The 92,825-nt window shown below is 69.0% G+C and carries 103 protein-coding genes and 1 pseudogene (1 of these 104 running past the window's edge); 76 read left to right on the forward strand and 28 right to left on the reverse strand.

The window, feature by feature from the left end; translation table 11 throughout:
* From A5700_RS11360 to A5700_RS11390, 7 genes are all read left to right on the forward strand, one after another.
* Positions 1–2,763, forward strand: partial view of a DNA-directed RNA polymerase subunit beta gene (locus tag A5700_RS11360; RefSeq protein WP_369828265.1) — the 3' portion only. It extends 783 nt beyond the left edge of the window; only the last 2,763 of its 3,546 coding nucleotides appear in the window; the start codon falls outside the window, past its left edge; its stop codon occupies positions 2,761–2,763.
* 61 nt (positions 2,764–2,824) lie between these two features.
* Positions 2,825–6,775: a DNA-directed RNA polymerase subunit beta' gene (locus A5700_RS11365; protein WP_068073472.1), complete on the forward strand. Its 3,951-nt coding sequence runs from the start codon at positions 2,825–2,827 to the stop codon at positions 6,773–6,775.
* Between the two features lie 214 nt (positions 6,776–6,989).
* Positions 6,990–7,748, forward strand: a complete 759-nt coding sequence (locus A5700_RS11370; protein WP_068073470.1) for a deoxyribonuclease IV — start codon at positions 6,990–6,992, stop codon at positions 7,746–7,748.
* A gap of 53 nt (positions 7,749–7,801) precedes the next feature.
* A complete protein-coding gene (locus tag A5700_RS11375; protein ID WP_068073468.1) occupies positions 7,802–9,430 on the forward strand; it encodes an acyl-CoA dehydrogenase family protein in 1,629 nt (542 codons plus the stop codon).
* An 8-nt stretch (positions 9,431–9,438) separates the two neighbouring features.
* Positions 9,439–10,377 (forward strand): crotonase/enoyl-CoA hydratase family protein, encoded by a 939-nt coding sequence (locus A5700_RS11380; protein WP_068073466.1) that lies wholly within the window; start codon positions 9,439–9,441, stop codon positions 10,375–10,377.
* A gap of 3 nt (positions 10,378–10,380) precedes the next feature.
* The gene (locus tag A5700_RS11385) at positions 10,381–11,103 is read left to right on the forward strand and encodes a PaaX family transcriptional regulator C-terminal domain-containing protein (protein WP_068073464.1); all 723 of its coding nucleotides are present in this window, start codon (positions 10,381–10,383) and stop codon (positions 11,101–11,103) included.
* A complete protein-coding gene (locus A5700_RS11390; RefSeq protein ID WP_068073463.1) occupies positions 11,100–11,867 on the forward strand; it encodes a crotonase/enoyl-CoA hydratase family protein in 768 nt (255 codons plus the stop codon). The genes A5700_RS11385 and A5700_RS11390 overlap by 4 nt, the downstream gene beginning before the upstream one ends.
* 8 nt (positions 11,868–11,875) lie before the next feature.
* On the opposite strand, the gene A5700_RS11395 is transcribed toward A5700_RS11390, so the two are convergent.
* Positions 11,876–12,349, reverse strand: a complete 474-nt coding sequence (locus A5700_RS11395) for a DUF3060 domain-containing protein (protein ID WP_068204753.1) — start codon at positions 12,347–12,349, stop codon at positions 11,876–11,878.
* Positions 12,350–12,390: 41 nt separating this feature from the next.
* Positions 12,391–12,762, reverse strand: coding sequence for a DUF3060 domain-containing protein (locus A5700_RS11400; RefSeq protein WP_068073460.1), 372 nt, complete (start codon positions 12,760–12,762; stop codon positions 12,391–12,393).
* Between the two features lie 118 nt (positions 12,763–12,880).
* On the opposite strand from A5700_RS11400, the gene A5700_RS11405 reads away from it, so the two are divergent.
* The 9 genes from A5700_RS11405 to A5700_RS11445 all read left to right on the forward strand — a co-directional run bounded on the left by A5700_RS11405 (position 12,881) and on the right by A5700_RS11445 (position 22,190).
* Entirely contained in the window at positions 12,881–13,525 is a 645-nt protein-coding gene (locus tag A5700_RS11405) for a TetR/AcrR family transcriptional regulator (RefSeq protein WP_068073458.1), read from the forward strand.
* 280 nt (positions 13,526–13,805) lie between these two features.
* The gene (rpsL, locus tag A5700_RS11410) at positions 13,806–14,180 is read left to right on the forward strand and encodes a 30S ribosomal protein S12 (RefSeq protein WP_007767794.1); all 375 of its coding nucleotides are present in this window, start codon (positions 13,806–13,808) and stop codon (positions 14,178–14,180) included.
* Entirely contained in the window at positions 14,180–14,650 is a 471-nt protein-coding gene (gene rpsG / locus A5700_RS11415; protein ID WP_066869309.1) for a 30S ribosomal protein S7, read from the forward strand. Before rpsL ends, rpsG begins: the two co-directional genes overlap by 1 nt.
* Positions 14,651–14,719: 69 nt before the next feature.
* Positions 14,720–16,825 carry an elongation factor G gene (gene fusA, locus A5700_RS11420; RefSeq protein ID WP_068073456.1) on the forward strand — a complete coding sequence of 702 codons (2,106 nt, stop codon included), beginning with the start codon at positions 14,720–14,722 and terminating at the stop codon, positions 16,823–16,825.
* Positions 16,826–17,044: 219 nt separating this feature from the next.
* Positions 17,045–18,235: an elongation factor Tu gene (gene tuf, locus A5700_RS11425; RefSeq protein WP_068073454.1), complete on the forward strand. Its 1,191-nt coding sequence runs from the start codon at positions 17,045–17,047 to the stop codon at positions 18,233–18,235.
* A 155-nt stretch (positions 18,236–18,390) separates the two neighbouring features.
* Positions 18,391–19,149 carry a PE family protein gene (locus tag A5700_RS25330; protein WP_156671197.1) on the forward strand — a complete coding sequence of 253 codons (759 nt, stop codon included), beginning with the start codon at positions 18,391–18,393 and terminating at the stop codon, positions 19,147–19,149.
* An 82-nt stretch (positions 19,150–19,231) separates the two neighbouring features.
* Positions 19,232–20,044, forward strand: coding sequence for an SHOCT domain-containing protein (locus A5700_RS11435; RefSeq protein WP_068073453.1), 813 nt, complete (start codon positions 19,232–19,234; stop codon positions 20,042–20,044).
* Positions 20,045–20,134: 90 nt separating this feature from the next.
* Positions 20,135–20,959 carry a mycofactocin-coupled SDR family oxidoreductase gene (locus A5700_RS11440; protein ID WP_068073452.1) on the forward strand — a complete coding sequence of 275 codons (825 nt, stop codon included), beginning with the start codon at positions 20,135–20,137 and terminating at the stop codon, positions 20,957–20,959.
* Positions 20,960–20,969: 10 nt separating this feature from the next.
* The gene (locus tag A5700_RS11445; protein WP_068073450.1) at positions 20,970–22,190 is read left to right on the forward strand and encodes an NAD(P)/FAD-dependent oxidoreductase; all 1,221 of its coding nucleotides are present in this window, start codon (positions 20,970–20,972) and stop codon (positions 22,188–22,190) included.
* Positions 22,191–22,217: 27 nt separating this feature from the next.
* Here A5700_RS11445 and A5700_RS11450 read toward each other — a convergent pair whose 3' ends face one another.
* Positions 22,218–23,264, reverse strand: coding sequence for a DUF2332 domain-containing protein (locus A5700_RS11450; RefSeq protein ID WP_068073449.1), 1,047 nt, complete (start codon positions 23,262–23,264; stop codon positions 22,218–22,220).
* On the reverse strand, positions 23,261–23,857 hold the full coding sequence (gene mftR / locus A5700_RS11455) for a mycofactocin system transcriptional regulator (protein WP_068073447.1): 597 nt from the start codon (positions 23,855–23,857) through the stop codon (positions 23,261–23,263). The genes A5700_RS11450 and mftR overlap by 4 nt, the downstream gene beginning before the upstream one ends.
* A 97-nt stretch (positions 23,858–23,954) precedes the next feature.
* Between mftR and mftA the strand changes: the two genes are divergently transcribed.
* The 8 genes from mftA to A5700_RS26100 all read left to right on the forward strand — a co-directional run bounded on the left by mftA (position 23,955) and on the right by A5700_RS26100 (position 30,971).
* The gene (gene mftA, locus A5700_RS11460) at positions 23,955–24,044 is read left to right on the forward strand and encodes a mycofactocin precursor MftA (RefSeq protein WP_068073445.1); all 90 of its coding nucleotides are present in this window, start codon (positions 23,955–23,957) and stop codon (positions 24,042–24,044) included.
* A 6-nt stretch (positions 24,045–24,050) separates the two neighbouring features.
* Positions 24,051–24,326: a mycofactocin biosynthesis chaperone MftB gene (mftB, locus tag A5700_RS11465; protein ID WP_068073444.1), complete on the forward strand. Its 276-nt coding sequence runs from the start codon at positions 24,051–24,053 to the stop codon at positions 24,324–24,326.
* Positions 24,323–25,498 (forward strand): mycofactocin radical SAM maturase, encoded by a 1,176-nt coding sequence (gene mftC, locus A5700_RS11470; RefSeq protein WP_068073442.1) that lies wholly within the window; start codon positions 24,323–24,325, stop codon positions 25,496–25,498. The genes mftB and mftC overlap by 4 nt, the downstream gene beginning before the upstream one ends.
* Positions 25,499–25,500: 2 nt before the next feature.
* Positions 25,501–26,685: a pre-mycofactocin synthase MftD gene (gene mftD / locus A5700_RS11475; protein ID WP_068073440.1), complete on the forward strand. Its 1,185-nt coding sequence runs from the start codon at positions 25,501–25,503 to the stop codon at positions 26,683–26,685.
* A gap of 106 nt (positions 26,686–26,791) precedes the next feature.
* A complete protein-coding gene (gene mftE, locus A5700_RS11480; RefSeq protein WP_068073438.1) occupies positions 26,792–27,538 on the forward strand; it encodes a mycofactocin biosynthesis peptidyl-dipeptidase MftE in 747 nt (248 codons plus the stop codon).
* On the forward strand, positions 27,535–28,947 hold the full coding sequence (gene mftF / locus A5700_RS11485; protein ID WP_068073437.1) for a mycofactocin biosynthesis glycosyltransferase MftF: 1,413 nt from the start codon (positions 27,535–27,537) through the stop codon (positions 28,945–28,947). The genes mftE and mftF overlap by 4 nt, the downstream gene beginning before the upstream one ends.
* 9 nt (positions 28,948–28,956) lie before the next feature.
* Entirely contained in the window at positions 28,957–30,396 is a 1,440-nt protein-coding gene (gene mftG, locus A5700_RS11490; RefSeq protein WP_068073435.1) for a mycofactocin system GMC family oxidoreductase MftG, read from the forward strand.
* Between the two features lie 161 nt (positions 30,397–30,557).
* Positions 30,558–30,971, forward strand: coding sequence for a hypothetical protein (locus A5700_RS26100; protein ID WP_156671198.1), 414 nt, complete (start codon positions 30,558–30,560; stop codon positions 30,969–30,971).
* Positions 30,972–31,065: 94 nt separating this feature from the next.
* On the opposite strand, the gene A5700_RS11500 is transcribed toward A5700_RS26100, so the two are convergent.
* Complete coding sequence (locus tag A5700_RS11500; RefSeq protein ID WP_068073431.1) at positions 31,066–32,643, reverse strand: MFS transporter; 1,578 nt, start codon at positions 32,641–32,643, stop codon at positions 31,066–31,068.
* Between the two features lie 141 nt (positions 32,644–32,784).
* On the opposite strand from A5700_RS11500, the gene A5700_RS11505 reads away from it, so the two are divergent.
* From A5700_RS11505 to A5700_RS11570, 14 genes are all read left to right on the forward strand, one after another.
* Positions 32,785–33,390 carry a TetR/AcrR family transcriptional regulator gene (locus A5700_RS11505; protein WP_068073429.1) on the forward strand — a complete coding sequence of 202 codons (606 nt, stop codon included), beginning with the start codon at positions 32,785–32,787 and terminating at the stop codon, positions 33,388–33,390.
* A 336-nt stretch (positions 33,391–33,726) separates the two neighbouring features.
* Positions 33,727–34,032, forward strand: coding sequence for a 30S ribosomal protein S10 (gene rpsJ / locus A5700_RS11510; RefSeq protein WP_003873519.1), 306 nt, complete (start codon positions 33,727–33,729; stop codon positions 34,030–34,032).
* Positions 34,033–34,047: 15 nt separating this feature from the next.
* Positions 34,048–34,701 carry a 50S ribosomal protein L3 gene (gene rplC / locus A5700_RS11515; RefSeq protein WP_068073427.1) on the forward strand — a complete coding sequence of 218 codons (654 nt, stop codon included), beginning with the start codon at positions 34,048–34,050 and terminating at the stop codon, positions 34,699–34,701.
* Positions 34,701–35,360, forward strand: coding sequence for a 50S ribosomal protein L4 (gene rplD, locus A5700_RS11520; RefSeq protein ID WP_068073425.1), 660 nt, complete (start codon positions 34,701–34,703; stop codon positions 35,358–35,360). Before rplC ends, rplD begins: the two co-directional genes overlap by 1 nt.
* The gene (rplW, locus tag A5700_RS11525) at positions 35,361–35,663 is read left to right on the forward strand and encodes a 50S ribosomal protein L23 (RefSeq protein WP_068073423.1); all 303 of its coding nucleotides are present in this window, start codon (positions 35,361–35,363) and stop codon (positions 35,661–35,663) included.
* A 27-nt stretch (positions 35,664–35,690) separates the two neighbouring features.
* On the forward strand, positions 35,691–36,533 hold the full coding sequence (gene rplB, locus A5700_RS11530; protein ID WP_068073421.1) for a 50S ribosomal protein L2: 843 nt from the start codon (positions 35,691–35,693) through the stop codon (positions 36,531–36,533).
* A 9-nt stretch (positions 36,534–36,542) separates the two neighbouring features.
* A complete protein-coding gene (rpsS, locus tag A5700_RS11535; RefSeq protein WP_006245110.1) occupies positions 36,543–36,824 on the forward strand; it encodes a 30S ribosomal protein S19 in 282 nt (93 codons plus the stop codon).
* Complete coding sequence (rplV, locus tag A5700_RS11540; RefSeq protein WP_068073419.1) at positions 36,821–37,351, forward strand: 50S ribosomal protein L22; 531 nt, start codon at positions 36,821–36,823, stop codon at positions 37,349–37,351. The genes rpsS and rplV overlap by 4 nt, the downstream gene beginning before the upstream one ends.
* Complete coding sequence (gene rpsC, locus A5700_RS11545) at positions 37,351–38,187, forward strand: 30S ribosomal protein S3 (RefSeq protein WP_068073417.1); 837 nt, start codon at positions 37,351–37,353, stop codon at positions 38,185–38,187. The genes rplV and rpsC overlap by 1 nt, the downstream gene beginning before the upstream one ends.
* A gap of 3 nt (positions 38,188–38,190) precedes the next feature.
* On the forward strand, positions 38,191–38,607 hold the full coding sequence (rplP, locus tag A5700_RS11550) for a 50S ribosomal protein L16 (RefSeq protein WP_068073415.1): 417 nt from the start codon (positions 38,191–38,193) through the stop codon (positions 38,605–38,607).
* The gene (gene rpmC / locus A5700_RS11555) at positions 38,607–38,840 is read left to right on the forward strand and encodes a 50S ribosomal protein L29 (protein WP_068073413.1); all 234 of its coding nucleotides are present in this window, start codon (positions 38,607–38,609) and stop codon (positions 38,838–38,840) included. The genes rplP and rpmC overlap by 1 nt, the downstream gene beginning before the upstream one ends.
* Positions 38,840–39,136: a 30S ribosomal protein S17 gene (gene rpsQ, locus A5700_RS11560; RefSeq protein WP_068073411.1), complete on the forward strand. Its 297-nt coding sequence runs from the start codon at positions 38,840–38,842 to the stop codon at positions 39,134–39,136. Before rpmC ends, rpsQ begins: the two co-directional genes overlap by 1 nt.
* Positions 39,137–39,229: 93 nt before the next feature.
* Complete coding sequence (locus A5700_RS11565) at positions 39,230–41,590, forward strand: arylsulfatase (protein ID WP_068073497.1); 2,361 nt, start codon at positions 39,230–39,232, stop codon at positions 41,588–41,590.
* 137 nt (positions 41,591–41,727) lie between these two features.
* Positions 41,728–42,654, forward strand: coding sequence for a DUF4436 domain-containing protein (locus A5700_RS11570; RefSeq protein ID WP_068073409.1), 927 nt, complete (start codon positions 41,728–41,730; stop codon positions 42,652–42,654).
* Between the two features lie 43 nt (positions 42,655–42,697).
* Here A5700_RS11570 and pstS read toward each other — a convergent pair whose 3' ends face one another.
* Positions 42,698–43,825: a phosphate ABC transporter substrate-binding protein PstS gene (pstS, locus tag A5700_RS11575; RefSeq protein WP_068073407.1), complete on the reverse strand. Its 1,128-nt coding sequence runs from the start codon at positions 43,823–43,825 to the stop codon at positions 42,698–42,700.
* Between the two features lie 218 nt (positions 43,826–44,043).
* On the opposite strand from pstS, the gene A5700_RS11580 reads away from it, so the two are divergent.
* The 14 genes from A5700_RS11580 to rplO all read left to right on the forward strand — a co-directional run bounded on the left by A5700_RS11580 (position 44,044) and on the right by rplO (position 53,178).
* Complete coding sequence (locus A5700_RS11580; protein WP_068073404.1) at positions 44,044–44,934, forward strand: formylglycine-generating enzyme family protein; 891 nt, start codon at positions 44,044–44,046, stop codon at positions 44,932–44,934.
* A 232-nt stretch (positions 44,935–45,166) separates the two neighbouring features.
* Complete coding sequence (locus A5700_RS11585) at positions 45,167–46,078, forward strand: DUF4436 domain-containing protein (protein WP_068073402.1); 912 nt, start codon at positions 45,167–45,169, stop codon at positions 46,076–46,078.
* A 173-nt stretch (positions 46,079–46,251) separates the two neighbouring features.
* Positions 46,252–47,187, forward strand: a complete 936-nt coding sequence (locus tag A5700_RS11590; RefSeq protein ID WP_082959943.1) for a DUF4436 domain-containing protein — start codon at positions 46,252–46,254, stop codon at positions 47,185–47,187.
* Between the two features lie 41 nt (positions 47,188–47,228).
* Positions 47,229–48,728, forward strand: coding sequence for an HNH endonuclease signature motif containing protein (locus A5700_RS11595; protein WP_068073400.1), 1,500 nt, complete (start codon positions 47,229–47,231; stop codon positions 48,726–48,728).
* 207 nt (positions 48,729–48,935) lie between these two features.
* Positions 48,936–49,304 carry a 50S ribosomal protein L14 gene (gene rplN / locus A5700_RS11600; protein ID WP_003403649.1) on the forward strand — a complete coding sequence of 123 codons (369 nt, stop codon included), beginning with the start codon at positions 48,936–48,938 and terminating at the stop codon, positions 49,302–49,304.
* A complete protein-coding gene (rplX, locus tag A5700_RS11605; protein ID WP_066945894.1) occupies positions 49,305–49,622 on the forward strand; it encodes a 50S ribosomal protein L24 in 318 nt (105 codons plus the stop codon). It begins immediately after the preceding gene.
* Positions 49,622–50,185 carry a 50S ribosomal protein L5 gene (gene rplE, locus A5700_RS11610; protein ID WP_068073398.1) on the forward strand — a complete coding sequence of 188 codons (564 nt, stop codon included), beginning with the start codon at positions 49,622–49,624 and terminating at the stop codon, positions 50,183–50,185. The genes rplX and rplE overlap by 1 nt, the downstream gene beginning before the upstream one ends.
* A gap of 2 nt (positions 50,186–50,187) precedes the next feature.
* Positions 50,188–50,373, forward strand: a complete 186-nt coding sequence (locus tag A5700_RS11615) for a type Z 30S ribosomal protein S14 (protein WP_068073396.1) — start codon at positions 50,188–50,190, stop codon at positions 50,371–50,373.
* A gap of 84 nt (positions 50,374–50,457) precedes the next feature.
* Positions 50,458–50,856 (forward strand): 30S ribosomal protein S8, encoded by a 399-nt coding sequence (gene rpsH / locus A5700_RS11620; RefSeq protein WP_068073394.1) that lies wholly within the window; start codon positions 50,458–50,460, stop codon positions 50,854–50,856.
* Positions 50,857–50,866: 10 nt separating this feature from the next.
* Positions 50,867–51,406 (forward strand): 50S ribosomal protein L6, encoded by a 540-nt coding sequence (rplF, locus tag A5700_RS11625; protein WP_068073392.1) that lies wholly within the window; start codon positions 50,867–50,869, stop codon positions 51,404–51,406.
* A gap of 41 nt (positions 51,407–51,447) precedes the next feature.
* Positions 51,448–51,816 carry a 50S ribosomal protein L18 gene (gene rplR, locus A5700_RS11630; RefSeq protein ID WP_082959780.1) on the forward strand — a complete coding sequence of 123 codons (369 nt, stop codon included), beginning with the start codon at positions 51,448–51,450 and terminating at the stop codon, positions 51,814–51,816.
* 38 nt (positions 51,817–51,854) lie between these two features.
* Positions 51,855–52,529: a 30S ribosomal protein S5 gene (gene rpsE, locus A5700_RS11635; RefSeq protein ID WP_068073388.1), complete on the forward strand. Its 675-nt coding sequence runs from the start codon at positions 51,855–51,857 to the stop codon at positions 52,527–52,529.
* Positions 52,526–52,741: a 50S ribosomal protein L30 gene (gene rpmD / locus A5700_RS11640; RefSeq protein ID WP_068073386.1), complete on the forward strand. Its 216-nt coding sequence runs from the start codon at positions 52,526–52,528 to the stop codon at positions 52,739–52,741. Before rpsE ends, rpmD begins: the two co-directional genes overlap by 4 nt.
* Positions 52,738–53,178 carry a 50S ribosomal protein L15 gene (gene rplO, locus A5700_RS11645; RefSeq protein WP_068073384.1) on the forward strand — a complete coding sequence of 147 codons (441 nt, stop codon included), beginning with the start codon at positions 52,738–52,740 and terminating at the stop codon, positions 53,176–53,178. Before rpmD ends, rplO begins: the two co-directional genes overlap by 4 nt.
* On the opposite strand, the gene A5700_RS11650 is transcribed toward rplO, so the two are convergent.
* Positions 53,179–54,108 carry an LLM class flavin-dependent oxidoreductase gene (locus A5700_RS11650; RefSeq protein ID WP_068073382.1) on the reverse strand — a complete coding sequence of 310 codons (930 nt, stop codon included), beginning with the start codon at positions 54,106–54,108 and terminating at the stop codon, positions 53,179–53,181.
* A gap of 39 nt (positions 54,109–54,147) precedes the next feature.
* On the opposite strand from A5700_RS11650, the gene sppA reads away from it, so the two are divergent.
* On the forward strand, positions 54,148–55,935 hold the full coding sequence (gene sppA / locus A5700_RS11655) for a signal peptide peptidase SppA (protein WP_068073381.1): 1,788 nt from the start codon (positions 54,148–54,150) through the stop codon (positions 55,933–55,935).
* A gap of 3 nt (positions 55,936–55,938) precedes the next feature.
* On the opposite strand, the gene A5700_RS11660 is transcribed toward sppA, so the two are convergent.
* The 3 genes from A5700_RS11660 to A5700_RS11670 are packed head-to-tail and all read right to left on the reverse strand — an operon-like array spanning position 55,939 to position 58,755.
* Entirely contained in the window at positions 55,939–56,853 is a 915-nt protein-coding gene (locus A5700_RS11660) for a class I SAM-dependent methyltransferase (protein ID WP_068073379.1), read from the reverse strand.
* Positions 56,854–56,875: 22 nt separating this feature from the next.
* Positions 56,876–57,787, reverse strand: a complete 912-nt coding sequence (locus A5700_RS11665) for a class I SAM-dependent methyltransferase (protein WP_068073377.1) — start codon at positions 57,785–57,787, stop codon at positions 56,876–56,878.
* Positions 57,788–57,798: 11 nt separating this feature from the next.
* Entirely contained in the window at positions 57,799–58,755 is a 957-nt protein-coding gene (locus tag A5700_RS11670; protein ID WP_068073375.1) for a class I SAM-dependent methyltransferase, read from the reverse strand.
* Positions 58,756–58,936: 181 nt separating this feature from the next.
* Here A5700_RS11670 and A5700_RS11675 point away from each other — a divergent pair, with 181 nt between their 5' ends.
* On the forward strand, positions 58,937–59,602 hold the full coding sequence (locus A5700_RS11675; RefSeq protein ID WP_068073373.1) for a GNAT family N-acetyltransferase: 666 nt from the start codon (positions 58,937–58,939) through the stop codon (positions 59,600–59,602).
* 4 nt (positions 59,603–59,606) lie between these two features.
* Here A5700_RS11675 and A5700_RS11680 read toward each other — a convergent pair whose 3' ends face one another.
* Genes A5700_RS11680 through A5700_RS11690 form a run of 3 tightly spaced genes read right to left on the reverse strand, consistent with a single transcriptional unit; the run spans position 59,607 to position 62,372 of the window.
* Positions 59,607–60,536 (reverse strand): class I SAM-dependent methyltransferase, encoded by a 930-nt coding sequence (locus A5700_RS11680; RefSeq protein WP_068073371.1) that lies wholly within the window; start codon positions 60,534–60,536, stop codon positions 59,607–59,609.
* Entirely contained in the window at positions 60,533–61,462 is a 930-nt protein-coding gene (locus A5700_RS11685) for a class I SAM-dependent methyltransferase (RefSeq protein ID WP_068073369.1), read from the reverse strand. The genes A5700_RS11680 and A5700_RS11685 overlap by 4 nt, the downstream gene beginning before the upstream one ends.
* Before the next feature lie 7 nt (positions 61,463–61,469).
* Positions 61,470–62,372: a class I SAM-dependent methyltransferase gene (locus A5700_RS11690; protein ID WP_068073367.1), complete on the reverse strand. Its 903-nt coding sequence runs from the start codon at positions 62,370–62,372 to the stop codon at positions 61,470–61,472.
* Between the two features lie 262 nt (positions 62,373–62,634).
* Between A5700_RS11690 and secY the strand changes: the two genes are divergently transcribed.
* From secY to A5700_RS11720, 6 genes are read left to right on the forward strand one after another with little or no spacing between them, the layout of a single operon-like run.
* Entirely contained in the window at positions 62,635–63,960 is a 1,326-nt protein-coding gene (gene secY / locus A5700_RS11695; RefSeq protein WP_068073365.1) for a preprotein translocase subunit SecY, read from the forward strand.
* Positions 63,957–64,502, forward strand: coding sequence for an adenylate kinase (locus tag A5700_RS11700; protein ID WP_068204755.1), 546 nt, complete (start codon positions 63,957–63,959; stop codon positions 64,500–64,502). Before secY ends, A5700_RS11700 begins: the two co-directional genes overlap by 4 nt.
* Complete coding sequence (map, locus tag A5700_RS11705) at positions 64,502–65,314, forward strand: type I methionyl aminopeptidase (protein WP_068204758.1); 813 nt, start codon at positions 64,502–64,504, stop codon at positions 65,312–65,314. The genes A5700_RS11700 and map overlap by 1 nt, the downstream gene beginning before the upstream one ends.
* A 39-nt stretch (positions 65,315–65,353) precedes the next feature.
* Positions 65,354–65,899 carry a sigma-70 family RNA polymerase sigma factor gene (locus tag A5700_RS11710; RefSeq protein ID WP_082959779.1) on the forward strand — a complete coding sequence of 182 codons (546 nt, stop codon included), beginning with the start codon at positions 65,354–65,356 and terminating at the stop codon, positions 65,897–65,899.
* 31 nt (positions 65,900–65,930) lie between these two features.
* Entirely contained in the window at positions 65,931–66,665 is a 735-nt protein-coding gene (locus tag A5700_RS11715) for an anti-sigma factor (RefSeq protein ID WP_068071799.1), read from the forward strand.
* Between the two features lie 39 nt (positions 66,666–66,704).
* Positions 66,705–67,208, forward strand: coding sequence for a MarR family transcriptional regulator (locus A5700_RS11720; RefSeq protein WP_068071797.1), 504 nt, complete (start codon positions 66,705–66,707; stop codon positions 67,206–67,208).
* Between the two features lie 12 nt (positions 67,209–67,220).
* Here A5700_RS11720 and mmsB read toward each other — a convergent pair whose 3' ends face one another.
* The 3 genes from mmsB to A5700_RS11735 are packed head-to-tail and all read right to left on the reverse strand — an operon-like array spanning position 67,221 to position 70,817.
* Positions 67,221–68,099: a 3-hydroxyisobutyrate dehydrogenase gene (mmsB, locus tag A5700_RS11725; protein WP_068071795.1), complete on the reverse strand. Its 879-nt coding sequence runs from the start codon at positions 68,097–68,099 to the stop codon at positions 67,221–67,223.
* 11 nt (positions 68,100–68,110) lie between these two features.
* Positions 68,111–69,292: an acyl-CoA dehydrogenase family protein gene (locus A5700_RS11730; RefSeq protein WP_068071793.1), complete on the reverse strand. Its 1,182-nt coding sequence runs from the start codon at positions 69,290–69,292 to the stop codon at positions 68,111–68,113.
* Between the two features lie 4 nt (positions 69,293–69,296).
* Positions 69,297–70,817 (reverse strand): CoA-acylating methylmalonate-semialdehyde dehydrogenase, encoded by a 1,521-nt coding sequence (locus tag A5700_RS11735; protein ID WP_068071791.1) that lies wholly within the window; start codon positions 70,815–70,817, stop codon positions 69,297–69,299.
* A 113-nt stretch (positions 70,818–70,930) separates the two neighbouring features.
* Between A5700_RS11735 and A5700_RS25335 the strand changes: the two genes are divergently transcribed.
* The 8 genes from A5700_RS25335 to A5700_RS11770 all read left to right on the forward strand — a co-directional run bounded on the left by A5700_RS25335 (position 70,931) and on the right by A5700_RS11770 (position 76,766).
* Positions 70,931–71,761 (forward strand): DUF4226 domain-containing protein, encoded by an 831-nt coding sequence (locus A5700_RS25335; RefSeq protein ID WP_068071789.1) that lies wholly within the window; start codon positions 70,931–70,933, stop codon positions 71,759–71,761.
* Positions 71,762–71,856: 95 nt separating this feature from the next.
* Positions 71,857–72,342 carry a hypothetical protein gene (locus A5700_RS26970; protein ID WP_369828266.1) on the forward strand — a complete coding sequence of 162 codons (486 nt, stop codon included), beginning with the start codon at positions 71,857–71,859 and terminating at the stop codon, positions 72,340–72,342.
* 27 nt (positions 72,343–72,369) lie between these two features.
* Positions 72,370–73,785 (forward strand): NAD(P)-binding protein, encoded by a 1,416-nt coding sequence (locus A5700_RS11745; RefSeq protein ID WP_068071787.1) that lies wholly within the window; start codon positions 72,370–72,372, stop codon positions 73,783–73,785.
* A gap of 44 nt (positions 73,786–73,829) precedes the next feature.
* Positions 73,830–74,378, forward strand: a complete 549-nt coding sequence (locus tag A5700_RS11750; protein ID WP_068071784.1) for an RNA polymerase sigma factor — start codon at positions 73,830–73,832, stop codon at positions 74,376–74,378.
* Positions 74,375–75,055 (forward strand): Rieske (2Fe-2S) protein, encoded by a 681-nt coding sequence (locus tag A5700_RS11755; RefSeq protein WP_068071782.1) that lies wholly within the window; start codon positions 74,375–74,377, stop codon positions 75,053–75,055. Before A5700_RS11750 ends, A5700_RS11755 begins: the two co-directional genes overlap by 4 nt.
* 21 nt (positions 75,056–75,076) lie before the next feature.
* The gene (locus A5700_RS11760) at positions 75,077–75,472 is read left to right on the forward strand and encodes a cupredoxin family copper-binding protein (protein ID WP_068071776.1); all 396 of its coding nucleotides are present in this window, start codon (positions 75,077–75,079) and stop codon (positions 75,470–75,472) included.
* Between the two features lie 5 nt (positions 75,473–75,477).
* Complete coding sequence (locus A5700_RS11765) at positions 75,478–76,386, forward strand: metallophosphoesterase (RefSeq protein ID WP_068071774.1); 909 nt, start codon at positions 75,478–75,480, stop codon at positions 76,384–76,386.
* Complete coding sequence (locus A5700_RS11770) at positions 76,383–76,766, forward strand: hypothetical protein (RefSeq protein WP_068071772.1); 384 nt, start codon at positions 76,383–76,385, stop codon at positions 76,764–76,766. The genes A5700_RS11765 and A5700_RS11770 overlap by 4 nt, the downstream gene beginning before the upstream one ends.
* Here A5700_RS11770 and A5700_RS11775 read toward each other — a convergent pair.
* The 9 genes and pseudogenes from A5700_RS11775 to A5700_RS11810 all read right to left on the reverse strand — a co-directional run bounded on the left by A5700_RS11775 (position 76,763) and on the right by A5700_RS11810 (position 85,876).
* Positions 76,763–77,896, reverse strand: a complete 1,134-nt coding sequence (locus tag A5700_RS11775; protein ID WP_068071770.1) for an acyltransferase — start codon at positions 77,894–77,896, stop codon at positions 76,763–76,765. The genes A5700_RS11770 and A5700_RS11775 overlap by 4 nt on opposite strands.
* A gap of 97 nt (positions 77,897–77,993) precedes the next feature.
* Complete coding sequence (locus A5700_RS11780) at positions 77,994–79,118, reverse strand: acyltransferase (RefSeq protein ID WP_068071767.1); 1,125 nt, start codon at positions 79,116–79,118, stop codon at positions 77,994–77,996.
* A gap of 197 nt (positions 79,119–79,315) precedes the next feature.
* Positions 79,316–79,921 carry a dTDP-4-dehydrorhamnose 3,5-epimerase gene (rfbC, locus tag A5700_RS11785; RefSeq protein ID WP_068071764.1) on the reverse strand — a complete coding sequence of 202 codons (606 nt, stop codon included), beginning with the start codon at positions 79,919–79,921 and terminating at the stop codon, positions 79,316–79,318.
* Position 79,922: 1 nt separating this feature from the next.
* On the reverse strand, positions 79,923–80,918 hold the full coding sequence (gene rfbB / locus A5700_RS11790; RefSeq protein ID WP_068071762.1) for a dTDP-glucose 4,6-dehydratase: 996 nt from the start codon (positions 80,916–80,918) through the stop codon (positions 79,923–79,925).
* Positions 80,919–80,945: 27 nt separating this feature from the next.
* Entirely contained in the window at positions 80,946–81,812 is an 867-nt protein-coding gene (locus A5700_RS11795) for an LLM class F420-dependent oxidoreductase (protein WP_068071760.1), read from the reverse strand.
* A 25-nt stretch (positions 81,813–81,837) separates the two neighbouring features.
* Positions 81,838–82,689, reverse strand: a complete 852-nt coding sequence (locus A5700_RS11800) for an LLM class F420-dependent oxidoreductase (protein ID WP_068071758.1) — start codon at positions 82,687–82,689, stop codon at positions 81,838–81,840.
* A 29-nt stretch (positions 82,690–82,718) separates the two neighbouring features.
* Positions 82,719–83,291, reverse strand: coding sequence for a sensor histidine kinase (locus tag A5700_RS27400; RefSeq protein WP_369828267.1), 573 nt, complete (start codon positions 83,289–83,291; stop codon positions 82,719–82,721).
* A 537-nt stretch (positions 83,292–83,828) separates the two neighbouring features.
* Positions 83,829–84,188 (reverse strand): annotated as a pseudogene (locus A5700_RS27405) (cyclic nucleotide-binding domain-containing protein); the annotation flags it as partial.
* Positions 84,185–85,876, reverse strand: a complete 1,692-nt coding sequence (locus A5700_RS11810) for an FAD-dependent oxidoreductase (protein WP_068071754.1) — start codon at positions 85,874–85,876, stop codon at positions 84,185–84,187. The gene A5700_RS11810 and the pseudogene A5700_RS27405, both read right to left, overlap by 4 nt.
* 275 nt (positions 85,877–86,151) lie before the next feature.
* Here A5700_RS11810 and infA point away from each other — a divergent pair, with 275 nt between their 5' ends.
* The 8 genes from infA to truA all read left to right on the forward strand — a co-directional run bounded on the left by infA (position 86,152) and on the right by truA (position 90,971).
* Positions 86,152–86,373 carry a translation initiation factor IF-1 gene (gene infA / locus A5700_RS11815; RefSeq protein WP_003418601.1) on the forward strand — a complete coding sequence of 74 codons (222 nt, stop codon included), beginning with the start codon at positions 86,152–86,154 and terminating at the stop codon, positions 86,371–86,373.
* A 51-nt stretch (positions 86,374–86,424) separates the two neighbouring features.
* Positions 86,425–86,538, forward strand: a complete 114-nt coding sequence (gene rpmJ, locus A5700_RS25340; protein WP_003879483.1) for a 50S ribosomal protein L36 — start codon at positions 86,425–86,427, stop codon at positions 86,536–86,538.
* A 247-nt stretch (positions 86,539–86,785) separates the two neighbouring features.
* Positions 86,786–87,160 (forward strand): 30S ribosomal protein S13, encoded by a 375-nt coding sequence (gene rpsM / locus A5700_RS11820; protein ID WP_068071752.1) that lies wholly within the window; start codon positions 86,786–86,788, stop codon positions 87,158–87,160.
* Positions 87,161–87,166: 6 nt separating this feature from the next.
* Entirely contained in the window at positions 87,167–87,586 is a 420-nt protein-coding gene (gene rpsK / locus A5700_RS11825) for a 30S ribosomal protein S11 (RefSeq protein WP_068071750.1), read from the forward strand.
* 11 nt (positions 87,587–87,597) lie between these two features.
* A complete protein-coding gene (gene rpsD, locus A5700_RS11830) occupies positions 87,598–88,203 on the forward strand; it encodes a 30S ribosomal protein S4 (RefSeq protein ID WP_068071747.1) in 606 nt (201 codons plus the stop codon).
* Between the two features lie 129 nt (positions 88,204–88,332).
* Positions 88,333–89,376, forward strand: coding sequence for a DNA-directed RNA polymerase subunit alpha (locus A5700_RS11835; RefSeq protein WP_068071745.1), 1,044 nt, complete (start codon positions 88,333–88,335; stop codon positions 89,374–89,376).
* Between the two features lie 115 nt (positions 89,377–89,491).
* Entirely contained in the window at positions 89,492–90,133 is a 642-nt protein-coding gene (gene rplQ, locus A5700_RS11840; protein ID WP_068071743.1) for a 50S ribosomal protein L17, read from the forward strand.
* The gene (gene truA, locus A5700_RS11845) at positions 90,024–90,971 is read left to right on the forward strand and encodes a tRNA pseudouridine(38-40) synthase TruA (protein WP_197502878.1); all 948 of its coding nucleotides are present in this window, start codon (positions 90,024–90,026) and stop codon (positions 90,969–90,971) included. The genes rplQ and truA overlap by 110 nt, the downstream gene beginning before the upstream one ends.
* Positions 90,972–90,985: 14 nt before the next feature.
* On the opposite strand, the gene A5700_RS11850 is transcribed toward truA, so the two are convergent.
* From A5700_RS11850 to A5700_RS11860, 3 genes are all read right to left on the reverse strand, one after another.
* Positions 90,986–91,615, reverse strand: a complete 630-nt coding sequence (locus A5700_RS11850) for a cutinase family protein (protein ID WP_156671199.1) — start codon at positions 91,613–91,615, stop codon at positions 90,986–90,988.
* 43 nt (positions 91,616–91,658) lie between these two features.
* Positions 91,659–92,495: a cutinase family protein gene (locus A5700_RS11855; RefSeq protein WP_068071739.1), complete on the reverse strand. Its 837-nt coding sequence runs from the start codon at positions 92,493–92,495 to the stop codon at positions 91,659–91,661.
* Between the two features lie 83 nt (positions 92,496–92,578).
* Positions 92,579–92,791: a type VII secretion protein EccB gene (locus tag A5700_RS11860; RefSeq protein WP_068071737.1), complete on the reverse strand. Its 213-nt coding sequence runs from the start codon at positions 92,789–92,791 to the stop codon at positions 92,579–92,581.
* Positions 92,792–92,825 lie beyond the last annotated feature (34 nt).

A 92,825-nucleotide genomic window follows, 5' to 3' on the forward strand; every position in this document is an offset into this window, starting at 1 on the left:
AAGGACAACACCGCCGGCACCGACGAGGCGCTGCTGGACATCTACCGCAAGCTGCGTCCGGGCGAGCCGCCGACCAAGGAGTCGGCGCAGACCCTGCTGGAGAACCTGTTCTTCAAGGAGAAGCGCTACGACCTGGCCCGCGTCGGTCGCTACAAGGTCAACAAGAAGCTCGGCCTCAACGTCGGGCAGCCGATCACGTCGTCCACGCTCACCGAGGAAGACGTCGTCGCCACCATCGAGTACCTGGTGCGCCTGCACCACGCCCGCACGGACGGCCAGCCGGCTGTGATGACCGTGCCCGGCGGCACCGAGGTGCCGGTGGAGACCGACGACATCGACCACTTCGGCAACCGCCGGTTGCGCACCGTGGGCGAGCTGATCCAGAACCAGATCCGGGTCGGCATGTCCCGCATGGAGCGCGTGGTCCGCGAGCGGATGACCACGCAGGACGTCGAGGCCATCACGCCGCAGACCCTGATCAACATCCGGCCGGTCGTCGCCGCGATCAAGGAGTTCTTCGGCACCAGCCAGCTGTCGCAGTTCATGGACCAGAACAACCCGTTGTCGGGTCTGACCCACAAGCGCCGCCTGTCGGCGCTGGGTCCGGGCGGTCTGTCCCGGGAGCGCGCGGGCCTGGAGGTCCGCGACGTGCACCCGTCGCACTACGGCCGCATGTGCCCGATCGAGACCCCGGAGGGGCCGAACATCGGTCTGATCGGCTCGCTGTCGGTGTACGCGCGGGTCAACCCGTTCGGGTTCATCGAGACGCCGTACCGCAAGGTGGTCGACGGTGTGGTCTCCGACGAGATCCATTACCTGACCGCCGACGAGGAGGACCGCCACGTCGTGGCGCAGGCCAACTCGCCGATCGACGGTGACGGCCGGTTCGCCGAGGCGCGCGTCCTGGTCCGCCGCAAGGCGGGCGAGGTCGAGTACGTGCCGTCGTCCGAGGTGGACTACATGGACGTCTCGCCGCGCCAGATGGTGTCGGTCGCGACCGCGATGATCCCGTTCCTCGAGCACGACGACGCCAACCGGGCCCTGATGGGTGCCAACATGCAGCGCCAGGCGGTTCCGCTGGTGCGCAGCGAGGCGCCGCTGGTCGGCACCGGCATGGAGCTGCGCGCCGCCATCGACGCCGGCGACGTTGTCGTCGCCGACAAGGCCGGGGTGATCGAGGAGGTCTCCGCCGACTACATCACCGTGATGGCCGACGACGGCAGCCGGCACACCTACCGGATGCGCAAGTTCGAGCGGTCCAACCACGGCACGTGCGCCAACCAGTCGCCGATCGTGGACGCAGGTGAGCGGGTCGAGGCCGGCCAGGTCATCGCCGACGGGCCGTGCACCGAGAACGGCGAGATGGCCCTGGGCAAGAACCTGCTCGTGGCGATCATGCCGTGGGAGGGGCACAACTACGAGGACGCGATCATCCTGTCCAACCGCCTGGTTGAGGAGGACGTGCTCACCTCGATCCACATCGAGGAGCACGAGATCGACGCCCGCGACACCAAGCTGGGCGCCGAGGAGATCACCCGGGACATCCCGAACGTCTCCGACGAGGTGCTCGCCGACTTGGACGAGCGGGGCATCGTGCGCATCGGCGCCGAGGTCCGCGACGGCGACATCCTGGTGGGCAAGGTCACCCCGAAGGGGGAGACCGAGCTGACCCCGGAGGAGCGGCTGCTGCGGGCGATCTTCGGTGAGAAGGCCCGCGAGGTCCGCGACACCTCCCTGAAGGTGCCGCACGGCGAGTCCGGCAAGGTCATCGGCATCCGGGTGTTCTCGCGTGAGGACGACGACGAGCTGCCGGCCGGCGTCAACGAGCTGGTCCGCGTCTACGTCGCCCAGAAGCGCAAGATCTCCGACGGCGACAAGCTGGCCGGACGGCACGGCAACAAGGGCGTCATCGGCAAGATCCTGGCGCAGGAGGACATGCCGTTCCTGCCGGACGGCACGCCGGTGGACATCATCCTGAACACCCACGGTGTGCCGCGACGGATGAACATCGGTCAGATCCTCGAGACCCACCTGGGCTGGGTGGCCAAGGCCGGCTGGAACATCGACGTGGCCGGCGGGACGCCCGACTGGGCGGCCAACCTGCCCGAGGACCTGCTCAGCGCCGAGCCGAACCAGATCGTGTCCACCCCGGTGTTCGACGGCGCGAAGGAGGACGAGCTGACCGGCCTGCTGGCCTCGACGCTGCCCAACCGCGACGGCGAGGTGCTGGTCAACGGGGACGGCAAGGCGGTGCTGTTCGACGGCCGCAGCGGGGAGCCGTTCCCGTACCCGGTGACCGTTGGCTACATGTACATCATGAAGCTGCACCACCTGGTGGACGACAAGATCCACGCCCGCTCCACCGGGCCGTACTCGATGATCACGCAGCAGCCGCTGGGTGGTAAGGCGCAGTTTGGTGGCCAGCGGTTCGGTGAGATGGAGTGCTGGGCCATGCAGGCCTACGGCGCGGCGTACACGCTGCAGGAGCTGTTGACCATCAAGTCCGACGACACCGTCGGCCGGGTCAAGGTCTACGAGGCGATCGTCAAGGGCGAGAACATCCCCGAGCCGGGCATCCCCGAGTCCTTCAAGGTGCTGCTCAAGGAGCTGCAGTCGCTGTGCCTCAACGTCGAGGTGCTCTCCAGCGACGGCGCCGCGATCGAGCTCCGCGAGGGCGAGGACGAAGACCTGGAACGGGCTGCGGCCAACCTCGGAATCAACTTGTCGCGCAACGAATCTGCGTCTGTGGAGGACCTGGCATAGCGGCATCGTGCCAGCCAGCCCTCTTATTGGTATCTAAACCCGCAAGGGGAAAGGGAGTTACGTGCTAGACGTCAACTTCTTCGATGAACTCCGCATCGGCCTGGCCACCGCGGAGGACATCCGCCAGTGGTCCTACGGCGAGGTCAAGAAGCCGGAGACCATCAACTACCGCACGCTCAAGCCCGAGAAGGACGGCCTGTTCTGCGAGAAGATCTTCGGACCGACTCGCGACTGGGAGTGCTACTGCGGCAAGTACAAGCGCGTGCGCTTCAAGGGCATCATCTGTGAGCGCTGCGGCGTCGAGGTGACGCGCGCCAAGGTGCGCCGCGAGCGGATGGGCCACATCGAGCTGGCCGCGCCGGTCACGCACATCTGGTACTTCAAGGGTGTGCCGTCACGCCTCGGCTACCTGCTCGACCTGGCGCCGAAGGATCTCGAGAAGATCATCTACTTCGCCGCCTACGTGATCACCGCGGTCGACGACGAGATGCGGCACAACGAGCTGTCCACGCTCGAGGCCGAGATGATGGTGGAGCGCAAGGCCATCGAGGACCAGCGCGACGCCGACCTGGAGGCCCGCGCGCAGAAGCTGGAGGCCGACCTGGCCGAGCTGGAGGCCGAGGGCGCCAAGGCCGACGCGCGCCGCAAGGTCCGCGACGGCGGCGAGCGGGAGATGCGCCAGCTGCGCGACCGCGCCCAGCGTGAGCTGGACCGGCTCGAGGAGATCTGGAGCACCTTCACCAAGCTGGCCCCCAAGCAGCTCATCGTCGACGAGAACCTCTACCGGGAACTCGTGGACCGCTACGGCGAGTACTTCACCGGCGCCATGGGTGCGGAGTCGATCCAGAAGCTGATCGAGAACTTCGACATCGAGGCCGAGGCCGAGATCCTGCGGGACGTGATCCGTAATGGCAAGGGGCAGAAGAAGCTTCGCGCCCTCAAGCGCCTCAAGGTGGTCGCGGCGTTCCAGCAGTCGGGCAACTCGCCGATGGGCATGGTGCTCGACGCCGTCCCGGTGATCCCGCCGGAACTGCGGCCGATGGTGCAGCTCGACGGTGGCCGCTTCGCGACGTCGGACCTCAACGACCTGTACCGCCGCGTGATCAACCGCAACAACCGCCTCAAGAGGCTGATCGACCTCGGCGCGCCCGAGATCATCGTCAACAACGAGAAGCGGATGCTGCAGGAGTCCGTCGACGCGCTGTTCGACAACGGCCGCCGCGGCCGCCCGGTCACCGGGCCGGGCAACCGCCCGCTGAAGTCGCTGAGCGACCTGCTCAAGGGCAAGCAGGGCCGGTTCCGCCAGAACCTGCTCGGTAAGCGTGTGGACTACTCGGGCCGTTCGGTCATCGTGGTCGGCCCGCAGCTCAAGCTGCACCAGTGCGGCCTGCCCAAGCTGATGGCCCTCGAGCTGTTCAAGCCGTTCGTGATGAAGCGGCTGGTGGACCTCAACCACGCGCAGAACATCAAGAGCGCCAAGCGCATGGTGGAGCGGCAGCGGCCCCAGGTGTGGGACGTCCTCGAAGAGGTCATCGCCGAGCACCCGGTGTTGTTGAACCGCGCGCCCACCCTGCACCGGCTGGGCATCCAGGCCTTCGAGCCGATGCTGGTGGAGGGCAAGGCAATTCAGCTGCACCCGCTGGTGTGTGAGGCCTTCAACGCCGACTTCGACGGTGACCAGATGGCGGTGCACCTGCCGCTGTCCGCCGAGGCGCAGGCCGAGGCACGCATCCTGATGCTGTCGTCCAACAACATCCTGTCGCCCGCGTCGGGACGCCCGCTGGCCATGCCGCGTCTGGACATGGTCACCGGCCTGTACTTCCTCACCACCGAGGTCGAGGGCGACAAGGGCGAGTTCCGGGCGGCTGCCGGGGACGAGCCGGAGGTCGGCGTGTACTCCTCGCCGGCGGAGGCCATCATGGCCTCGGACCGTGGCGTGCTCTCGGTGCGGGCCAAGATCAAGGTCCGGCTGACGCAGCTGCGTCCGCCCGCCGACATCGAGGCGGAGTTGTTCGGCGCTAACGGTTGGCAGCCGGGTGACGCGTGGATGGCCGAGACGACGTTGGGCCGGGTGCTGTTCAACGAGCTACTGCCCGTGGGCTACCCGTTCGTCAACAAGCAGATGCACAAGAAGGTGCAGGCCTCGATCATCAACGATCTGGCCGAGCGCTACCCGATGATCGTCGTCGCGCAGACCGTCGACAAGCTCAAGGACGCCGGTTTCTACTGGGCCACCCGCAGTGGTGTCACCGTGTCGATGGCCGACGTGCTGGTGCCGCCGCGTAAGAAGGAGATCCTCGACGCCTACGAGGAGCGCGCGGAGAAGGTCGAAAAGCAGTTCCAGCGTGGCGCTTTGAACCACGACGAGCGCAACGAGGCGTTGGTGGAGATCTGGAAGGAAGCCACCGACGAGGTCGGCCAGGCGCTGCGCGAGCACTACCCCAGCGACAACCCGATCATCACGATCGTCGACTCGGGTGCCACGGGTAACTTCACGCAGACCCGAACGCTGGCCGGCATGAAGGGCCTGGTGACCAACCCGAAGGGTGAGTTCATCCCGCGCCCGATCAAGTCCTCGTTCCGTGAGGGCCTGACCGTGTTGGAGTACTTCATCAACACCCACGGCGCTCGAAAGGGCTTGGCGGACACCGCGTTGCGTACCGCCGACTCGGGTTACCTGACCCGTCGTCTGGTGGACGTGAGCCAGGACGTGATCGTGCGCGAGCACGACTGCGAGACCGAGCGGGGCATCACCGTCGAGCTGGCCGAGCGTCAGCCGGACGGCACCCTGATCCGTGACCCGTACATCGAAACCTCGGCGTACGCACGGACTCTGGGTTCCGACGCGGTGGACGAGGCGGGCAACGTCGTCGTCGCGCGCGGCGAGGACCTCGGGGACCCGCAGATCGACGCGCTGTTGGCGGCCGGCATCACGCAGGTCAAGGTGCGCTCGGTGCTGACGTGCACCACGGGCACCGGCGTCTGCGCGACCTGCTACGGCCGGTCGATGGCCACCGGAAAGCTGGTCGACATCGGCGAGGCCGTCGGCATCGTCGCGGCGCAGTCCATCGGTGAGCCCGGCACGCAGCTGACCATGCGCACCTTCCACCAGGGTGGTGTCGGTGAGGACATCACCGGCGGTCTGCCCCGGGTTCAGGAGCTGTTCGAGGCCCGCATCCCGCGCGGCAAGGCGCCGATCGCCGACGTCACCGGGCGGGTGCAGCTCGAGGAGGGTGAGCGCTTCTACAAGATCACAATCGTTCCCGACGACGGGAGCGAGGAGGTCGTGTACGACAAGCTCTCCAAGCGTCAGCGGCTGCGCGTGTTCAAGCACGACGACGGCTCCGAGCGGGTGCTGTCCGACGGCGACCACGTCGAGGTGGGCCAGCAGCTCATGGAAGGCTCGGCCGACCCGCACGAGGTGTTGCGCGTGCAGGGCCCGCGTCAGGTGCAGATCCACCTGGTCCGGGAGACCCAGGAGGTCTACCGGGCGCAGGGTGTGTCGATCCACGACAAGCACATCGAGGTGATCGTCCGCCAGATGCTGCGCCGCGTCACCATCATCGACTCGGGTGCGACGGAGTTCCTGCCCGGCTCGCTGATCGACCGTGCGGAGTTCGAGGCGGAGAACCGCCGCGTGGTGGCCGAGGGCGGCGAGCCCGCCGCCGGTCGCCCGGTGCTGATGGGTATCACGAAGGCGTCGCTGGCCACGGACTCGTGGCTGAGCGCGGCGTCGTTCCAGGAGACCACGCGCGTGCTGACCGATGCGGCGATCAACTGCCGCAGCGACAAGCTGCAGGGTCTGAAGGAGAACGTGATCATCGGAAAGCTGATCCCGGCCGGTACCGGCATCAACCGGTACCGCAACATCGCGGTGCAGCCGACCGAGGAGGCCCGGGCCGCGGCGTACACGATCCCGTCGTACGAGGATCAGTACTACAGCCCGGACTTCGGCCAGGCCACCGGCGCCGCGGTGCCGCTGGACGATTACGGGTATTCCGACTACCGGTAGACCATTCGGTGGTCCCCGCTACCGATCGGCGCACGAGAAAAGCCCCGGGCTTCGGCCCGGGGCTTTTTCGTGCGGTGGGCTCCTAATGCGCCGAGCGTGCGCCCAGCTTCACGTTCGACGCCGAACGTGCGCCTAGCTTCACGTTCGGCGCGGGCGCAAACCCAGTCCAGCCGGGCGCTCGGCCGCCGTCGGTACCGCTCACTAGACTGGCCGCGTGCTCATCGGTTCCCACGTCAGCCCCACCGACCCGCTGGCCGCGGCGGAGGCCGAGAACGCCGACGTCGTGCAGATCTTCCTGGGCAACCCGCAGAGCTGGAAGGCGCCCAAGCCCCGCGAGGACGCCGAGCGGCTGAAGGCCGCCGCGCTGCCGATCTACGTGCACGCGCCCTACTTGATCAACGTGGCCTCGGCGAACAACCGGGTGCGGATCCCGTCGCGCAAGATCCTGCAGGAGACCTGCGACGCGGCGGCCGCGATCGGCGCGGCCGCGGTCATCGTGCACGGCGGCCACGTCACCGCCGACGACGAGCTCGACGAGGGTTTCGAGCGCTGGGGCAAGGCGCTCGACCGGCTGGAAACCACCGTCCCGGTGTACCTGGAGAACACCGCCGGCGGCGATCACGCCATGGCCAGGCACTTCGACACCATCGCGCGGCTGTGGGACGTCATCGGTGACAAGGGAATTGGTTTCTGCCTGGACACGTGCCACGCCTGGGCGGCGGGCGAGGCGTTGGTGGACGCCGTGGACCGGATCAAGGCGATCACGGGCCGCATCGACCTGGTGCACTGCAACGACAGCAAGGACACGGCCGGCTCGGGCCGGGACCGGCACGCCAACCTGGGCAGCGGCCAGATCGACACCGAGCTGCTCGTCGCGGCGGTGAAGGCGGCCGGCGCACCCGTCATCTGCGAGACGGCCGACGAGGGCCGCAAGGACGACATCGCGCTGCTGCGGGAGCGCACCCGCGACTGACCGCCGGCATTACACCTCTTGTGCGGTTGTCGTGAAACTGTAATATTGGTGCCATGCCAGACACCCATGTCGTCACCAATCAGGTCCCGCCGCTGGACAACCACAACCCCGCGACGTCCCCGGTGCTCATCGAGGCCCTGATCCGCGAGGGCGGCGAATGGGGGCTGGACGAAGTCAACGCGGTAGGAGCGCTCTCGGCCAGCCCCGAGGCCCAGCGCTGGGGTGAGCTGGCCGACCGCAACCGGCCCGTCCTGCACACCCACGACCGGTACGGGCACCGCGTCGACGAGGTCGAATTCGACCCGGCCTATCACCAGCTGATGCGCGCGGCCATCGCCCACGGCATGCACGCCGCCCCGTGGGCCGACGACCGGCCGGGCGCGCACGTGGTCCGGGCCGCCAAGACGTCGGCCTGGACCGTCGAGCCCGGCCACGTCTGCCCGATCTCCATGACCTACGCCGTCGTCCCGGCGCTGCGGTTCAACCCCGAGCTGGCCAAGGTGTACGAGCCGCTGCTGACCAGCCGGGACTACGACCCGGAACTCAAGCTGGCCGTGACCAAGCCGGGCATCACCGCGGGCATGTCGATGACCGAGAAGCAGGGCGGTTCGGACGTGCGCGCCGGCACCACGCAGGCCACCCCCAACGCGGACGGCACCTACAGCCTGACCGGCCACAAGTGGTTCACCTCCGCGCCGATGTGCGACATCTTCCTGGTGCTGGCGCAGGCGCCCGGCGGATTGTCCTGCTTCATGCTGCCGCGGGTCCTGCCCGACGGCACCCGCAACCGGATGTTCCTGCAGCGCCTCAAGGACAAGCTCGGCAACCACGCCAACGCCTCCAGCGAGGTCGAGTACGACGGCGCCACCGCGTGGCTGGTGGGCGAGGAGGGCCGCGGGGTGCCGACCATCATCGAGATGGTCAACCTCACCCGGCTGGACTGCACGCTGGGCAGCGCGACCAGCATGCGCACCGGCCTGACCCGCGCGGTCCATCACGCCCAGCATCGAAAGGCGTTCGGCGCGTACCTGATCGACCAGCCGCTGATGCGCAACGTGCTGGCCGACCTGGCCGTCGAGGCCGAGGCCGCCACCATCGTCGCCATGCGGATGGCCGGCGCCACCGACAAGGCGGTGCGTGGCGACACCACCGAGGCGCTGCTGCGCCGGATCGGGCTGGCCGCCAGCAAGTACTGGGTGTGCAAGCGCTCCACGCCGCACGCCGCCGAGGCGCTGGAATGTTTCGGCGGTAACGGATATGTCGAGGATTCCGGCATGCCGCGGCTGTACCGGGAGGCGCCGCTGATGGGCATCTGGGAGGGTTCGGGCAACGTCAGCGCGCTGGATACGTTGCGCGCCATGGCCACTCGGCCCGAGTGCGTCGAGGTGCTGTTCACCGAGCTGGCGGAGAGCGCCAACCAGGACCCCCGGCTGGCCGTCCACGTCGAGGGCCTGAAAAAGCAACTGTCGGATCTGGACAACATCGCCTACCGCGCCCGCCAGGTCGCCGAGGACATCTGCCTGGCCCTGCAGGGCTCGTTGTTGGTGCGCCACGGGCACCCCGCCGTCGCCGAGGCGTTCCTGACCACCCGCATCGACGGGCAGTGGGGCGGCGCGTTCGGCACCATGCCCGACGGCCTGGACCTGGCGCCGATCATCGACCGTGCGCTGGTAAAGGGCTGAGCCGCAGGGTGACTCACGCGATCAGGCCGGTCGACTTCGACAACCTGAAGACGATGACCTACGAGGTCACCGATCGGGTTGCCCGGATCACCTTCAACCGGCCGGAGAAGGGCAACGCGATCGTCGCCGACACCCCATTGGAGCTCTCGGCCCTGGTGGAGCGCGCCGATCTGGACCCCGACGTGCACGTCATCCTGGTGTCGGGCCGCGGCGAGGGGTTCTGCGCCGGTTTCGACCTGAGCGCCTACGCCGACCGCAGCGGCTCGGCGGGCGGCACCGGCGCCTACCGCGGCACCGTCCTCGACGGCAAGACCCAGGGCGTCAACCACCGGCCCGACCAGCCGTGGGACCCCATGATCGACTACCAGATGATGAGCCGTTTCGTGCGGGGCTTTTCCAGCCTGCTGCACGCCGACAAGCCCACGGTGGTCAAGATCCACGGGTACTGCGTGGCCGGCGGCACCGACATCGCGCTGCACGCCGACCAGGTGATCGCCGCCGCCGACGCCAAGATCGGCTACCCGCCGACGCGGGTGTGGGGCGTCCCGGCGGCGGGCCTGTGGGCGCACCGGCTCGGCGATCAGCGCGCCAAACGGTTGCTGCTCACCGGCGACTGCATCACCGGCGCGCAGGCCGCCGAGTGGGGGCTGGCCGTCGAGGCACCCGACCCGGCCGACCTCGACGAGCGCACCGAGCGATTGGTCGAACGCATCGCCGCGGTGCCGGTGAACCAGCTGATCATGGTCAAGCTCGCGCTCAATTCCGCGCTGCTGCAACAGGGTGTGGCCACCAGCAGGATGGTCAGCACCGTCTTCGACGGTGTCGCCCGGCACACCCCCGAGGGCCACGCCTTCGTCGCCGACGCCGTCGAGCACGGCTTCCGGGAGGCGGTACGGCACCGCGACGAGCCGTTCGGCGACCACGGCCGGCGCGCCTCCGGGGTGTAGTCCATGCCGGAGATGACGGCCCGCTCGGTGGTGCTCAGCATGCTGCTGGGCACCCACCCCGCGTGGGCCAGCGCCAGCGAATTGATCGCCATGACAACGGAATTCGGCATCAAGGAGGCCACGCTGCGGGTCGCCTTGACCCGTATGGTCAGCGGTGGCGACCTGGTCCGCTCCGCCGACGGGTATCGCCTCTCCGACCGCCTGCTGGCCCGTCAACGCCGCCAGGACGACGCGATGCGCCCGCGGACCCGGCCGTGGCGGGATAACTGGCTGGTGTTGGTCGTCACCAGCGTGGGGACCGACGCCCGCACCCGCGCATCGCTGCGAAACACCATGCACGACAACCGCTTCGGCGAGCTACGCGAGGGGGTGTGGATGCGGCCCGACAACCTCGACGTCGAGCTGGGCACCGAGGTGACCTCGCGGGCGCGGTTGCTCACCGCCCGCGACGACGCGCCCGCCGAGTTGGCCGGCCAGCTCTGGGACCTGCCCGCCTGGGCCGACACCGGGCACCGGCTGCTGGCCGAGATGCGCGCCGCGACCGACGTGCCCGGCCGGTTCGTCGTGGCCGCGGCGATGGTGCGCCATCTGCTCACCGACCCGATGCTGCCGGCCGAACTGCTGCCCGGGGATTGGCCGGGGGCCCGGCTGCGGGCCGCTTACCATGACTTCGCCGACGAACTGGTGCGGCGACGTGACCCCACCCCACTCGTGGAGGCGACATGAGCGACCCGGTACGCGTCGAGCGCAACGGTGCGGTGACCACGGTCATCCTCGACCGCCCGCACGCGCGCAACGCGGTCAACGGCCCGACGGCCGCCGCGCTTTACGCGGCGTTCGAGGACTTCGAGCGCGACGACACCGCGTCGGCCGCCGTCCTGTGGGGCGACAACGGGACGTTCTGTGCCGGAGCCGATTTGAAGGCGTTCGGCACGCCCGACGCCAACGCGGTGCACCGCACCGGACCGGGCCCGATGGGGCCGACGCGGATGGTGCTGTCCAAGCCCGTGATCGCCGCCGTCAGCGGTTACGCCGTGGCCGGTGGCCTGGAGCTGGCGATCTGGTGTGACTTAAGGGTGGTCGAGGAGGACGCCGTGTTCGGGGTGTTCTGCCGGCGCTGGGGGGTGCCGCTCATCGACGGCGGCACCGTGCGGCTGCCGCGCCTGATCGGGCAGAGCCGGGCGATGGACATGATCCTCACCGGCCGCGCGGTACCCGCCCAGGAGGCGCTTGCCATCGGCCTCGCGAATCGGGTGGTGGCCACGGGTCAGGCCCGCCAGTCCGCCGAGGAGCTGGCGGCGCAGCTGGCCGCCCTACCGCAGCAATGCCTGCGCTCGGATCGCCTTTCGGCGTTGCACCAATGGGGCGCAACGGAATCCGAGGCGCTCGACTTCGAGTTCGCCAGCATCTCGCGGGTGGCGGCCGAGGCGAACGAGGGCGCCGGGCGGTTCGCCGCGGGGGCCGGACGGCACGGCGCGCCCGCCGGCTGAGTCCGCCGTCAGCTGCCCTTGCTGATGGTGTTGCTCGACCCGACCTTGTCGACCTTGGGGTCGCCGTCCTTGTAGGTGATGGTGTTGTTCGCGCCCAGCACCGTGATGCGGGTGGTCACCTTGTCGAAGGTGACCTTGTTGTTGGTGCCGGTGACGCTGACCGTCTTGCAGCTGCCGGTGACGGTCAGTGTGTTGTCCGATCCGCCGACGTTCAGCGATTTGCCGTCGGCGCAGTCCAGGGTGGCGGTGGTGCCCATCGACCCGTAGTTCAAGGTGTTGCCGATCTCCAGTGACGCGGTGGTGGTCGGCGCGCTGGTGCCGGTCGTGGGCGCGGCGCCCGCGCTGGTCGTCGAGGAGGTCGTCGCGGTCGTCGACGAGCCGCCCGGCGGATTCGCCGTCGAACTGCAACCGGCCAGCGCGAGGCCGGCGGTCACCGCGAGCAGGGCGACACGAAACGAGCGGTCACTGATGGCAGCGTGCATTGATCCTCGATCTCTTCGATTCCGGTGGGGTGGGGCGTCGCTCAGCCGGGCACCTGCTGGAGCCGGTTCACCATGCCCAGTTCGCGACCGCGGTCCCAGATGAACGGCTGGCCGCTGTGGTAGAAGACGGTCTGGTCATAGCCGTAGACGGTGATGTCGTGCGAAACGGAGTCGGCGACAATGGTGTTCGACGATCCCATCACCGTCACCGCGTAGCAGTTGCCCAGCGCGGTCACCGAATTGCCGGAACCGTTGACCAGCAATGTGGCGTCGTTGCAGTCCACCGTCTGCTGCAGGTCCTGCCCGATGATGTGGGTGTCGCCGTTCTTCGCGTGCGCGGCCGGTGGCGCGGCGACGGCGGCGCATCCGAGAATGCACGCGGCGAGCGATCCGGCGACGGTTGTCCACTGCACGGTGGCCCCCTTCAGGACGCGCGAACAAGCCTTGACTGAAGACCTTAGTAATTGCGTGGCCGCCGTCAACTAGAGTCATTAGTTAACCCAACCATCCTCGACGCGAAGGGCGATCGCCATGGCAGCTCAGCCGGGACAGCCGGCGGCCGCCGGGCGCCAGCGCTCGGGCCGCGCCGGCTCCCGTCCCGCCAAGTTGAGCAGGGACGGCATCATCGACGGCGCCCTGACCTTTCTGGATCGCGAGGGCTGGGACGCGCTCACCATCAACGCGCTCGCGACGCAGCTGGGCACCAAGGGGCCGTCGCTGTACAACCACGTCGACAGCCTGGAAGACCTGCGCCGGGCGGTGCGGATCCGCGTCATCGACGACATCATCACCATGCTGAACCGGGTCGGCGAGGGCCGCGCCCGCGACGACGCCGTGCTGGTGATGGCCGGCGCCTACCGCAGCTACGCCCACCACCACCCCGGCCGTTACTCCGCCTTCACCCGGATGCCGCTGGGCGGCGACGACCCCGAATACACCGCGGCGACCCGCGGCGCCGCCGCGCCGGTCATCGCGGTGCTGTCCTCCTACGGCCTCGACGGCGACGCGGCGTTCTACGCGGCCCTGGAGTTCTGGTCGGCCCTGCACGGGTTCGTGCTGCTCGAGATGACCGGCGTCATGGACGACATCGACACCGACGCGTTGTTCTCCGACATGGTGCTGCGGTTGGCGGCCGGGGTGGAACGGCGCACCGCGCACAACGGCGCCGCGGGCTGACCCCGCCCGGGCCGGGTCCGGCGTCGACGCCGCTTTGACCTGCGTGACCGGCGGCGGGTATTGTGGGGGCTCGTGCCTGGCGGCTTACGGCGCCTAACCGTAAGGAAGTGAATGCCGGGCGAATTCGCATGTCCACGATGCTTCGGACTTTCGTCCGGTGCCCGGCGCGTGCGACACACCCGGACGCGGGGTAGCGCGGCCGGACAAAACCGCAGTACCGAGACGTGAATAACGCCAGCAAGACCAGAAGACTTTGCACATAGAGGAAGAAAGCCGGTAGATGCCAACCATTCAGCAGCTGGTCCGCAAGGGTCGCCGCGACAAGGTCGCGAAGGTCAAGACCGCGGCCCTCAAGGGCAGCCCGCAGCGTCGTGGCGTGTGCACCCGCGTGTACACCACCACCCCGAAGAAGCCGAACTCGGCGCTTCGCAAGGTCGCGCGCGTGAAGCTGACCAGCCAGGTCGAGGTCACCGCGTACATCCCGGGTGAGGGCCACAACCTGCAGGAGCACTCGATGGTGCTGGTGCGTGGTGGCCGGGTGAAGGACCTGCCTGGTGTGCGCTACAAGATCATCCGCGGTTCGCTCGACACCCAGGGCGTGAAGAACCGCAAGCAGGCTCGCAGCCGTTACGGCGCCAAGAAGGAGAAGAGCTGATGCCGCGCAAGGGCCCCGCGCCGAAGCGTCCGCTGGTCAACGACCCCGTCTACGGATCGCAGCTGGTCACCCAGCTGGTCAACAAAGTTCTGCTGGACGGGAAGAAATCGCTGGCTGAGCGCATTGTTTATGGTGCGCTCGAACAAGCTCGGGACAAGACCGGCACGGATCCGGTGATCACCCTCAAGCGCGCCATGGACAACGTTAAGCCCTCCCTCGAGGTGCGGAGCCGCCGCGTGGGCGGTGCGACGTACCAGGTTCCGGTCGAGGTGCGTCCGGACCGCTCGGTGACGCTGGCCCTGCGTTGGCTGGTCAGCTTCTCCAAGCAGCGTCGCGAGAAGACCATGGTCGAGCGGCTGGCGAACGAGATCCTGGACGCCAGCAACGGCCTGGGTGCCGCGGTCAAGCGACGCGAGGACACCCACAAGATGGCCGAGGCAAACCGCGCCTTCGCGCACTATCGCTGGTGACCGCCCCGGCGGTCACGCCGGAGGCCAGTAAGACAGCAACCAAGCAACCGAAAGAGTGGGAAGACTTCTGTGGCACAGAAGGACGTGCTGACCGACCTGACGAAGGTCCGCAACATCGGCATCATGGCGCACATCGACGCCGGCAAGACGACGACGACGGAGCGCATCCTCTACTACACCGGTATCAGCTACAAGATCGGTGAGGTCCACGATGGCGCAGCCACCATGGACTGGATGGAGCAGGAGCAGGAGCGGGGGATCACCATCACCTCCGCCGCCACCACCTGCTTCTGGAACGACAACCAGATCAACATCATCGACACCCCCGGCCACGTCGACTTCACCGTCGAGGTGGAGCGCAGCCTGCGCGTGCTCGACGGCGCCGTCGCGGTGTTCGACGGCAAGGAGGGCGTCGAGCCCCAATCCGAGCAGGTGTGGCGGCAGGCCGACAAGTACGACGTCCCGCGGATCTGCTTCGTCAACAAGATGGACAAGATCGGCGCCGACTTCTACTTCTCCGTGAAAACCATGGAGGACCGGCTCGGCGCCAACGTCATCCCGATTCAGCTCCCCGTCGGCTCCGAGGGCGACTTCGCGGGCGTCGTCGACCTGGTCGAGATGAAGGCCAAGGTGTGGAGCTCCGAGGCCAAGCTCGGCGAGAAGTACGACGTGGTCGACATCCCGGCCGACCTGCAGGAGCGGGCCGACGAGTACCGCACCAAACTGCTCGAGGCGGTCGCCGAGACCGACGAGGCGCTGCTGGACAAGTACCTCGGCGGTGAAGAGCTCAGCGTCGCCGAGATCAAGGCAGCCATCCGCAAGCTGACCATCAGCTCGGAGGCCTACCCGGTGCTGTGCGGCAGCGCGTTCAAGAACAAGGGCGTGCAGCCCATGCTGGACGCGGTCATCGACTACCTGCCGTCGCCGCTGGACGTGCCGCCCGCCGAGGGCCACGTTCCGGGTAAGGAAGACGAGCTGATCACGCGCAAGCCGTCGACCGACGAGCCGTTCTCGGCGCTGGCGTTCAAGGTCGCCACGCACCCGTTCTTCGGCAAGCTGACCTACGTCCGGGTCTACTCGGGCAAGGTCGACTCCGGCAGCCAGGTGATCAACTCCACCAAGGGCAAGAAGGAGCGGCTGGGCAAGCTGTTCCAGATGCACTCCAATAAGGAGAACCCGGTGGAGACGGCGTCGGCCGGGCACATCTACGCGGTGATCGGGCTGAAGGACACCACCACCGGTGACACCCTGAGCGACCCGAACCAGCAGATCGTGCTCGAGTCGATGACCTTCCCGGACCCGGTCATCGAGGTGGCCATCGAGCCCAAGACCAAGAGCGACCAGGAGAAGCTGTCGCTGTCGATCCAGAAGCTCGCCGAGGAGGACCCGACCTTCAAGGTGCACCTGGATCAGGAGACGGGCCAGACCGTGATCGGCGGCATGGGCGAGTTGCACCTGGACATCCTGGTGGACCGCATGCGCCGCGAGTTCAAGGTCGAGGCCAACGTCGGTAAGCCGCAGGTGGCCTACAAGGAGACCATCCGTCGCAAGGCGGAGAACGTCGAGTTCACCCACAAGAAGCAGACGGGTGGTTCCGGCCAGTTCGCGAAGGTCATCATCAACCTCGAGCCGTTCACCGGCGAGGACGGTGCGACCTACGAGTTCGAGAACAAGGTCACCGGTGGCCGCATCCCGCGGGAGTACATCCCGTCCGTGGACGCCGGCGCCCAGGACGCCATGCAGTACGGCGTGCTGGCGGGCTACCCGCTGGTGAACCTGAAGGTCACCCTGCTCGACGGCGCCTTCCACGAGGTCGACTCGTCGGAAATGGCGTTCAAGATCGCCGGTTCCCAGGTGCTGAAGAAGGCCGCACAGCAGGCGCAGCCGGTGATCCTGGAACCGATCATGGCCGTCGAGGTCACCACGCCCGAGGATTACATGGGCGACGTGATCGGCGACCTGAACTCCCGCCGTGGCCAGATCCAGGCCATGGAGGAGCGGAGTGGTGCGCGCGTGGTGAAAGCGCACGTGCCGCTGTCGGAGATGTTCGGCTACGTCGGCGACCTGCGGTCCAAGACTCAAGGCCGGGCGAACTACTCCATGGTGTTCGACTCGTACTCCGAGGTTCCGGCGAACGTGTCGAAGGAGATCATCGCGAAGGCGACGGGCCAGTGAGTGCCAACTCACTGGCACGGAGCCGAGCTATCGTGCATCGCGAAGGCGACGGGTCAGTGAGTGCCAACTCACTGGCACGGAGCCGAGCAATCGTGCATCGCGAAGGCGACGGGTCAATAGTCATCGCTTCGGAGTAACCTTGCCCGGTCACGACCGCGGCACAACGGAAAACATCAACACTGCTTTAACAAGCACCAACAAGTCCAGGAGGACACAGAAGTGGCGAAGGCGAAGTTCGAGCGGACGAAGCCGCACGTCAACATCGGGACCATCGGTCACGTTGACCACGGCAAGACGACGCTGACCGCGGCTATCACCAAGGTCCTGCATGACAAGTACCCCAACCTGAACGAGTCGCGGGCCTTCGACCAGATCGACAACGCGCCCGAAGAGCGTCAGCGCGGTATCACCATCAACATCTCGCACGTCGAGTACCAGACCGAGAAGCGGCACTACGCCCACGTGGACGCCCCCGGTCACGCCGACTACATCAAGAACATGATCACCGGTGCCGCGCAGATGGACGGCGCCATCCTGGTGGTCGCGGCGACCGACGGCCCGATGCCGCAGACCCGCGAGCACGTGCTGCTGGCCCGTCAGGTCGGCGTGCCCTACATCCTGGTCGCGCTGAACAAGGCCGACATGGTCGACGACGAGGAGCTCCTCGAGCTCGTCGAGCTGGAGGTCCGCGAGCTGCTGGCCGCCCAGGAGTTCGACGAGGAGGCCCCCGTGGTCCGCGTCTCGGCGCTCAAGGCGCTCGAGGGTGACGCCAAGTGGGTCGAGTCCGTCGAGCAGCTGATGGACGCCGTCGACGAGTCCATTCCGGACCCGGTCCGCGAGACCGACAAGCCGTTCCTGATGCCCGTCGAGGACGTCTTCACCATCACCGGTCGTGGCACCGTGGTGACCGGCCGCGTCGAGCGCGGCATCATCAACGTCAACGAGGAGGTCGAGATCGTCGGCATCAAGCCGACCAGCACCAAGACCACCGTCACCGGCGTCGAGATGTTCCGCAAGCTGCTCGACCAGGGCCAGGCCGGCGACAACGTCGGGCTGCTGCTGCGCGGTATCAAGCGTGAGGACGTCGAGCGGGGCCAGGTCGTCACGAAGCCCGGCACCACCACGCCGCACACCGAGTTCGAGGGCCAGGTCTACATCCTGTCCAAGGACGAGGGTGGCCGGCACACGCCGTTCTTCAACAACTACCGCCCGCAGTTCTACTTCCGGACCACGGACGTGACCGGTGTGGTGACGCTGCCGGAGGGCACCGAAATGGTGATGCCCGGTGACAACACCAACATCTCGGTGAAGCTGATCCAGCCCGTCGCCATGGACGACGGCCTGCGGTTCGCGATCCGCGAGGGCGGCCGCACCGTCGGCGCCGGCCGGGTCACCAAGATCATCAAGTAGTTCCGGCAATCGACGAAGCCCGGGCCGCCTCGCGGTCCGGGCTTTGTCGTGTGCGCGGTCGCGGTAGGGCGGTAAAGCGCGCGGTGAGCCCACCTGCTCCGTTACACTCGAGTCAATAGCGGACCGATGGCCAACGCTGGCCAGGGGAGGTGCCGATGTCGTTCGTATACGCGACACCCGAGTACGTCGCCGCTGCGGCGACGGACCTAGCGAACATCGGTTCGACGATCATGTCGGCCAATTCGCTGGCGTTGGGCCCGACGTCCGGCGTGCTGGCGCCGGGCGCCGACGAGGTATCGGCCAGCATCGCGGCGTTGTTCGACGCGCACTCCCAGGTCTACCAGGCGCTGAGCGCTCAGGCGGCGGCGTTCCACACGCAGTTCGTGCAGCTGATGAACGGTGGCGCGACACAGTACGCCCTGGCCGAGGCCGCCAACGCCTCGCCGCTGCAGACCGCGGCCGGGCCGGCCACGATGGCGGCGCAGGTGCCGGCCGCGACGGCCGGGACGAGTGCGGTGCCCGCGGCGCCCGCCGCGCCCCTGGCGTCGGCGGTCGCGCCGGCCTCGGTAGCGGCCCCGGTGCCCGCGCCGGCCGGGACACCGATCGCGGCGGCCCCGGCGTCGGCGACCCTGACCACGGCCAGCGGCACCGTCACGCCCGCGCGCGCGGTGCCGCCGGCGTACGCTCCGGCCACCACCCAACCCGCGGCCCCGGCGAGCGCGCCGGTTGCCGCGGCGCCGCCCGAAGCCCCGGAGGCCGCCGCGCCGCCGGGATTGCCGGTGTCGCCCCCGACGCCCGCGTCGGCGGCCCCGCCCGTCACCGCGGCAAAGGCCGCCTCCTCTTCGGGTTCCGCGTCCCACGCGACGCCGACCGGCGTGCGGCCCGCGCTGACACCGCCGTCGCCACAGCGCTGAGCAAAGTTGCGCGGAAGTCGCTCGCCGCGCCGACTCCGGCGTTAATCTGACACGCAGAATCCCGGCGCGGGAGGAGCGGCACATGTTGGCGCGCTACCTGAAGGCTCAGCTGATCGTCTTGTTGTGCGGCGGGCTGGTTGGGCCGATCTTCCTGATCGTGTACTTCTCCCTCGGCTACGGGAGCCTGCTGCAGTGGATGTTCTACGCCGGGTTGATCGTCACCGCGGCGGACATCTTGGTCGCGCTGGCCCTGGCCAACGTCGGGGCGAAGTCGGCGGCCAAGAACGCGGCGCTGGAGCACAACGGCGTCCTCGCCCTGGCCACCATCACCGGCGTGACCGAGACCGGCACCTGGATCAACAACCAGCAGGTCGTCAAGGTCCGCCTGCACATCTCGGGTCCCGGGCTGGTGCCGTTCGACAGCGAGGACCGCGTCATCGCCAGCGTCACCCGGTTGGGCAACCTCAGCGCCCGCAAAGTGGTGGTGCTGGTCAACCCCACCAGTGGCGAGTACCGAATCGACTGGGAGCGCAGCGCTTTGGTGAACGGCCTGGTGCCCGCGCAGTTCACCGTGGCCGAGGACAACCGGACCTACGACCTGAGCGGTCAGGCCGGCCCGTTGCTGGAGATCCTGCGGATCCTCAAGGCCAACAACGTGCCGTTGCATCGCATGGTCGACATCCGGGGCAACCCGGCATTGCGCGGGCAGATTCAGGCGGTGGTGCGCCGGGCGGCCCAGCCGCAGGCGCAGCCGGCGCAGGCCGGCGGGCCCGGCGCCCCGGCACCCGCGTCGGTCGCGCAGCGGCTCGACGAGCTCAAGGCCCTGCACGCCGGCGGCGTCCTGACCGACGAGGAATACCAGAGCCGGCGCGCTCAGATCATCTCCGAGATCTGATTTAGAACACGTTCCAGTTCCGCTGCTAACCTGACTTCGTCGACTCGGCGGGTCGACTCTTCGGGTCGACTGTGCGGAAGGGAAGGCCTCATGGGACAGGCAGGATCGCTGCAGGGACGCGTCGCCTTCGTCACCGGCGCCGCGCGCGGGCAGGGGCGGTCGCATGCGGTGCGGCTCGCCCGCGAGGGCGCCGACATCGTGGCGCTGGACATCTGCGCTGCCGCGTCGCCCAGCGTGACGTACCCGCCCGCGACCCCGGAGGACCTCAGCGAGACCGTTCGCCTGGTGGAGAACGAGGGACGCAAGGTGCTGGCCCGCGAGGTCGACATCCGCGACGACGCCGCGCTGCGCGCCCTCGTCGCCGACGGCGTCGAGCAGTTCGGCCGGCTCGACATCGTGGTCGCCAACGCCGGCGTGCTCAGTTGGGGACGGGTCTGGGAACTGACCGATGAGCAGTGGGACACCGTCATCGGCGTGAACCTCACGGGCACGTGGCGCACGCTGCGCGCGACGATTCCCGCGATGATCGAGGCGGCCAACGGCGGCTCGATCGTGGTCGTCAGCTCGTCGGCCGGGGTGAAGGCCACGCCGGGCAACGGTCACTATTCGGCCAGCAAGCACGGGCTCACCGCGCTGACCAACACTCTGGCGATCGAGCTCGGCGAATACGGCATCCGGGTCAACTCCATCCACCCGTATTCGGTGGAGACGCCGATGATCGAGCCCGAGGCCATGATGAAGCTCTTCGCCACGCACGGCAGCTTCATCCACAGTTTCCCGCCAATGCCGTTGCAACCCAACGGTTTTATGAGCGCCGACGAGGTGGCCGACGTGGTGGCGTGGCTCGCCGGTGACGGCGCCGGCACGGTGACGGGCACGCAGATTCCCGTGGACAAGGGTGCCTTGAAGTACTGATCCGGCGATCGTGTATGAACACCACGTGACCAGTAGCGAAGGCGTCGGGCATCCCGGCAAGGGCATCGTCATCGTCGGCGGCGGGCTCGCCGCCGCCCGAACGGCCGAGCAGCTGCGCCGGTCGGACTACGCCGGACCCGTCACCATCGTCAGCGACGAAGTGCACCTACCGTACGACCGCCCGCCGCTGTCCAAAGAGGTGCTGCGCAAGGAGGTCAACGAGACGGCGCTCAAACCGCGCGAGTGGTACGACGAGCACAACATCACCCTGCGGTTGGGCGCCGCCGCCACGCGTCTGGACACCGCGGCGCAGACGGTCACGCTGGCCGACGGCACCGTCCTCGGCTACGACGAACTGGTGATCGCCACCGGCCTGGTGCCACGGCGCATCCCCAACCTCCCGAACCTCGACGGCGTCCGCGTGTTGCGGTCGTTCGACGAGAGCCTGGCGCTGCGCGAGCACGCATCCTCGGCGCAGCGCGCCGTCGTCATCGGGGCCGGGTTCATCGGTTGCGAGGTCGCGGCCAGCCTGCGCTCCCTCGGCGTGCCGGTGACCCTGGTGGAACCGCAGCGCACGCCCCTGGCGTCGGTGCTCGGCGAGCAGATCGGCGAGCTGGTGGCGCGGCTGCACCGCGCCGAGGGCGTCGACGTGCGCCTCGGCGTCGGCGTGGCCGAGGTGCGTGGCGACGGGCACGTGGAGGCGGTGGTGCTCAGCGACGGCACCATGCTGGCGGCGGACCTGGTGGTCGTCGGCATCGGGTCGCGGCCGGCCACCGAATGGCTCGAGGGCAGCGGCGTAGAGGTTGACAGCGCCGACAAGGGCGTGATCTGCGACCAGGCGGGCCGCACCAGTGTCGCCAACGTGTGGGCACTCGGCGACGTCGCGTCCTGGCGCGACGCCACCGGACATCAAGCGCGCGTGGAACATTGGAGCAACGTCGCCGACCAGGCCCGCGCCGTGGTGCCCGCCATGCTGGGGCAGGACGCGTCGTCGGTCGTGGTGGTGCCGTACTTCTGGAGCGATCAGTACGATGTCAAGATCCAGTGCCTGGGGGAGCCGGAGGCGCAGGACATCGTGCACCTCGTCGAGGATGACGGCCGCAAGTTCCTCGCCTATTACGAGCGCGACGGCGTGGTGGTCGGTGTGGTCGGCGGCGGCCTGCCCGGCAAGGTGATGAAGGCGCGCGCCAAGATCGCCGCCGGCGCCCCGATCACCGACGTGCTCGGCTGACCGGCTGCGCCCCGAACGGCTGGGCGGCTATTGCCAATTCACCGGCGGGCCGTGCGCGTGGCACTCGCCGAGCAGCGCGCGCTCGCCGTCGGGCCAGGTGCGCGCCCGCACCAGGAACCTGATCGGGCCGCCGGACTCGTCGCGGGCCGGTTCCAGGGTGAGGTGGGCGAAGGGGGACCGTGCGTCGGCCCGCGCGGCCAGCGCGTCGATGCCCGCGCGCACCGCCTCCCGCTCGTGCGTGGGGAGGTACTGCCAGGTGATGGAGTGCCACAGCACGGTCAGCGCGCCGTCGGCAACGGTGAGGCCGGCGACCGCGTCGGCCGCCGTGCACCGCTGCAGCCGGGCGGGGACCTCGCGCGCGACCGCGATGGCTCCGCGTAGCCGCTGCAGCCGCGCGCGTTGGTCCGGCCAGACGTAACTCAACACCGTCGTCTCTCCGTCGGGCGTGCCGACGTCGATGGGCGCGATGTCGTAGCCGCACCGCTCGACGATGCGCAGCGGACCCTGCGGCGGTAGGGCGCCGCGCCAGGCGTCGTCGACGGTGACCGGCGAGTCGGCAGGTCCCCACAGGCCGCCGGTGAACAGGTAACGGTAGCGGTCCGCCCGCAGGTTCAGCCCGGCGCTCGACCCGATCTCGAAAAGTCGTATCGGATAACCGAATTCGCTGTTGATTCGCAGCAGCCCGCCGATCAGGGCCGCCGCCCGGCCCACCTCGTTGGTTTGCGGCGGCTGTTCGAGTGCGGCGCGCAGCGCGGACAGGTGATCCGCCGCGGCGGCGCGGATCTCGGGCCACGCCGCACCGGCGTCCCACACACCGCCCGTGCTCGGGTACCAGCGCCGCAGCGCCGCTGCCCGCCCGTCGAGCGCCAGCCGGTGCAGCCCGCCGAGCAGCCGCAGGGGCATCGCCTGACCCGCCGGGGCGTCTTCGTGGTCCGCCAGGATTGCGGCGAACACGCCGCCGGCTTCGAAGTCGCCGGCCACCAGTTCGAGGAGTTCGCCGTACATCGGCGATCCCGACGCCGCGCAGAACCGGCCCTGCGAGCGCAGGGTGTGCACCAGGTGGCCGGCGGTCACGAGGCGAGCCGATCGAGCCCGGCGCCCACGACGTCAAAGGCGTTGCCGAGGGCGACCGGCAGCGGGACGGACTCGTCGGACAGCCAGTGTTCATAGGCCGACAGCGCCACCCCCAGCATGGTCCAGGCCACCGTCTGCGGCATGAGATCAGAGGTCTTGCGGCCGAAGCGATGCGCCACGAAGCCCGCGATCACCTCCCGCCAGCCGGCATACATTGTCATCGAATATGCCTGCAGTTCCGGGGTTTGCAGGATGACCCGCATTCGCTGGCGGTGCCGCGCGGTCTCCGATTCGTCGAAGGTGTTGAACGCCAACAGCGCCGAGCGCAGCGCCGCGCCGGGGCCCACCCGCGGGTCGACGTGGTCCAGAAGGTCCTGAAGGTGCGCCAGGTGATCGTCGAAATCACCCCAGGGGATGGCGTTCTTCGACGCGTAGTAACGAAACAGCGTTCGGCGGGAGATGCCGGCGGCCTGGGCGACGTCGTCGACGCTGACCTCGGCGAATCCGTGGGCGGCGAACAGCGCGAGCGCGACATCGGTGATTTGAAGCGGAGTCGTGGAACGGCGTCGACCCACCCGCGGCTGCGGTCCCATCGATTCCGCCCTTCCGTTTCGGCACTCGATGCCATATTCTGTCCACGATTGTGACCTGAGACTCATCGTTGTCAAGACCCGACGAAAGGCAAGGCCCATGGAGAACGAAACCGAAACCGGCACCGAGCTCGTCACCGAGAGCCTGGTCGAAGAGGTGTCGATCGACGGCATGTGCGGGGTCTACTGACCCGCCGTGTTCGACGTTGATCGCGGCTGGCGGGTGCACCCGCAGGTGGCGGTGCGGCCCGAACCCTTCGGCGCGCTGCTGTACCACTTCGGCACCCGCAAGCTGTCCTTTCTGAAGAACCGCACCATCCTCACCGTGGTGCGTTCGCTGGCCGACCACCCCGATGTCCGCTCCGCCTGCCGCGCGGCGGGAGTCGACGACGCCGAGCAGGGCCCGTACCTGCACGCGTTGGGCGTGCTGGCCGATTCCCACATGCTAGTGCCGCAGGAGGACCGTCAATGACCGTGGCCGTACCCCGCCTGATCGAACAGTTCGAACTGGGCCTGGACGCCCCGATCTGCCTGACCTGGGAGCTCACCTACGCCTGCAACCTGGCCTGCGTGCACTGCCTGTCGTCGTCCGGCAAGCGCGATCCCCGCGAGCTGACGACGCGTCAATGCAAGGACGTCATCGACGAGCTGGAACGCATGCAGGTGTTCTACGTCAATATCGGCGGCGGCGAACCCACTGTGCGCCCGGACTTTTGGGAGCTGGTCGACTATGCGACCGCGCACCACGTCGGGGTGAAGTTCTCCACCAACGGCGTGCGGATCACCCCGGAGGTCGCCACCCGGCTGGCCGCCAGCGACTACGTCGACGTGCAGATCTCGCTCGACGGCGCCACCGCCGAGGTCAACGACGCAGTCCGCGGACCCGGGTCGTTCGCGATGGCCGTGCGGGCGCTGGAGAACCTGGCGGCGGCGGGCTTCAAAGACGCCAAGATCTCCGTCGTCGTCACCCGGCACAACGTCGACCAGCTCGACGAATTCGCCGCGCTGGCAAGCCGTTACGGCGCCACCCTGCGGATCACCCGGCTGCGCCCATCGGGCCGCGGTGCCGATGTGTGGGACGAACTGCACCCCACCCCGGCCCAGCAGGTGACGCTGTACGACTGGCTGGTGGCCAAGGGGGAGCGGGTGCTCACCGGCGACTCGTTTTTCCACCTAGCGCCGCTGGGCTCGTCCGGCGCGTTGGCCGGCCTGAACATGTGTGGGGCCGGGCGCGTGGTGTGCCTGATCGACCCGGTGGGCGACGTCTACGCCTGCCCGTTCGCCATCCACGACCGCTTCCTGGCCGGAAACATACTGAGCGACGGGGGATTCGACAACGTCTGGAAGAACGCCCCGCTGTTCCGCGAGCTGCGCGAGCCGCAGTCCGCGGGTGCCTGTGGCAGCTGCGGGCACTACGACAGTTGCCGCGGCGGCTGCATGGCGGCCAAGTTCTTCACCGGCCTGCCGCTGGACGGGCCGGACCCCGAGTGCGTCCAGGGGCACAGCACCGCGGCGCTGGCCGCCCAGCGTGAGACCCCGCGGCCCCGCGCCGACCACTCCCGCGGTCGCCCCATCAGCGCGCCGGTGCCGCTGACGCTGTCCCTGCGTCCGCCGGCCCGCCTGTGTAACGAAAGCCCGGTGTAGTCATGCCCGCCTGGTTCGAAACGGTCGCCATCGCCCAGCAGCGCGCCAAGCGCCGGCTCCCGAAATCGGTGTATTCGTCGCTCATTTCGGCGAGCGAGAAGGGCATCACGGTCGCCGACAACGTGGCGGCGTTCAGCGAACTCGGCTTCGCGCCGCACGTCGTCGGCGCGCAGGAGAAGCGGGACCTGTCGACGACGGTGCTGGGCCAGGACATCTCGCTGCCGGTCCTCATCTCGCCGACCGGGGTGCAGGCCGTCGATCCCGACGGCGAGGTGGCCGTGGCGCGGGCGGCGGCGGCGCGGGGAACGGCGATGGGGCTGTCCTCGTTCGCCAGCAAGCCCATCGAGGACGTCATCGCCGCCAACCCCAAAGTGTTCTTCCAGGTGTACTGGCTCGGCGGGCGCGATGCCATCGCCGCCCGCGTGCAACGGGCGCGCGAGGCCGGCGCGGTCGGGTTGATCGTGACCACCGACTGGAGCTTCTCGCACGGCCGCGACTGGGGCAGCCCCGCCATCCCCGAGTCGATGAACCTCAAGACCATCCTGCGGCTGTCCCCGGAGGCGGTGACGCGTCCCCGCTGGCTCTGGCAGTTCGGCAAGACCCTGCATCCGCCCGAACTGCGGGTGCCCAACCAGGGGCGCCGCGGCGAGCCCGGCCCGCCCTTCTTCCAGGCCTACGGGGAGTGGATGTCCACGCCGCCGCCGACCTGGGAGGACATCGCCTGGCTCCGCGAGTTGTGGGGCGGCCCCTTCATGCTCAAGGGCGTGATGCGGGTGGACGACGCCAAAAGGGCGGTGGACGCCGGGGTTTCGGCCATCTCGGTGTCGAATCACGGCGGCAACAACCTGGACGGCACCCCGGCCTCGATCCGCGCGCTGCCCGCGATCGCGGCCGCCGTCGGCGACGAGATCGAGGTGCTGCTCGACGGTGGCATCCGCCGGGGCAGCGACGTGGTGAAGGCCGTGGCGCTGGGCGCGCGGGCCGTGATGATCGGGCGCGCCTACCTGTGGGGCCTGGCCGCGGCGGGCCAGGCCGGCGTGGAGAACGTACTCGACATCCTGCGCGGGGGCATCGACTCGGCGCTGATGGGCCTGGGCCGTGCCTCGGTGCACGACCTCGGCCCCGACGACATCCTGGTGCCGCCGGACTTCGTCCGCGCCCTGGGAGCGGGCCCCGCCGGGAATTGACGGCCGGGCAACTCCTGGTACTGGCGGGGCAACCGTGACGGACGAGCCTGGATATTCGAACGCGCTGTGAATCGGCCGGGAAAAAATTTGTTTTCACTATTCAACAATTGGTGCACTACAGGTTAATTCGGCCTACCATCACCGAGTGCCCGTACTCGGCGAATTAGGAACGGCGACGTCGAGCCAGCTATCGGCTATGTCGCCGTCGATAATGGTCCCCGTGGGGTCGACCGAACAGCACGGTCCGCACCTGCCGCTGGATACCGACACCCGCATCGCGGACGCAGTCGCCCGCGGTTCGGCGCTGCGCCTCGAGCCGCACTGGCTGGTCGCGCCGGCCATCGCCTACGGCGCCAGCGGGGAGCACCAGAGTTTCGCCGGCACCATCTCGATCGGCACCGAGGCGCTGACGACCCTGCTGGTCGAGTACGGCCGCTCGGCCGCACAATGGGCCCGGCGCCTCGTCTTCGTCAACGGTCACGGCGGCAACGTCACCGCGCTGCGCGACGCCGTCAGCCGGCTGCGGTCCGAGGGCCGCGACGCCGGCTGGAGCCCCTGCGCGGCCGCCGGCGGCGACGCGCACGCCGGCCACACCGAAACGTCGGTGTTGCTGCACATCTCGCCGACCGCCGTGTTGACCGACCGGTGGCTGCCTGGCAACCAGTCGCCGCTGCCCGAGCTGCTCGGGTCGATGCGGCGCGGGGGAGTGGCGGCGGTCAGCCCGGTGGGGGTGCTCGGCGACCCGACCACCGCGACCGCCGTCGACGGCCGGCGCATCCTCGCCGAGATGGTCGACGGGTGCGTGCGCCGGGTGGCCCGCTGGTTGCCCGGGCCGGACGGGATGCTCACATGAGCCAACCTCGGCTGCCGGACGGCTTCGCCGTTCAGGTCGATCGCCGCGTGCGGGTGCTCGGCGACGGGTCGGCACTGCTCGGCGGGTCGCCGACCCGGCTGCTCAAGCTGGCCCCGGCCGCGCAGGACATGCTGTGCGACGGTCGGCTGAAGGTTCGCGACGACGTCAGCGCGCAGCTGGCCCGCACTCTGCTGGACGCCACGGTGGCGCACCCCCGGCCGGCGGGTGGCCCGTCGCACCGCGACGTCACGGTGGTAATCCCGGTGCGGGACAACATCTCCGGCGTGCGCCGACTGGTCAGCTCGCTGCGCGGGTTGCGTGTCATCGTGGTCGACGACGGTTCGTTCCCGCCGATCGAGCCCGAGGACTTCGTGGGCGCCCACTGTGACATCGAGGTGCTGCGTCACCCCCGCAGCCGGGGGCCGGCCGCGGCCCGCAACACCGGCCTGGCCGCGTGCGCGACGGAGTTCGTCGCGTTCCTGGATTCCGACGTGGCGCCCCGCCGAGGCTGGCTGGAAGCACTGCTCGGGCACTTCTGCGACCCCACCGTCGCCGTCGCGGCGCCCCGCATCGTCGGCCTGTCGCACAGCGAGAACGCGGTCGCCCGCTACGAGGCGGTGCACTCCTCGCTGGACCTGGGTGGCCGCGAGGCGCCGGTGTTGCCGCACAGCACGGTCTCGTATGTGCCCAGCGCGGCGATCATCTGCCGCTGTTCGGCGCTGCGCGAGGTCGGCGGGTTCGACGAGACCCTGCATTCCGGTGAAGACGTCGATTTGTGCTGGCGGCTCATCGAGGCCGGCGCCCGGTTGCGCTACGAGCCGATCGCGCTGGTGGCCCACGATCACCGCACCCAGCTGCGGGATTGGCTGGCGCGCAAGGCTTTCTACGGTGGCTCGGCGGCCCCGCTGTCGGTGCGACACCCGGACAAGACGGCGCCCGTGGTGATCTCCGGGTGGGCGCTGATGACGTGGATCCTGATGGCGTTCGGCACCGGCCTCTCGCAGCTGGCATCGCTGGTGCTCGCGGTGCTGACCGGCCGGCGGATCGCCAGGGCGATGCGGTGCGCCGAGACGTCGCTGACCGACGTGGTGCTGATCGCCGCGCGGGGCCTGTGGTCGGCGGCGCTGCAGCTGGCGTCCGCCCTGTGCCGGCATTACTGGCCGCTGGCGCTGCTGGCCGCGCTGGCATCCCGCCACTGCCGGCGGGTGCTGCTGGTCGCGGCGGTGATGGACGGCGTGGTGGATTGGCTGCGCCGCCGCGATGCCATCGGCGACGACGTCGAGCCGATCGGGCTGCCGACCTATCTGCTGCTCAAACGGGTCGACGACCTGGCCTACGGCCTGGGGCTATGGTGGGGCGTGCTGCGGGAACGTAACGTCCGCGCCCTCAAACCACAGATTCGGAACTAAGCCAGCACCTTGACCGCCGCCGCCCCGCACAGCGACGTGCTGATCGTCGGTGCCGGCAGCGCCGGATCGGTTGTCGCCGAGCGGCTTTCCGCCGACTCGAGGTGCGCGGTAAGCGTGGTCGAGGCGGGACCGGCGTTGGACGACCCCGGGCTGCTGGCCCAGACCGCGAACGGTCTGCAGCTGCCGATCGGCGTCGGCAGCCCGCTGGTGCAGCGCTACCAGAGCCGCCTCACCGACGCGCCGGCCCGTCACCACCCAATCGTGCGGGGGGCCACCGTGGGGGGCTCGGGGGCGGTCAACGGCGGCTACTTCTGCCGCGCGCTGCCGGCCGACTTCGACCGCCTGGCGCTGCCCGGCTGGGCCTGGGCCGATGTCCTGGACAGCTACCGCGCCATCGAAACCGACCTGGACTTCGACGGGCCCGCCCACGGCCGCGACGGCCCCATCCTGGTGCGGCGCACCCGCGACATGACTGGCACCACCGAGCGTTTCATCGCCGCGGCGCAGCGGGCCGGGTTCGGCTGGATCGCCGACCTCAACGATTGCGGCCCGCACGCCGCCCCGGGCGTGGGCGCCGTGCCGCTCAACATCGTCGACGGTGTGCGCCGCGGGCCGGGCGCCGCCTTCCTGCTTCCGGCGCTGGACCGCCCCAACCTGACCCTGCACGCGCGGACCCGGGTGCTGCGGTTGCGCTTCGCCCGCGGGACGGTGGTGGGCGCCGAGGCGCTCGGACCCGACGGCGCGGTGCTGCTGACCGCAGACCGAATCGTGTTGTGCGCCGGCGCGATCGAGACCGCACACCTGCTGATGCTGTCCGGCGTCGGCGACGCCGATACGCTGACGGCGGCGGGGGTGCCGGTGCAGGCGTCGCTGCCCGTGGGCGCCGCGGTCAGCGACCATCCCGAGTGGGTGCTGCCCACCGATTGGGCGGTGGCGCCGGGCCGTCCGGTGCTCGAGGTGGTGCTCGGTACGGCCGACGGTCTCGAAATACGGCCCTACACAGGTGGTTTCGTCGCCATGACCGGTGACGGCACCGCCGGGCACCCGGACTGGCCGCACCTCGGGGTGGCACTCATGCGGCCGCGGGCCCGTGGCCGTGTCAGGCTGGCCTCCGCCGATCCGGACGTCCCGCCGCTCGTCGAGCACCGCTACGACAGCGAACCCGACGACGTCGCGGCGCTGCGCCGGGGCAGTGAACTGGCGCGCGAATTGGCCGGTGCCGCAGCACATGTGGCCGAGCCTGCCTGGTCGACGTCGCAGCACCTGTGTGGCAGTGCCCCGATGGGCCGCGACGACGACCCGCTGGCGGTCGTCGACACCCGGTGCCGCGTGCACGGCATCGAAAACCTCTGGGTGATCGACGGTTCCGTTCTGCCGGCGGTCACCAGCCGTGGGCCACACGCGACCATCGTGATGATCGCGCACCGGGCGGCGGGGTTCGTCGGCTGAAGGCCGAAACGCGGGCGGACCGCCGCGGGGTGACTGCCAGCATCGACCCCGCAACGGCCCGCCCGAAGCGGTGGCGGCATCATGCGGTCCACGTAGATGGCCACGACAAGTGGCTGGGCGCGCGCAGGAGTGCGTCGCGCGGACAATGCGTCGCAATATTCGTGGACGGCACGACCGCCATCTCATTGTCCGACGGCTTCGTGCGTGTTTCTGTCAGTTACCCCCTTTCGTCGATCCGCGAAAAGCCTTGCCGGCGCGGAGGTGAACGCTGCCGCGCCCATATCGGCGCGGCCGGCCAGCGGCCCCGGCTGACGCGCGAGCGCGTCGAGGCCGTGCGGCGCGGGGCGATGGTGCCGATCGCCGTGGCGGTGTGTCTCGGGAGCGCCCGCGCGGCGGGCAACTCGCCTGCCGGGTGGCGAACCGGCATGCCCGGCCGGCGCAGGCGGATCCACTCGGCCTCCACGATCGCCGCCGCCTCGCTGATCGCCGCGCATGCCAGCTCGTCCACGCTCGTCACGCCCATCAACACCACATCCACCTCGCCGTGCAGAGATGATTTGTATCTGTCGATATAGATTCGGTGATACCAGAATCGGCGCGCCGCCGCAAGACTTCCCTAGGTCGAATGTTCTGGCGGACAAGGGTATTGGCCGCAACCACGGCGGCCGGTCAGCGGCGCGCCAGCAACCGCCGCACCGGTCGCAGCTGGCGGCCGTCACGCCCGGGCGCCCACAGCCCGATCACCACGGCGGCCACCGCCACGATCACCGCCATCACCATCGTCGACGCGTGCAACGCCGTCAGGAACGCGGCCTTGCTCGCCTCGGCGAGTTGGGCGCCCTGCGGACCCATCCGGTGCGCCACCTCGACCGCCCTGGCCAACGAGTCGCCGGCCGGGTCACGCACCTGCGCGGGCAGGCCCGCCAGCCGCGGCGCCAATTCGTGCGAATAGCGCCCGGCCAGAATCGAACCGGCTACGGCAATGCCCAGCGCGCCGCCCATTTCGCGCGAGGTGTCGTTCACCGCGGACGCGACGCCCTGCTTCTCGTCGGGCACCGCGCCCATGATGGCCGAAGTCGTTGGCGCCGTGCAGAACCCGATGCCCGTCGCGAGTATCAAGGTGGGCCAGGTGAAGTCGATGAACGACGAATGCAGGTCCAGCTGGTACATGCAGGCGAATCCGACCGCCATCAAGAGCATGCCGACGAACAGCACCACCCGCAGCCCCAGCCGCGGCACGTACCAGAACGACAGTGCCGAGAAGATGCCCAGCGGCACCATGAACGGGCCGAACGACAGCGCCGTCGTCAGCGCCGAGAACCCCATGATCTGCTGGACGTACTGCATGCCGAGGTAGAAGAACCCGAAAGTGGCGCCGAACAGCACGACGATGGCCGCGACGCCGGTGGCGAAGTTCGGGTCGCTGAACAGCCGCACGTCCAAAAGCGGTTGCGGGCGGCGGAATTCGACCACGCCGAATGCGACGGTGATGACGGCCCCGGCGACCAGTCCGCCCCACACCAGGGCGTCGGCCCAGCCCCGCGAGGGCGCCTCCAAGATCGCGAACACCGCGATCGCTACCGCCGAGCCGATGAGCACCGCGCCGAGCCAGTCGACCCGCGGGGCGTCGGTCTCCCGCGACGACGCCACGGTGCACCCGAGGGCGAAGATGAGCAGGCCCGCGGCGCCGAGCGCCCAGAAGATGGCGTGCCAGTCGCAGAACCGCAGCAGCAGGCCCGACCCGAGCATGCCCAGCACCCCGCCGGAGCCGGCGGTGCCGGCCCAGATGCCGACGGCCTTGATGCGGTCCTCCTTCGGGTACGCCACGGTCAGCAGCGACAGCGTGGCCGGCATCACGAATGCGGCGCCGGCCCCCGCCACCGCCCGGCCGGCGATGATCTGGGCGGGATGGTGCAGCACCGCCGGCGCCGCGGAGCCGAGCGCGAACACCACCAGCCCCGAAAGCAGTGCGCCCCGCCGCCCGTAACGGTCGCCGATGGCGCCGGCGGGCAACAGCAGGCAAGCAAGGGCCAGCGTGTACCCGTCGACGATCCAGGTGAGCTGCGTCTGGGTGGCCGAGGTGGCCACCGCGAGGTCGCCGAGCGCGGTGTTCAGCGCCGTCATCGACGCGACGACGAGGGCGACGCCCATGCAGGCGACGGTCAGGGTCCAGGCGCGCGCCCGGGGGCTACCGCCCAGACCGATTCCGTCAGTACGCTGGTCGGGCCGGGCAAGGGTTTCGACCATGAGGTGCGCCTCCTCGGGGCGTGCGAAGTTTCGAGACCATAAGTCTTGTAGGTAGACCGACAGTCTCGTTTTCAAACGCGGAGGTGCGAAACGACTACCGGCGGGACCACCGATCCGCGGCCAGCGCGCTCGCAGGCGCGTTTGCTCGAAGCCGCCGTCGCGTTGCTGCGCACGGGCGGCCCGAGCGCGGTGACCGTCGACGCGGTGACGCGCACGGCCAACGTCGCCCGCGCGACCCTGTACCGGCACTTCCCCAGCGGCAACGACCTGCTGGCAGCGGCCTTCAACAGCCTCATCCCGCCGTCGCCGACCCCGCCGGCGGCCGGTTCGCTGCGCGACCGGCTGGTCGCGGTGGTGCTCGCGCAGGCCGAGGCGGTCGCCCAGGCGCCCGCCGTCATGACGGCGATGTCGTGGCTGGCGCTGGGCCGAGACCTGGACGGGATTCCCGAACCGCAACACAGCGCCGCCGACAGCTCGGCGATCACGACGCTGCGCGAACGCATCGCCCAGCAGTACGCGGCACCCTTCGACGCCATCTTCGACAGTCCCGACGCGGCCGAGCTGGGGGAGGTCGACCGGTCGCGGGCGATCGCCCTGCTGATCGGACCGCTGGTGCTGGGCCGGCTGTCCACGTTGCCGGATTTCGACTATCGGGAGTGCGCGCTCGCGTCGGTCGACGGCTTCCTCTACGTCCAGCGGGCGGCCGCTCGGGCGGGCGCGGCGGGGGTGGAATCCGCGGGCGCCTGAGGCCCCGGAAGCCCGTGGCAGCGAGATTTTGATCGGGCCCTGATCTAGGGCATACTGTTCGGGTTGCCTTGGGCGAGGTTTGCGCCTGGCCGGGCATACGACCAGCGCCCACACGGGCGCGTCCGGTCACATCCTTGAGCGCGACACATTTCGGTCGGGGATGAGGCTGCGTGAGGGTGACACACCCGACCGCGGGGGCCGGTGGACCACGACAGGTAAACAGCGGCGCAGTATCCGGCGCGACGCTCGAACGGCCCGAAAGCGGGCCGATTCGATCGCGGGCCGGTGGCACCAGGTCCGGAAACGGACATCAAGTGGAGTGAGGGTAGGAGAAGCGTGGCGGGACAAAAGATCCGCATCAGGCTCAAGGCCTACGACCATGAGGCTATCGACGCGTCGGCGCGCAAGATCGTCGAGACCGTCGTCCGAACGGGTGCCAGTGTCGTAGGTCCGGTGCCGCTGCCGACCGAGAAGAACGTGTACTGCGTCATCCGCTCGCCGCACAAGTACAAGGACTCGCGCGAGCACTTCGAGATGCGTACGCACAAGCGGCTGATCGACATCCTCGACCCGACGCCGAAGACCGTCGACGCGCTGATGCGCATCGACCTTCCGGCCAGTGTCGACGTCAACATCCAGTAGGAGATCCAGATACTCATGGCAAGAAAAGGCATTCTGGGTACCAAGCTGGGCATGACGCAGGTGTTCGACGAGAACAACAGGGTCGTCCCGGTGACGGTGGTCAAGGCCGGACCCAACGTGGTGACCCGGATCCGCACCCCCGAGCGCGACGGTTACAGCGCCGTGCAGCTCGCCTACGGCGAGATCAGCCCCCGCAAGGTCAACAAGCCGGTCACCGGTCAGTACGCCGCCGCGGGCGTCAACCCGCGTCGCTTCCTGGCCGAGCTGCGCCTGGAGAACCCCGAGGCGGCCGCCGAGTACGAGGTCGGCCAGGAGCTGACGGCGGAGATCTTCGCCGACGGCGCCTACGTCGACGTCACCGGCACGTCCAAGGGCAAGGGCTTCGCCGGCACCATGAAGCGGCACGGCTTCCGCGGTCAGGGCGCCAGCCACGGCGCCCAGGCGGTGCACCGTCGTCCGGGCTCCATCGGTGGCTGTGCCACCCCGGCCCGCGTGTTCAAGGGCACGCGGATGGCCGGCCGGATGGGCAACGACCGGGTGACGGTTCAGAACCTGGTGGTGCACAAGGTTGATCCCGAGAACGGCGTGCTGCTCATCAAGGGCGCGGTCCCCGGCCGCACCGGTGGACTCGTGGTGGTCCGCAGCGCGGTCAAACGAGGTGAGAAGTAATGGCTCTCAAAATTGACGTGAAGACGCCGGACGGCAAGACCGACGGCTCCATCGAGCTGCCGGCCGAATTGTTCGACGCCCCGGCCAATATCGCGCTGATGCACCAGGTGGTGACCGCCCAGCGGGCGGCCGCGCGCCAGGGCACGCACGCCACCAAGACGCGTGGCGACGTCAGCGGTGGTGGCCGTAAGCCCTACCGGCAGAAGGGAACCGGTCGCGCCCGTCAGGGTTCGACGCGGGCCCCGCAGTTCACCGGTGGTGGCGTGGTGCACGGCCCGCAGCCGCGTGATTACGCCCAGCGCACGCCCAAGAAGATGATCGCCGCCGCGTTGCGTGGCGCGTTGTCGGACCGGGCCCGCAACGGCCGCATCCACGCGGTGACCGAACTGGTGTCCGGCCAGACGCCGTCCACCAAGAACGCCAGGGCGTTCCTGGGCACGCTCACCGAGCGCAAGCAGGTGCTGGTCGTGATCGGGCGCAGCGACGAGGCCGGCGTCAAGAGCGTGCGCAACCTGCCGGGTGTGCACATCCTGGCGCCCGACCAGCTCAACACCTACGACGTGCTGCGCTCCGACGACGTGGTGTTCAGCGTTGAGGCGCTCAACGCCTATATCGCCGCCCACAGCGGGACGGCGAGCACCGAGGAGGTTTCGGCTTAGATGGCGACCGTAACGGACCCCCGCGACATCATCCTGGCTCCGGTCATCTCGGAGAAGTCGTACTCGCTGCTCGACGACAACGTGTACACGTTCGTGGTGCACCCCGACTCGAACAAGACGCAGATCAAGATCGCCATCGAGAAGATCTTCGCCGTCAAGGTCGCGTCGGTGAACACCGCGAACCGGCAGGGCAAGCGCAAGCGCACCCGCACCGGCTACGGCCAGCGCAAGAGCACGAAGCGCGCCATCGTCACGCTGGCGCCCGGTAGCAAGCCGATCGACCTGTTCGGGGCGCCGGCGTAGCCGCGCGAGAGGAAGAGCTGATTAGACATGGCAATTCGTAAGTACAAGCCGACGAGCCCCGGCCGCCGCGGCTCCAGCGTCTCCGACTTCGGCGAGATCACTCGTTCGGAGCCCGAGAAGTCGTTGGTGCGCCCGCTGCACGGTCACGGTGGCCGCAACGCGCATGGCCGCATCACGACCCGACACAAGGGTGGCGGCCACAAGCGCGCCTACCGGGTGGTCGACTTCCGTCGCAACGACAAGGACGGCGTCAACGCCAAGGTCGCGCACATCGAGTACGACCCGAACCGGACCGCCAACATCGCGCTGCTGCACTTCCTGGACGGCGAGAAGCGTTACATCATTGCGCCGCAAGGACTTTCGCAGGGCGACGTGGTGGAGTCCGGCGCGAACGCCGACATCAAGCCGGGCAACAACCTGCCGCTGCGCAACATCCCCGCCGGTACCGTCGTCCACGCTGTGGAGCTGCGGCCGGGCGGTGGCGCCAAGCTGGCGCGGTCGGCCGGATCGAGCATTCAATTGCTCGGTAAGGAAGGCACCTACGCGTCGCTGCGCATGCCCAGCGGTGAGATCCGCCGCGTCGACGTGCGCTGCCGCGCGACCGTCGGCGAGGTCGGCAACGCCGAGCAGGCGAACATCAACTGGGGCAAGGCCGGCCGGATGCGGTGGAAGGGCAAGCGCCCCTCCGTCCGCGGTGTCGTCATGAACCCGGTGGACCACCCGCACGGTGGTGGTGAGGGTAAGACCTCCGGTGGTCGCCACCCGGTGAGCCCGTGGGGCAAGCCCGAGGGCCGCACCCGCCACCCGAACAAAGCCAGCAACAAGCTCATCGTCCGGCGCCGTCGCACCGGCAAGAAGCACGGACGGTAGGAGTAACACATGCCACGCAGCCTGAAAAAGGGTCCGTTCGTCGACGACCACCTGCTCAAGAAGGTGGACGTCCAGAACGAGAAGAACACCAAGCAGGTCATCAAGACCTGGTCGCGGCGTTCGACGATCATCCCGGACTTCATCGGCCACACCTTTGCCGTGCACGACGGACGCAAGCACGTCCCGGTGTTCGTCACCGAGTCGATGGTCGGTCACAAGCTTGGTGAGTTCGCGCCCACTCGCACCTTCAAGGGACACATCAAGGACGACCGGAAGGCCAAACGGCGATGACCACCACCACTGAATTTCCTTCGGCGACCGCCGTCGCACGGTTCGTGCGGGTGTCGCCGACCAAGGCGCGCCGGGTCATCGACCTGGTGCGCGGCAAGTCGGTGGCCGACGCGCTCGACATCTTGCGCTGGGCCCCGCAGGCCGCCAGCGAGCCGGTGGCCAAGGTGATCGCCAGCGCAGCCGCCAACGCGCAGAACAACAACGGGCTGGACCCGGCGACCCTGGTGGTGGCCACGGTCTACGCCGACGGCGGCCCGACCGCCAAGCGAATCCGCCCGCGCGCCCAGGGCCGCGCGTTCCGCATCCGCAAGCGCACCAGCCACATCACGGTCGTGGTGGAGAGCCGCCCGGCGAAGGACGAGCGGTCGGCGAAGTCGACCCGCGCCCGTCGCGCCGAGGCGAGCAAGGCGGCCGCGAAGGCTCCCGCCAAGAAGGCGGCCGCCAACAAGGCGCCCGCCAAGAAGGCCGCACCTAAAGCGCAAGCCACGACTGCTGAGACTTCTGACGCGAAGGGAGGCTCAGAGTAGTGGGCCAGAAGATCAATCCGCACGGCTTCCGGCTGGGTATCACCACGGACTGGAAGTCCCGCTGGTACGCCGACAAGCAGTACGCGGACTACGTCAAGGAAGACGTCGCCATCCGCAAGCTGCTGTCCACCGGCCTGGAGCGGGCCGGCATCGCCGACGTGGAGATCGAGCGCACCCGCGACCGGGTTCGCGTCGACATCCACACCGCGCGCCCCGGCATCGTCATCGGCCGGCGCGGCACCGAGGCCGACCGCATCCGCGCGGACCTGGAGAAGCTGACCGGCAAGCAGGTTCAGCTCAACATCCTCGAGGTGCGCAACCCGGAGTCGCAGGCGCAGCTGGTGGCCCAGGGGGTTGCCGAGCAGCTGAGCAACCGCGTGGCGTTCCGCCGCGCCATGCGCAAGGCCATCCAGTCGGCGATGCGCCAGCCCAACGTCAAGGGCATCCGGGTGCAGTGCTCCGGCCGCCTGGGCGGCGCCGAGATGAGCCGCTCGGAGTTCTACCGCGAGGGCCGGGTGCCGCTGCACACCCTGCGCGCCGACATCGACTACGGCCTCTACGAGGCCAAGACGACGTTCGGCCGGATCGGCGTCAAGGTGTGGATCTACAAGGGTGACATCGTCGGCGGTAAGCGCGAGTTGGCCGCCGCGGCCCCCGCGGGCGCCGACCGGCCGCGCCGCGAGCGCCCGTCGGGCACCCGTCCGCGGCGCAGTGGCGCGTCGGGCACCACGGCGACCAGCACCGAGGCGGGCCGCGCCGCCGCGAGCGCCGAAGAGAACACCGCGGCCGCCGCGCCCGCCGAGGCCGCTGCAGAACCGCAAACCACGGAGAGCTGAATCATGTTGATTCCCCGCAGGGTTAAACACCGCAAGCAACACCACCCCCGCCAGCGCGGCATCGCCAGCGGCGGCACGGCGGTGAACTTCGGTGACTACGGCATCCAGGCCCTGGAGCACGCCTACGTCACCAACCGGCAGATCGAATCGGCGCGTATCGCCATCAACCGGCACATCAAGCGTGGCGGCAAGGTGTGGATCAACGTGTTCCCCGACCGTCCGCTGACCAAGAAGCCCGCCGAAACCCGGATGGGTTCGGGTAAGGGCTCGCCGGAGTGGTGGGTGGTCAACGTCAAGCCCGGCCGGGTGCTCTTCGAGCTGAGCTACCCCAACGAGCAGATCGCCCGCGCCGCGCTCACCCGCGCGATCCACAAGTTGCCGATCAAGGCCCGCATCGTGACCCGAGAGGAGCAGTTCTGATGGCAGTCGGAACTTCGCCTGGCGAACTGCGTGAGCTCACCGAGGACGAGCTGACCGAGCGTCTGCGCGAATCCAAGGAAGAGCTGTTCAACCTGCGTTTCCAGATGGCGACCGGGCAGCTCACCAACAACCGCCGCCTGCGCACGGTGCGTCAGGAGATCGCGCGCGTGTACACGGTGCTGCGCGAACGTGAACTCGGCCTCGCCTCGGGCCCAGACGGTAAGGAAGCGTGATGGCAGAAGCGAAAGGCCCGAAGCACACCCCGGCCAGCCCGAAGAACCGCGGCCGCCGCAAGGTGCGCATCGGCTACGTCGTGAGCGACAAGATGCAGAAGACCATCGTCGTGGAGCTGGAAGACCGCGTTCGGCACCCGTTGTACGGCAAGATCATTCGCACCACCAAGAAGGTCAAGGCCCACGACGAGAACAGCACCGCCGGCATCGGCGACCGCGTCTCGCTGATGGAGACGCGCCCGACGTCGGCGACCAAGCGCTGGCGGCTCGTCGAAATCCTGGAAAAGGCCAAGTAAGGCCTCGAAGAAGAGGCACCCTAACGCCCCGTCCCGGGTGTAGTCTTCACGCGATGTTGCGCGGGTAAGTCCGCGACGAGAGTGGAGCTGGCGATGGCGACTGGTTCGGGGCAGTTCACGGGCAAGATCGAGCTCGACATCCGGGATTCCGAACCGGACTGGGGGCCCTTCGCCGCGCCGACGGCGCCGGAGAATTCGCCCAACGTCCTCTACCTCGTATGGGACGACACCGGCATCGCCACCTGGGACTGCTTCGGCGGCCTGGTGAAGATGCCGGCGATGACCCGCATCGCCGACCGCGGCGTGCGGCTCTCGCAGTTCCACACGACCGCGCTGTGTTCGCCGACCCGGGCGTCGCTGCTGACCGGGCGCAACGCAACGACGGTGGGCATGGCCACCATCGAGGAGTTCACCGAGGGCTTCCCCAACGCCAACGGCCGCATCCCGTTCGACACCGCGCTGCTTTCGGAGGTCCTCGCCGAGCGCGGTTACAACACCTACTGTGTCGGCAAGTGGCACCTGACGCCGCTCGAGGAGTCGAACCTGGCGTCGACCAAGCGGCACTGGCCGAATTCCCGTGGCTTCGAACGGTTTTACGGGTTCATGGGCGGCGAGACCGACCAGTGGTACCCGGACCTGGTCTATGACAACCATCCCGTGAACCCGCCGGCCACGCCGGAGGACGGCTACCACCTGTCGAAGGACATCGCGGACAAGACCATCGAATTCATCCGCGACGCCAAGGTGATCGCCCCCGACAAGCCCTGGTTTAGCTACGTCTGCCCCGGCGCCGGCCACGCGCCCCACCACGTCTTCGCCGAGTGGGCCGACAAATACGCCGGCACGTTCGACATGGGCTACGAGCGGTACCGCGAGATCGTGCTGGAGCGGCAGAAGGCGCTGGGCATCGTCCCGGCGGACACCGAGCTCTCGCCGATCAACCCGTATGCCGACGTGCGCGGGCCGGGTGGCGAGCCGTGGCCCGCGCAGGACACCGTGCGGCCGTGGGACTCGCTGAACGACGAAGAGCAGAAGCTGTTTTCGCGAATGGCCGAGGTGTTCGCCGGTTTCTTGAGCTACACCGACGCCCAGATCGGGCGCATCCTGGACTACCTCGAGGAGTCGGGCCAGCTGGACAACACCATCATCGTGGTGATCTCCGACAACGGCGCCAGCGGTGAGGGCGGCCCCAACGGGTCGGTCAACGAGGGCAAGTTCTTCAACGGCTACATCGACACCGTCGAAGAGAGCATGAAGCTGTTCGACCACCTCGGCGGGCCGCAGACCTACAACCACTACCCCATCGGCTGGGCGATGGCGTTCAACACCCCCTATAAGCTGTACAAGCGCTACGCGTCGCACGAGGGCGGCATCGCCGACACCGCCATCATCTCCTGGCCGAACGGGATCGCCGCGCACGGCGAGACCCGCGACACCTACGTCAACGTTTGCGACATCACGCCGACCGTCTACGACCTGCTCGGCATGACGCCGCCCGAGACGGTGAAGGGCATCGCCCAGAAGCCGCTCGACGGCGTGAGTTTCAAGGCGGCGCTTGACGATCCCGCCGCCGACACCGGCAAGGCGACGCAGTTCTACACCATGCTGGGCACTCGCGGGATCTGGCATCGGGGCTGGTTCGCCAACACCGTGCACGCGGCCACCCCCGCGGGGTGGTCGCACTTCGAGGCCGACCGCTGGGAGCTGTTCCACATCGAGGCCGACCGCAGCCAGTGTCACGACCTGGCCGCCGACAACCCGGACAAACTGGAAGAGCTGAAGGCCCTGTGGTTTTCGGAGGCGGCCAAGTACAACGGGCTGCCGTTGTCGGACCTGAACATCTTAGAAACCATGACGCGGTCGCGGCCCTACCTTGCGGGCGACCGCACCAGCTACGTTTACTACCCGGACTGCGCCGACGTGGGCATCGGCGCGGCCGCCGAGCTGCGCGGCCGCTCCTTCTCGGTGTTGGCCGACGTCACCGTCGACACCACCGGCGCCGAGGGAGTCCTGTTCAAGCAGGGCGGCGCGCACGGCGGGCACGTGCTGTTCATCCAGGACGGGCGGTTGCACTACGTGTACAACTTCCTCGGCGAGCGCCAGCAAGAAGTCGCGTCGGCCGACGCTGTTCCGTTGGGCCGGCACCTGTTCGGCGCGAGTTACACCCGCACCGGCACCGTTGAGAACAGCCACACGCCGCTGGGCGACGTGACACTGTTTGTCGACGACACCGTCGTCGGCACCCTGTCCGGCGTCACGACGCACCCGGGAACCTTCGGGCTGGCCGGCGCCGGCATCACCGTCGGGCGCAACGGCGGATCGGGCGTGTCCTCGAAGTACAAGGCGCCGTTCACCTTTACCGGTGGCAGCATCGCCCACGTGACGGTGGACCTGTCCGGCCGGCCGTACACCGACGTGGAGACCGAGATCGCGTTGGCGTTCTCGCGCGACTGAGTCGGCAGGTCGGAAAGGGCCGACCCCAGCAAATCGGCGAGGGCCCCACCCGATCCGGATTGCGGCCACGTTTCGGCGGGGCGATTTTGCACCGAAAGGCCGCCCTGCACTGCTAGCATCTGGCCCGTGATGCCTCAATGACCGCCGCGCCCCCGGTTGCCCCCGCGGCCCCCGGTGCCCGAGGACGGCAAATCGCGATCGCCTTCGGGATCGTCGCCTCGCTCATCGTGATCTACGTGCTCTCGCTGATCGCCGTGCACCTGTTGGCGAAGTCGGCTCCGCCGCTCCCGGCGGTCGACCTGAGCAAGGTCGAAGCCGAGGACAGCGTCGTCCAGGTGCGCTTGGAGAAGCTGGACACGGTGGCGAACCGCCTGACCGTGAACGTCCTCGTCTACCCCAAGGACACGTTGTACGACAAGAACTTCGGCGTGCTGACCGCCGATACGGCCGTGCGGCTGTATCCCGACAACGACCTGGGTGACCTGCAGTACCCGGTCGGCAAGGCGCCGGCCCAGGTCAGCACCACGCTGGAGGCGCACGGCGACCCGGCGAACTGGCCGTTCGACACCTACCAGACCGAGGTCATCTCCGCCGACGTGTTCACCGGCTCGGGCCAGAACCGGGAGAAGGCCGCCGCCCGCCTCGAGGCGACCGGGAAGCTGGACGGCTGGGACGCGTCCGTCACCCGCGTGCACGACTCCGACGACGCCAACCCAGACGTCAAGGACGACATCATCATCACGCTGCACCGGGCCAAGGGGCCGTTGATCTTTGACGTCGGCATCTGCCTGGTCCTGATCACCTTGCCGGTGCTGGCGCTGTGGGTGGCCATCCCGATGGCGCTGGGCAGGACGTCGTTCATTCCGCCGTTCATCACCTGGTACGGCGCGATGCTGTTCGCCATCGTCCCGTTGCGCAACATCTTGCCGGGCAGCCCGCCGTACGGTTCGTGGATCGACCAGGCCATCGTCTTGTGGGTGTTGATCGGATTGGTCGCCGCGATGACCATCTTCATCACCGCCTGGTGGCGACATCGCGACCGAAAAACGCCGAAAAAGACCTGAGGTCAACCACTTTCGACGCGACCGCGGTGGACCGAGCCCGGAATCACTCCGGGTTCTGCCCACCCACGGCGCTGATGGCGTCGACGGCGCTGGAAACCCGCGCCTGGAATTCGGGGGAGAGCGGGATGTACCCGTTCCTGGCGAGGTCGATCTGCCCGGGCCCGATGGCGGCCTGCAGGAAGGCCTTCACCGCGTTGGCCTCGTCGGCGTTGGGGTAGCGGGAGCAGACGATCTCGTAGGTCGCCAGGACGATCGGGTAGACGTCGGGCTGCGCGGGGTTGTAAAACGACGAGATGTCGAGCACCAGGTTGTTACCCGCGCCAATGATCTTGGCGCCCTTGATGGTTTTGCCGACCGTGTCGGTGCCGATCCGCACCGGGCGCAACGACCTGCGGCTCGCCGGCGTCTTGATCTCGGCGGCGTAGAGCCCCTGCTGCAGCGCGAACGACAACTCGTTGTAGCTGATGGCGCCCTCGGTGGACTTCACCGCGCCGGCGGTGCCCTTGTTGCCGACGTAGCCGGTGCCGACGCCGCCGTTGAAGTTCTTGCTGGCGCCCTGTTTCCACGCGCCGCCGGAGGCCGCCTGCAGGTAGGCCTGGAAGTTGTCGGTGGTGCCCGACGCGTCGCTGCGGTAGACGACGTGGATGTCCTCCGCCGGCATGGCCGCATTGAGGGCGGTCAGCGCCGGGTCGTCCCAACGGGTGATGGTGCCGTTGAAGATCTTGGCCATCGTGGGGGCGTCGAGGACCAGTGAGTCGACGCTGCCGAGGTTGTAGGTGATCGCCATCGGGCCGAACACCACGGGCAGATTCCAGGCGTCGGCGCCGCCGCAGCGCTGCTTGGCGGCGGCGTACTGGTCGCCGCTCAGCGGTATGTCGGAGCCCGCGAAATCCGTTTTGCCCGCGAGGAAGTCGCTGACACCGTTGCCCGAGCCGTTGGCGTTGTAGTCGAGCGTCTGCCCGGAACACGCCTTGCGGTAGGCCTCGATGAACTTGGTCATCGCGTTGGCCTGGGCGGTCGAGCCGCTGGCCGCCAACGTCTGCCTGCCCCCGCAGTCCACCTTGGCGCCGGCGGTGTAGGCCAGGGCCGGGTGGGCGTCCTCGCTGCAGGCAGCGAGTACCGCCGCGGCCGCGACCATGCCGGCGGCTGCCAGCGGGCGGTTGCGCTTCACGTTGTTGCCTCCTAGACGGCTGGGCCTCGTCGACCGCGAGGATGCCCGGCGTCGGCGGCGAGCTCGGTGTCCGGCGCGGCGGGGGCCACGCCGATCTCGACGTACGTCGACTTTTACCGGTACCGAATTAACTGGCAAACAAACGGCGGATGAACGGGTGCGCTGCCGATCCCGGCCGGGCGGGTTGGCGGCGCGGCGATCGGCCTACCCTGGACGGGGTGCACAGCGAGTTGGTCGATCTTCCCGGCGGATCCTTCCGCATGGGTTCGACCAGCTTCTACCCCGAGGAAGCGCCGGTGCACACCGTGACGGTGGCCGCCTTCGCCATCGAGCGGCATCTCGTGACCAACGCCCAATTCGCCCAATTCGTCTCGGCGACCGGCTATGTCACCGTCGCCGAGCAACCGATCGATCCCGCGCTGTACCCCGGGGCCAACCCGGACGACCTGAGCCCGGGCGCCATGGCGTTCCGCTCGACCGCCGGCCCCGTGGACCTGCGCGACTGGCGGCAGTGGTGGACCTGGGTGCCGGGCGCCCAGTGGCGCCACCCGTTCGGCCCGGAAAGCGACCTCACCGGCCGAGCCGACCACCCCGTCACGCAGGTGGCCTACCCGGACGCCGCGGCGTACGCGCGGTGGGCCGGGCGGCGACTGCCGTCCGAGGCCGAGTGGGAGTTCGCGGCCAGGGGCGGCGCCGCGACCACCTACCCGTGGGGGGACGAGACGCGCCCCGGCGGCCGCCTGATGGCCAACACGTGGCAGGGCAGCTTCCCCTACCGCAACGACGGCGCCCTCGGATGGGTGGGCACGTCGCCGATCGGCATGTTCCCGCCCAACGCGTTCGGGCTGCTCGACATGATCGGCAACGTCTGGGAGTGGACCGCCACCGAGTTCACCGCGCACCACCGCCCCGATCGGCCGCCGAAATCCTGCTGCGCGCCGGTGGGCCCGGCGAACCCAGGAGTGAGTCAGGCGCTCAAGGGCGGCTCGCATCTGTGCGCGCCGGAGTACTGCCACCGCTACCGGCCCGCCGCGCGGTCGCCGCAGTCACAGGACACGGCGACCACCCACATCGGATTTCGCTGCGCGGCCGACCGAACGTCGGATTAGGCCCGGTCGCCAGCAAACGGATCGTTCGATTTTCGTCGCACTTCGCGCGGGGAAAGCGACCGGTGGGTTACCGCCGAATGGACGGCGGATGACGGCATTTTCGTCACCGCGCGGGGCCGGTGTGGGTTCGCTAGCATCTGACCACGTGCCACCCCCGGACGAGCCGGATAACACCGGCGGGTCAGCCACGACCACCGAGGCGCCCGTGACATCGGCCCCGCCGCCGCCCGACATGACGCCGCCGACGCCCGCGGCGAACAGACAACCGGCGCGACGGCCGCGCCTCGTGATCGGCGTCGTGGTGCTGGCTCTGGTCCTCACCGCCTACGTGCTGTCGCTGTTCGGCGTGCACTGGCTGCAGAAGTCGGAGGGCCCGCTGCCCCCGCTGGATCTCAGCCAGGGTGGGGGTGACGCGACGATCGTGCAGCTGCGGGTCGAGGAGTTGAAGCCCGTCACCAACCGGCTGTCGGTGGACGTGCTCGTCTATCCCGGAATCTCGGCCTACGACAACAGGTTCGACGTGCTGGGTACCGACGTCGCGGTGCGCTTGTACCCGACCAGCGACCTCGGCGACCTGCATTACCCCAAAGGGAAGGCGCCCGCCCAGGTCGCGACCACGGTGGAGGCGCACGGCGATCCCGGTGACTGGCCGTTCGACTCCTACCGCACCGAGCCGATCGCCGCCGACGCGTTCGTCGGGTCCGGTGACGCCCTGAAGAAGGTGCCCGCCCGGGTGGAAGTGACCGGATCGCTGGACGGCTGGGACATCACCGTTAACCGCGTGCACGACCCGGCGGCGCTGCCGACGTCGCGCACGGTCGACAACGGCAACGTCGTCATCACCCTGAAACGGGCGAAAGGGCCGTTGATCTTCGACCTGGGCATCTGCCTGGTCCTGGTCAGCCTGCCCACCCTGGCGTTGCTGGTTGCCATTCCGATGGCGCTGGGCAGACGCAAGTTCCTGCCACCGTTCGCCACCTGGTACGCCGCGAACCTGTTCGCCATCGTGCCGCTGCGCAACATCCTGCCGGGCGCGCCGCCACCCGGATCGTGGATCGACCAGGCCATCGTCCAGTGGGTGTTGATCGCGCTGGTGACGGCGATGAGCCTGTACATCTTCGCCTGGATCCGGCAAGGCGACTGACCCTTACAGGTATGGTGCGGCCGCGGCGTGTTAACGCTGGTCGCGGAGCATGTTAAGAACGTGTAGCGCAGGACTTCTGGGGCTGCTGGCAAACATTTGCCTTGCTAGCATCTGCCTTCGTGACCGTGCACCGGGACGTCAGCGTGGCGGCCGATCTTCGACCCGACGTGGCGATGTTTCGGCCCGCCGCCGCGGCCGTGGCGCCGCCCGCCCCCGCGGCCACCGAGAAGTCCGCGACCACCGCGAAGAAGGCGCGCCGCCGGCATCTCGTCCTCGACCTCTCCATCATCCTCGGCGTCGTCGTCATCTATCTGTTGTCCCTGTTCGGCTATCACTGGCTGGCGACCACGCCCGGGCCGTTGCCCGCGCCGGACGTGAACACCGCCGACGGCACCGTGGTCCTGGTGCGGTTCGAGCAGCTGCATCCCGTGGCGAATCGCCTGGACGTCAAAGTGCTTGTCATTCCGCAGGATTCGATGATCGACAAGCGGCTCAACGTGTTGAACACCGACACCTCGGTGCGGTTCTTCCCGCAGAACGACCTGGGTGACCTGCAGTATCCGGTGGGCAAGATGCCGGCGATGGTGGCGACCACCATCGAAGCGCACGGTGATCCGGGCGACTGGCCCTTCGACTCCTACCGCACCGACACCATCCAGGCGGATGTGCTGGTGGGCACCGGTGAGAACCGCGAGTATCGGCCCGGGCGCGTGGAGGTGACCGGCTCGCTGGACGGGTGGGACGTCACCGCGAATCGCGTGGTGCGCAACAAGAACGATCCCGATCGCCCCGACAACATCATCATCACGTTGCGTCGGGCCAAGGGCCCGTTGGTGTTCGACCTCGGCATCTGCCTGGTCTTGATCACCCTGCCGACGCTGGCTTTGTTCGTCGCGATCCAGATGCTGACCGGCCGGCGGCAGTTCCTGCCACCGTTCTCCACCTGGTACGCCGCGATGCTGTTCGCGGTCGTGCCCTTGCGCAACATCCTGCCCGGCACCCCGCCCGCCGGATCTTGGATCGACCAGTCGGTGGTGATCTGGGTGTTGATCGCCCTCGCCACCGCCCTGGTCCTCTACATCGCCGCGTGGTATCGGCACTCCAGCTGACGGTCCGAAGGTTGTCGGGGGCGTCCGGCATAATCGAACTTATGTTCGAAGATGTCCGAACGCGGTTCGACGAGATGGTCGAGCGGCACTGCCCGACGCCCACGGCGGAGTCGGCCGCGTTGCTGGGACGCATCGGCGCGGCGGGGCGGGCGGAGAACCGGGCGGCGGCCGCGCAGCTGGTGGCCATCGGGGAGTTGTTCGCCTACCGGTTGGCGCGGTGCTCGGAGACCGAGGACTGGGCTGTGGACACCGAGGCGGCGGTGGCCGCGGAGGTGGGCGCGGCGCTGGGAATCAGTCTGGGCTTGGCGGCCAGCCGGCTGCGTTATGCCCGGGCGATGCGCGAGCGGCTGCCGCGGGTAGGGGCAGTGTTCGCCGCGGGGGACATCGACTACCGGACGTTCCAGACGGTGGTGTTCCGCACCGATCTGATCACCGATGCCCAGGTGTTGGCCGCGGTCGACGGGCAATTGGCCGCGCGGGCAGCGCGCTGGCCGTCGATGACGCACGGTCGCCTCGCCGCCGCGGTGGACCGGGTGGTGTGCCGGGCGGACGCCGACGCGGTGCGCCGCCGCCGCGAGCGCGCCGCGGGCCGCGAGATCTGGATCGGCGACGGCGGGGATGGGTTGGCCCGTATCGAAGGCAGCCTGTTGAGCCCGGACGGGCGCGCGCTCGACGCGCGCCTGGACGCGCTGGCCGCCACGGTGTGCGTGCACGACCCGCGGACTCGCGAGCAGCGCCGCGCCGATGCCCTGGGGGTGTTGGCGGCCGGGGCGGATCGAATGGGTTGTCGGTGCGGGCGCCGAGAATGCGCCGCGGTCGGTCGTACAGCGGGGCCCGTCGTCGTCCACGTGATCGCCGAGCAGGCGACGCTCGACGGCTCCGGCACGGCGCCCGGGGCGCAGCTCGGGAGCGAGGGATTGTTGCCACCCGAGCTGGTGGCCGAGCTGGCCGAGTCGGCGAAGCGGGTCCCGCTCGCGCATCCGGCCGATGCGCCGCCCGAGGCCGGCTACCTACCCTCGAAGGCGTTGGCCGACTTCGTTCGCTGCCGGGACATGACCTGCCGGGCACCGGGGTGTGACCGCCCGGCCACCGATTGCGACATCGACCACACGGTGCCCTACGGCCGCGGCGGGGCCACGCACGCGTCGAATCTCAAAGCGTTATGCCGCACCCACCATCTCCTCAAGACGTTCTGGGGCTGGGACGACCGGCAGCTTCCCGATGGCACGGTGATCTGGACGCTGCCCGGCGGCCAGACCTACGTCACCACCCCTGGCAGTGCCCTGCTGTTTCCGCACCTGTGCACCCCGACCGGCCACCTGACGGCCGACCCCGCCGCGCGCCCCGACTACTGCGACCAGCGCGGCGCCATGATGCCGAAGCGCCGCCGCACCCGCAGCCAGGATCGCGCCCGCCGCGTCGCCACCGAACGTCACCACAACCGCGCCGCCCGTCGGGTTCCTGCCGCTGTACCCGCACCCCGCAGCGCCGCTGTACCCGCACCGCCCAGCGCCGCTGACCCCGATCCGCCACCCTTCTAGAGGCCCCGTTCCGCGAATTTGGCTCTGAGCTGGTCGTCCCCTAGACTCTAGGGGTTGCCTTGGGCAGACCTCGGCCGGTGCGAATCGGCCCCGCGTGCCCTTCGGCAACAAGACCGCGCACGTCAGGTTGTTGGTGGGTCATGCCCGCCGCACGCTCATCACCGGTGAGTCTCCTGCCGTGCACACGTAACCAGGTCAGGAGATCGAGTGATTCAGCAGGAATCGCGGCTGAAGGTCGCCGACAACACCGGCGCCAAGGAGATCTTGTGCATCCGGGTGCTCGGCGGTTCGTCGCGACGCTACGCCGGCATCGGGGATGTCATCGTCGCCACCGTGAAGGACGCCATCCCGGGCGGCAACGTCAAGCGTGGTGACGTGGTCAAGGCCGTCGTGGTGCGGACGGTCAAGGAGCGCCGGCGTCCCGACGGCAGCTACATCAAGTTCGACGAGAACGCCGCCGTCATCATCAAGCCCGACAACGACCCCCGCGGGACGCGCATCTTCGGGCCGGTCGGCCGCGAACTGCGCGAGAAGCGGTTCATGAAGATCATCTCGCTGGCCCCGGAGGTGTTGTAGATGAAGATCAAGAAGGATGACACCGTCCTGGTGATCGCCGGCAAGGACAAGGGCGCCAAGGGCAAAGTGCTCAAGGTCTACCCCGAGCGCAACCGGGTGCTGGTGCAGGGCGTCAACTCGATCAAGAAGCACACCGCGGTGTCGAGCAACCAGCGCGGCGCGCAGTCGGGCGGGATCGTCACCCAGGAGGCCCCGATCGACGCCTCCAACGTGATGGTCGTCGACTCCGACGGCAAGCCCACCCGAGTCGGCTACCGGGTCGACGAGGAGACCGGCAAGCGCGTCCGCATCTCCAAGCGCAACGGCAAGGACATCTGATGACTACTGCTGAGAAGGTTCAGCCGCGGCTGAAAGAGCGCTACCGCAGCGAGATTCGTGACTCGTTGCAGCAGCAGTTCGGCTACGCCAACGTGATGCAGATCCCGACGGTGACCAAGGTCGTCGTCAACATGGGCGTCGGCGAGGCCGCCCGCGACGCGAAGCTGATCAACGGCGCCGTCAACGACCTGACGCTCATCACCGGCCAAAAGCCCGAGATCCGCAAGGCGCGCAAGTCGATCGCCCAGTTCAAGCTGCGCGAGGGCATGCCGATCGGCGCCCGGGTGACGCTGCGCGGCGACCGGATGTGGGAGTTCCTCGACCGGCTCACCTCCATCGCGCTGCCCCGTATCCGCGACTTCCGTGGGCTGTCGCCCAAGCAGTTCGACGGCGTCGGCAACTACACCTTCGGGCTCGCCGAGCAGTCGGTGTTCCACGAGATCGACGTGGACAAGATCGACCGGCCCCGCGGCATGGACATCAACGTCGTCACCTCGGCGACGACCGACGACGAAGGACGAGCGCTGTTGCGGGCCCTCGGCTTTCCGTTCAAGGAGAACTGAGCATGGCGAAGAAGGCACTGGTCAACAAGGCCAACAGCAAACCGAAGTTCGCGGTGCGCGGCTACACCCGCTGCAACCGGTGCGGGCGTCCGCGTGCGGTCTTCCGCAAATTCGGCCTGTGCAGGATCTGCCTGCGCGAGATGGCGCACGCGGGTGAACTGCCCGGCGTGCAGAAGAGCAGCTGGTAAGCCAGGACAACCCGAGACCAACCCAGAACAGGTGCGCGACAGGCCCGTCCGGGAACCATCGCGAGGAAGGTTATAGACGCTGTCATGACAATGACGGACCCGATCGCAGACTTCTTGACACGTCTGCGCAACGCCAATTCGGCGTACCACGACGAGGTGACGTTGCCTCACTCGAAGATCAAGGCCAACATCGCCCAGATCCTCAAGAGCGAGGGCTACATCACCGACTTCCGCACCGAGGATGCTCGGGTCGGCAAGTCACTGATCGTTCAGCTCAAGTACGGCCCCAGCCGGGAGCGCAGCATCGCCGGCCTGCGCCGGGTGTCGAAGCCCGGCCTGCGGGTGTACGCCAAGTCCACCAACCTGCCGCGCGTTCTCGGCGGCCTGGGCGTGGCGATTATCTCGACCTCCTCGGGCCTGCTGACCGATCGTCAGGCAGCCAGACAGGGCGTGGGCGGCGAAGTCCTCGCGTACGTGTGGTGAGGGGATAGATATGTCACGTATTGGTAAGCAGCCGGTTCCGGTTCCGACCGGGGTCGACGTCACGATCGACGGCCAGAACGTCTCGGTCAAGGGGCCCAAGGGCGCCCTGAACCTGACGGTCGCCGAGCCGATCACGGTGTCGCGTAACGACGACGGCGCGATCGTGGTCGCCCGTCCCAACGATGAACGGCGCAACCGTTCGCTGCACGGGCTGTCCCGCACCCTGGTGTCCAACCTGGTCACCGGTGTGACGCAGGGCTACGAGACCAAGATGGAGATCTTCGGGGTCGGCTACCGCGTGCAGCTCAAGGGCGCCAACCTGGAGTTCGCGCTGGGCTACAGCCACCCGGTGGTGATCGAGGCGCCCGAGGGAATCACCTTCGCGGTGCAGTCGCCGACGAAGTTCTCGATCTCCGGGATCGACAAGCAAAAGGTCGGCCAGATCTCGGCGAACATCCGCCGCCTGCGCCGCCCCGACCCCTACAAGGGCAAGGGCGTGCGCTACGAGGGCGAGCAGATCCGCCGCAAGGTCGGAAAGACAGGTAAGTAATCATGGCGCAATCACAAGGTGACGCCGCCGCGCGTAAGCCGGTGGGCCAGAACATCTCCGCGACTCGCCGGGTCTCCCGACTGCGCAGGCACGCGCGGCTGCGTAAGAAGCTCGCGGGCACCCCGGAGCGTCCGCGCCTGGTGGTCAACCGGTCGTCGCGGCACATCCATGTGCAGCTGGTCAACGACGAGAACGGCACCACGGTGGCCGCCGCGTCCTCGATCGAGGACGACGTGCGCGGCCTCGACGGTGACAAGAAGGCCCGCAGCGTGCGGGTCGGCCAGTTGATCGCCGAGCGCGCCAAGGCCGCCGGAATCGACAGCGTCGTGTTCGACCGCGGCGGCTACACCTACGGCGGACGGATCGCGGCGCTGGCGGATGCCGCCCGCGAGAACGGATTGAGTTTCTAGATGAGCAAGAGCCTGAACAAGACCGGAAGGACCGCATAATGGCGGAACAGTCAGCCGGCGGCCCCGAGGCCCGCGGCGACAACCGCGACTCGCGCGGCGACAACCGTGACCGGGGTCGGCGCGACGGCGGTGGCCGTGGCCGCGACCGCGACGGCGACAAGAGCAACTACCTGGAGCGGGTCGTCGCGATCAACCGCGTGTCCAAGGTGGTCAAGGGTGGTCGACGCTTCAGCTTCACCGCCCTGGTCATCGTGGGTGACGGCGCCGGCATGGTCGGCGTCGGCTACGGCAAGGCCAAAGAGGTCCCGGCCGCCATCGCCAAGGGTGTCGAGGAGGCCCGCAAGGGCTTCTTCCGCGTTCCGCTGATCGGCGGCACCATCACGCACCCGGTGCAGGGTGAGGCGGCCGCCGGTGTGGTGCTGCTGCGCCCCGCCAGCCCCGGTACCGGTGTGATCGCCGGCGGCGCGGCGCGTGCGGTGCTGGAATGCGCCGGGGTGCGCGACATCCTGGCCAAGTCCCTGGGCAGCGACAACGCGATCAACGTCGTGCACGCGACCGTCACCGCGCTCAAGCTGCTGCAGCGCCCCGAAGAGGTGGCCGCCCGGCGCGGGCTGCCCATCGAGGACGTCGCCCCCGCCGGGATGCTGCGGGCGCGGCGCGAGAGCGACGCGCTGGCCGCCAGTGCCGCGCGAGAGGGAACGACACCGCAATGAGCCAACTGAAGATCACCCAGGTGCGCAGCACCATCGGCGCCCGCTGGAAGCAGCGCGAGAGCCTGCGCACCCTGGGCCTGCGGCGGATCCGCCACTCGGTGGTCCGCGACGACAACCCACAGATCCGCGGTCTGATCGCGGTGGTCAGCCACCTCGTCGAGGTGGAGCCGGCCGAGGCGACAGCCGCCGGCAGCGGAGGTAGCACGAAATGACGATCAAGCTGCACGACCTCAAGCCGGCGCGCGGGTCGAAGACCGCCCGCACCCGGGTCGGCCGCGGTGAGGGATCCAAGGGTAAGACCGCGGGCCGCGGCACCAAGGGCACCAAGGCCCGCAAGAACGTGCCGACCACCTTCGAGGGTGGGCAGATGCCGATCCACATGCGGCTGCCCAAGCTCAAGGGTTTCCGCAACCGATTCCGCACCGAGTACGAAGTGGTCAACGTCGGGGATATCAACCGGCTGTTCCCGCAGGGCGGCTCGATCGGCGTCGACGACCTGGTGGCCAAGGGTGCGGTGCGCCGCAACTCGCTGGTCAAGGTCCTCGGCGACGGCAAGCTGACCGTCTCGGTCGAGGTGTCCGCGCACAAGTTCAGCGGCAGCGCGCGCGAGAAGATCACCGCCGCGGGGGGCAGCGCCACCGAGCTGTGATCAGCTCAACCGCGGAATGACCTCTGCGGCAAGGCGTTCCATCTGTTCGCGGTTCTCGGGTACATCGACGCCGACGGGATTGAGCAGCAGCAGCTGCGCCCCGGCGTCGATGACCTCGCGTAGCCCCAGCACCACGTCGTCGGGGGTGCCGCAGACCGGCACGGCTTCGATTCCCGGGATCACGTTGCCGTAGATGCGGTCCAACCCTTTCAAGACCCGCTCGCGGGCCCGCGCCGCGTCGTCGTCCACCATGAGGTAGACCCGCTTCCCAATGGTGAAGCGCGCCGGGTCTTTGCCCTGCTCGTCGAGCTCGCGGCGCAGGATCGGCACCACCTTGGTGAAGGACTCGGTGGTCGACGAGCCGGCGCCCATGAACGCGTCGCCGTGACGGACCGCCCTGGCCAACGCCTTGGGCGCTAGACCGCCGAACCAGATCGGCGGGTGGGGGCGCTGCACCGGCTTGGGCGCGAAGGGGAGGTCGTCGACGTCGCGGAAGCGCCCGTGGTAGGTCACCCGGGGCTCGTCGGACCAGGCCGCCTTCATCAACTGCAGGCCTTCGGTGAAGTACGAGATGAAAGTGTTTTTGTCGACGCCGAACGCGGCGAAGCTGCGCCCGCCGCCGCCGGGCGCCACGCCGACGTCGAGGCGGCCGCGGCTGATCCGGTCCACCGTCGTGACGGCCGACGCCAGCTGCAGGGGTTCGTGCAGCGACGTCACCAGCACCGCGACGCCCAGGCGCAGCCGTTCGGTGCAGCCCGCGCAGAACGACAGCAACTCCAGCGGGGCCAGCAAGGGAGCCTCGCCGATCGTCTGCTCGAGCGTCCACGCCCCCTCGAAGCCCAGTTCCTCGGCGCGCGTCAGGAACGCGCGCAGCCCGTCGGCGTCGAATTCGTCGTAGTCGAACTGGGGGATGGCGATGCAAAACCTCACGGGCTCACCCTACGGCGCCCGATCGGTACGCTGCAGAACATGTTCGCCTTCCTGTCTGCCCTGCCCGGCGTCAGCGATATCCGCGCGCTGGCCGACCGCGTCGACACCGCCCGCCACCACGGCGTGCCCAACGGCGTCGTCCTCGAACTCGACCTGCGGGCGGTGCCGCCGGAGACCACGGGCTTCGATCCGCTGGCGCTCATCGCCGGCGGCAATCGGCCGGCGACGCTGCGCGACACCGTCGCCGCCATTCACCGCGCCGCCGAGGACCCGCGCGTCGCCGGGCTCATCGCGCGCGTCCAGCTCGCGGCCTCGCCGTCCGCGGCGGTGCAGGAACTGCGCGCCGCCGTCGCCGCCTTCACCGCCGTCAAGCCGTCGCTGGCCTGGGCCGAGACCTACCCGGGCACGCTGTCGTATTACCTGGCGTCGGCGTTCGGCGAGGTGTGGATGCAGCCGTCGGGCAGCGTCGGCCTGGTCGGGTTCGCCAGCAACGCCACCTTCCTGCGCGACGCCTTCGACAAGGCCGGTATCGAAGCCCAATTCGTCGCGCGCGGCGAATACAAGTCGGCCGCAAACCGTTTCACCGAGCCGGGTTTCACCGAGGCGCACCGCGAGGCCGTCACCCGGATGCTCGACAGCCTGCAGGAACAGGTGTGGCAGGCGGTGGTCGAATCGCGCAAGCTCGACCGCGCCGCGCTCGACGCCCTGGCCGACCGCGCCCCGCTGCTGCGCGACGACGCCGTCGCGTCGGGTCTGGTCGACCGGATCGGATTCCGCGACGAGGCTTACGCGCGGATCGCGGAACTCGCTGGCGTCGAAGCTGTTTCCTCCGATGACCCCTCGGACGACGAGCCGCCGCGGCTGTACCTGGCGCGCTACGCCGGTGCGGCGCGCCCGCGGCTGGCCCCGCCGGTGCCGTCGGTCCCGGGTCGCCGGGCCAAGCCGGTCCTCGCGGTGGTCCACGTCGACGGGACGATCGTCGACGGCCGCGGCGGCCCGCAGTTCCTGCCGTTCGGGTCCAGCACGGTGGGCGGTGACACGATCGCGGCGGCGCTGCGGGAAGCCACCGCCGACGAGAACGTTGCCGCGATCGTGTTGCGCGTGAACAGTCCTGGCGGTTCGGTCACCGCGTCGGAGACCATCTGGCGGGAGGTGAAGCGGGCGCGCACGGGCGGCAAGCCGGTGGTGGCGTCGATGGGCACGGTCGCCGCCTCGGGTGGTTACTACATCTCGGCGGCGGCCGACGCCATCGTCGCGAACCCAGCGACGATCACCGGTTCGATCGGGGTGATCACCGGCAAGCTGGTGATCCGCGACCTGCTCGAGCGGCTCGGCGTTGGCTCGGACACCGTGCGCACCAACGCCAACGCCGACGCCTGGGCCATCGACGCGCCGTTCACGCCCGAGCAGCGCGCCCACCGCGAGGCGGAGGCCGACCTGGTCTACGACGACTTCGTGCACCGGGTGGCCGAGGGCCGCAACCTGACCACCGACGCCGTGGATCGGGTTGCGCGGGGCCGGGTTTGGACCGGCGCGGACGCCCTCGACCGCGGGTTGGTCGACGAACTCGGCGGGTTCCGAACCGCAGTGCGCCGGGCCAAGGTGCTCGCCGGGCTGGACGAGGACGCGAGCGTCCGAATCGTCAGCTACCCGAGCGCGTCGCTGATGGACTTCGTGCGGCCGCGGGCCTCCTCGCAACCGGCCGCCGCCTCCGTGCCGGACGCCGTGGGCGCGATCCTGAGTCGCGTGATCGCCGGCGCGGTGGCGGAAGTGGAGCGATCGGTGACCGGGGCCAGCGTGCTGTGGGTGGGCCGGGAGCGCCTGTAGGCGCTACCCGGCCAGCCTGCCGCTGATGAAGATGATCTCGCCAAGCGGGTCGTCCTCGTCGGGGGCGGGCGGCTCAATCCCGTTGCGGGCGAACAGTTCTGCGCGGGTAACACCTTCCGCGGACCAGCCCGCACCGGACAGGTAGTCGACGACGTGATGGCGTTCGCCGGTGTAGACGAGCGACGCCATGTCGATGTCGACGCCGTGCCGGCGGAACGACTCGGACAGCTCGCGGGCCCGATCGACGTCGAAATCGATGATGCCGGGCACGAATTCGGTGGCGATCGCGCTGCCCGGCGCGCTGAGCGCGGTGATGTCGTCGAACAACCGATCTTGGGCCTGCGGCGGCAGGTAGATCAGCAGCCCCTCGGCCAGCCAGGCCGTCGGCGCCGCCGGATCGAAACCGGCCGCCTTGAGCGCGGCCGGCCAGTCCGCGCGCAGGTCGATGGGCACGGTGCGGCGCTGCGCGGTGGGCTCGGCGCCGATCTCGGCGAGCGTCGCGGTCTTGAATTCGATGACGCGCGGCTGGTCGATCTCGTAGACCACGCTGCCGGCCGGCCAGGGCAACCGGTAGGCGCGCGCGTCCAGTCCGGAGGCCAGAATCACCGCCTGACGCACCCCGGCGGCCATGGCGTCGGCGAAGTAATCGTCGAAGTACTTGGTGCGCACCGCCATTCCGTCGGAGATGGCCTGCAGGCGCTCGGGCGACATGTTGTCGATCGCGTCGAGGTCGAGCTGGCCGTCCATCATCTTGGTGAAGAAGTCCAGCCCAACGGCGCGCACTAGCGGCGCGGCGAACGGGTCATCGATCAGGCCGCGGGGGTCCTTGGTCGCCATCGCGCGGCCGGCCGCCACCATGGTCGCGGTCGCCCCCACGCTGGAGGCCAGGTCCCACTCGTCGTCGTGCGTGCGAGGCATGGGACAAACCCTACCGAGCGGATCAGTCGCGGGTCGCGGCGACGTAGTGCAGGTCGCCGAAGGCCGCCAGCTCGGTCTCCGGGAACTCAAATCCGTTGCGCGCGTACAGCTCCTTGGCGGGGTGGGCGGTCACCTGCCAACCGTGCTCGCTCAGGTAGTCGACCACGACGTTGCGCTCACCCTGGTAGAACAGGTCGGCCGCATCGAGGTCGAACCCGGCGCGGCGCCACCGCTCCGTGATGCTCTGGATCCGCTCGTTGGTGAACGCGTTCGGGTCTGGCACGTGTTCGGTCGCCAGCCGGCTGCCCGGCGCACTGAGCGCGGTGATGTGGTCGAACAGCCGGTCCTGCGCCTCCGGCGGCAGGTAGGGCAGCAACCCCTCGGCGCTCCACGCGGTCGGCTGGTCGACGTCGAAGCCGTGCTGGCGCAACGCCGCCGGCCAGTCGTCGCGCAGGTCGATGGCGACGGCGCGGCGCTCGGCGGTCGGCTCGGCGCCGAGCCCGGCCAGCGTGGTGCTCTTGAACTCGATCACCCGCGGCTGGTCCACCTCGTAGACGACGGTCCCGGCCGGCCAGGCCAGCCGGTAGGCCCGGGTGTCCAGGCCGGACGCCAAGATCACCGCCTGGCGGACACCCGCACCGGCGGCGCCGGTGAAGAAGTCGTCGAAAAACCTGGTGCGCACGGTCATCTGCTCGATCCGGGTGCGCCGGTTCAGCAGCGGGTCGTCGTCGAAGTCGAGGTCGCCGTCGATGATCCGGATGAACGGGTCCAGCCCCACGGCGCGCACCAGGGGATCGGCCCAGGGGTCGTCGAGCAGCGCGTCGGGCCCCTGGGAGGCGAGCGCACGAGACGCCGCGACCATCGTCGCGGTCGCGCCCACGCTGGACGCCAGATCCCAGCTGTCACCCTCGGTTCGTCCAGTGTTGGCAGTCATCGGCCGCGCTCCTATTCCGCGTTCTTGGTCAGGGTGCCGCTGGTGTAAAGCATCTCGCCCATCCGCATGTCGTCGTCGTCGAACGGCGGAAGACCGTTGGCGGCGAACAGGTCTCGGATGCTGGCGCTGGTCAGCTCCCAGCCTTGGGCGCCGAGGTACGGTACCGCCTCGTTGCGCTCACCGAAGTAGACCAGCCCGGCCATGTCCAGGTCGAAGCCGTGCGCGCGCCAGCGCTCGGAGATCGCGCGCATGCGCTCCTTGAGCTTGTCCTCTTCACCCGGTTCGGGGTTGGGCGCGCTTTCGGTGGCGAGCCGGCTCCCCGGTGCGCTGAGTTCGGTGATCGTGTCGAGCAGACGGTCCTGCGCCTCCGGCGGCAGGTAGCCCAGCAGGCCCTCGGCGCTCCAGGCGGACGGCCGGTCCGGGTCGAAGCCGGCGGCGCGCAGCGCGGCCGGCCAGTCGTCGCGCAGGTCGACCGCCACCACGCGGCGCTCGGCCGTGGGTTGGGCGCCGAGCTCGGCCAGTGTGCGGGTCTTGAACTCGATCACCTCGGGCTGGTCCACCTCGTACACGACGGTGCCGGCCGGCCAGGCGAGCCGGTACGCCCGGGCGTCCAGGCCCGAGGCGAGGATGACCACCTGCTCGATGCCCGCGTTGGTCGCGTTGAGGAAGAACTCGTCGAAGAACTTGGTGCGGACGGCCATGTTGTCGGCCATCCGGGACATCGCGCCGGTGGACCCCGTCGCGCCGTCGTGCACGTCGTTGAGTTCGCCGGGGTCCAGCTCGCCGCTGGCGAGCTTCGTCAGCAGGTCGACCCCGACTGCGCGGACCAGCGGTTCGGCGAACGGATCGTCGATCAGCGGCCGCTCGGCGCGGGTCGCCATCGCGCGCGCCGCGGCGACCATGGTCGCGGTCGCGCCCACGCTGGACGCCAGATCCCAGGTGTCGCCGTCATACCTCGTCGAACTCATGAACCGCCCCTCACAAAATAGTTAGTCGTCCTCAGTTAATAATTAGCCGATATAACCACCACTTTACGCCTCCCGGCGGTGCGGGCAACCGCCAGACGTCGTCGCGCGGCCACCCGCACGCCGCGACGAAGTTACGGTCGGATGTAGCGCGATCCGCCCACCGGCGTTCTAGGCTGATGCAATGACCGACCACGACCGCAAAGCCGCCCGCCGCGAGATCGCCGACGCCCTGTCCAAAGCCGTGGAGCGGCGGCACGAAATCGCCGACGCCGTCGTGGAATCCGAGAACCTGGCGGCGGCGGTCGCGGCGATCGCCGCCCTGCTGGAGACCAACGCGGCGGCCGCCGAAGCGGTGATGAGCATGTCGTTCGATCAGCTCACCATCGACTCGCGGCGCAAGATCCTCGCCGAACTCGAAGACCTCAACGCCCAGCTCAGCTTCACCCTGGGCGAGCGCCCGGCGAGTTCGGGGGACACCCTGGAGCTGCGGCCGTTCTCGGCGACCGAGGACCGCGACATCTTCGCGGTCCGCACCGAGGAGATGGGAGCGGCCGGCGACGGTTCCGGCGGCCCGGCCGGCAACCTCGACGACGAGATCAGCGCCGCCTTGCACCGCGTCGACGACGAAGAGGCCGCCTGGTTCGTGGCCGTCGACTCCGGGCAGAAGGTGGGGATGGTGTTCGGCGAGCTGGCCCACGGCGAGGTCTCCGTACGCATCTGGATCCACCCCGACCACCGCAAGCGGGGCTACGGCACCGCCGCGCTGCGCAAGTCACGCTCGGAGATGGCGTGGTGTTTCCCGGCGGTGCCGATGGTCGTCCGCGCGCCGGCGGCCAACCCGCGCTGACTCCCTATTGCAGCACCGCGGTGACGGCGATGCTGTTCTGCAGCGACTCCAGGCTGTCGCCCGGCGGAATCGTGAGCCCGGCCTCGGCGAACATGTCCGCGCGGGTGCGCGTCGACACCTGCCACCCGCGGGCGCTAAGGTAGTCGGCCGCGGGGGTGCGCTCGCCGTAATAGACCAGGTTCGACACGTCGACGTCGAACCCGTACGGCCCCCAGCGGCGCGCCATCGCCTTGGTCCGTCGTTCCAGCAGTGGCATTCCGTCGCGGTGGTATTCGGTCGCCAGCCGGCTGCCCGGGGCGCTCAGCGCGGTGATGGCGTCGAACAGCTTGTCCTGCGCCTCGGGCGGCAGGTACATCAGCAATCCCTCGGCGCTCCATGCGCTGGGCCGCGACTCGTCGAAGCCCGCCTGGCGCAGCGGCGTCAGCCAGTCGTCGCGCAGGTCGACCGCGACGGTCCGCCGGTCCGCGGTGGGCTCGGCGCCCAGCCGCGCCAGCGTGGCGGACTTGAACTCGATCACCGCCGGCTGGTCGACCTCGTAGACGACCGTCCCCGCCGGCCACGGCAGGCGGTACGGGCGTGAGTCGAGTCCGGAGGCGAGGATGACGGCCTGGCCGACGCCGGCGGCGGTCGCGTCGGTGAAGAAATCGTCGAAGAAGCGGGTGCGGGTGGCCATCATGTTGACCATCCGCTGCAGGTTGTATTCGACGTCGTGGTCGGCGTCGGGTTCCAGGCCGCCGGTCTCGTCGGTGATCTCGCCGTCGAGCACGCGGATGAAAAATTCCTTGCCCACCGCGCGGACCAGGGGGTCGGCGAACGGGTCGTCGATCAGCGCGTCGGCGCGCTTGCTGGCCAGCGCCCGGGCGGCGGCCACCCACGTCGCCGTCGCGCCCACGCTGGAGGCCAGATCCCAGGTGTCTTGGTCGGTGCGTGTCATCCTGCGCCCTTCTCGGTCAGCGTCGCCGTCACGTACTTGATGTCCCCGAAAGCGGCCGTCGAGTCCTGTGGGAAATCGAATCCGTTGTGCGCGTAGAGCTCCGGGGTGCCGTGCGCGGTGGATTCCCACCCGCGCTCCGCCAGGTAGGCCACCACGTCGTGGCGTTCGCCGGCGTACACCAGGTCCTTCCAGTCCAGGTCCAGCCCGAGCCGCCGCCAGCGCTGGCTGATGTCGCGGCCCCGCTTCTCGATGCGGTCGCGGATGTCCGGGACGTAGCCGGTGCCGATCCGGCTCCCGGCGGCGGATAGCGCGGTGATGTTGTCGAACAGGCGGTCCTGCGCGTCGGGCGGCAGGTAACCGAGCAGCCCTTCGGCGATCCACGCCGTCGGGCGCGCCGCGTCGAACCCGTGGTCGCGCAGGGCGGCTGGCCAGTCGTCGCGCAGGTCGACGCCCACCGCGCGGCGGTCGGCGGCCGGGCTCGCGCCCAGATCGGCCAGGGTGCGGGTCTTGAATTCGATGACCGTCGGTTGGTCGATCTCGAAGAGCACGGTGCCCGCCGGCCACGGCAACCGGTAGGCGCGGGTGTCAAGCCCGGACGCCAGGATGACGGCCTGACGAATACCGGCGTCGGTGGCGTCGCGGAAGAACGCGTCGAAGAACCGGGTGCGCACGGCCATGCCCTCGCTGAGCCGCCGGGCCGTGAACGCGGGGTCGTCCTCGGCGACCTCGATGTCACCGTTCATCATGCGGATGAAGGCGTCGACGCCGACGGCGGTCACCAACGGTTCGGCGTAAGGGTCGTCGAGCAGCGGGTCGGGGCCCTTGGAGGCCAGCGCCCGCCGGGCGGCCACCGCGGTGGCGGTGGCGCCGACGCTGGACGCCAGATCCCACGTGTCGCCGTCGAAACGCTGGGTGTTGGTGGTCATGGCGCCCCTATCCCAGCGTGGCGACGACGGAGACGATGTTGCGCAGTTGCGAGGTTTCGTCGTCCGGGAAGGCCAGTCCGTAGTCGGCGAAGTACTCGCGCCGCTCCCGCGTGCTCACGTGCCAGCCCAGGCCGCCGAGATAGTCCACGACGTTGCTGCGCTCGCCGTCGAAGAACAGCCCCGACAGGTCGATGTCGCACCCGATGTTGGCCCACCGCTCGTTGAACTGCTTCGCGCGCTCGCTCATCGTGCGGCCGGAGTCGCCGTGGTACTCGGTGGCCAGCTTGCTTCCCGGGGCGCTGAGCGCGGTGATGTTGTCGAACAGCCGGTCCTGCGCCTCGGGCGGCAGGTACATCAGCAGGCCCTCGGCGCTCCAGGCGCTCGGCTGGGACACGTCGAACCCCGCGGCCCGCAGGGCGGCCGGCCAGTCGTCGCGCAGGTCGATGCTGACCGTGCGCCGCTCCGCAGTGGGCGTGGCGCCCAGGCCGGCCATCGTGGTGCTTTTGAACTCCACCACTTGCGGTTGGTCCACCTCGTAGACGACGGTCCCGGCCGGCCAGCTCAGGCGGTAGGCCCGGGCGTCGAGGCCGGCGGCCAGGATCACCGACTGGCGGATCCCGTCGCGGGCGGCGTTGAGGAAGAAGTCGTCGAAGAAGCGGGTGCGCACGGCGATCGAGTCGGTTTCGAGCTGCAGGTCCTGCTCGCCGCCGTCGGGGCCGGCCTCGATGTCGTGGTCCACCAGGCGGCGGAAGAACTCCAGCCCGACTGCGCGCACCAGCGGCGCGGCGAAGGGGTCGTCGATGATGGGGTGGGGGCCCTCGCTGGCCAGCGCGCGTGCCGCGGCGACCATGGTGGCGGTCGCGCCGACGCTGGAGGCCAAGTCCCAGGTGTCTTGATCGGTGCGTGTCATGCTGCTCCTGTTTCAAATATTTAGCAAAAGCAACGAGCGACTCGTACTTTACGCCTATTCGCTTTGCATTTCCTGTGACCTTTTCGGGTGCGGCGCGGGCGCGTGGCGGCGGCCGGCGCGGGCTGCTAGACGGCCCTTGACCGGAGCCGTCCCGGTCAGCTGTTAGTCTCGTACACGGTTTGACGCGCGACGCCGTACGTCCTGGCCTGCGAGTGTTGGGCGCGTAATTGCAGGATCACACCCCGGCTGCGCAGGAGGAAGAGTGCTTTCGGCTTTCATCTCATCGCTGCGGACAGTCGATCTGAGACGGAAGATCCTCTTCACGCTTGGCATCGTCGTCCTCTACCGCGTCGGCGCCGCGCTGCCGTCGCCCGGCGTCAACTACCCCAACGTGCAGCAGTGCATCAAAGAGGCCAGCGGCGGCGCGGCCGGACAGATCTACTCGCTGATCAATCTGTTCTCCGGCGGGGCGCTGCTCAAGCTCACGGTCTTCGCGGTGGGCGTGATGCCGTACATCACCGCCAGCATCATCGTGCAGCTGCTCACGGTCGTCATCCCGCGGTTCGAGGAACTGCGCAAGGAGGGCCAGTCCGGCCAGGCCAAGATGACGCAGTACACCCGCTACCTGGCGATCGCGCTGGCCATCCTGCAGGCCACCAGCATCGTGGCCCTGGCCGCCAACGGCGGGCTGCTGCAGGGCTGCTCGCTGGACATCATCGCCGACCAGAGCATCTTCACGCTGGTCGTCATCGTCTTGGTGATGACCAGCGGCGCCGCCCTGGTCATGTGGATGGGTGAGCTGATCACCGAGCGCGGCATCGGCAACGGCATGTCGTTGCTGATCTTCGTCGGCATCGCCGCCCGCATCCCCGCCGAGGGCAAGTCCATCCTGGACAGCCGCGGCGGTGCGATCTTCGCGGCGGTGTGCGTCGCCGCGCTGCTCATCATCGTCGGCGTGGTGTTCGTCGAGCAGGGTCAGCGCCGCATCCCCGTGCAGTACGCCAAGCGCATGGTGGGCCGGCGCATGTACGGCGGGACGTCGACGTACCTGCCGCTCAAGGTGAACCAGGCCGGCGTCATCCCGGTCATTTTCGCCTCGTCGCTCATCTACATTCCGCACCTGATCACCCAGCTGATCCGCAGCGGCAGCGGCGGCGTCGGCAACAGCTGGTGGGACAAGTTCGTCGGCAGCTACCTGTCCGACCCGAGCGACCCCATCTACATCAGCATCTACTTCGGCTTGATCATCTTCTTCACGTACTTCTACGTCTCGATCACGTTCAACCCCGACGAGCGGGCCGACGAGATGAAGAAGTTCGGCGGGTTCATCCCCGGCATCCGGCCGGGGAAACCCACCGCCGACTACCTGCGTTACGTGCTGAGCCGGATCACCCTGCCGGGCTCGATCTACCTCGGCGCGATCTCGGTGTTGCCGAACCTCTTCCTGCAGATCGGCAACGGCGGAGCGGTGCAGAACTTGCCGTTCGGCGGTACCGCGGTTTTGATCATGATTGGCGTCGGCTTGGATACGGTCAAGCAGATCGAGAGTCAGCTGATGCAGCGCAACTATGAAGGGTTCCTCAAGTGAGAGTCGTTTTGCTGGGGCCTCCCGGGGCGGGCAAGGGAACGCAGGCTCAAAAGCTCTCCGAGAAGTTGGGGATCCCGCATCTGTCCACCGGTGATCTGTTCCGCAGCAACATCGAGAACGGCACCGAGTTGGGGCTGGAGGCCAAGCGTTACCTGGATGCCGGTGATTTGGTGCCCTCGGAGTTGACCAATCAGCTCGTCGCGGACCGTCTCGATGATCCCGACGTCGCCAACGGGTTCATCCTGGACGGGTATCCGCGCTCGGTGGAGCAGGCCAAGGCGTTGCACGGCATGCTCGAGCGCCGGGGTGGGGACATCGATGCGGTGTTGGAGTTTCGGGTGTCTGAGGACGAGTTGTTGCAGCGGCTCAAGGGCCGCGGGCGTGCCGATGACACCGAGGAGATCATCATCAACCGGATGAAGGTCTACCGCGACGAGACCGCGCCGCTGCTGGACTACTACCGCGACGAGCTCAAGACCGTCGACGCCGTCGGAACCATGGACGAGGTCTTCGCCCGCGCGCTGCAAGCGCTGGGCCAGTAATCGTGACGCTGGCGCGGCTGCGCAGCCGCAAAGTCGTGCCGCAGCGGAGCGCCGGTGAACTCGACGCCATGGCCGCGGCGGGCGTGGCGGTCGCGGCGGCGTTGCACGCGGTCCGCGCGGCCGCGATCGCCGGGGTGTCGACGCTGAGCCTCGACGAGATCGCCGAATCGGTGATCCGCGAGGCGGGCGCCGTCCCGTCGTTCCTGGGCTACCACGGCTACCCGGCGTCGATCTGCTCCTCGGTGAACGAGCGGGTGGTCCACGGAATCCCCTCGGCGGCCGAAACCCTGACGCCGGGCGACCTGGTGTCCATCGACTGCGGCGCGGTGCTCGACGGCTGGCACGGCGACGCCGCGATCACCTTCGGGGTGGGCGCGCTGAGCGAGGCCGACGACGTCCTGTCGCGGGCCACCAGGGAGTCGCTGGAGGCCGGCATCGCGGCGATGGTCGCCGGCAACCGCCTGACCGACGTCTCGCACGCCATCGAGACCGGCACCCGCGCGGCCGCCGAGCGCTACGGCCGGGCGTTCGGCATCGTGGAGGGTTACGGCGGCCATGGCATCGGCCGGCACATGCACATGGACCCCTTCCTGCCCAACGAGGGTGCACCCGGGCGCGGCCCGCTGCTGGCGCCGGGATCCGTGCTGGCCATCGAGCCGATGCTGACCCTGGGCACCGGCAAGACCGTGGTGCTCGACGACGAGTGGACGGTCACCACCACCGACGGCTCGCGTGCGGCACACTGGGAACACACGGTTGCGGTCACCGACTCCGGGCCGCGCATCCTGACCTTGGGCGCCGAACTGAACTGACCAGCCGTTCGACTCGTTTCAGTAGTCGGAGGTGATCGAGTGGCTCGGGTTGCCGGCACATGGAGGGCGTCTGGGGCTGCGGAAGCCGCTCTGATGAAGGCGCTGTACGACGAACACGCCGCGGTGCTGTGGCGCTACGCTTTGCGACTGACGGGGGACGCAAGCCAGTCCGAAGACGTGGTCCAGGAGACGCTGCTGCGGGCCTGGCAGCATCCCGAGGTGATCGGCGACACGGAGCGGTCGGCGCGGGCGTGGCTGTTCACGGTGGCCCGCAACATGATCATCGACGATCGGCGCAGCGCGCGCTATCGCAACGTCGTCGGCTCGACGGACGAGGCGGGCGCCCCGGAGCAGTCCACGCCGGACGAGGTCAACGCGGCCTTGGACCGGTTGCTGATCGCCGACGCCATGGTCCAGCTGTCGGTGGAGCACCGGGCCGTCATCGAACGGTCCTACTACCGCGGTTGGACCACCGCACAGATTGCTGCAGACCTCGGCATCGCCGAGGGAACGGTGAAGTCGCGACTACACTATGCCGTGCGCGCGTTGCGACTCACTCTGCAGGAACTCGGAGTCACCCGATGAGGGGCTCCGCAGACTTGGGGGTGATGGGGACATGAAGGAAATGAGGACGCCTGTGCTGGGTGTCGGTACTCCCGATGATCGCTACGCGATGTGGGACGCCGCATACGTTCTGGGCTCCTTGTCCGCGGCCGAGCGTCGGGAATTCGAGACGCACATGGCGCAGTGCCCGGCGTGCCGCGAGGCGGTCGCCGATCTGAGCGGAGTGCCTGCGCTGCTCTCGCAGCTGAGCCGCGAGGACGTGGCCGGGATCGACACCCGCGGCGCGGAGTTGCCGGAGCCGCCGGAGATGTCGCCGCAACTGTTGCCGGCGTTGCTGGCGACGGTGCGCTGGCGGCGCCGCCGCACCCGAATGGTGACCTGGGTGGCTTCCGCCGCCGCGGCCGTGGTCCTGGGGCTCGGGGTGTTCGCGGGCGTGCAGGGGTACGTCACCCAGCCGCCCCAGCACTCGCCGCAGGCCGCGTCGCAGCAGATGTCGCAGGTCGGCACCAACCTGCTGACCTCCTCGGTCGCGGTGACCAGCCAGCACTGGGGGACGTCGATCAACCTGAGTTGCGTCTGCCTGGCCCCGCTGAACGCGCATCACGACACGCTGGCGCTGGTGGTGGTGGGCCGCGACGGAAGTCAGACCCGGTTGGCCACCTGGGTGGCCGTGCCCGGTCACACGGCGACGCCCGCGGCCAGCATCTCCACCCCGGTCGACCAGATCGCCGCGGTGCAGGTGGTCGGGGCCGACAACGGGCAGGTACTGCTGCAACGCTCGCTGTGAGGTCCACCCGCCGGCGGGGGCGGTGCGGTAAGAAGGGGCGTGGCCGCCTCGAAACCGAAACCCGACCCGATCGCCGCGGCGCGCACCAACTGGGAGCGCGCGGGCTGGGGTGAGGTGTCGCAGGGCATGATGGCGGTCACCTCCGTAATGCGCGCGCACCAGATCCTGTTGGCGCGCGTCGAGACCGCGCTGCGTCCCTACGACTTGAGCTTTTCGCGGTTCGAGTTGCTGCGCCTGTTGGCGTTCAGCCGCACCGGTGCGCTGCCCATCACCAAGGCGTCCGACCGCTTGCAAGTCCACGTGACGAGCGTGACCCATGCGATCCGCCGCCTCGAGGCCGACGGCCTGGTGCAGCGGGTGCCGCACCCCACCGACGGGCGCACCACGCTGGTGCAGATCACCGAGCTGGGCCGCTCGACCGTCGAGGACGCCACCGTCACCCTCAACGAGCAGGTGTTCGCCGACATCGGCATGACCGACGCCGAAGCGCGGGGCCTGGTGTCGTCCATCGAGACGCTGCGGCGCAACGCCGGTGACTTCTGAGTTTGCGAAGGCTCAGCGCAGCGCTTCGATGACCGCGCTGAAATCGAGGTCGGCGTGCTCGGCGGCGAACTTTGCGTAGATCTCGGCGGCGTGCCGGCCCAGCGGGGCCGACGACGCGGTCGCGTTGACGGCGTCCATGGCCAGGCCCAGGTCCTTGTTCATCAGCGCGGTCGCGAAACCCGGCTTGAAGCCGTTGTTGGCGGGCGACGTCGGCACCGGCCCCGGCACGGGGCAGTTGGTGTGCACGGCCCAGCAATTGCCGGTCGCGCCGGTGATGACGTCGAACAGCGACTGCGCCGACAAGCCGAGTTTCTCGGCCAGCAGGAACGCCTCACCGATGGCGATCTGCTGCACCGCCAGCACCATGTTGTTGCACACCTTGGCAGCCTGCCCGGCCCCCGCCGCCCCGCAGTGAATGACCTTGCCCGCCATGGGCTCCAGGACGGGCCGGGCGCGTTGCAGCGCCTCCTCGTCACCGCCCACCATGAATGCGAGCGTGCCGGCCACGGCGCCCTTCACCCCGCCCGAGACCGGCGCGTCCACCTGGACCGCGCCCCGCGACTCGGCGAGCGCGTGTACCTCGCGGGCGTCGGTGACCGAGATGGTGGAGCTGTCGATGAACAGCGCGCCGGCGCGGGCGGCGGGCAGCACCTCGGCGTAGCAGCGTTTCACGATGTCACCGTTGGGCAGCATGGTGATGACCACGTCCGCCCCGGCCACCGCGTCGGCGGCGCTGTCGAGCACGGCGACGCCGTTGGCGCCGGCGGCGGCCGCCGCGGCGGGCACCGGGTCGAACCCGCGCACACCGAAGCCGGCGGTCAGCAGGTTGGTCGCCATGGGCGCGCCCATGTTGCCCAGGCCCAGGAACGCGACGGTCAACGCCTCAGTCATCTTCGACCCTCCTATGCGGTTGCTCGGAACCGTGCGGCCTCGGCCCGCCCGACGACGACCCGCATGATCTCGTTGGTGCCTTCCAGGATTCGGTGCACCCGCAGATCGCGCACGATCTTCTCCAGACCGTACTCGCGCAGGTAGCCGTAGCCGCCGTGCAACTGCAACGCCTTGTCCGCGACGTCGTAGCAGGTGTCGGTGACGTAGCGCTTGGCCATCGCGCACAGCTCGACCTTGTCGGGATCGCCGGTGTCCAGGGCGGACGCGGCCCGCCACAACATCATTCGCGACGTCTCGAGCCCGGTGGCCATGTCGGCCAGGGTGAACCGGATGGTCGGCTCGTCGATCAGGGCGGACCCGAACGCCTGGCGGTCCCGCACGTAGGCGCCGGCTTTGTCGAAGGCGGCCTGCGCGCCGCCGAGCGAGCAGGCGGCGATGTTGAGCCGGCCGCCGTTGAGGCCGTTCATCGCGATGCCGAAGCCGGCGCCCAGCCCGTCCGCGCCGCCCAGCATCGCGTCGGCGGGCACCCGGACCCCTTCGAGGATGACCTGCGCGGTGGGCTGGGCGTGCCAGCCCATCTTCTCCTCCAACGCCCCGAAACTGAGTCCCGGCGTGCCCTTTTCAACGATGAACGCCGAAATGCCGCGGGGGCCGGGCTGTTCGGTGCCGCCGGTGCGCGCCATCACCACGTAGACGTCCGAGGCGCCCGCGCCGGAGATGAACTGCTTCACCCCGTCGAGCACGTAGTCCGCGTTTTTTTCCGGGCCCTCCCGGACCGCGCGCGTGCTCAGCGCGCCGGCGTCCGACCCGACGCTGGGCTCGGTGAGGCAGTAGCTCGCGATGACGTCCATCGACGCCAACCGCGGAACCCAGCTCTTGCGCTGTTCGGGGGTGCCGAAGCTGTCGATCATCCACGCGCACATGTTGTGGATGGACAGGAACGCCGCGGTGGTGGGGTCGGCCGCCGCCAACTGCTCGAAGATCCGCACCCCGTCGAGGCGGCGCAGGCCGCTGCCGCCGACGTCCTCGTGGCAGTAGATGGCGGCCATCCCCAACTCGGCGGACTCTCGCAGCACGTCAACCGGAAAGTGTTGCGCGGCTTCCCATTCCAGGGCGTACGGGGCCAGTCGCTTGGCGGCGAACGCGGCCGCCGTCTCGGTGATGACGCGCTCGTCGTCGTTCAGGGCGAACATGGCCTTAATCCATGGTGGGGATGACGAATTCGGCACCGTCCTTGATGCCGGACGGCCACCGCGACGTCACCGTCTTGGTCTTGGTGTAGAACATGATCGACGAGGGCCCGTGCTGGTTGAGGTCGCCGAAGCCGCTGCGCTTCCAGCCGCCGAAGGTGTGATAGGCCACCGGAACCGGGATCGGCACGTTGACGCCGACCATGCCCACCTGCACGCGGGACACGAAGTCGCGGGCCGCGTCACCGTCGCGGGTGAATACCGCGACCCCGTTGCCGTATTCGTGTTCGGACGGCAGGCGCAGCGCCTCTTCGTAGTCGTGCGCGCGGACGATGCACAGTACCGGTCCGAAGATCTCGTCGGTGTAGATGGTCATGTCCGGGGTGACGTGGTCGAACAGCGTGGGCCCGATGAAGAAGCCACCCTCGAGAGAGGCGTCGCCGTAAGCCAATTCGTCGCTGGCGCGGTCGCGGCCGTCGATGACGATCTCGGCGCCGGCCTCGACGCCCTGGGCGATGTAGTCGCGCACCCGGGTCAGCGCGGCCTCGGTGACCAGCGGGCCGTAGTCGGCCTTCGGGTCCAGGCTGTGGCCCACCCGCAGGTTGTTGATCCGCTCGATCAGCCGGGCGCGCAACCGGTCCGCGGTCTGCTCACCGACGGGCACCGCGACGCTGATCGCCATGCAGCGTTCGCCGGCGCTGCCGTATCCGGCGCCGATCAGCGCGTCGACGGCCTGGTCGAGGTCCGCGTCAGGCATCACGATCATGTGGTTCTTGGCGCCGCCGAAGCACTGCGACCGCTTGCCGGTGGCGGCGGCTCCGGAGTAGATGTACTGCGCGATGTCGGAACTGCCGACGAACCCGACGGCCTGGATGTCGGGGTGGTTGAGGATGGCGTCGACGGCCTCCTTGTCGCCGTGCACCACCTGGAACACGCCCGGCGGTAGGCCCGCCTCGGTGAACAGCTCGGCCAGCCGCACCGGCACCGAGGGGTCGCGCTCGCTGGGCTTGAGCACGAAGGCGTTGCCGCACGCCAGCGCCGGCCCGGCCTTCCACAGCGGGATCATGGCGGGGAAGTTGAACGGGGTGATACCCGCGACCACGCCCAGGGGCTGGCGCAGCGAGTACACGTCGATGCCGGGGCCGGCGCCCTCGCTGTACTCGCCCTTGAGCAGGTGCGGGATGCCGAGGCAGAACTCGATCACCTCGATGCCGCGCTGGATGTCGCCCTTGGCGTCGGCCAGCGTCTTGCCGTGCTCGAGGGACAGCAGCTCGGCCAGCTCGTCGTTGTGCTTGGCCACCAGCTCGATGAACCGCATCAGCACGCGGGCGCGGCGCTGTGGATTCCATGCGGCCCAACCCTTTTGGGCCTCGACCGCCGAGGCCACCGCGGCGTCGATGTCGGCCTGGCCGGCCAGCGGCACCTGGGCCTGCACCTGCCCGGTGCTCGGGTTGAAGACGTCCGCGGTGCGGGTGGACTGGCCGGCGGTGCGCTTCCCGTCGACGAAGTGCGGGATCTGTGTGGTCATGAGGTGCCCTCGGGTGTGGTTGACGGGGTTACTTGGATATCCTAGTAACCGGTGTCGGGCGTTGGCAAGGAGGGTGACTTGTCCCGCTCAAGAGCCGTAAATACCGTTTCAGCGTGTCGGAGGAGACGGGGCAGGGCGCGGATGCAGCACGCGGCCGTGAGTCGAAATTGGCCGAGGCTGCGCGGGTACCAGCTGCCGCCGACCGGGCTGTAGGCCCCGCGTTGCGTACCGCCTATCAAAGTGCTCTTCGGGGACGGCGACAGCTCGAGGCTATCGAAATCGACATTGAAACGGCTGTAGCTAAGCAGCAGGAACTGGCTCTGGACACTGCGGCGGGTGCCGCCAATTTCTCGAGATTCCTCAATGCCAAGACAAGAGACATCAACCGACTGGTGGCCCAAACGGCGGCGGATTCTCAAGCGGGAGCATCAACGCTGCGATCGCTCGCCCCGTCTTATCAGGCCGTCGGATACGACACCTTGCCCGAGGAGCCGCCTCCGGCGCCCGTACCATTCCCTCCTTATCAACCCAAGGTCTGGGCAGCGTGTCGATTGCGAGGTCAGGATCCCGACAAAGTCGTCCGCACGTTCTATCGCGCCCCGGTTAGCGCAGGTTACCGCTCACTCCCTGGCGGCGACTCGGTTTTATTCTGTGGCAACGACAAGTATGGGTTAATGCACATCGAGAGGGAGCACGGCGACCAGTGGGATCAGATCGCCAACACGCGTTGGCCCACCGCCGGTAATTGGCGATATCTCGCCGACTACTCGATAGCTCAGACGTTGGCCAAACCAGATCGGGTGGAGTACAACCAAAACAACGACACATTCGCGCTTTATCGCAGGATTTCGAGTGCGGACGGCAGTTACGTCTTTACGACGCGTGTCGTCATTTCGGCAAGTGACGGGAAGACCGTTACAGCGTTCCCGCAGACGAAGGGATAAGTGGAGTGAGCGGAAGCGTTGAGCCATTGGATAGCTATACTGGCCGCCGCGACCTCATTGCGAAAATATTGGAACCGTATTTTCGGATTAGTGAAATGCTTCCGAGCAACCAGAGGCCGACCTCGGAAAGTGTAGAAAAATTCTGGGATAACTCACTTGTATGCAGCTGGGCGGACCAGGAAACGGGGCGCAAACGCAACCTCTCGGTCTCGTTGTACCGGACGGCCGACGGTGAACGAAGAGTGCACGAAATCCGGGAGACGATTCGACAGGAATGTCCGCCGGGGGTAGACCTGCACACACCGAATGCCGAGGCCTACGAAGTTATCGGGCCGCGGCCAGGTGAACACGTTTTCGTTCTGTATTACCTCGGGCACCTGCGCGCCGTTGTGGGCAACTGCGTCGTTCAAATAATGCCGATGGGAACCGGCGTCGACCTGAGCGATCTGGTCGATCCGGCACTCGACATCGGCCGCACGGTGGGCTGTTCAGCGTACGTAAACGACTTCATGTCGCCGGAGTTCCCGACACAGTGGCACGACCAGTTGGGCGGCTGGCGGGTGGAAGGCGAGGACCGCTGACGCCGGACGGGCTAGCCTGGGGTCCCTATGGACACCATCGAGGCCGACTACCTGGTGGTCGGGGCCGGCGCCATGAGCATGGCGTTCGTCGACACGCTGGTGACCGAGACGCGGGCCCGCGTGGTGGTGGTCGACCGCAACCACCAGCCCGGGGGGCACTGGACCACCGCCTACCCGTTCGTCCGGCTGCACCAGCCGTCGGCCTTCTACGGTGTCAACTCGCTGCGGTTGGGAACCGACACGATCGACCAATCCGGCTGGAACGAAGGGCTTTACGAGCTGGCCAGCGCCGCTGAGGTGTGCGCCTACTACGACCACGTGATGCGCAGGCAGCTGCTGCCCACCGGGCGGGTCAGCTACTTCCCGATGAGCGAGTATCACGGCGACGGCCGCTTCACCACGTTGGGCGGCGCCGAGTACGCCGTCACCGTGACGCGCCGCGTGGTCGACGGTGGCTACATGCGGGTGACGGTCCCGTCGATGCGGCCGCCGCCCTACCCGGTGGCACCCGGCGTCGAGTGCGTCCCGCCCAACGCGTTGCCCTCGCGGGCGGCCCACCAGCGCTTCGTCGTTGTCGGCGCCGGCAAGACCGGCATCGACGCGTGCCTGTGGTTGCTCGGCCACGGTGTCGCACCCGAGCGGCTGACCTGGATCATGCCGCGCGACTCCTGGCTGCTGGACCGCGCGACCATGCAGCCCGGCGCGGCGTTCGCCGCCACGATCAAGGCCGGGTTCATCGCTCAGCTGCGCGCCATCCGGGACGCCACGTCACCCGAGGACCTGTTCGACCGCCTCGAGAACGCCGGGTCGCTGCTGCGGATCGACCCGCGCGTGCGGCCCACCATGTACCGTTGCGCCACCGTCACGCGGGCCGAGCTGGAGCAGCTGCGCCGCATCGACGACGTCGTGCGCCTCGGCCACCTGCGGCGCATCGAACCCGACCGGATGGTCCTCGATGGCGGCGAGATCCGCGTGCCCGGGCCCGCCCTCTATGTCGACTGCACCGCCGACGGCGCCGAAAAACGGCCCGCCACGCCAATTTTCGACGACAAACGGATCACGCTGCAAAGCGTGCGCGGCTGCCAGCAGATCTTCAGCTCCGCGCTCATCGCGCACGTCGAGGCGGCCTACGCCGACGACGCGACCCGCAACGCGCTGTGCGTGCCGTTACCGCACCCCGACACTGACCTCGACTGGATACGCCTCGCGCGGGCCGACTACGGCAACCAGCTGCGCTGGTTCGGCGACCCCGAGCTGAGCGCATGGCTGGCGACCGTCCGCCTGGACCTCTTCGGCCACCTCGTGGGCCAGCTGCTGCCGCCCGCGTCGGCCAAGCCGCGGGTGCGCGACCGAATCCTGGGGGTGGCCACGTCGGTACTGTCGGCCACCGCCGCGAAGCTCGACGAGCTGTTGGTCGACCAGGCTTCGCTCGCCGCACCCTGAGCCGGGTGTAACCCGAGCCGCTATTGATCGGGTGAAGGAGGCACGTGGCGGCACAAGGCGACCCCATCGACCCGCGACCCCTGCGCGCGGTGCCCGACTCTGGCTTTGCGGGCTACCCCGACTGGGAAGCGGTCTACCAGGACAACGCGACCTGGGTCTATCGCACGCTGTTCGCGCGGGTGGGCAACCGTGCCGACGCGGAGGATCTCACCGCGGAGGTGTTCCTGGCCGCCCTGCGGCCCCTGCGGTTGACCGCCAGCGTCGCCGAGGTGCGGGCCTACCTGCGGGCGACGGCGCGCACGGTACTGGCGGCGCATTGGCGGGAGACCCTGGGCCGCGAGATAACCTCCATCGAGGACATCGAACAACCGCCCGAGAGCGAGGACGCGATCAGCACCGCGCCGCAGCGTGTCGCCGAGGTGCTGGACACCCTGCCCGACCGGTACCGAAGAATCTTGGAACTGCGCTTCCTGCAAGGAGTTTCGATCAAGGAGTCGGCCGTGCAGCTCGGCATCAGCGTCGCCAACGCCAAAGTGCTGCAACACCGCGCGCTGCGGCTGGCGGCCCAAGTCAACGAGAGGGACCGGCCATGAACGCGCGGGGGCTGCGGCGCTACGTCGACGATCTGCTGCGGGGTCGGCGGCCCAAACCCTTTGCGCCCGACGACTTCGAGGCGGCGCAGCTCCGTACGGCGATCGAGCTGCGCGCCGCGGGCAGGGGTGTCGACGGCCCGGATCCCGCCTTCGTCGACGACCTGCACCGCCGGCTGGCCGAACAGATGTCGAGTGCACCGGCGGGGCCCGCGCCGCGCCCGAGCAGCACCCGGCGCCAGGTCATCGTCGGCACCTCGGCCGCCGCGGCGGCGGCGGTCACCGCGGTCTCCGTGGACCGCGCGGTGATCGGCACCGGCGCCGGGGGTCCCGCCGTCGCGGCCGAACTGACGCCCAACGCCGGTAGCTGGCAGCGCGTCGCCGCCAGCCACGAGGTGCCTGACGCGACGATGCGTCCCTTCGACCTCGGTACCGTCACCGGGTTCGTCCGGCGCGTCGACGGCAGGCCCCAGGCCGTCTCCGGGGTGTGCACACACCAGGGTTGCCGCCTGTGGTTCGACGCGCCCGACGACACGCTGCGCTGCCCCTGTCACTCGACGTCGTTCGCGCCGACCGGTGAGGTGCGCACCCACCAGCTGCCGATCGCACCAAACCCGTTGCCCACGTTGATGGTTCGTGAGTCCAACGGCGTCATCGAGGTGTTCGCGCCGAAGGTGTAACCCTCGGGCCTATCCCTAGGCATGAGAATCGCCAAACCTGGAACAGCCCTCGCCGCGGTCGCGGTAGCGCCCCTGCTGCTCGCGGGGTGCTCGGCGTCGCGTCCGGCGCCGGCCGCCGACGTGCCGAAAACAACCCCGTCGGTGTCGGTCACCGCGCCGCCGGTGCGTGGCGATCAGGTCACCATCGACAACTTCGCGTTCGCGCCAGAGACGGTGACCGTCAAGGCGGGCGCCACCGTCACCTGGACCAACCGCGACGAGGAACCGCACACCGTGGCCGCCAGCGACGGCACCTTCCACTCGCCCGGCATGGGAACCGGCGCGACGTTCACCCACACCTTCAGCAGCGCAGGCACTTTCGACTACGTCTGTTCGATCCACCCGATGATGCACGGCTCCGTGGTGGTGACGCCGTGATGCCAATGAGCCGCCGCCAATTGCTGCGGCACACCGCCTGGTTCGGCGCCGCCGTCGGTTTCGCGGTCACCGGGGGCGAAGTCATCTCCCATGTCGCCGGGGCGGCCGCGGCCGGGCACGCGGATCAGCGACCGGCCCTGCGCTTCGCGCAGGTCAGCGACAGCCACATCGGGTTCACCGGCGCACCGAACCCCGACGTCTCCGGGACCTTCAGCCACGCGATCGACCGGATCAACACTCTCGGCTACACACCGGATTTCGTCATCCACACCGGCGACCTGACCCACCTGTCCAGCCCCGCGCAGTTCGACCAGGTGAAGCAGATGATGAGCTCCTTGAAGACGCCGCACGTGTTCACCGTGCCGGGCGAACACGACTCCGTCGACGACGCGGGGCAGAAGTACCGCGCCGCATTCGGTGCCGGGTCGACCGGTGACGGCTGGTACAGCTTCGACATCGCGGGCGTGCACGTGATCGCCCTGGTCAACACGTTGAATATGCGCAAGCTAGGCCACCTGGGCGCCGATCAACTGGAATTCGTGCGCAAGGACGTCGCGCGGTTGTCCAGCGATACCCCGATCATCGTGTTCAGTCACATCCCGCTGTTCGCGATGTATCCCGAGTGGGGCTGGGGGACCGACGACGCCACCCAGGCGTTGAGCTACCTGCGCCGGTTCTCCTCGGTTACCTGCCTCAACGGCCATGTGCACCAACTCTTCTCGAAAACCGAGGGCAACGTGACGTTCTACAGCGGGACGACGACGGCCTACCCGTTGCCCCACCCGGGTGACGGTCCAGCGCCCAAGCCGGTGACGTTGCCGGCCGGCCGGCTGCGCGACGCGCTGGGCGTTCGCGAGGTCAGCTACACCAGCGGCGAGACCGTGCTGGCGCTGAAAGAACGGCCGCTGCAATGACGCCGGCGACCGCCCTGATCCGGTGCGGCTACGCCGCGTCGCTGGCGGCGGCCGCGTACAGCCACGCCTACTTGTACGTCCACGGCTACCAGCACGTCCCACACGTCGGAGCCGGATTCCTGGTGCAGGCCAGCCTGTCGTTCGCACTCGCGCTGTCGATCCTGCTGGGTGGCCCAGCGTGGCTGGGCTGGGCCGGCGCGGCGGTCGCCGGCGCCTCCCTGGCCGCCTTCGTTGCCTCGAGAACCGTTGGGCTGCTCGGCTTCTCCGAGCACGGCTGGGAACCGGCGCCGCACGCGGCGCTCAGCGTGGCCGCGGAGGCCGGCACCGTCGCGCTGTGGGCCGCCGTCCTTGTCGCGCGCCGCCGTCGAAGCGCGGCCTAGGCGGGATCCGGGACGTCGGGAGCCCCGCGTTCGGCAACGACCTGGGCGCTGCTGGTGTCCAGCGGCTCGTCGGAGCTCGAGGCGACGGGGGCCGCCCACTTGCGCCGCAACCGGCGTTTCAAGGACATCGCCGGCTTCTCGATCAAGTACCAGCTCAGGGCGGCCACGGGCAACACCGCCGCCACCGAGACGAGAAAAAACAACGCCGGGTGCAGGCGCGCGACACCGCACACGGCGAGCAACTGCTGGACGGGGAAGGCGTAGATGTACAGGCCGTAGGACAGATCCGTGCGCAACCGCAACCGCGGGTTGTGGATCAGCGAGGCGGACACGATGACGGCGTAGGCCAGCGGCAGGGCGCCGACCACCCGGTAGTCCGGCAACTGACCGGCCGCCAGCACGATCACCACGCAGACCGCGACCAAGGACCACCGCGCCGGGATCACGTCCCGCCACTGGTACATGATGGCCCCCGAGGCGAACATGATCGCCGAGCGCACCGCCAGCTGGGGAATTGTCCACGTGCCGGGGAAAGTCAGCGGCGGGAGCAGCAACGCGCCGACCACGCCCACCGCCAGGATGGCGGGCGAAATCCAGCGCTTGTCCGCCAGTCCCGCGACGCCGATGGCGGCGACGACCAAGTAGCACAGCAACTCCCAGATCAGCGACCACATCGAGCCGTTCCACGCGGGTCCGCCGGGGACGTGGCTCAGCGTTCCGCTGATACCGGGCTGCAGGTAGGCGACCGCGGCGTTCTTCAGGACGTAGGAGATCGGCCCGCCGGAGGCGAGCAGCTTGCTGACCGAGCCGCCTTCGATCGCCACGCTGAGCGGCGCGAAGACGAAGGCGGTGAGGACCAGGCAGATGTAGAAACCGGGCAGGATGCGCAGGGCCCGGGCGGTCAGGTAGTCGCGCACGCGCGGATCGCACAGCCAGCTGCGGGTGATGAGGAAGCCGGAGATGGCGAAGAATCCGTCGACGCCGACCGAGAAGAAGAGCTCCAAGATCGGTTTCGGCACCTGGTGGCCGGTGGCGGGCCACGAGTGGAACAGCATCACCTCGGCGGCGAGCGCCAACCGAAACGCGTTGAACGCGTTGTTCCGTGGATCGAAAACCTGCTCAAGCTTCATTCAGCCTCCGCCCCGTCCGGCACCCCCGTGCTCCCGCGTCATGCTATCGGGTACGGGCCGCTGCGCGGGGCGGCTTGATCAGGTGGCGTCCACCAATTCAGGTGGCGCCCGTAACTTCCGGCGGGCGCGCCACCGCAGGCGGGTCCTGGGTGCTCAGCGGGTGACCCTTGAAACGCTTCTTCAACGACCTGGCGGGCTTCTCGACGAGGAACCAGCTCGCCGCGGCCAGCGGTGCCGTCACCGCCGCCACCACGCCGCTGAACAGCAACGGGCTCAGGGCGACCAACCCGCAGACGGCCAGGATTTGCTGGACCGGGTAGGCGTAGATGTACATGCCGTAGGACAAATCGGTACGCAGCCACAGTCGCCGGTTGCGCACCAGCGATCCAGAGACCACGACGGCGTAGGCGAGGGGGAGGGCGCCGACCACGCGGTAGTCGGGCAGCTGGCCGGCGGCGACGACGATGACCACGCTCACCGCCACCAGCCACCAGCGCGCGGGGATCACGTCGCGCCACTGATACAGCAGCGCCCCGGCCGCGAACATGACGGCCGAGCGGCACGCCAGGAAGAACAGCGCCGTCCGCACGTCCCCCTCCTGGTGGTGCAGCACGTCGGGGAACTTGATGCCCGGCAGCGTCGCCGCCCCGAGCGCCGCCGCGACCATGATCGCCGGGGACACCCAGCGGCGGTTGGCGAGCCCGGCCACCCCGATCAGCGCGACGACCAGGTAGCACATGACTTCCCAGATCAGCGACCACAGCGACGCGTTCCAGATTCCCGCGTTGGGGATACCGTGCGGCGTGCCACCGACATCGGGCTTGAGCCAGGCGACCGCGGCGTTCTCCGCGACGTATTCGAGCGGCGCCCCGGATAGGACGAGCTTGAGAGCGGAGCCGCCCTGGATCGCGACGCTGAGCGGCGCGAAGACGAAGGCGGTGACGATCATGCAGACGTAGAAGCCCGGCAGGATGCGCAGGGCGCGGGCGGCCAGGTATTCCCGCAGGCGCGGGTTGCTCAGCCAGCTCGCGGTGATCAGGAAACCGGAGATCGCGAAGAAGCCGTCCACCCCGCCGCACAGCAGCAGTTGCAACACCGTCCGCACATTCGGGAGGTGGCCGTGAATAGGGTAGGTGTGCCAGAAGACAACCTCGCCGGCCAGGGCAAGCCGCCACGCGTTCAACGCATTGTTGCGCGGATCGAACACCTGCCCGAGCTTCATCGCCTCCCCCGTCAGTGCGCAGGGCTCGTTATCGGCGTCATCTTATAGTCACCGTGAGCCAAAGAGGGCGAGTTTACGGTAACCGAGCGATCGTCGAGGCGTAAATAGCCGGAGTGGACCCCTCGCCCGTCGTTTCGCGCCGCGCGTTCGCTGTCGCGGAGGCGGCACCGGCCCCAACCGTTGCGGGATCGCGTCTTTCAGGCGCGCAGGCCGTCGATGAAGGCCCGGGTGTCCTCCCAGCTGGGAAGCAGCCCCGAGGACCGCACGTCGTCGAAACTCGGTGCCGCCGCGTCGCGCTCCGACAACGTCGGCGGTGCGCCGTCGACCAGCGGCCACTCGATCGCCAGCGCCGGGTCGGTGGCGCGGATGGTGTGCTCGCGACCCGGGTTGTATTCCGCCGAGCACAAATAGACGACTGTTGAATTGTCTTGCAGGGCAAGGAAGCCGTGCGCCAGGCCCTCGGACAGGTAAATCGTCCTGCGGTCGGTGTCGTCGAGCAGCACCGAGTCCCACTGACCGAACGTCGGTGAGCCCTCGCGGATGTCGACCACCACGTCGAACACCGACCCGCTCACGCAGGTCACGTATTTGGCTTGGCTGGGTGGCAGCTGTGCGAAATGCAGGCCGCGCAGCACGCCCGCCGACGACACCGAGCAATTGGCCTGCTTGACGTCCAGGCTGTGGCCGGCGAACGAGCTGAAACCCTTGTCGGTGAGCCACTCGAAGAACTGCCCGCGCGAATCGCCGTGGATGGTCGGGGTGATCTCCCAGGCGCCGGGGACCTTCAATTCGCGTGCTTTCACGTCACTGGCCCCGCTGCGCGTAACGGGCCTCGGCGGCGTCCTTCAACGGCCGCCACCACGATTCGTTGGCGCGGTACCAGTCGATGGTGGCATCCAGCCCCTCCTCAAAGTCGGTATGCTTTGGTGCCCAACATAATTCGTCGTAGAGCGTGGACGGGTCGATGGCGTAACGCAGATCGTGGCCGACGCGGTCCGTGACGTGGTCGAAATCGTCGGGCTCGCGGCCCATCTTCTTCAGCAGCGTGCGCAGCACGGTCAGGTTGTCGCGCTCGCCCTCGGAACTGATCAGGTAGGTCCGGCCGATCTCGCCCTTCTCCAGGATGCGGCGCACGGCGCTGTTGTGGTCGTCGACGTGAATCCAGTCGCGCACGTTGGCCCCGCTGCCGTACAGCTTGGGACGCCGGCCGGTGAGCACGTTGGTGATCTGGCGCGGGATGAACTTCTCGACGTGCTGGTAGGGCCCGTAATTGTTCGAGCAGTTCGACAGGGTGGCGCGCACGCCATAGGACCGCACCCAGGCCCGCACCAGCATGTCGGCGGCGGCCTTAGTCGCCGAATACGGGCTCGAGGGGTTGTAGGGCGTCGCCTCGGTGAACCGCTTGGGGTCGTCGAGTTCCAGGTCGCCGTAGACCTCGTCGGTCGAAATGTGGTGCAGCCGAACGCCGTGGCGCCGCACCGCCTCCAGGATGGTGAACGTGCCGACGACGTTGGTATGCAGGAACGGCGCCGGATCGTCCAGGGCGTTGTCGACGTGGCTCTCCGCCGCGAAGTGCACGACGGCGTCGGAATCGGCGACCAGCTTGGACACCAGCTCGGCGTCGCTGATGTCGCCCACCACCAGCTCGATGGCGTCATCGACGTCGGCCAGCGACTCGCGCCGGCCCGCGTAGGTCAGCGCGTCGAGCACCGTCACGGAATCCTCGGGGTGTTCGCGGACGGTGCTGTGCACGAAATTGGCGCCGATGAAGCCCGCGCCGCCGGTGACCAGAAGCCGCATGGGTGAAACCCTAACCGAGCGGGTCGGTCAGGCGTGGGGGGTTAACCCGAGCGGTCCCGCCAATTCACCCAACCCCGCCAGCATGGCCTGCTCGTCGCCGGCGCCCAACACCTGGATCGCCACGTGATCGGCGCCCGCCTCCAGGTGTTCGTTCAGCCGCCGCGCGATCTCCTCGGGGGTGCCGTAGGCCACCACCGCGTCGATCAGCCGGTCGCTGCCGGGCTTGCGCACGTCGGCCTCGGTGAATCCCAGGCGCAGCCAGTTGTGCACGTAATTGCTCAGCCCGAGATAGAAGTCCACGGTCTTGCGGCCGATCGCGCGCGCCTCATCGGCGTCGGTGGTCAGGACAACCTTGTGCTCCGGCGCCAAAAACACTGTCCCGCCCAGCAACTCGCGCGCCTTGGCGGTGTGTTCGGGCGTGGTCAGGTACGGGTGCGCGCCCGCGCTGCGCTCGGCCGCCAGGCGCAGCACCCGCGGCCCCAGCGCGGCGAGGACCCGGCGGCTCGTCGGCACCACCGCAGCGTCGAGCGCGTCGAGGTAGTTGACCAGCGCGTCGTAGGGCTTGACGTACTCCTGCGTGTGCTCGGGGTGGCCCACGCCGACGCCCAGCACGAACCTGCCCGGATGGGCGGCCTCGATACGCTGGAAGGACGCGGCGACGGTCGGCGCCGGCGCGTTCCAGACGTTGACGATCCCGGTGGCCAGCTGCAGCGACGTCGTCTGCGCCAGGGCGGGTTCCACCCACGCCAGCTCGGCGTCCGGCGAGGCGCCGGCCCAGGCGGCCCCGTAGCCCAGCGCCTCGATGCCCGCGGCCAGTTCCGGGGTCAGCGATCGGTTGGGCAGCCACACGCCATAACGGCCCAGCTCCGGCTTCAGCCCCGCTACCTCGGTCATCGGCGTCCCTCCCCGTCCGTTCGGCTCAGCGCTGCGTCAGCCCGAGCGGCCCCGCCAGCTCGGTCAGGGCCGGCACCAGGTTGTCATCTTTCGTCAACACCTGCACGGGCACGTGGTCGGCGCCGGCCGTGAGGTGCTCGGTCAGCCGCGCCGCGATCGCGTCGGGCGTGCCGTAGGCGACCACCGCGTCGACCAGGCGATCGCTGCCCGGTCGGGTGACCTCATCCTCGGAGAAGCCGAGCCGCTTCCAGCTGTTGCGGTAATTGGCCAGGTTGAAATACACGTCGAGGGCTTTGCGGCCCACCGCGCGGGCCTTCTCCGCGTCCGTGGTGAGCACCACCTTGTGCTCCGGCGCCAGGAAGGCGTCCGCGCCGATCAACTCGCGGGCCCGCGCGGTGTGCTCCGGCGTGGTCAGGTATGGGTGCGCGCCGGCCGCGCGCTGCGCGGACAGCGTCAGCACCCGCGGCCCCAGCGCGGCCACCACCCGGCGGTGCGGGGGGACGCCGTGCGCGTCGAGCTGGTCCAGGTAGTCGGTCAGCGCGTCGTAGGGCTTCCGGTACTCGGTGTGGGCCTCGGGATGCCCCACCCCGATGCCGAGCAGGAAGCGGCCCGGATATGCCCGGTCGATGCGGTGGAACGACTCGGCCACCGGCGCCGCGGGCGCGGTCCAGATGTTGACGATGCCGGTGGCCACCTGCAGGGTGCTCGTCGCCGCCAGCAGCGGCTCCACCCAGGCCAGCTCGGCGGGCGGCGACCCGCCCACCCAGACGGCCCCGTATCCCAGGGACTCGATCGCCTGCGCCTGTTCGGGCGAGACGCCGCGCCCGAACACGCCGAATCGGCCGAGATCTGGCTTGCTGGTCTGAGCATCGGTCATGGTCGTTCCCAACCGCGGCCCCACGACTGCTATTCCGGCTGCTCGACGTCCACCGCGGGGGGCAGCTCCAGGGGGAGCAAGACGATGAACCGAGTGTCGCCCGGCTCGGATTCCACCCGCAGGTCCCCGCGGTGCTTCTTCACGACGATGTTCCAGGCCAGATCGAGGCCCAGCCCGGTGCCCTCGCCGAACGGTTTGGTGGTGAAGAACGGCTCGAAGATGTGTTCGCGCACGCCGTCCGGGATGCCGGGGCCGGTGTCGCAGATCTCGACGCGGGCCATGTTTTCGCCCTCCCGGCAGGTGCGGATGGTCAGCGTGCCGCCGGTGTCGCGCATCGCGGCGACGGCGTTGTCGATGATGTTGGTCCACACCTGGTTGAGGTCACCCGGGTAGCAGGGGATCTCGGGAAGCGACTTGTCCAGTTCCTTCACCACGGTGATGTTGGCGCCCGGTCCGAGCCGGTCGGCGAACATCGACAGCGTGCTGCGCAGCAACTCGTGCACGTTGGCCACCTGGAACGGCGCCCGGTCCATCTGCGAATACTGCTTGGCGTCGGCGACCAGCGCCGAAATGCGTTTGCTCGCCTCGAGAACCTGATTCATCAGCAGCTCGCTCTCGATGGTGTAGTTGATCCATCGGATCGCCTCCTCCAACGATGTGGACGCGAGTTCCTCGCTGACCGTGGAAATCCGCTCCAACCACGCGGTGTCGATGCCGCCTTCGACGAAGGTCGGCGCGATGTCCCAGCCGCCCTCGATGCCGTGGTCTTCCAGCCACTCGCCGACGGCATCCTCGCGATCGGCGGTCTCCAGGGCGCTCAGGTGCTCCGAGGCCGACTTCGCAACCTGCTCGGCGACCCCCTGCTGCAGGCGGACCAGCGCGCTGAGCGCTTCGGGGCTGACGGTGCCGTCGGCGAGCTTCGCCAGCTTGCCCCGCATCCCCGCGACCCGGCCGCGCAGATCGGCCGCCGCCCGGGCGATGGCCGCCGCGGGGTTGTTCAGCTGATGAGTCAGGCCGGCCGACAACCGTCCCAGCGCCAGCAGCTTCTCCCGGTTGTCGATAATGCGCCGGGTCCGGTCGGTGCCCACCGCGATGCCGTCGAGCAGGTGCACGGCCATCGGGAACTGGTCGCGCATGAACTGGGCGAACACCGGCGCGTCCATGACGAAGAACCGCGACGGTTTCGTCACGTGCACCGAGGCGTCGTAGCTCTTCTGGTTGCCACCGGTGAACGCCCGCCAGGCGCCGGCGTACACGCCGCGCTGCGAGGTGCGGTTGGTCTCGATGTCCTGGCCGCCGGAGAGCTTAGACATCGTCAGCTCGCCCTCGATCAGGACGTAGAAGCAGGTCGCGGGTTCACCCTCGACGCAGATCGGCCCTGGCTCGTAGTTCGCGATGTGCCCGCTGCTGCACAGCGTCGCCAGCTGCTCGTCGTTGAGCGCCTCGAACAGGAAGAGGGTGCGCAGCTCGTCGGGCTGGCAGGGCGTCTTCGTGGTCACGATTCCGCCAGGTAGCGGTGCACCAGCATCACGGCCATCGATCCCTCGCCGACCGCCGCCGCCACCCGCTTGGCGGATTCGGCGCGCACGTCGCCGGTGGCGAACACCCCCGGCACGCTGGTCTCCAGGTGGTGCGGCGGGCGGTCCAGCGTCCAGCCGCACACGTTGCGCAGGTCCGGGCCGGTCAGGATGAAGCCGTGGTCGTCGCGGGCCAGCACGCCGTCGAGCCAGTCGGTGCGGGGCGCGGCGCCGATGAAGATGAACATGCGGGCGCAGGCGACCTCCTCCCGCTCACCGGTGCGGTTGTTGACCAGGGTCAGCTTCTCCAGGTGGTCATCGCCGCTGGCCCGCTGCACCTCGGTGCAGGTGCGCACGGTGATCTTCGGGTTCTGCTCGATCTGCTGGATCAGGTAGTAAGACATCGACGCTTCCAACGACGGGGCCCGGACCACGATGGTCACCGACTTGGCGTGCCGCGACAGGTACATGGCGGCCTGGCCGGCCGAGTTGGCCCCGCCGACCACGTACACCTCCTCGTCCTGGCATTCCGCCGCCACCGAGACGGCCGCGCCGTAGTAGACGCCGCAACCGGTCAGCTCGGTGCAGCCCTCGGCGTCGAGGTTCCGGTAGGCGACGCCGGTGGCCAGGATGACCGCGTGCGCGTCGATGGAGCCGCCGTCGGCGAACCGCACGGTGCGTTTCGGGCCGTTCACCTCGAGCGCGACGGCCTTGCGGGCGGTGATCAGTTCGGCGCCGAACTTCTCGGCCTGCCGGCGCGCGCGGTCGGCCAGCTGCCCGCCCGACACCCCGTCGGGGAACCCGAGATAATTCTCGATGCGTGAGCTCTGGCCGGCCTGGCCGCCCGTCGCGGTGCGCTCGATGAGCACGGTGCGCAGCCCCTCGGACGCGCCGTACACCGCGGCGGCCAGGCCGGCCGGCCCGCCGCCGATGACGATCAGGTCGTAGAACTCCTGCGATGGCGTGGTGGTCAGGCCCAGGGTGTCGGCGAGCTCGGCGTCACTCGGCTCGATCAGGGGTTTGCCGCGCTCGGTGATGACGACCGGCAGCCGCCGCCCGTCCTCCCCGGCCGCGCTGAGCAGCCGCTCGCCGGCCGGCTCGTCGGCCATGAACCAGGTGTAGTAGAGGCCGTTGCGGGCCAGGAAGTCGCGCACCTGCCACGACCGCGCCGACCAGCGGTGGCCGATCACCTTGGTGTGCGGGATGGGGTGCTCGGGCGCCGCCCGCCACGCGTCGAGCAGCGCGTCGATGACGGGGTAGAACTTCTCCTCCGGCGGGTCCCACGGCTTGAGCAGGTAGTGGTCCAGGTCGACGACGTTGATCGCGTCGATGGCCGCATGCGTGTCGGCGTAGGCGGTGAGCAGCACCCGCCGCGCGGCCGGGTACAGGTCCATGGCCTGCTCGAGAAACTCGATGCCGCTCATCTGCGGCATCCGGTAATCGGCGATCAGCATCGCGACCGTCTCGCCGCGCAGCTTGAGCTCCTTGAGGGTGCCCAGGGCGTCGGGGCCCGACTCGGCGCGCACGATTCGGTGGTTCTCGCCGTAGTGGCGGCGCAGGTCTCGCGCGACGGCCCGCGACACCGACGGATCGTCGTCGACGGTGAGCATCACGGGCTTGCGCTGGGCGATGGGTGAGCCGGCGGTTGCTGGGGAGGTGGGCGTGGTCATCGGCGTTAAGTATGCGCTTGTCAGCGGCGGTGCGGGAGGTTCGGCGGGTAGGCTCGGAGTCATCCCGCAGCGATTTTGGCCAGCACGAACAACCAGGTATTGTGGAACAACGGTGCGGCATCCGCGCCGGCTTTTTGGTGTGCCAAGTCCCGAGGAATTTCCTGTCACCGGCTCACGTTTTAAGTCGGTGCTGCGTGTTGCGCCGCGCAAGGCCGCAGCCGTGAACGAGACGAAACACTAGAAGACACCTAAAAGACGAGGACGCTGAAGAAGTTATGGCCAAGAAGGACGGCGCCATCGAGGTCGAGGGCCGCGTGGTCGAGCCCCTGCCCAATGCGATGTTCCGCATTGAGCTGGAGAACGGCCACAAGGTGCTCGCCCACATCAGCGGCAAGATGCGGCAGCACTACATCCGCATCCTGCCCGAGGACCGGGTGGTGGTGGAGCTTTCTCCCTACGACCTGTCCCGCGGCCGCATCGTGTACCGCTACAAGTAAGCCAGCGCAGAGCCCCGACAAACCGACAGACAAGAACAGGATCGAACAGCCGTGAAGGTGAACCCCAGCGTCAAGCCAATCTGTGACAAGTGCAGGGTGATCCGTCGGCACGGGCGGGTCATGGTGATCTGCTCTGATCCGCGCCACAAGCAGCGCCAGGGCTAGTGGCGATCGCCAGCGCGGCGTAGCCGGGCGCAGCGGGTCGCCACGATCCATCGAGGCGATCGCCAGCGCGGCGTAGCCGGGCGCAGCGGGTCGCCACGATCCATCGCGCGAGCACAACTGAATGCAGACCTCCCAGCACCACTGAGCGAATACGTCGCTCAGCCACGCCCGGACGGAGGCCGGGCCCCGAAACTTCGGGAACGGGCTGGGAAAAGACCTCCGCCGAGAAAAAGAGGAAACGCCACCTATGGCACGACTAGTCGGCGTCGATCTGCCGCGCGATAAGCGGATGGAGATCGCCCTGACCTACATTTTCGGTGTCGGCCGCACGCGGTCGAACGAGATCCTCGCGGCCACCGGCATCGACCGGGACCTGCGGACCAGGGACCTCACCGATGACCAGCTGACCCAACTGCGCGACTACATCGAAGCCAACATCAAGGTGGAGGGTGACCTGCGCCGCGAGGTGCAGGCCGACATCCGGCGCAAGATCGAGATCGGCTGCTACCAGGGCCTGCGGCACCGCCGCGGCCTGCCGGTGCGCGGCCAGCGAACCAAGACCAACGCGCGGACCCGCAAGGGCCCCAAGCGCACCATCGCCGGCAAGAAGAAGGCCAGGTAACCCCCCATGCCCCCAGCCAAGAAGGCAGCCGCGTCGGGCCCCAAGAAGGGACAGAAGACTCGTCGCCGGGAAAAGAAGAACATCCCGCACGGCGCCGCGCACATCAAGAGCACGTTCAACAACACGATCGTGACCATCACCGACCCGCAGGGCAACGTCATCGCCTGGGCGTCGTCGGGCCACGTCGGCTTCAAGGGCTCGCGCAAGTCGACCCCGTTCGCCGCCCAGCTGGCCGCGGAGAACGCCGCCCGCAAGGCCCAAGAGCACGGCGTCAAGAAGGTCGACGTGTTCGTCAAGGGCCCGGGCTCGGGCCGCGAGACCGCGATCCGGTCGCTGCAGGCCGCCGGCCTCGAGGTCGGCGCCATCTCCGATGTCACCCCCCAGCCGCACAACGGCTGCCGTCCGCCCAAGCGGAGAAGGGTCTAGGGAAATAGATCATGGCTCGTTACACCGGACCCATCACCCGCAAGTCGCGCCGGCTGCGCACCGACCTCGTCGGTGGTGACCAGGCCTTCGAGAAGCGCCCCTACCCGCCCGGCCAGCACGGCCGCGCGCGGATCAAGGAGAGCGAATACCTGCTGCAGCTGCAGGAGAAGCAGAAGGCCCGCTTCACCTACGGCGTCATGGAAAAGCAATTCCGCCGCTACTACGAAGAGGCCGTGCGCCACTCCGGCAAGACCGGCGAGAACCTCCTGCAGATCCTGGAGAGCCGGCTGGACAATGTCGTGTACCGGGCGGGCCTCGCCCGCACCCGCCGGATGGCCCGCCAGCTGGTCAGCCACGGTCACTTCAGCGTCAACGGCGTGCACGTCAACGTCCCGAGCTACCGGGTGTCGCAGTACGACATCATCGACGTGCGCGAGGGCTCGCTGAACACCGTGCCGTTCCAGATCGCGCGGGAGACCGCGGGCGACCGTCCCATCCCGAGCTGGCTGCAGGTCGTGGGGGAGCGCCAGCGGATCCTGATCCACCAGCTGCCCGAGCGCGCGCAGATCGACGTGCCGCTCACCGAGCAGCTGATCGTCGAGTTCTACTCGAAGTAAGACCCCCCGCGCTGAACCCGGCGCGGGTTGCGGCGATCGCAAGCGCGGCGAAGCCGGGCGCAGCGGGTCGGCGCGAATGAGTGAAACGGCATCAAATAGCGGGTGCCGAGAAGGAGATAGAAGAACACCATGCTGATTTCTCAGCGACCCACACTGTCGGAAGAAGTGTTGACCGACAGCCGCTCTCAGTTCGTCATCGAGCCGCTGGAGCCCGGATTCGGCTACACGCTGGGCAACTCGCTGCGGCGCACGCTGCTGTCGTCGATCCCCGGCGCGGCCGTCACCAGCATCCGCATCGACGGGGTGCTGCACGAATTCACCACCGTGCAGGGCGTCAAGGAAGACGTCACCGCGATCATCCTGAACCTCAAGAGCCTGGTGGTGTCCTCCGAGGAGGACGAGCCGGTCACCATGTACCTGCGCAAGCAGGGCCCGGGTGCGGTCACCGCCGGTGACATCGTGCCGCCCGCGGGCGTCACGGTGCACAACCCCGAGATGCACATCGCGACGCTGAACGACAAGGGCAAGCTGGAGGTCGAGCTGGTCGTCGAGCGCGGCCGCGGCTACGTGCCGGCCGTGCAGAACCGGGCGTCCGGTGCCGAGATCGGCCGCATCCCGGTCGACTCCATCTACTCGCCGGTGCTCAAGGTGACCTACAAGGTGGAAGCCACCCGCGTCGAGCAGCGCACCGACTTCGACAAGCTGGTGCTCGATGTCGAGACCAAGAGCTCCATCACCCCGCGCGACGCGCTCGCGTCGGCGGGTAAGACGCTGGTCGAATTGTTCGGTCTGGCAAGGGAACTCAACGTCGAGGCCGAGGGCATCGAGATCGGGCCGTCGCCGGCCGAGGCCGACCACATCGCGTCGTTCGCGTTGCCGATCGACGACCTCGACCTGACCGTGCGGTCCTACAACTGCCTCAAGCGCGAGGGCGTGCACACCGTCGGCGAGCTGGTGAGCCGCACCGAGTCCGACCTGCTGGACATCCGCAACTTCGGTCAGAAGTCCATCGACGAGGTCAAGGTCAAGCTGCACCAGCTGGGCCTGTCGCTCAAGGACAGCCCGGCGAGCTTCGACCCGTCGCAGGTCGCGGGCTACGACGTCGCGACCGGCACCTGGTCGACCGAGGGCGCCTACGACGACCAGGACTACGCCGAAACCGAACAGCTGTAACGGCCGTCCAGTTCCTCGGCGGCCACCAGGCCGCTGAGGAACCGGGCAGCTTCGAAGAAGAAGTCCGTCCCGGCCCTACCTGATACGGGGGCCGGCCCCACAAGGAGATAGCGCAATGCCCAAGCCCACCAAGGGCCCCCGCCTCGGCGGGTCGTCTGCCCACCAGAAGGCCCTGCTGGCCAACCTGGCCACGTCGCTGTTCGAGCACGGCCGCATCAAGACGACCGAACCGAAGGCCCGTGCGCTGCGGCCGTATGCGGAGAAGCTGATCACGCATGCGAAAAAGGGTGCGCTGCACAACCGCCGAGAGGTGATGAAGAAGATCCGCGACAAGGACGTGGTGCACGCCCTGTTCGCCGAGATCGGGCCCTTCTTCGCCGACCGGGAGGGTGGCTACACCCGCATCATCAAGGTCGAGCCGCGCAAGGGTGACAACGCCCCGATGGCGGTCATCGAGCTGGTGCGGGAGAAGACGGTGACCTCCGAGGCGGACCGCGCCCGGCGGGTGAAGTCGTCGAAGAAGGCGTCCGAGGGCGGCGACGCCCCGGTGGCGGCCGCGGCGGCGCCGCAGGCGGCGGTCGAGCCGGACGAAACCGTGGGCCCGACCGCCGACGAGGCGGCCGCCGGGGCCGAAGAGACCACGGCCGATGCCGCGCCGACCGAGGCGCAGGCCCAGGCCGAAGAGACGGCCGAGAAGGCTGTCGCCGCGCGGGCCGAAGCCGAGGCCGAGGCCGACGACCAGGCCGACGAGAGTTAGCGACGACGTCCGCCTGCGGCTCGGGATCGCCTACGACGGCACCGGTTTCGCGGGTTGGGCGGCTCAGTCGGGCCAGCGTACGGTGGCCGGTGTCCTCGATGAGGCGCTGACCACCGTCTTCCGGATTCCGGTGCGGTTGCGCGCCGCCGGGCGCACCGACGCCGGGGTGCACGCCACCGGGCAGGTGGCCCACGTCGACGTGCCGGTCGAGGCCCTGCCCAACGCCTACCCGCGCGCGCCGCGGGTGGGCGAGCCCGAGTTCCTGCCGCTGCTGCGTCGGCTCGGCCGGTTCCTGCCGACCGACGTCCGCATCCTCGACATCAGCCGCGCGCCCGCGGGTTTCGACGCGCGGTTCTCGGCGCTTCGCAGGCACTACGAGTACCGGCTGTCGACGGCGCCGTACGGCGTGCAGCCGCTGCAGGCCCGCTACATCACGGCCTGGCCGCGCGACCTCGACGTCGACGCGATGGCCGCGGCGTCACGAAACCTGTTGGGGCTGCAGGACTTCGCCGCCTTCTGCCGGCACCGCGAGAACGCCACCACCATTCGCGATCTGCAGCGGTTCGACTGGGTCCGGGACGGCGACCTGATCACCGCGCACGTCAGCGCCGACGCGTTCTGCTGGTCGATGGTGCGCTCACTGGTGGGCGCGCTGCTGGCCGTCGGTGAGCACCGGCGCCCCGCGTCGTGGTGTCGCGACTTGCTCTCCGCCGCAACGCGTTCCAGCGACTTCGCGGCGGCCCCCGCGCACGGGCTGACCCTGGTCCGCGTCGACTACCCGCCAGAGGGTCAGCTGGCCGCGCGCAACCTGATCACCCGCGACATCCGGACCCGCTGAACGCGGTCGGGGCGTCAGACCTTGCCCGCAACGAATTTCGCGGCCTGCGTGGTCAGCCCCGGCACGTAGCCGAGGTGGGCCTGCCACTGATCGCCGTTGGAGCAGATTGGATCGCCGGGGTTGCACAGATCGATGGTCTTGTCGCCGAATCCCGGCGACAGCGCGCTCATCAGCCCGCCGGCCCGGCCGGACGGGTTGCCGAACAACGCCACCGCGGCGACGTGGTCGGCGGCGTCGGCCGGCAGCGGCTGGTGAAAGCCCAGGCCGGGAAGCGGCGCGGCGGTGACGATGTCGACGACCGCCGCCCCCTGCGAGTACCCGCCGAGCACCAGCTTGGTGTCGGGGCAGTTGCCGGCCATCTGCTGGATGTGCCCGCTGGCGTCGTTGGCGCCGTCGGTGGCGGCCAGGAAGTCCTTGCTGGCCGGATAGTTGACGCCGTACGAGCCGACGTTTTTGCCCGACTGCGCGCGCAGCGCGCTGACGAAGGCCCCGCCGACCTTGCCGACGCCGGGCGGTTCGTCGGTGCCGCGCGCGAACACCACCTCGACGTCCGGGCAGGACGCCCACGCGTGCGGCAGGTGCGGCGAGGCGACCCACAGCGCAGCCGCCGCGACTCCCGCGACGGCCAGAGGTATCAGACGCACACGACGATGTTACGGGGCGTGCTGGTGGGGCAAAAGTAAAGATTCAGACCAGCGGCGCTTGCGGCGACACCGTCGCGGGCCCCGGCGCCGTGTCCGGGCCACCGTGGATCGACGAACCCGACCCCGGCGGCACCTGCCCGCCCAGCGGGGACGGCTGCGGGCCGTAGCCGGGCGGCACGGGCCCCAACGGGGGCCCGAACGCGGGCGTCGATGACCCCGAGCCCTGCAGCTTCTGGGCGACGAACGCCGCGGCCTGGGTGGTGTAGACGGGCACGTAACCCTCGGTGTGCCCGGTCCACTCGTTGCCCGGCCCGGCGTGGCAGATCGGGTCGTTGGGGTTGCAGTAGTCCGCGGCCTTCGAACCCAGCAGCGCGCTCTGGCTGGGCAACGTGCCACCGGCGCGGTCGGCCACGTCACCGAACGTGACGACGGCGGCGATGTTGTTGGCGTACTGCTCGGGCAGCTTGTTGCCCCAGCTGATGCCGCCGATCGGGACTCCGGCCACGATGTCCATCACCGAGGCGCCCTGCGAGTAGCCGCCCAGCACGATCTTGGTGTTGGGGCAGGTCTCCACGCTCTTCTTGACGCGGTCGATGGTGTCGTTGGCGCCGTCGCCGCCGTGCAACTGCAGCTTGCTGGCGGCGTAGTTCACGCCGTAGGGGAGGATGTTGAGCCCGGTCTGCTGGCGCAGCGAGTCCACCAACGCGTCGCCCACCCGGCCCAGGCCGGCGGGCTCGTTGGTGCCGCGCGCGAAAATCACCTCGACGTCCGGGCAGTCGAAGGCCCGGGCGGTGGGCGCGGGGGAAAGCAGCAGGCCAGCGCCAGTCACCAGCGCAGCCGCCCCGAGACCGGCGCAGCGACCTAAGCGGTGAGTAATCACGTCGTTACCTTACCTGTAACGCTGCGCGATCGAAACTTCGTCGAACCTGGGGATGAGCGCACCCGGCGCCGCTGACCTGCGGTCTAACGTGGGCCGATGCCGACGCAGGCGAGCGCAGGGCTGCAGCTCAGCGCGCACCCGGCCACGGCCATCGCGGTCAGGGCGGCGCCCACCGCCAGCGCCGTGAAGCGCGCCCGCGCGCGCCCGGCGGCCTCACCCAGCAGCGCGCATTCCAGGCGGCGCAGCCAGAAGCGGTGCGCGCTGAGCTGCAGCCCTGCGCTCGCCTGCGTCGGCATCGGCCCACGTTAGACCGCAGGTCAGCGGCGCCGG

This window comes from Mycobacterium sp. E1214 (assembly GCF_001666755.1).
In the GTDB taxonomy this organism is placed as follows: Bacteria; Actinomycetota; Actinomycetes; order Mycobacteriales; family Mycobacteriaceae; genus Mycobacterium.

Bases quoted from the DNA above. Each gene is read 5' to 3' on its own strand.
- rplV (WP_068073419.1), top strand. From the start codon at position 36,821: ATGACCACCACCACTGAATTTCCTTCGGCGACCGCCGTCGCACGGTTC.
- rplX (WP_066945894.1), top strand. From the start codon at position 49,305: ATGAAGATCAAGAAGGATGACACCGTCCTGGTGATCGCCGGCAAGGAC.
- A5700_RS11780 (WP_068071767.1), bottom strand. From the start codon at position 79,118: ATGAAGCTCGGGCAGGTGTTCGATCCGCGCAACAATGCGTTGAACGCG.
- A5700_RS25330 (WP_156671197.1), top strand. From the start codon at position 18,391: ATGTCGTTCGTATACGCGACACCCGAGTACGTCGCCGCTGCGGCGACG.
- A5700_RS11715 (WP_068071799.1), top strand. From the start codon at position 65,931: ATGAAGGAAATGAGGACGCCTGTGCTGGGTGTCGGTACTCCCGATGAT.
- rpsQ (WP_068073411.1), top strand. From the start codon at position 38,840: ATGGCAGAAGCGAAAGGCCCGAAGCACACCCCGGCCAGCCCGAAGAAC.
- A5700_RS11670 (WP_068073375.1), bottom strand. From the start codon at position 58,755: ATGAGTTCGACGAGGTATGACGGCGACACCTGGGATCTGGCGTCCAGC.
- A5700_RS11390 (WP_068073463.1), top strand. From the start codon at position 11,100: ATGAGCGACCCGGTACGCGTCGAGCGCAACGGTGCGGTGACCACGGTC.
- rpsK (WP_068071750.1), top strand. From the start codon at position 87,167: ATGCCCCCAGCCAAGAAGGCAGCCGCGTCGGGCCCCAAGAAGGGACAG.
- A5700_RS11375 (WP_068073468.1), top strand. From the start codon at position 7,802: ATGCCAGACACCCATGTCGTCACCAATCAGGTCCCGCCGCTGGACAAC.
- A5700_RS11660 (WP_068073379.1), bottom strand. From the start codon at position 56,853: ATGCCTCGCACGCACGACGACGAGTGGGACCTGGCCTCCAGCGTGGGG.
- rpsM (WP_068071752.1), top strand. From the start codon at position 86,786: ATGGCACGACTAGTCGGCGTCGATCTGCCGCGCGATAAGCGGATGGAG.
- A5700_RS11595 (WP_068073400.1), top strand. From the start codon at position 47,229: ATGTTCGAAGATGTCCGAACGCGGTTCGACGAGATGGTCGAGCGGCAC.
- rpsD (WP_068071747.1), top strand. From the start codon at position 87,598: ATGGCTCGTTACACCGGACCCATCACCCGCAAGTCGCGCCGGCTGCGC.
- A5700_RS11675 (WP_068073373.1), top strand. From the start codon at position 58,937: ATGACCGACCACGACCGCAAAGCCGCCCGCCGCGAGATCGCCGACGCC.
- rplF (WP_068073392.1), top strand. From the start codon at position 50,867: ATGTCACGTATTGGTAAGCAGCCGGTTCCGGTTCCGACCGGGGTCGAC.
- infA (WP_003418601.1), top strand. From the start codon at position 86,152: ATGGCCAAGAAGGACGGCGCCATCGAGGTCGAGGGCCGCGTGGTCGAG.
- A5700_RS11760 (WP_068071776.1), top strand. From the start codon at position 75,077: ATGAGAATCGCCAAACCTGGAACAGCCCTCGCCGCGGTCGCGGTAGCG.
- A5700_RS11590 (WP_082959943.1), top strand. From the start codon at position 46,252: ATGTTTCGGCCCGCCGCCGCGGCCGTGGCGCCGCCCGCCCCCGCGGCC.
- A5700_RS11440 (WP_068073452.1), top strand. From the start codon at position 20,135: ATGGGACAGGCAGGATCGCTGCAGGGACGCGTCGCCTTCGTCACCGGC.
- A5700_RS11690 (WP_068073367.1), bottom strand. From the start codon at position 62,372: ATGACACGCACCGATCAAGACACCTGGGACTTGGCCTCCAGCGTCGGC.
- A5700_RS11570 (WP_068073409.1), top strand. From the start codon at position 41,728: ATGACCGCCGCGCCCCCGGTTGCCCCCGCGGCCCCCGGTGCCCGAGGA.
- A5700_RS11385 (WP_068073464.1), top strand. From the start codon at position 10,381: ATGCCGGAGATGACGGCCCGCTCGGTGGTGCTCAGCATGCTGCTGGGC.
- rpsL (WP_007767794.1), top strand. From the start codon at position 13,806: ATGCCAACCATTCAGCAGCTGGTCCGCAAGGGTCGCCGCGACAAGGTC.
- rplC (WP_068073427.1), top strand. From the start codon at position 34,048: ATGGCAAGAAAAGGCATTCTGGGTACCAAGCTGGGCATGACGCAGGTG.
- A5700_RS11800 (WP_068071758.1), bottom strand. From the start codon at position 82,689: ATGACCGATGCTCAGACCAGCAAGCCAGATCTCGGCCGATTCGGCGTG.
- A5700_RS11435 (WP_068073453.1), top strand. From the start codon at position 19,232: ATGTTGGCGCGCTACCTGAAGGCTCAGCTGATCGTCTTGTTGTGCGGC.
- A5700_RS11755 (WP_068071782.1), top strand. From the start codon at position 74,375: ATGAACGCGCGGGGGCTGCGGCGCTACGTCGACGATCTGCTGCGGGGT.
- rplQ (WP_068071743.1), top strand. From the start codon at position 89,492: ATGCCCAAGCCCACCAAGGGCCCCCGCCTCGGCGGGTCGTCTGCCCAC.
- rpsH (WP_068073394.1), top strand. From the start codon at position 50,458: ATGACAATGACGGACCCGATCGCAGACTTCTTGACACGTCTGCGCAAC.
- rplP (WP_068073415.1), top strand. From the start codon at position 38,191: ATGTTGATTCCCCGCAGGGTTAAACACCGCAAGCAACACCACCCCCGC.
- A5700_RS11735 (WP_068071791.1), bottom strand. From the start codon at position 70,817: ATGACCACACAGATCCCGCACTTCGTCGACGGGAAGCGCACCGCCGGC.
- rpsE (WP_068073388.1), top strand. From the start codon at position 51,855: ATGGCGGAACAGTCAGCCGGCGGCCCCGAGGCCCGCGGCGACAACCGC.
- mftF (WP_068073437.1), top strand. From the start codon at position 27,535: ATGAGCCAACCTCGGCTGCCGGACGGCTTCGCCGTTCAGGTCGATCGC.
- A5700_RS11860 (WP_068071737.1), bottom strand. From the start codon at position 92,791: ATGCCGACGCAGGCGAGCGCAGGGCTGCAGCTCAGCGCGCACCGCTTC.
- mftR (WP_068073447.1), bottom strand. From the start codon at position 23,857: ATGGGACCGCAGCCGCGGGTGGGTCGACGCCGTTCCACGACTCCGCTT.
- A5700_RS11795 (WP_068071760.1), bottom strand. From the start codon at position 81,812: ATGACCGAGGTAGCGGGGCTGAAGCCGGAGCTGGGCCGTTATGGCGTG.
- rfbB (WP_068071762.1), bottom strand. From the start codon at position 80,918: ATGCGGCTTCTGGTCACCGGCGGCGCGGGCTTCATCGGCGCCAATTTC.
- mftD (WP_068073440.1), top strand. From the start codon at position 25,501: ATGCCCGCCTGGTTCGAAACGGTCGCCATCGCCCAGCAGCGCGCCAAG.
- A5700_RS11500 (WP_068073431.1), bottom strand. From the start codon at position 32,643: ATGGTCGAAACCCTTGCCCGGCCCGACCAGCGTACTGACGGAATCGGT.
- A5700_RS11405 (WP_068073458.1), top strand. From the start codon at position 12,881: ATGGCAGCTCAGCCGGGACAGCCGGCGGCCGCCGGGCGCCAGCGCTCG.
- mftA (WP_068073445.1), top strand. From the start codon at position 23,955: ATGGAGAACGAAACCGAAACCGGCACCGAGCTCGTCACCGAGAGCCTG.
- A5700_RS11730 (WP_068071793.1), bottom strand. From the start codon at position 69,292: ATGTTCGCCCTGAACGACGACGAGCGCGTCATCACCGAGACGGCGGCC.
- rplW (WP_068073423.1), top strand. From the start codon at position 35,361: ATGGCGACCGTAACGGACCCCCGCGACATCATCCTGGCTCCGGTCATC.
- A5700_RS11665 (WP_068073377.1), bottom strand. From the start codon at position 57,787: ATGACTGCCAACACTGGACGAACCGAGGGTGACAGCTGGGATCTGGCG.
- A5700_RS11775 (WP_068071770.1), bottom strand. From the start codon at position 77,896: ATGAAGCTTGAGCAGGTTTTCGATCCACGGAACAACGCGTTCAACGCG.
- truA (WP_197502878.1), top strand. From the start codon at position 90,024: ATGCCGCGCCGACCGAGGCGCAGGCCCAGGCCGAAGAGACGGCCGAGA.
- A5700_RS11615 (WP_068073396.1), top strand. From the start codon at position 50,188: ATGGCGAAGAAGGCACTGGTCAACAAGGCCAACAGCAAACCGAAGTTC.
- rplE (WP_068073398.1), top strand. From the start codon at position 49,622: ATGACTACTGCTGAGAAGGTTCAGCCGCGGCTGAAAGAGCGCTACCGC.
- A5700_RS26970 (WP_369828266.1), top strand. From the start codon at position 71,857: ATGCTTCCGAGCAACCAGAGGCCGACCTCGGAAAGTGTAGAAAAATTC.
- rplO (WP_068073384.1), top strand. From the start codon at position 52,738: ATGACGATCAAGCTGCACGACCTCAAGCCGGCGCGCGGGTCGAAGACC.
- A5700_RS11770 (WP_068071772.1), top strand. From the start codon at position 76,383: ATGACGCCGGCGACCGCCCTGATCCGGTGCGGCTACGCCGCGTCGCTG.
- A5700_RS11395 (WP_068204753.1), bottom strand. From the start codon at position 12,349: ATGCACGCTGCCATCAGTGACCGCTCGTTTCGTGTCGCCCTGCTCGCG.
- A5700_RS11685 (WP_068073369.1), bottom strand. From the start codon at position 61,462: ATGACCACCAACACCCAGCGTTTCGACGGCGACACGTGGGATCTGGCG.
- A5700_RS11585 (WP_068073402.1), top strand. From the start codon at position 45,167: ATGACGCCGCCGACGCCCGCGGCGAACAGACAACCGGCGCGACGGCCG.
- sppA (WP_068073381.1), top strand. From the start codon at position 54,148: ATGTTCGCCTTCCTGTCTGCCCTGCCCGGCGTCAGCGATATCCGCGCG.
- A5700_RS11835 (WP_068071745.1), top strand. From the start codon at position 88,333: ATGCTGATTTCTCAGCGACCCACACTGTCGGAAGAAGTGTTGACCGAC.
- rplB (WP_068073421.1), top strand. From the start codon at position 35,691: ATGGCAATTCGTAAGTACAAGCCGACGAGCCCCGGCCGCCGCGGCTCC.
- rplD (WP_068073425.1), top strand. From the start codon at position 34,701: ATGGCTCTCAAAATTGACGTGAAGACGCCGGACGGCAAGACCGACGGC.
- mftC (WP_068073442.1), top strand. From the start codon at position 24,323: ATGACCGTGGCCGTACCCCGCCTGATCGAACAGTTCGAACTGGGCCTG.
- A5700_RS11810 (WP_068071754.1), bottom strand. From the start codon at position 85,876: ATGACCACGCCCACCTCCCCAGCAACCGCCGGCTCACCCATCGCCCAG.
- A5700_RS11765 (WP_068071774.1), top strand. From the start codon at position 75,478: ATGAGCCGCCGCCAATTGCTGCGGCACACCGCCTGGTTCGGCGCCGCC.
- A5700_RS11680 (WP_068073371.1), bottom strand. From the start codon at position 60,536: ATGACACGCACCGACCAAGACACCTGGGATCTGGCCTCCAGCGTGGGC.
- A5700_RS11745 (WP_068071787.1), top strand. From the start codon at position 72,370: ATGGACACCATCGAGGCCGACTACCTGGTGGTCGGGGCCGGCGCCATG.
- A5700_RS27400 (WP_369828267.1), bottom strand. From the start codon at position 83,291: ATGAATCAGGTTCTCGAGGCGAGCAAACGCATTTCGGCGCTGGTCGCC.
- mmsB (WP_068071795.1), bottom strand. From the start codon at position 68,099: ATGACTGAGGCGTTGACCGTCGCGTTCCTGGGCCTGGGCAACATGGGC.
- rpsS (WP_006245110.1), top strand. From the start codon at position 36,543: ATGCCACGCAGCCTGAAAAAGGGTCCGTTCGTCGACGACCACCTGCTC.
- rpmD (WP_068073386.1), top strand. From the start codon at position 52,526: ATGAGCCAACTGAAGATCACCCAGGTGCGCAGCACCATCGGCGCCCGC.
- A5700_RS11565 (WP_068073497.1), top strand. From the start codon at position 39,230: ATGGCGACTGGTTCGGGGCAGTTCACGGGCAAGATCGAGCTCGACATC.
- rpmC (WP_068073413.1), top strand. From the start codon at position 38,607: ATGGCAGTCGGAACTTCGCCTGGCGAACTGCGTGAGCTCACCGAGGAC.
- rpsG (WP_066869309.1), top strand. From the start codon at position 14,180: ATGCCGCGCAAGGGCCCCGCGCCGAAGCGTCCGCTGGTCAACGACCCC.